Below are 110997 nucleotides of genomic sequence, written 5' to 3'. Positions count from 1 at the left end.
GAAGATGGGGAACTGACGAAGGAAAGCCGTGTGCGGGAAATCCGCATGCACGGTTTGACGGGGAGTCCGAGGGAGTAATCCCTCGTCTTACCCTACTGTAATAATATATAAACATTCATGATGAATAAACCAATGATTAAAAAAAGCTTATTATCTCAAGAGTTTCGGAATTTGGTTAATAACCTGAAATAAGTTTGTTGTGTCTTTTTTTTAAATCCAAGTATAGTGTGGTTACAACAACCTTAAACTGCAAGGGGAAAACAGATGAATAACACGTTGGAAAGATTAAAACAACAATTTGTAGAACCACCTGAAGAATTCAGTCCGATTCCTTTCTGGTTTTGGAACGATGAGTTGTCACAAGAGGAGATTATAAGACAAATTCACGATTTCCATTCAAAGGAAGTGAACGGATTCGTCATTCATCCGCGGATGGGACTTTCACATGAGACACCCTACTTGTCAGATGCTTATATGGAGCTGGTAGAGGTAGCCGTTTCAGAGGCTGCAAAACTGGGGATGTCGATTATTTTATATGATGAAGGGATGTATCCTTCAGGTTCTGCTTGCGGGAAAGTCGTTCAGCAAAATTCCGAATTTGCGAGCCGTGGATTAAGAATGGAAGAGCATCCGTGTGGGAGAGATGGTATAAGGATTTCGTTTGATCTTGCACAGGGCGAAGAGATGGTTTCGGTTCAAGCTGTTCTCAAGTTGTCAGACGATACAATTGCACATGAAAGAACGATAAACCTGGATTTTGATCAAGATGGTGTAAGTTTCAAGGAACCAGAAATAGGGAATTGGTCCATATTGTTTTTCATCGAAACTTATTCGAAGGGAACCATTAGAGGTGTTCATCAAGGTCAAGATGATGGGGGGCCAGATTCACCCTTAGCTGCAGATCTATTAAATCCAAAAGCAGTTCAAGCTTTCATTTCACTTACGCATGAAAAGTATTATGAGTGGCTCAGCAAATATTTCGGAAGTACAATTTTTGCATTTTTCACAGATGAGCCTGATTTACTTGGACGAGAACATAGACATGGCTTGAAGCCGTGGACGCATAGGTTTATAGACGAGTTTCTCGAGTGTGGAAATGATGAACAGAATTTACCCGTGCTTTGGTTTGAGGCTGGAGAGGAAACAAGAAAAATTCGCAGTGCTTACGAAATGACGGTTCGGAATCGGTTGGCACGGACCTATTATAAACAACTCGCCGAATGGTGCGAAGCGCACAACATTGGATTGACCGGTCATCCGGCAGCGAGTGATGACATTGGTCTATTAGAGTATTTTCACATTCCGGGGCAAGACGTGGTATGGCGATACATAGCCCCAGAACAAGATAAAGCGCTGACTGGCGTGCATAGTACGATGGGGAAGTGCTCTGCCGATTCTGCACGCCATCGTAATAAAAGAAGAAATTTAAATGAATGTTTTGGCGTTTGCGGAAAAGAGAGCGGCTGGGCACTAAACGCAGATAATATAAAGTGGTATTTAGATTGGTTGTTCGTTAGAGGCGTTAATTTGATTTCTCCACACGCTTTCTATTATTCGATTCGGGATGAACGACGTGATGAAAGACCTCCAGATGTAGGTCCGAATAATATATGGTGGCCGGAGTACAACAAGTTCTCACGTTATATGAAGAGGATGAGTTGGCTAATGACCGACAGTGTTAACACTGCAGAAGTCGTAGTGCTGGCACATGCAGATTATTTGCCATGGCAAATTGCTAAGCCTCTATACGAAAATCAAATTGAGTTCAATTACTTGGAAGAAGAGCTTCTGGATGGCCTAAGTCAGTTAGAAGATGGCGAAATTCGGATCTCAAAGCAGCGATATAAGGTATTGCTGATTGAAAATGCAGAAAAAGTACAATCATCGAGCTGGACAAAGATTGAAGCATTTGTAAATCAAGGTGGTATTCTGATTGAGATATCTGCTGAGGAAGGCAAGAAAACGAAGGAAATCGGGCAGTTAAGTGTAAACAATGCCAATGAGATACCAGAATTGTTGATGAAATTGTTGGATAGTACACCTTTACTTCAGCCTGCTTCATCATCCATTCGGATCAGTTGCGTTAAAAAAGAGGGTATAAACTTCTATGTCATTGTGAATGAAGGCGAAATACCATTTGAAGGGATGCTCCGTACAGAGATAATGGGTCGAACAGAGTTGTGGCAGCCTTGGACCGGAACAATGGAAAGGGCTGACGTTGAAACCTGTGCTGAAACTTACCAGAACATTAACTTTACAATTGAACGCAGGGAATGTCTTATTATTGCGATTGATCCGAGCCAAGCGGGCTTAGAATTACATTCATCAATTCAACGAAAACTAATGACGGAGATATTGAATATTTCGGATAATTGGCGTGTACAAGACGCAGTAGTAAGTTATGAGTTGCCGGTCCTTCTCTCGTGGACGGAATTAGAAGGTCTGGAGCATTATTCTGGAAAGATAACTTATGAGAAGCTCTTCGAGTTCACTGAATCTCTAGCTTATAAGGGGATAATGCTTGATCTCGGGAATGCACATGAAATGGTTCGTGTATGGATCAATGGAATAGAAATCGGAGTTCGTATGTGGAAACCGTATGTGTTCGATATTACGCAGGTCGTGAGACAAGGCTGGAACGAGATACGTGTAGAAGTGACTAATACGTTAGCCAATCGTTACGACAGTCAGTCGCTACCCTCTGGTCTGATTGGACCTGTAATTGTAAAAGGATTGTTATACATGAATGAACTTCGTTCTTGATAAATACATTGCCGCATTTCGACATTTAATACAAGCAAGGGTTGCTTAATTTAAAATCAAATAGGAGGAGCTTTCAATAATGCCTACATATACATTAGATGCTCGTGATGACCGAAAGCGAATTTACTCAGGACATATTCGGCAAGGGGGCTCCAACCCGCAGGGGGAAGTCATAAGCTTTACAAATTATTATATGGAGCGCGATGGTACGCCTTTTTTTGCCGTCTGTGGAGAGTTCCATTATTCCCGGTATGATGAGCTTCTATGGGAAGATGAGATTGTTAAAATGAAAATGGGTGGTATCAATGTAATTGCTACCTATGTATTTTGGAATATGCATGAGGAAATTCAGGGAGTATTTGAATGGAACGGTAATAAAAATTTAAATAAATTTGTGGAGCTGTGTGGCAAGCACGGACTTTACGTCATTGTAAGAATTGGTCCTTTCTGTCATGGAGAGGTGCGAAATGGTGGTATGCCGGATTGGTTGTTCGGTCGCCCATTCGAAGTAAGATCTAATGATGAGGGCTATTTGGCGTATGTGAAGGTGCTGTATCAAGAGATTAGCCTGCAGTTACAGGGCCTTCTGTACGCTCAAGGCGGGCCGATCATTGGTACACAAATTGAGAACGAACATAACCATTCTGCAGCGCAATGGGCGCTCACGACAGGCATTAGCAACCTATGGCTGAGCCAAGGAACAGGTGGCACGGACCATATGATAAAACTGAAGGAACTTGCCGTTGAGGTGGGTATTGTGACGCCTATCTATACCTGCACAGCCTGGGGAGGAGCAACGACGCCAACGGAGGAGATGTTGCCTTTATGGGGCGGTTATGCGTACTGGCCTTGGATTTATTATGAGCATGATCGATTCGGTGAGATGAAGGATCATCCTCCTACACCCGAGTATCTGTTCCGAGATAAACACAACAATGAGAAACAGAAAAGTTATAATTTTGAACCATTATACACGCCCGAAGATTACCCCTACATGTGCTGCGAAATGGGCGGAGGGATGACACCTTTCTATAAATATCGCTTTCAATTTGATTATGACAGTGTGCCGGCAATGACAGGGATGAAAGTCGCAGAAGGTTGCAATATGATCGGCTACTATATGTATCATGGGGGTTCGAATCCGAAGGGGAAGAGGGACTTATACCTGAATGATTTGGCAACGCCAAAGATCTCCTACGATTTCAATGCGATGATTGGGGAGTTCGGGCAAGTGCGGGAGTCCTATAGACGAGCGAAGCTACAGCATTATTTCTATACGCAATACGAGGAATGGTTGTGTCGCACGAAGACGATTCTTCCAATGGGTGCCTCCGAAATAGAACCAACTGACATCAATACGCTCCGTTATGCGGTACGAGCAAGTGAGGGTTCGGGGCTATTGTTCTTGAACAATTATCAGGATCATGTCGAGAACATCGATTTAGTGGATATTCAGGTAGCAATTGAACTGGAAGTGGAGACCATTCGGTTCCCAGCAGAAGGCGGCCTACGGTTGAACAAAGACAGCTATTGCATGCTACCCTATCAATTTGATCTTAGCGGCATTAAGTTGAAGTATGCAACAGCACAGTTGATTACGCATATCGAGGTAGATGGTGAGATCTACTACTTCTTCGCGATTCCAGATGGCATGCGAGGGGAATTCGCCATTCACTCCGAGTCACTACATGGTGAGATCAAACTTAATCAAGGCTCCGTCCGGCATACAGATGACGTAACCATTGTTACATTGGAAGAAGCGGATATGGTAGTGTTCAGTATGCAAGCTGAGGCATCTAGCGAAATCGTGCATGTAGTTGCCTTTTCGGATCAACAAAGTCTTAATTTCTGGAAGGCCAACATACAGGGGCGTGAACGTGTTTTCTTGACGAGTACTAATTTACTAATTTATGAAGATCAAATTAAGCTAGAGTCGACAGATGAAACGGAAGTAACGCTCTGCATATTCCCTGATGTAGATGCTGTTCACATCATAAGCGGGGCAGAATTGGTAGAGCAAAGCATGCAAGAACTGTTCAAAGTGTATAAGTTTCACATTCCAAAAAAAGAAATTACGTTGGATTGCGCCAAGGTAGGCCCGGATAAAGCAGAGCTTAGATTCGCACCAGATGCCTTTGGACAGGTGAAACAAGTACTGTTACGCATCACTTATACAGGAGATATTGGCTATGCTTTCATCGATGGAGATCTCATCAACGACAACTTCAGTAACGGATTACCATGGGAAATCGGCTTAAAGCAGCTAGAGGAGAGGCTAATTGAACAGGGCATGTATGTTTATATTTCACCGATTCGAAAAGGTTCTTTTGTAAATAGTCTCACTACGATGGCGGGCTGGAGTGAACAGGCGACCGAACGTATAGCTGAAGTTCACTCGATTCGTGCAGTGCCTGTATATGAGATTACAATCGGTACCAATCAGTACTCGTTAGAGGACTAAAATAATACCTCTCGAGACATCTGATCTCAGATTCTCAATGAAGAAATCAACCAATAAGTGTGGTGGCAAATTCAAAATGGATTTGAATTTAACAGCTAGTAATTGCGTAGGTCAAAATGAGGTAGACCTTATCATGTTTATGGGACAGTCGAATATGGCTGGTCGTGGGACGGCCGCGCAAGCACCTGCTGTAGCAGCTGGTACAGCATATGAGTTCCGTGCCATCTCGGATCCGACACAGCTATATCCTCTGTCAGAGCCGTTCGGTGAGAACGAGAATAACGCTTCAGGAATTACAGAGCCAGGCGCAAAAACAGGATCAATGGTGTCGGCTTTTGTTAACGCCTATTTTGGGGTTGTCGGCCGCAAGGTGGTTGCGGTATCCGCAGCAAAAGGTGGGTCATCTATTACGCTATGGCAGCCTGGAGGGGCGTATCTTAACGACGCTATTGCGCGATACAACACCGCTAAGAACTGGTTGACATCTAATGGATACACCATTAAAAACAAGTTCATGGTATGGTGCCAAGGTGAAACTGACGGTGATAACGCGATGTCCGGAGCGAACTACGCCATACATATTAACTGCATGATAGATGCCATGATCACAACAGGCCTCGAAAAGTGTTATATCGTCCGAATCGGTAACCATCGGGATAACGCAACCTTATACGATTCAATTATCACCGTTCAAACTGAACTATGCAGAACACATAGTAATATGGTGCTGGTTTCTACGAAATTTGCGGCAATGGCTACAGCCGGGCTTATGAAAGATCAGTTCCATTATACGCAAGCTGGTTATAACGCCGTTGGAGCTGACGCGGGCATTAATACTGCTTTTCATATCATGACAAAGAAAGAGCCTTGCATGTATGACTTAGTGAGCGCAACAATGTATTTCTCATATAAGTGACATTGTTCCCAAATAGCCCAAGCCCCGAGTAACAGGTACTTTAGTTGACGTAGAAGCAGCCGCAGTCTAATACTTTATTTTCCAAGTCATAGAATGCGGCTGTAATACAGTAAGCAAAAAGATGTAATAGATTCTTGAGACTGCCCACATGTGCGGTCTTTTTATATGTTAACATTTCGCACAGCCCCAGCCTTTGCTGATCGATATGTTAAGATGCATTCCAAGCACAAGTCTTCAGATTTGTTTCGACGAGCAATATGCGAAGCAACGGAGGCCTATTTGTCAGCGAGAAGTGATTGAATTGAACGTAAAATACAGAGAATATAAGGGTTTCGGAAAAAGGTTTATATCCTGAATTTAGTTTGTTGTAAATTCGGATGACGGCTATGTATAGTGTGATTACCACTTAAACCGACGGTTAAGATAAATATTATAGGAGGTGACAGCTGCAATCTCATTTGGGAAATATAAGCATGGCGGGTATACAAGCTCTACCATTTCGGAATGTTGAGGTAAAGTTTTTGATGTTTTCAAGTATTAATAAAATTCAATATATCAATTCGTTATAATTGGAAGCGTTTGCAAATTTTAGGATTACTTAAGTTGCTAAAGGAGATGTATCGATGGTTAAAAAGATACTTTCATGTTTGCTCACAGTATTTATTTTGATTTCAATAGTATCTACGAAACCAGTTGCGACTGCATATGCACAGGAAGTTGATATAGGTGGTGAGAATTTAGGTTTCGAATCTAATTTTAATGGATGGAACGTAAACGGTAATGTTACAGTTCAAGCCACTGATGGCATAAATGGGAACTATGCTCTAATGAAATCCGGTTCAACTTTAAGCAAAACAATCAGAGGGATTCCCCAGGGCAGCTACACAGTAAGCATGTCGGTAAAAGGTGCGACTAGTGGCAATTCCGCCAATTTAACAATTAAAGATACAGGGGGCCCTGATTCTGTACTTAAAATTGACTCATTTCTTGATACAAGTACTTGGAGGGAAATTGCTCATAGAAATGTGCTGGTCTATAACGGACAAATGACCATAAATGTAAATGCGGGAACGTCAAGCGGACTACAGATTGATGAGGTTACAATAACGCTTGACTCCAACGATAACAATCCGGTGCAGAATTGGAATTTTGAAGAAGGCCTTCAAAACTGGGTCACCAAAGGTCAAGTTAGTATTGACACAGCTAAGGCAGACACAGGCGTGAATGCAGTCAAGCTGGCCGATCATTCTGAAGTTAGTCAAAAAGTGTCTGTAAAACCTGACACAGATTATATAGCGACAGTTCGCATGAAAGTAGATAAACAAGACACGTATAAAACAACCAAACAGTACAATCTAAGTGAAACATCTGTGCTGGGTCTTTTTGTTGAAAGGGAAATATTGGGGAACCGTGTTAATCTTGGTGTTAGGGGATTAGATGGGGTTGTACTGCGTCAAGCACCTGCCAGTACAGAAGGGTACGCACTGGTCACTATCGCGTTTCACACCAGTGTGAGTCAAACAGAAGTCGAATTATATGCAAATACGATATTTGACCAAAACTATATCAATTCTGTCACCGTGCATGAGAATAAAGATACTAATAATCCCTATCCCAATGGATGGCAAAGACCCAAATATGAAGAAATAGACAACACTCACCCGGCAGACGAATGGACTTCAAATGGCAGCCAGTTTGCATATGTTGATAATCTAAATGTTTTCGAAATATCTAATGATTACATTAAGGGCGCTGACATGTCATTTCTTCAGGCAACTGAGGATGCTGGAGGAAAATATTTTGCAAATGGTGTGCAGCAGGATGCACTGAGAATCCTATCTAACCATGGTGTGAATTCAATATTGACTATGTTATGGGTTAAGTCCGGAAATCCAATTTATGATTGGTATTCTTTAACGCCTTTATCAACAGCAACATCAGGTTATGATGGAGAAACCGTTACCGGACGACAAACGATCCCTGGATATTTTGATAAAAAACATAGTATCGCGATTGGCAAACGCGCTAATGAGTTAAACATGACATATACACCTAGTTTCCACTATAGCGACACATGGATTAGTGCAGCCAAGGCACATATGCCGTTGGAATGGATTCAAAAAGATTACAATGGTAATCTATCGAATCCCGATATTCAGATGTTGGAAACTGCCGTTTATAATTATGTACATGATACCCTTTCAGAGATGAAATCTGAAGGTGTCAGTGTTATATCTGTAAAGAATGGAAATGAGCAAGATGGCGGACTTGTATTCCCAGTAGCATTAGGTTCGAATTATAATCAGCATGCTGCAATTATAACCGCTTCTTCGCGAGCAGTTAAAGAAATTTATCCTGGTGCAATCAACACCATACACACAAATACTGGATACGATCCTGCACAAATCTCAGGCTTTTTCCAAGCATTTGCAAATCGCGGAGCTGAATTTGACGGGATGGCTTTTTCACTCTATGGGGGACGAGAAACCACGAGTCAATTTGTCATGATGAATGCCGCCATGCAAAATAATGCGACAAAGTATTATGACTATATCAATGTAGAGACAGGATTCACATTTACGACTTCATCTCCAATTGGTGATACTGAGAGTACCTTGACGATGCCGAAATATTATGGTGCTACTCCAAATGGACAGTACAATTTCTTATTGGATTATATGCAGGCTCCCCTTGATATACCGAATCCTTACGGCACAACAAGAGGATTTTACTATTGGAATACAGAGGTGTTAGCCATCTACGGAGCTGGCGCTAAAGCAGGAGAAGGTCCAGGAGCCAGCAAACGTGGGATGTTTAATAATGGAACAGAAGGTATTAAGGAAATGGGTAGCACTCGAATCGGTAAATCGGGTGATATGTTGGATAGTATGTATGCTTACTTAATCAGAGGGCATTCAAAGAAAGCATCGGATACTCTTTATAATCCACTGCGATACAACGGAACAAATTACGATGTAGGCGAAGCTACCAACCTATCATTTCTAAATGACAACATGTCCCTAAATGTGGGTAAGGTCAGTCGTTTGCAGCCTACAATCGCACCAATAAATAAATTACTCACAGAATATAAGATTCGTTACAGTTCTAGTAATCCTGGTGTAGCTGAAGTATCAGATGCTGGTTTTGTTTCAGGCAGATCTGCAGGAATGGCTGTAATCACTGCAAAAATAGGAAATGTTACAACAATCGTAAATGTGACAGTTAGTGATGCAGTTACAACTAGTGGGATGACGATCACCTATGACATCATTAGAGGTGGAAGTAGTGTTGGTACAGGGACAATATCACAAGGAAGTACAATTCAAGCCAAACCCTTTGATAGGATAAAATTTAAAAGTGCTGTTTCGGGTAGCCCTACCAAGAAGTCAGTTGTATATTCGGTATCGGATCCCGCTATTGCATGGTGGTACGGGGATACGTGGCAAACCGATGACAGGACAATGCGTACACTTTCTGATAAACTATCAACTGCCAATTATGAGCCTGTTGTACAGCTAAATCCTGTTAAAGGCGGAACGGCTACGATTACTGCTGCATCAGATGATGGAGTGAGCAGTTTGAACTTCAATATAACCGTAATTCAAACAGATGTTTCCCAAGTATCAATTAGTGGAGGAAATCGTTCTGTTCTTGCCGGTAAAAGCTTACAGCTAACGGCTGCTGTAATACCCAATGATGCATCATTTTACAAAGTGTATTGGAGCAGTGATGACGAAAGTATCGCGAAAGTGGATTCAAAAGGATTCGTTACTGCCATTAAACCTGGCATCACAACCATAAAAATTGTTTCTGATTCAAATCCTGCAATAACGGCTTCTATAACTCTTACTGTAACTGACGTGCTAGTTGAAAAACTGCTGCTCTCCAACAGCAAAATAGGACTTCCTGTGGGAGGCACCAAGCCACTCGTCTATTTAGCGCAGCCAGATAACGCAGTGAATAAAGCTGTTATATGGAGTGTGAAGCCAGGTAGTGAGGGCATTATATCTGTAGATCAGCATGGTGTAGTGACGGGGCTGCAAGCTGGTACCGGAACTGTTATTGTTACTTCGGCTGATGGTAGTCATGTGACTGCAGAATGTATTGTAAAGGTCGTGGAAGGGTCAATAGCTGCAACTAGTATGGAGTTGTCAAAAAATGAGGTGTGGGTTAATTCTAATTATTTCTCTCCCGATTCTGCAGCTAAGGGAGACAGCAAGCCTGTTACTAAGCTAGAAGCCATATTTGCACCAGAGGAAGCCACAAATACAGGTGTAGTCTGGTCTTCAAATAATAATGCAGTCGCATCTGTTGATACAAATGGGATTGTCACAGCAAATAAACCAGGCGTAGCAGTGATTACAGCTACTTCTATAGAAGGTGACTTTACGGGTAGTGCGACAATCTATGTACCCCAAATCAGTGAGGATTGGGAAAACTACAGCATAGTTTCCAAAGGTGGATTTACAGATGGTAACACGTTTACGTATCAAGTTGTCGACGCATCTGGCAATAAAAAACTTCAGGCTGCTGTATTAAGTCAAAAAGGCAGCGCGACTTCTCTAAACCGTAGAACAGTCACTCCTGTTAGTGACGACAAAGTGGTTGTTGATTTTGACTGGAATGTAGGTTCTTTTACAGCAGATAACCGTTACAGAGGCGGACATATTTCAATTGAAGATACAAACGGAAATACGTATTTGGCATTAGCCACATACCCGGCAGCTTTTGGGACCTTTCCTGAAATGACGTATTACTATAATAAAACTTATAATTCAACTGCAATGCCCACAAAGAATGGTACCGTAAATGGAGATTTTAACTACATTCACGGTGGCTTTACTGGGACTAATGGGGCTGTCGGGAGTTATACAGATACTAAAGATGTGGGGATAGGCTTTAAAGGAGCTAACAAAAATTATAATGTAAGAGTAAATCTGGATTTTAAAAACAGAAAGATCAGCTTTACAGTGACAGATAAGAGTATCCCTAGCATCACATCCACAGTTACAGACTTAGCAATGGATTCCAGGATTAGTTATTCAAACAGCTTCGGAGCAATCGCATTTTCACATTATTTCAACTCTCTTGCATCATGGACGACTACGATTGATAATTTGGCAGTGTTTACTACAAAAATTCAACCGGAAAAGATTAATTATGATGTGGATGGCATTAATGTGAACGCGAGTCAAGGGATTAAACTGGTACCAGTCAAGAATGCTCTGAGTGCTACTGCGAAAATTAATGCTCGTGTGCTTCCAGCAGCTGCCGATCAGAATATTGTATTTACACCGTTGGGTGAATTAGCGGGGAATGTCACTGTTGATACAAATGGAAATTTAATAATAAATCCAACTTTAATGGTCAACTATGGTAATTATGAAGCTATTCAGAGTGTTACCGGCTTCATTCGAGTTTCCTCCGTTAGTGCGCCTGACATATACACAGATGTTAAAGTTACAATAGGTAGTCCAAATGCATCTGAAATTCTTCAAGTATATGTTGACGGTGAGGAGTATTCCGATCCATTAACACTGGAATTGGATGCAAATCCCAAGCTAACTTATGTTGCCTCTGGTGGGGATGGGGTTTCAGATATATACGCGTTTAATTGGCAGGTTACTTCAGGTAATGGTCAAATTGATGCCAATGGTGTTTTATCCGCACAAACAGCTGGAAAAGTTACTGTTAAATTCACGATTGATCTATTCCGGAAACAAGAAGAGCGTACATTAGAATTTATCTTTGCACAGGCCGTCTCTGTCCCATCGGCTCCTGCAGACCTAAGTGCAATGGCGAAGGGCATGAATAGCATCGAGATAAGCTGGAGTGAGGCCAATGGAGCTGTGAGTTACAATGTATATCGTTCAGCTACTGCTGATGGGATCTATACCAAGTTGAATAGTGTTCCTCTAACAGGAACGATATATACCGATTCAGGTCTGACCGCAGATTCAATCTATTATTATAAGGTGTCTTCAGTTAACACAGCAGGTGAATCTGATAGGTCGTCAGTAGTGTCTGCGAGGACATTATCGCTGCCGCCAGTGGTTGTTGGTGTAATAGGTGTTAGTGTAGCGCCGACAATGGTCACTCTGCTAGAAGGGGAGACTTCCCAGTTAACAGCTTCACTATCGCCGCAGAATGCAACCAATAAAGCTGTGAACTGGAGTTCTAGCAACACAAACGTAGCGGAGGTAAGCACCAGCGGTGTCATAACTGCGAAGCAAGCGGGTACGACGGTTGTAACAGTTACTACCGTTGACGGATCTTACACCTCAACTGCTCAAGTAACCGTAAATGCAACACCTCCTGTAACGACGACTTCATATCGATTAACAGGGCCGAGTTCCATACAGACAGGAGATTACTTCCAGCTTACTTATGGACTGGCGAATGTCATCGGTAACGTATATGCCAAGTCGGTTACGGTCAACTACAATCCAAATGTACTTGAGTACGTAAATGTGAGTTCCTTACTTAATGGCTTTAATGTGGTGGGAAGCACGACTGGGTTGGGCACTGTAAAAATTATCGAGGCTAGTACAGGTTCGACAAGTGCAGTTACTGGCACGTTGGATTTACTGTCACTTACATTTCGGGCATTGAACCAGTCGGTTACTACCAATGTCTATATGAACGGCATAGTCTTAGGTGATCAGTTTGGTAACGAGATGACGGTGAGTAGTGGTAGCGGACATACGTTTAACATCGTTGCTCCAGCTCCAGTAAACAAAGCAGATTTGATAACCATTATGACGGATGCTGCTTATACCGTAGCAAATGCCAATGTTTTGAATCCAGCGGCACCTCGTTTTGGTTATTATTCACAGACCGTTATTAACGCACTTAACGATGCAATCGAGGCAGCTAAAGTAGTGTTTGATCAAGGTAATGCCACTCAGACTCAGGTTGATCAGGCGGAAAATGCACTATCTCAGGCACTGGCAGAGTTTCGCGCTTTGGCCAGTCAGACTGCTGGAGTAGGTGATGTGGCATTAATTTCAGCGAATTATCACGCAACCAGCAGCTCGGCAAATTGGCAATCACTCCAAAAATATGATTTGAATCAAGATGGAACACTAGATTTATTTGACCTTGTCTCCATGGCACAACGAATACTGAACTAACAACTTGTAACGGATGGGAGAAGATAGATGTATCTCCCATCCGAAGCTTATTTTGGGGGATCCAATATGAAACGTTATCTTCAAGTGATTTGTCTTGTATTTTTGTTGTTGGCATCCATGCTACCAGTCTCGTATGCAGAACAAGTATCCAATACATTTGAATTGCAATCATCCTCGGATAATGTCCAATCCGGAGAAAATATTATAATTACCGTTAGGGGTAAATCACTCGTAGATGTCTATGGTGCCGAGATGGAACTAGCTTATGATAGTACAAAGCTACAGTATACAGGTTATTCTAGCACTTTAAGTGGAGAGGCTTTTGTTAGAGAGCCTGAAACACTGGACAATAAGATTAGTCTTGTATTTACACTTACAGGGCGCAGAGCAGGTCTAAACGGAGATAAGGATATATTTACAATTACGTTCAAAGCCATTGGAAATGGCAATGCATCCGTAGGCTTGTTATCATTGTCCTTACTGAACAGTCAACCTCAACCGCAGACTTTAGTAGGAGTGGCTGGTGGAGAAGTTAAGATAACTGTAACACCTACGAGCTCGAGCCCGAGCCCGAGCCCGAGCCCAAGCCCAAGCCCGAGCCCGAGCCCGAATTCCAATTTGAATGTTATTACGCTTGAAGCGGAACCTACGGACAAGGGGATTGTTTCTGTCGGGGTTAAGGCTAATGAACTCTTTACAGCTTTCGAGCAGTCGAAGAAGGAGTCAGTACTCATTCAAGTCACTTCGAAGCCCGAAACCACCGAAGTGCAGGTTAGCCTACCGGCTGCCGAATGGCTCCAATCAGCCTCTCAATCAGGCCATGCAGACACGATAAAAATTCAAACAGACATGGCGACGATAACCTTGGGTACTAAGGTACTTAAAAATGCTCAGGTTTCCGAAAGTTCCAATCTCCTCTTCACTGTAGCTAGAGTAGACCCTGCAACGCTTCCATTAGAAGTGAGGCAAAAAACGGGCTCACAAACAGTCTATGATTTTAATTTGATGCTGGATGGAAAACGATTGACTCACCTAAATGGAGAGGTTCAGGTTGAAATTCCTTATATACTTAGTCCAAGTGAGAATCCGAATCAAGTCGTAATCTACTTCCTTGGAGACGATGGCAAATTAGAGGTTGTACGGAATGCCAAATATAATGCGTCAACAAACATGGTTACGTTTAAACCGAATCATTTTAGCAAATATGTGGCGTACCATTCCATGGTGTCTTTCAAAGATATGGACGGATATGGATGGGCTAGTGAAGGTGTCCTTGGCCTAGCTGCTCGTGAAATTATTGATGGCAGAAGCGAAGAATACTATGTACCGGAAGGTCAGGTGACAAGAGCGGAGTTTGTAAAACTCCTAGTCCAGCTTTTCGACCTAGAAGATATGACAGCTACTGCTGCTTTTTCGGATGTCGCATCGGATGCTTGGTATTACAGATCCATTGCCTCTGCCCAGAAAGCGGGTTTAGTACAAGGTAAGGATAATGGATCTTTTGGGGTAAACGACGCGATTAGTCGTGAAGATATGGCTGTGCTTATCTTCCGTATTTCCAACATGTCTGGAATAAGTGGCTTACCTTCAATTTCGAACAATACAATAACTAGATTTCATGATTTGGATAGTGTATCCGCCTATGCGCGAGATGCTGTATCCTTATTACAACAATCAGGTCTAATGAACGGAACGACCGAGGGTTATTTTACTCCCAAGAACGCGTCTACTAGAGCACAAGCTGCAACTGTCGTATATAGATTGTTTCAAAGCATTAACTGAATTTAGGAAATATGACTAGCAATTTGGATCTGTTGCTTATCGTTCAATAATTGTTAGCGACCTCAGTCTTAAGCTTCAATAGACTGAGGCTGTTTTTATTACTTTTGCAGCAATTTCGAAGAAGTTAAGTTTGATATTCGAGCCTTTCATGTGAAAACAATTATCAGCATTGTCGTTGATGTGTTAATGAAAGTTGCAATTTGCCGTATCAACACACGGGTCGGTAGGTTGCAAAGCAATCTGGAACTTTAATGCCTATTTCTGAAATTGGTTAATCGAGCAGATATCAGTTTATTGCGTCCAAACGTCTCAGATCGGATAGTGATAATACCATCTTTTGTATTAAAAAAGTTGCAAACAGGGTGAACCAAACATTAAAACCAATACTTATAACGCAACAAAGTTCCGAAAAATTAGAAAGCGAAAGCTGTTGTATCAAGGGTTTCGGAAATCTGTTTAATGATCGGAATTTAGTTTGTTGTGCAATTAAAAGCTTTCCCCGTATAGTGTGGTTAATCACCTGAACTGATAGGCTTAGGGACGGGGCCAAATTGGATAGGTCGCCTAAGTATAAGAAAAGAAAAGAAAAGAAAAGTAGGGATGCACATGGACCAAACTACTACACAGAGTAAGCTGCCATCGTTGCCGGTGGCCGTGAGGCATCGAAAGGCAATGTGGTTTCGGAAGGATTTTCAGTTGTATCTATTACTTGTCCTTCCCATTATTTATTTCATTGTTTTCAAATATGTGCCCATGTATGGCGCGGCGATAGCGTTCCAGGACTACAGTATTTTTCAAGGCGTAACCGGCAGCAAATGGATAGGGTTCGATAACTTCCGCGAGCTGTTCGCCATGAGCCAATTTTATACGGTTGTGAGGAATACACTCGTGCTGAATTTCTTGGATTTGGTATTTTCTTTTCGATAACTTCCGCGAGCTGTTCGCCATGAGCCAATTTTATACGGTTGTGAGGAATACACTCGTGCTGAATTTCTTGGATTTGGTATTTTCTTTTCCAGCTCCGATTATTCTCGCACTTTTGCTTCATGAGCTTAGGGTCATGTGGTATAAAAAATTGGCGCAGACAATTTTGTATCTGCCGCATTTTATCTCGTGGATCATTATTGGTGGTCTCGTCTATCAAATGTTTGCCACCAAAGGCGGACTTGTTAACAATATGCTCAACTTAGTGGGGATACCTGCAATCCCATTTTTAACGGAAAAAATGAATTGGGTACTTGTTTACCTTGGAACAGGCATTTGGCAAAGTGCTGGATGGGGAACGATTATTTATTTGGCGGCATTAACCGGCATTAATAAAGAGCTCTATGAAGCTGCAGATGTGGATGGGGCGGGTCGACTGAAGAAAATGTGGCATATTACCGTGCCAGGTATCCGACCCACCATTGTGGTGATGCTGATTATGCAGCTCGGGCATATTATGACGATTGGCTTCNAGATGTGGATGGGGCAGGTAGACTGAAGAAAATGTGGCATATTACCGTGCCAGGTATCCGACCCACCATTGTGGTGATGCTGATTATGCAGCTCGGGCATATTATGACGATTGGCTTCGAGCGTCCGTTCGTGATGAGCAATCCGCTGGTCATGGACTATGCGGAAGTGATCTCCACCTTCGTGTATAAGGCAGGTCTTCAATCGGCACAATTCTCGCTGGCGACGGCGATGGGCTTGTTCCAAGCTTTGGTCGGACTCATCTTTGTCGTGTTGGGGAATACGATCGCCAAGCGCTTCGGGGAACAAGGATTATGGTAGGGGGAAAGGGTATGACAACCAACGTACAACGAAAAACACCAGGCATTCGTATCACAGACGCCCTGATCATGCTATTTGTCGGACTCGTCTTGCTGATCTGTCTTCTGCCATTCTTACACATCATCTCGATTTCGTTAAGCTCTAAGCATGCGGTACTCTCAGGCGAAGTTACGATATTTCCACGGGGACTGGACTTTCACGCATATGAAATTGTCTTCCAGGATACGAGAATGCTGAAGTCGATGGGGCTGACAATCCTACTCACAGCGACGTATACGGCAGCTAGCATGCTCATGAGCATTTGCGCGGCGTATCCCTTAACGAAGGAACGATTGAAGGGAAGATCCGTGTTTATGCTGCTCATCATCTTTACGATGTTCTTTAGCGGCGGATTAATTCCCGAATATCTACTCGTGAAGCAGTTAGGTATGCTAGACAGTCTTACATCGTTAATTATACCAGGTATGATTAGTGCCTTTAATTTGATTATCTTGCGATCATTTTTTTCATCAGTACCTGCCAGCCTAGAGGAGTCAGCGTATCTGGATGGCAGCTCCCATATCGGCACCTTAATCCGTGTTGTTCTGCCGCTTTCATTGCCAGCAATAGCGACCCTTAGTCTGTTCTATGCCGTTTCTAGATGGAATGGGTTTATGGATGCACTATTCTACATTACACATGCAGACCTATACCCGATACAGCTGAAGCTGTACCAGGTCGTTATGAACAGTATGGTAACGGATTTAACCGCAATGGAAGGTGCGTCGCAAATTGAAGTTATGCCAGAAGGAATTAAAGCGGCAAGTATCATNTCAGGTCGTTATGAACAGTATGGTAACGGATTTAACCGCAATGGAAGGTGCGTCGCAAATTGAAGTTATGCCAGAAGGAATTAAAGCGGCAAGTATCATGTTCGCAACGACGCCGATCTTGATTGTATATCCATGGGTTCAGCGGTATTTCGTCTCAGGCATTATGATAGGGGCGGTAAAGGGTTAATTGATGCAATATTGCATACGGTTTGTATCTCGGATTCATCGAGGTGTAACATATAGGAAAATCACAACACATGTGAAGGGGAGTTTTGAAAATGAACGCAAAGCAACGGAAATGGTTTGGGATTTCAACTTCAGTAATCGTATTAGCAGGTTTGTTATCAGCTTGTTCCAGTGCACCGAAAGAAGCTTCTTCAAGCGCTGCAGCAGGAGCCACCTCTAGCGCAACTCCTGCTGTGAGTAAAGATCCCGTTACACTTAAGGTAGAAGTATTCGACAGGGGGAACGCGCCAGCAGGTGCAGGACCGGTTGACAACAACTTCTGGACACAATGGATTCAGAAAAATTTCGGCGACCCTAACAATATTAAACTACAGTTCATACCGGTCCCGCGGAACCAAGAGGTGGATAAACTCAACATCCTCATGGCTTCCGGTGATGCTCCAGATCTTGTGTTTACGTATGACACAACGACGATTAACAATTATGTGAAAAGCGGTGGCTTGACCGATCTCAGTTCGTTAATCGATGCGAATGGACCAAATCTGAAGAAGTTCCTTGGTACAGATGTTCTCTCCTACGGTATCTTTAGCGGCAAGCAGTATGCGATCCCTGCAAAGAGAACGCTACAATATACCCAGTCCTCCTACATTCGAAAGGATTGGTTAGATAAGCTTGGCATGCCGGTTCCGAAGACAACAGATGAATTTTACAAAACAATCAAAGCGTTTAAAGAGAAAGACCCTGGCCAAACAGGGGGCAAAGTAATCCCATACGATTTCAGTTCTCTCGACGGTACGGCGATTACGACGCCAGGCGTTTTAATCTCTTCGTTCGTTAAGAAATTGTCAGAAGAAGATAACTACGCCTTGTCGACGTCGAATTACATCCCAGAATTGCAGAAACCAGGTTACAAAGATGGCCTGCAGTTCCTGAATAAGATGAATAGTGAGGGCTTAATTAATCCAGACTTTGCCCTTGATAAAGATGGAAAAAGCTTCGAGAAAGATGTTGCGAATGGTCTTGTAGGTGCATTTACTGCACTTGCTGCTCATCCAAACTTAATGGGTACTGGCAATGTATTCGATACGCTCAAAAAGAATGTACCAGGTGCCGAGTATGTCGCGATGGATCCATTTACGAATGAGGAAGGCAAGTCAGTAAAAGGTATTTACGACCCGATTGGCGCGTATATTATGGTTCCAAAAACGAGCAAGCACGCAGCTGAAGCAGTTAAATATTTGGATTGGATGTCAAAATCGGACGTATTGTTTACGCTTACGAATGGTATCGAAGGACAGCATTATACGTTAGAGAATGGGTTTCCGAAAACAATCACAACGGATGAGGCAAAGAAAACCTTCTACAATAACAGCGATATTGCGATTGTAATTAATGGTAAAGATTTTGGCTCCCAAGAAAAGAATATTGAAGCAACTTCGCTTTCGTTCCCGAACTATAAAGAACTGGCGAAGCAAACAATTAACAATGCTCTTAAAGACGGCTATACGATTCCACGTTTCGATCGTCCAATCGATTCCGAAATTAAATACGGAAAAACGCTTAAAGATAAGGCTCTTGAGGCTGTCGTAAAAAGTATCATGGCTAAGCCTGATGATTTTAACAAAACATTCGATGCAGGCGTTCAAGAGTATCTGAAAATTGGGGGTCAGACTGTAATAGATGAACGCAGAGCTGCTTATAAGGATATGAAAAAGAAATAAATGGTTTGAGTAACCCCCATACTTTGTTTATGGGGGTTTTTGATATGTTAAAGAAAGATATGAGCAATAAGTGAAAGGACGTATTTCCAATTAATAATGTGGGAGGGACAACCAATGCGATATATGGAAAATTGAATATTTGCTAAAACAATAAAGACTAATTTACGTTGCTTCGTGTTCACAACCTCAAAGGGTTGCGGACAATAAGTAAAGTATAAATTCTTAAAGCCAAATAACTTTCGTGAATGATAGTGTACAATTATTAGAGAATTTATTGACCTAAAAAAGAGGTTATCCTACAAAAAAGTCGGATAACCTCTTTAATTTCATTCTTATTTACTTCTATAAAACTCAGATAAAATAAATTTTGCCCTCTTTATCTCCTCATTTGATTGACGCATGAGTAAATTAAGGACTTCTTGAAGATCCCTTTGTTTGCTTGTTTGACCTAAGTCAAGGCCAGCATATCTAAACAGTTCCTGAACATCAGTATTTAATGCTTCGGCCATTTTTTCGAGATTAAGTAAAGTGATGTTTTTTTCACCACGTTCAACAGCCCCTACGTAAGTAAAATGGAATCCAGACACCTCAGCTAATTGTTCCTGAGTTAAACCACGATCTTTACGAATATCTCTAACTCTAGCACCAACAATCTTTAAAATGTCGCCCATGTTAATTACACCTCATTAAAAGTGTAGACAATGGGTAGCAATTGAAACACAAACGTATAAATATTAAAAATAAAAATACTATTTATAAGTATAAAAACTATCGAATTTGATAATAACTATTAGTAGATTAATAGTAAAAAATTATTCAGAGAGGTGATTTTATTGAAAAAAATTTTTGCATTTGCCCTTGTTACACCAATGGGTATCTATTCCAATGATTTATTTTACACATGCTCAAAAGCGATTGAAGAACAGTGGTTTTATCGAGCAGCAATTTATGGAACATGGTTAGTCCCAGTTATATATTCAAAGGAGGAAATAGACAGCATCAAACTTGTGTATGAAGGAAAAATATTTATAGCAAATATCGTACCTGATGCTTTAAAGATATCGAGATTTAATATGCGATCTATTGAGAAAGGGAGAACTTCTTTAGGAGGTTCAAATTAATAATGAACTTTTTTCCAAACATTTATCCAGATGAAATACTTTATAGCATTTTAGCAAGATATCATCACTTAAGTGGTAATTTGAAAGTTGAAAAAACGATGTTCGATTTGTATGGTGTCAAATGCACCCAAATACTGGATTTCCCTAAGATCACGGATCGTTTAGTTAAAAACATTCCTGGTAAAAACAACTATAGCGAACAGAACTTTATTCGGAATCATTCATTACTTCCTTATTTTCTCCCCTTTTTAACCCCAAAAAGTAAGCAACAAGTGCTACAAATGATGGCATCAAATACCAGATATCATCTCATACATTCGCAAGTAGGATATATTGCAAAATCAAGTATAAGTAATCATTTGAAGTACTGTACATCCTGTTTAATTGAGGATTTGAATAAGAATGGTGAATCATACTGGCGAAGGACACATCAAGCCCCAGGAAATTTTTATTGTTTAGATCATCAAAGAATACTTTCTACTGGATGTGAAGCATGTGGATTCCATTTCACGACGAAATTAAGAAATAAGCTCTTTATTCTAAAACAATTTTGTCCTAATTGTGGGTCAGATTTAACCTTGCAAAATCAAAGTTGGAGTCCATTACTAAGTGAATATAAAACGGAACTAATTGAGATTAGTAATGAGATTAATTATTTATTTAATCAACAGGATATATGGTTAGATGAGTTATTTCCAAAATTACACAATCTATATGTTATGAAATTAATTGAGGCTAATTTCTATGAATTCAGCAACAAATTAAGGTTGCGCAAACTAATATATTTTTTTGAGAAATTTTATAGCAGATCGTTACTTAAGTTATTAGGATGTGATGCAGAAATAGGAGGTTGGTTGAGAGAATGCATTGATGGCGAATATGCAAGACACCCATTAAAACACATATTATTGATAAAGTTCTTGTTTGGTTCTTTAAACGGATTCAAATTACAACAAACTTCCCTAAATCCTAACACGATACAAAATGGCTCCAGACTTTCAAGCTCAGAAATTAAAATTGCAGCATAGAAAATTTAGAGTAATGAACATTAATAAAATTGAGATCGAATATATCGTAACAATCTACAATGTTGCAGGGAGGAGGCTTTAATGGAGGAATTGCTTAATGTCGTATCCGAAGGTATTAAAAAAATAAACACAAACATTGCTAGAAATAAAAAATACTTCGATTATCCGTTTACCAGTAATTGTGATCATTATTATAAACTTATGCTTCTACATAGTCAGTCTCAGTGTTGGGATCAGTTTTTACAACTACTTGTGAGTTTTAATGAAAAGCGAAATGTAGAGTTTCACAAAAGGAGTAATGATTTCGAACGCATGATGAAAAATGAAAAGGCAGGTATTCCCGGATTTGTAACACAAGCTACTTTAACTCAAATTATAGACTATATGCGAACACTTGAATGGAAAATAGATGAGTTAGTTGGAGTCAAAATTCAAAATAAGGAAGTTTAACGTTTTAAGTGGGAATGAAGAGAATAATTTTTTCTTGCTTGGGGAAAATATGCCAATTGTAATCTCAAAGCGAACGGAGCGTCATAAACATGGCTAAATTCAAGTATGCAATTGATGAGAATACCATTGCTAAGCGATTGAAAGAGGGAAGGGGAAGCGGAATAGGTACAAACTATAAACCATGGATTCTTGTACACGAGGTTCCTTCAATTGGCAAATCAAGTATTCGATACAGCTGGACAGTAGGGCGCGACCATCATTTCTTATCTTTACTAGAAGCAATGTATTTCTATTTGTTGGAATGGGATGACGATGTCCTCGATTTCAGAGAACAGTTTCCGCTGTTACCAAGAGAAGAAACACAATCAATAGCTGCGGAGCTTGGAGTTAAGCATCCGGCGGACCCGAAGACAAAGGTTGATATAGTTATGACGACCGATAATGTTATCACCCTGAAAACTCAATTTGGTCAAGTTATTAAAGCGCGATCCGTAAAATATGAAGATGCGCTTCAAAAGCGAAGGAATGCTGAGAAACAAATGATTGAGAAGATTTATTGGTCGAGAAGAAGAGTAGAGTGGAATGTTGTAACTGAAAACTCTATTCACATCCCCAAGGTTCAAAATGTACAAATGTTTCATAAATTAAGAAGCAAGTTCGGATTATTTCCGAATGTTGAGAAGTCACTTCTGAAGAATATGGAGGAGAAGTTAGTAAAGTTAATGCCAGGAAACAATAAAATCTTGGCTGATATTACGGATGCAATGGATAAACATTTCAATGTTCCAGCAAGTACAAGTATTACACTTTTGATGCATCTGATTGCAAATAAGCGATTGATGATAGATATGGATCAACTATTTAATCCATGTAAACAAGTCAACATTGCATTACCAGCAAAGAGAGGGATTTCTAATGCAAATTGTGACTATTAATCAAGTTGTTCAATGGGCACCATTTGAAGCGGATAATTCAGTTTTCGAGCGCATTCTATATTTAGATCATAAAACTGATCGCATGCATGTGATTGATTTAAATAAGGATGACTTTTCATTCGAACGCTCTATAGAGGATGTAACAACAGCACTAGCAAAAGGTAAAGCACGAATTGTCAAATATATCACAGAAGTAGAAAAGAAATCGTACGATCTCTTACCTGATGAAAGAAAAAAAGAGATAGAAGAATCCTGGAACTACATGAAGGAGTACCTTGAAAATGAACCTTATATCTTCATGAGCGAGTATCGCGGACCAATGGTAACGGAATGCATAGCTAAGTCTTCATATTCAATGCCTAAGGTGCATCGATTGCTTAAAAGGTATTGGAAATCAGGGAAGTTAACAATAGGACTACTTAATCGTTACGACAACTGTGGGGGACTTGGTAGTAATAAATTGGCTACTGAGAACACAAAAAAAAGAGGCCGAAAACGTAAAATTACAAAGACTGAGCCTGAAAAAGTTGGAGTTAATACAGATGCAACTATTCATAAATATATGATGATTGCATATAGACAATTTCATCTAAGAGAAAAGCTGTCTTTAAATAAAGCTTTTAAAAAAATGCTTAGAACTTATTTTATAAGTCATTATGAAGAGGAGAATGGTAAGACCAAACCGATTCTCTTACCTCGAGAAGAACGACCTTTGTTTAAAACGTTTTATTATCACGTTAATAAATTTAAAAATGCAAACTTTATTGGTAATTCACTAGCCCTGATTGGTGAGCGGAGGCACAATCTTGATAAGAGAGCTAAAATTGGGAATCAAACGAAACAAGCATTGATTCCAGGTTCCATATTTCATATTGACTCAACAATAGCAGATACTTATCTGGCAAGTAGCTATCGCTCTTACCTACCCATTGGAAGGCCTGTAATTTATTCTGTGATTGATTTGTTTAGTCACTACATTGCAGGAATTTATATAGGGTTTGAGAGATCCTATATCGGGGCTGCTATGGCTATCTATAATACAGGCTCATCAAAGGTAGATTTATGTGAGCGTAGTGGTATGACAATAAAACCAGATGAATGGACATTGGCTTGCTTGCCTCGTCAATTTACTGCAGATAGAGGGGAGTTGTTAAATACAAAAATTACTGGCCTTCGAAATATTCTGGGTGTTGATATTGAGTACATGGCTCCATATCGCGCAGATTGGAAAGCGCTAGTTGAAAGTTTCTTTAATGTATATAATGTCGAAGCTATTTCTAGATTGCCTGGAGAAGTTTCAATTGAAATGCGGCGTAGAGGGGATCCGGACCCTAGAACAAAGGCAGTGTTAACACTTAAAGAATTTTCGCAGATCATGTATGATTTAGCCATTTGGCATAACAACTTTCATTATATGGAGGGTTATTCTCTAGATGACGATATGATTGCTGATGGTGTGAAGCCTATTCCACGTGAGTTACTAGAGTGGGGGATGAAACGTAAAGGGCACTGTTTCAGAAGTTTCGATGAAGAAACATTAAAAATTAATCTTTTACCAACCGAGACTGGAAGAATTACGAATTTGGGCATTAAATTTAAGGGACTACATTTAAGCTGCGAACAGGCTATACGTGAAGGTTGGTTCGTAGACGGTAATCCACGTATGGGGAAAAAGTTGAATATCGCATATGATCCCAGAGTTAGAGATAAAGTCGTTTTAAAAGGAGATAATGGAGACGGTTACCTTGAGCTCAGAATGATCAATTCGGATCCTAGTGCTCTTGATAAGTCATGGGATGAATACGAGCATATTCTAGAAGTTCTTGGACTTGAAAGAGAACAATATAGGCCAATCGAAGAGCAAGCGGAAGCTGAAAAGGATTACCGCAGAGATAATATTGTTGAGATGGCAAAAGCACTAAAAATAGAAAGTGGGCTAAGCAATGCTAAGCTGATTGACGGTATCGCAGAACGAACAGCTTTAGAAAAGGAAAAAATGCGTTTAACCGAAGACTTTCATTTCTTAGAGGTGAAGATGTTGTGGCTTCTTATAGAAGAGCAGAGATTGCTAAATATCGTGACAACCCTTTAATCGAAGCCCTTCAACCAATACACGATATTCCTGTAGTAATTAAGAAATTGACCAAGAAAGTTTCTTTCCATGAGCGGGATAGATCGAGGAACCCAACACTCAGGCTTCATTGTATTTACGATCTCCCGCGGCTCGTACAACCCCTAGAAAACCATATACGAATAGAGCAGAGCTTGTCTATCTTGATACGTGATGGTTATGTTGACCGAAATCCTCTCACTGTGAATGGTGTTAGATTACGAAATGAGGCTGCTGATAATGTCGCCAAAGCGATGGCGGCATTTGAGCAATCAAAGAAAACGTCTCAAACCGTTACATTTGATAATAAATCCTATAAGACTTCAGGAGGAGGGTTATCAATAATCGGGGTCTCTGGGATGGGGAAGACAACAGCGATAAATAACATCCTAATGACAATGTACCCTGCTCAGGTTATTCGACATAGTCAATATAAAGGACGAAATGTCAACTCAACGCAGATTGTTTGGTTAAAACTGGAATGTCCGCCAAAAGGTTCGATTAAGGCACTATGCCTCAATTTCTTTCAAATTCTAAGAGATCTTGTAGGAGATAAACATTACGATAAATTTATTATTAAGGGTACTGTCGAACAGATGATCCCTGTCATGGCTCAAATGTGTGCGACTTATATGATTGGTGTTTTAATCATTGATGAGATTCAACATCTTAGTGGAAATACGGATGTAGAAGAGCATATGCTTAATTTTTTTGTAACATTAAAAAATATGTTGGGTATTCCAGTAGTGCTGATTGGAACAAATAAAGCATGGGATATGTTATCAAAAGAGTTTCGGCAGCTTCGTAGGGCTTGTGAGCATTTTGGAGTTGTATTTTGGGAGCGAATGGAATTCCGGCCTCTTGATGCACCTTCCGATTCCGCAACTAGTATGGAGTGGAGAATTTTTTTGAATGCATTATGGAAATATCAGTGGACGCGTAACCCAATTGAAATGGATGATTTGTTAAATCATGCTATGTTTGAATGCTCCCAGGGAGTTACGGATATCGCTATCAAATTATTTATGGTTGCTCAGTGGAGGGCTATCAATAATGGAATAGAGTATCTAACTCCTCAAATCATCCGAGAAGTAATTGATAATGAATTGTGTGCTCTAAAGCCAGTACTATTAGCGCTCAAACTCAATGATTATTCAAAGCTTGAGTCTTTAAAAGATATATATATAAGGGATTTGAAGATTGATAAGTTTTTTGATAAGGCTTTATCAGCTTTAGTTAAGAAACAGTTTGCGACTGCAAATGCTGAATCTGACAGCAAATCAAAGGATGAAGTAGATATTGCATATGAAGCAACCAAATGGTTAATGGAAGCTCAGGTACCTGCACATCAGGCAGATTTGATTGTAAAATCATTAATTGAGGGGAACAAAAGCATTCTGCTTCCTGAATTAAAAAACGCAGCATTCCAGGCTTTTACGAAAATAAAATCGCAAGTAGAACGTAAGCACAAGTCAGTTGAAAATAGAAGAAATAAACCTGATGTACAAAAGGTGCATGCCGAAATTAGTGAGAGTACTTTAAAAGTCGGTAGCATATAAAGTACACAAAAAAGGTGATTCCTGTACTTAACTGGAGTCACCTTTTTTGTAAGGAAATTAATAACTATACGAGTATTGGGGTTTGAAGTGTATAAGAAAAGATGGGTTAATCAATTTCCAATGCATTTCTTTTTTTAGCTTAAAAGGATTATCTTAAAAATGAGAAAAGAAAGCAATGAAAGCACGATTTTATTTGAAATCAATTGTAGTGAATAGGGGATTGTCTTGTGGCATCTATAATTACTTGGATTTTGATAAAGGAAAAAGTACCGGACTTTTTGATGTTAAGTAGCACTTTAAATATTACATTAATTCAGTTCACATTATTTAATGTCAGCAATTATTTTCAGAAGAACAGGATTACTGATTACCTCAGCAAATTAGATTGAAACTTTGACCCTTTGGTGACTGCTTAGAATTTCTAACTTTTCTAAAATATTTCAATGATTGTTGATATCATTTTTCAAGTTCTTTAACAAATATGAATAAAATGTTAATTTTCGGGAAATTTATGACTAGCAACAATTTTGAAATTAATGAGGGAACAACAATGTCAGAAACATTAAACTTTTTTATTACTTTATTTCCAGATGAGGATTTTAGAAGCGTTGTGTTTAGGTGGCATAGATTGTCAGGAAATAGGAAAATTGTTGACACCAATAATAAACTATTTGGGACAATGAATGGCTTGATTCCTTCAATTACAAAAAATATTGGTTCAGCAATTAGTGGAATTCTTGGTAAAACAAGTGTTAATTTCCAAGATTTTTTGAATAGTTATACTTTCTTTCCTATTTATCGTTTATTCTTTGATAGTCTTGGCTTGGAAAGACTAACAAATTATTTTAATAATGGTGATGGTGGAGTTGAGAAGAATACTGCTATCGATTTTCTATCATCGAATATTCATTATTGTTTTGAATGCTTACAAGAAGATTATAAAAATTTTGGTCAATGTTATGTCCATAGAATTCATCAATTTAAACAAATAAACATATGTAAAAAGCACCAAAAATTACTAAATGATCGTTGCCCTAGATGTTCAACTCTACTTGCTGCGGAAAATGCATGTATTCAACTTTATAAACCATCTTGCCTAAATTGTGACTTTCTATTAGAAGAAACTCAAACTCTAGAAATTAATGAACGAGTAAAAGTAATGCTTAACATTACCGAGGATCTTGAGTTTCTTTTGTCAACTAAAAGTTCTTTAAACTCTGATATTCTCAAGGAACTTTACCATTCATATTCACTAAAAAAGCGCTATTTAAGGTTTAGTGGTACATACCGTCATAAAGAATTCATTAACGATTTTAATAAAAGACCTGAAGCAATCTTGTTTGGACTAAATATCCATAATTCTAATAATACTAATTTGATTTCGGATGTTCTAAAAATAAAAAAAAGATATTCTAATCTTTATCTACATATAGTTATAATTCGGATGTTCTCAGGCAGCATTAGAGAGTTTCTTCAACAAGATCCACCACTGATTTCATGTAATGTTCCTTTTGGGTACGGTCCGTGGGAATGTAAAAATTCCTTTTGCAGTGAGCAAAATCAAAAAGTAATCAGAATGATCAAAAGAATATTTGAAAAAAAGACAGATCAACTGGTAGGTATATTTGAATGCCCAATGTGCAAGATGATATATAAACAATACGAGAATTTGGAAGGTCACACAAAATCAGATGATTTTAATGTAATCCATTTTGGAGATGTTTGGAAAGCTAAAATTATCGAAATGTTTCAGGAAGACAAAGGAATGGTGGAAGAGAAATACGGTGTAAACTACATTGCTTATAAATATTATAGAAAAACTATTGGGAAAGATGAACAATCTACTTATGAATTCGAATGGTTTGAAAATATGATTCAATTGTATTTTAATTTCAAAGACTACAATATAGTTGCAAAACAACTAGGAGTAACTACCCCGAAAATAAAACGATTTGTTGAGTATTATTTCGAGAATAATAGCGACATCGAAGCTTTTAAAAAATTAAAAATATGTGCTGAATATTTACAAACAAAAATCGATGAAATTAAAGAAAACATCTTATCCTTTTTGGAACAACATAGTAATATCGAGAAAGCTAAGCTTAATCGGACTAAAATAATTAATAACATTGGCTATTGGAATTACAAGTTATTAATAACACATGACCCTCATTGGGTTAATCAGATTATACCAGTAACAAGTCAGTTGGATTGGTCACAAAGAGATAATGAATTACATGATATAGTTGTCAAGAGAGCTGAATACTTATACGAATCAAATCCAAATGATAGGATAAAAAAAGAAACCCTTCTGAAAATACTTTCAAAAGTAAATCGAAGACATCTTGAAATGTATCCGGAAAGATTTCCAAAAACATTCATGGTGATTGAAGAAAATCTAGAAACAATAGAAGATTATCAACTCAGGAAGATTAAATTAGTAATTGCAGACTGGGAAAGCAAACCTAGAAATTTGACATTAGGAACAATGCTTAACATGCATGTTTTTCGCAAATGTAGCGATCGTGTAAGATATGAATTAGAAAAGTGTTTATTATTATCAAAATCTGAGTAAATAAAATTAAGGAGCTGCGAATTTAAGCGCGGCTCTTTAATTTTGTTTATTGAAGTTAATATTATTTACAAACTTTATTCTCCTGAATCATCTAGCTGTTTACAATTGTAATATCGCTAACGAACTTTATTATCCACATTTTCCGCATTTCAAAATGAAAAAGTCCTTTGACTAACGAACTTATTTTGAGTGCTAACAATCTTAAAAACCATATAAATACTGGACATTGACTAACGAACTTTATTTTCCGGGATCAACAACACAACCGTCGTCGTCAACCGTGGAACAACCACCCACTTTTTTCTAGTCTAGGGGTTCGTTAATTAATGAGGATATAACTAAGAAGTTGAGCTTGCTCAACGAACGAGCAGGATAATTCAATATTCTATTGGGGATTATATCCATAATCCCCATGTTTTTATTAGGTGGCAGTGATCCTTCAGGAAACTGCATAAGGAGGAATATTAAGTGTCCGAAGAGACAATAGACCGTCTGATTCTCATATCCATTAATCTCATTACTGCATTTCTGCTGATATTCACGGTTCCGAAGGATAAATTTCGTGAAGCATCAGTCGTTTTTTTCTTTAAGCAAACGATGACATGGAGCATGGGGTTGATTATTGTGGAGTTGGGATTAATTGAGTATCCGATTCGGGAATTTGTAAAAGCTAGTGGGACAAGCTTCTCATTTGAATATTTTATCTATCCTTCACTGTGCGTCATCTTTAATTTGCGTTATCCGGTGGGGAAGCTTTGGAAGAAAGTCGGATGGGTCCTTGGATTTCCAACAATTATGACGTTATTGGAGGTTATCTTTGAGCGTAAAACGGAATTAATAAACTATATTCATTGGAACTGGTATATGACTTGGATTTCGTTATGCTTGACTTTCCTGATTTCGAGAACATATTTTCTTTGGATATACAGAAAAAGAGGAAAAGGATACAGTTGGTAAACACCAAGTAGGTTAAGAACGACAGTTCGTGGTAATATTTCTTGATGGAACGTACAACTCTCGTAGTGTAGTTAACCAAGATGAAACGTATATATAAATATACGTTTTGTTTTCAAGGGGGTAAAACATGGATTACATTTCACCGAAAGAAGCGATGTTAAAGGTGAAACGGTGGCCTAAAGATACCATAGCGGCGGGTCGTCGTCATACCGTAGGGCTTTAATCGGACGGCACGGTGACGGCTGTGGGTTTGAATAAACATGACCAATGCGATGTAGGTGGTTGGCGAGGTATTGTGGCGATAGCGGTGGGTAGTAATCATACCATTGGCCTTAAATCGGACGGTACTGTGGCGGCAGTGGGTTGGAATGAGTATGGCCAATGTAATGTAAGTGATTGGCACGATATTGTGGCGATTGCGGCGGGTTGTGCCGATACCGTAGGGCTTTAATCGGACGGCACGGTGGTTGCTGTTGGTGATAATGAGTACGGCCAATGCGATGTAAGCGACTGGCGCGGCATCCACTGCCCGGAAAAGATGAGAGCTTAGTAAACAACACCACGAAGCTGCCGCAGACCGATCGGTGACTTCGTGGTGTTAACGAGGAACGTTTGTTGAATAAGTTACCATGAAGACCTCATGAAGTAAGGGGAAGATGGACAGTTTTCTTAAGTTTTGTTAAACAGATGGTATTACGTTATTGATATAGTAACTTTTGTACTGCATCTGCTACCCTATCTTTATCAAAAGGCTTCACAATAAAATCGTTAGCACCTAAGGAAATGGACTCAATAACAAAAGATTGCTGCCCCATCGCTGAAACCATTACTATCTTTGAGTCACTGTTGTATTTTTTTATTTCCTTTAAAGCAGTAATACCGTCCATCTCAGGCATTGTAATATCCAACGTTACTAGGTCTGGAGAATGTTGAAGAAACAGAGATACTGCCTCAAGTCCATTTGATGCTTCAGCAACAATTTCATGCCCTAATTCTAATAAGATGTTCTTTATCATTAATCGCATAAACATAGAATCATCTACAACCATTAGTCTTGCCATTTAAATTTCACCTCAATGGGTGGGCTTATTACCCGTTATTATCTATAAACGAACATAAAAATATCCCCTTATAAAGAACATAGGGGATTAAATATCTCTCCCTGGGTTCGGTAACTGGCAAGCGTAGCGAAATAATCGCCTTAGCCCCTTTAGTTTTGCGTCACTAATTTTCATTAGTTTTGCCTTTATCGTTACAGAAGAACTAATATCAAGTTTCTAAAAATTATATCACCTCTATTACTAGTAATAAAGTCCTAAATTAAGAGGAAATGATTATAGTTAAGCTCTTTAATAGCAGGTCTTCTACAAGTTCCTCAGGATTATCTGGAAGCAATAGGGCTCAAGCAATCGAATAAGATAAGGTTGGAATTGTACAACAATCAAATTTTCCTGGATCAAGAAGAAGCGCTTGACACCGATTTCCTCACATGCTATAAGAGAGTAAATTCCAGAAGTGATGAGGTGTCCCATGCGCAAAGTTTCAACTGAGCAACAATTTCAAGAGCAAATTTCGCAGTCTGGCGTGACAATAGCTATTTTCAAAACGACATGGTGTAAGGATTGCCATTATATTGATCCTTTTATGCCTGCCGTAGAGCAAGCTTATGAAGGTCGTCTTACGTTCATTGAACTGGATCGCGATGAGTTCCCGGATTTGTGTGAACAATTGAACATCTTAGGCATCCCGAGTTTCATTGCTTTCCGTAACGGCCAAGAGGTCGTTCGATTCGTCAGCAAACTGCGTAAAACTCGTGAAGAAATCGAGCAATTCCTTGATCGTGCAATCGAAGTTGCGAATGCGTTAGCTCCATAAGATGGAGTAAGCAGGCATAAGATAGAACACCAGATGGAGTAAACATACATGGACACCGCAGTCGGATCATATCCGATGGCGGTGTTTTTTGATGTCGTTAACACACCTCACAGTGCTATCCCATCGTCAAAAGACGAAATAAAGTTAGCCAGTCTCGGAATCAAGCCTTTTTTCATATCCAGAATAAATGCTTCCATACTACACACACTATAATGTTATTTCCAAGTGTTGGGTGCAACTCGTCGATAAGCCGGCAAACCGATTCCTTGTTGTTTCGGAGCTTTGTAACAATTGCGAATGGAAATGCCTTCATATTACAGCTATAATTGAAAGCGGAACTACAGTATTCGACATGATCCTCAAAAGATATGACATAAAGTAGGTGCAATCATGCAAAAATGGATCCAAAGATTAGCTAATTTATCAGCCATCGGCATGTTCCTTATTCTTGCTATGGGGGCCTTAGTAACCAAGGCTGACGCTGGTCGGGGCTGTGGCGACGAATGGCCGTTGTGCCATGGTAAATTCATTCCAGCACATACCATTTCTTCGTTTATCGAGTACAGTCATCGCTTAGTTGTAGGTATTGTGACCATGATACTTGTTGCAACGTTTTACTTAGTTTTCCGCTATGTGAAGCGTAAAGATGCTAAATTCTTTATCACTGCAACAGTGGTCATGACCCTGATCCAAGCAGCTATGGGCGCATTGGCCGTCGTATGGCCGCAATCCTCCCTTGTCCTGGCGCTTCATTTCGGATTATCTTTGCTCGCCTTTGCCTTTTCCCTGCTACTTGCACTCGTGTTTACCTCGTGGGGACAATTTGTACGCACAACGCAGATTCATACTAGCTTCAAAGTCATCGTCTGGTTTACCGCTATTTATAGCTACATCGTTGTTTATTTAGGAGCATTCGTGCGTCATACCGTTTCTTCAGGCGGCTGCTCGGGCTGGCCGTTATGTAATGGCGAATTCATTCCAGAACTGAGCGGAGCAACAGGAATTGTTTTTACACATCGGATTGCCGCTTTACTGCTCTTTGTTTGTATTTTATTTCTTTATCTGCAAGCTCGACGCCATTATCAACCGACGGACAAGCTTTGGTTCGGAAGCAAATGGGCGCTTATTACCGTTTCACTTCAAGTGATTAGCGGTGCAGTCGTAACTTGGTCCCTAGGGAATGAAGTCGCTTATTTATTCACAGGTATGATTCATGCCATTATTGTGGCTTGTATGTTTGGATTCTTATGTTATTTGTGTGTACTTACGCTATATGATCGCAAAGCCTAGCAGCATCATGCGGCACAGGCACAACAAGGCCTTCTAACGGAAGGCCATTTCCTTTTTTATCTCGAGAGAATGAGTAACTATTACATAGACAAAGGTGGAAGTTCCCATGGTACCAACAAATCTTCGAGCGTTTATAGAGATGTTACGACGCGAAAATGAATTGATTGAAATCTCGGCTCCCGTGGATCCGAATCTTGAGCTTGCAGAAATTCATCGTCGCGTCATCGACGAGGAAGGGCCGGCTTTACTGTTCACGAATGTAAAAGGCAGCGCATTCCCTGTCGTGACGAACCTCTTTGGCACAACAAGAAGAGTGGATCTGGCTTTCGGTCCGAAGCCGGAGCAATTCATGAAAGCGGTTATCAACGCGACTAGCACATTAATGCCCCCTACACCGAAAGCGCTGTGGGGTGAAAGAGGTCTTATCCTTGACCTGATGAAAGTTGGGACGAAGAAGATCCAGCCGAATCAAGCGCCGATTCTCGGCGGCTTGAAGAAGGACAACCCGCTCGCAGGACTGCCGGTCCTGACGAGCTGGCAAGAAGACGGCGGCCCGTTCGTCACGCTGCCGCTCGTGTACACCGAGCATCCCGATGGCGGTCATCATAACCTGGGCATGTATCGCATGCAGGTATATGATGACTTCACGACCGGGATGCACTGGCAAATCCACAAAGGCGGCGGCTTCCACTACCACGAAGCCGAGAAGCGCAACCAGGCGCTGCCCGTCACCGTGTTCCTGGGCGGCCCGCCAGCGCTCATCGCCTCGGCGATTGCGCCGGTGCCCGAGCACTTGCCCGAGCTGATGCTCGCTTCGCTCATCCTCGGGCAGAAGCTGCCCATGGTGGAGAATCCCCATGGGGGGCACCGCCTCGTAGCCGAGGCGGAGTTCGCGATATGCGGCTCCGTTCCACCGCATCTCAGACGCCCCGAAGGGCCGTTCGGCGACCACTTCGGGTATTACTCACTCATCCATGATTTCCCCGTTTTCAACGTGAATCATGTGTGGCACCGCAAAGACGCGATCTATCCGGCGACGATCGTCGGCAAGCCCCGCCAGGAGGATTACTTCCTTGGCGAATTCTTGCAAAGATTGCTGGAGCCCGCGTTCCCGATGGCGATGCCTGGGGTGAAAGACCTGTGGACGTATGCCGAGACCGGGTTCCACCCGCTCGCAGCCGCTGTCGTCCGCGAAAGCTACAGCCGTGAGGCGCTCGGCACGGCATTCCGGATCCTCGGTGAGGGCCAGTTATCCCTCACGAAGTTCTTGATCGTGACAGATCGTCCGACGACCTTAGCGAACTTCTCACAGCTGTTAGAAACCGTATTAGAACGTTTCGATCCTGCTCGGGATCTGTTTATATTTAATAAAACATCGCATGATACCTTGGATTATACCGGCGGCCAGCTCAACCATGGCTCGAAAGCCGTCCTGCTCGGTACAGGCGACCCTGTACGCGAGCTGCCAAGGGCATACACAGAGGGTGAACTGCCTGAAATCCATGATATCGCTGTGTACTGCGGCGGGTGTCTGCTCGTCTCTGGCGCTTCCTATGCAGCCGAGCCAGAGCTGCCACAGCGTCTACTTGCGAACGCTGCTGACCGATTAAAGCAATGGCCTATGGTTATTCTTGTCGATGATGCTAGTGACATTGCCAATGACCAAACGAAATTCTTATGGACGGTGTTCACACGATTTAACCCTGCAAGTGATATGTACGCACAGTCGAGTGTGAACCGACATCATATTGCCTATGAAGTTCCGATTGTCATTGACGCTCGAATGAAGCCTGGCTACCCAGATGAGCTCTTCCCGCGGGAAGATATTGTAGAACTCGTTGATCGGAGATGGAAGGAATACTTCGCGCGATGAGCTCAGGACGTCTACGAGCCATCTATCCGCATTTAGGTTTTGTACTAGTCTACTTGCTCTGGGGGATCAATTTGGCCTCTCTCAAAATCGGCGGAAGAGAGTGGGACAGTTTCGTCTTTAATGGACTGCGCTTTGCGAGTATGATTCCGATTCTGTGGGTCTATACTTACTTCTATTATCGTTCTCGGTCGCTTCGTTTCCAGATTGCGAGTCGCGATCTTCTGCTCATCTGTGGGTTAGGGATACTTAATGCCGTAGGGATGGAAGCGCTGCTGCAATATGCTTTACAGTTTTCCAATGCTGCGAATGGTGCCGTGCTTGGGCGAGGATTTATGCCCGTTATTACAGTGCTTATCGCCGTCATGGCTAGGCAAGTGAAGATCACATGGCGAATCCTAATCGGAATCCCCTTGGCTCTCGGCAGTGTCATACTCATCGTCTCGGGGGGAGCCGAAGGCTTTCACTTGGGCAGTGAGACATTTCGCGGTGATATTCTGTTGCTTATACGCAGTTTCATGGGAGCTTTTTATCTCATCGGGATGAACCGTTTAGTCGTGAAATATCCGCTTCCGATTTTAATTTCGCTTGAAATGACAGCAGGAGCCCTATCTCTATTGCCGTTCGTGCTATTGCGTGCGGATGGTGCATACTTCGCTGCGATCTCGCAGACGGGTTGGATTAGCTTAATTTATACCTCATTGCTGGCAACAGCGGTAGGTTTCTCGTTACACAATTGGAGTCTAGCCAAACTGGGGCCTTTTAAAGCATCGGCCTATGGGTATTTACTTCCGGTTACAGCTGCACTTGGAGGTTTCATTTTTCTAGGAGAATCGATCTCCTTAAGTCAGTATCTTGGAGGCGTGGGTGTGTTAGCCGCAATGTTTTTCGTGCAGCGTGATCGAACATCAAGCGCCAAACGAGCCCCTATACCTGCACCAACGGCCACTACGTTCACCAAGTAACAGGGCAATTCTAAATCTCTTATTAGTTGGATAAAAAGGGAGGTGATCTTATGCTTCGTGTGTTATTTAATGAGCCGGAACGTATCGACAGCGGACTCCTGCTGGAAGCTTTTGATGCAGTGAGAGCCTATATGAAACAGATCGAAACCAAGCAGAGTCACCTCTCCACGTCGCATTCGATCTTTCATCGGCAAGCGATATGGAGCAAGGGTTTTATTGACGCCTTAGATGAGCTCGAACAGAGCAAATATTGTTGTGAGCGATATGGCGAGCGGATTGTTAAAGGTTTTCTGGAAGAAATGACTCCGCAAGAAACAGATGATTATCAACGCTTTGTCTATTTCTACAAAAATGCGTTCATCCGTCTATTTTCAGTTTTAGATAAATTAGGGACCTTTATGAATGATCTCTTCGCCTTGAAGACCGAAACCGTGAAATCGCGATTTTCATATTTTACGGTACTCCGCCATATGCATGAGAAGCATCTTCATGGCTCGTTAGAGCTGCAACTTTATACCCTCAAAGTGACCTATAAAGTGCCGCTAGAAAGACTCCGCAATCTGCGTAATATGGAAATGCATTACATTAATGCTGAGATGTTAGACGATCTTATGCAGAAAGAGCCGATGCTCGGTGAACGCATTCATATTGAGGATGTGAAGCTGAATTTATCCGATTTGCAGCAGGGATTTGACATGGTATGCCGAACCTTAACAATAGCATTTACTTATATTACGGCATATGTGACAAAGGGGTAAGGGACCATGCCATTAAGAGGTCGAACAGTGCTTGTTACAGGCAGTGCTAAGGGTTTGGGCAAAATGACGGCATTGACTTTAGCCAAGAAGGGCTGCCAGGTTGCTGTGAATTATGTAACCAGCGAGAAGGAAGCTGCAGAACTCGTTCAGCAATTGACTGATCTGGGTGTTCGCAGCGTAGCTGTGCAGGGAGATGTAGCCAAGCGCGAGGATATTATCCGCATGGTTGATGAAACGGTCTCTCAGTTGGGACCGATAGATATACTTGTTAACAATGCAGGGCCTTTTGTTCGTGAACGTCGCTTTTTCGCTGACTATAGCATGGACGAAATTGATTATTTAATGCGAGGGAATCTGATAGGCGTAATGACATTAGATCATCTTGTGCTGCCGATGATGAGAGAGCGAAGATGGGGGCGTATCATCCATTTCGGCTTTGGCAAAGCAGCTGAAGCCAGAGGTTGGACGCACAGAGCTGCTTATGCGGCTGCCAAAGTAGGGTTAGTTTCCTTTACCAAAACATTAGCCGAAGAAGAAGCCGCACATGGGATCACGGTGAATATGATTTGTCCGGGCGATATTCGCGGGAAGAACAAAGAACGCACCATGGAAGAGGCGCGCCTAGAAGTGGATGGCGAAACGCCTGTTGGCCGACCGGGAACGGGTGAGGATGTAGCGCGCGTTATTGATTTCCTCTGCTCACCGAACTCGGATTTCATAACCGGCAATATTATGGATATCTCTGGCGCATTGGATCCTATTCAGCCGATCCCAGTATTTAAACAACGTAAGTCCGAATAGCCAGCGTGATATGGCAAAAAGAGCTTACCATAGAGGTAAGCTCTTTCTTTATGATATAGTCGTAATTAGAATACCTGTACGACTTCAGTTATGCCTTCTACCTCTTCAACCAATGCACGCTCAATACCCGCCTTCAATGTGATTGTTGAGCTTGGGCAGCTGCCGCAGGCACCCATAAGTTTAAGTTTTACGATTCCATCTTCCACATCAACTAGATCGACGTCACCGCCATCACGTTGTAGGAAAGGACGAAGTTTATCTAAAACCTCAAGAACTTCATCGTAAATCGCTTCTTTGGTTTTTTCTGTCATTTGATTCATCTCCTTTCTTTATCTATTATAGTACAATACGCTTTAAATGAAAATGGTTTGGGGCTTGAAACTATCAACATGGGGTGGAATTTTTATATGCGACCAATTATAGAATTTTGTGCCAGCAATATGCACACGGGAACCGATAAAGTAATGAAAGACCTTGAACAAAATCCGGAATTTGATGTTATGGAATACGGCTGTCTAGGCAACTGTGGCCAGTGCTACATGGAGCCTTACGCACTAGTCAACGGAGAAATTATCGCCGCGGAAAGCGCGGAGAGCCTCCATGAACGCATTTTAGAAAAGATCAAAGAGATTGAGGCCATGTATGATTTGCTCAGTGAATAAGCCGATCTAACTAGCTTAACCGAAGTGGCGTTTGGATTTCCAAAGTACGCCGCTTTTCAACATACGAGCAATTTTTCCTGTCATTAACGTACGTCTTCCCATGATGCCGAAGCCGCTCTTTTTGCCTAGTGAACCAAGTGTGCCACGCAGCTTGATTTTGCCAAGCTTAGGTGTATCACCTTTCCAAATCGCTTGAATCGCTTCGGCAATTTGTTTACCTTGCGCTTGCGCGGCTTGGGCACTTGGTGAGAAAGGTAATGATGCACAGTCACCAACAACGTAAACTTCTTCAAAGTTCGGGATTTGGTGGTATTCATTTAACAGAATACGTCCTTGACGATCTTTTGGTACATTCAAAGCTTCGACAATAGGCGTTGGTTGTATACCTGCTGTCCAAATTGTTGCATCTGTTCGGATAATTTCATCTTGATTGTACAAATCGCCGCCATCTAAGCGAACCAGGGATACTTGCGTACGCAATTCGATATGATGCTCGATCATCCATTCACGTACATATTGCTGTAGATTCGTAGGGAAAGCGGAAAGTAGACTTGGACCACGATCGATTAATCGGATATTCAAATCAGGGCGGCTCTCGCGAAGTTCTGAAGCCATCTCCACACCGCTAAGTCCTCCACCAATGATGGACACTTGTCCGTAGGGATTGATGTTGTTTATTTTCTGATAGGTTGCACGCGTTTGAGCAAGTGTTTGGATGCTGGAGGAGAATTCTTGAGCCCCCACAATGCCATGATAGCTATCAACACAACCAAGTCCGATGACTAGCCAGTCATAGGAAATGGGCTCTTTGTCGTGGAAAGTGATTTGTTTCGTTGCCAGATCAACCCCGGAAACCTCTCCGTAAACAAGCTGAAGCCGAGGGTCATCCGGATAAGATACACGAATATGCGTTTCAGCAATGGTACCGGAAGCTAGTGCATAATATTCTGTTTTGAGGCCTTGGAATGGACTTCGATCAATCATAATAAGTTCGGTGTCGTCTGGTAAATCCTTTTCCAGTAAATTCAAAGCTATGGTCAGACCGCCATAGCCTCCTCCTAGAATGACAAACTTTTTCATAGCCAACCAATTTCCCTTCTGAACGATGATCTATTCTATACTATTTATTATCTCTCATACACTTTGATTTCATTATAAAAGGTGTCTCGCTCTACTGCGACGCGTCCTGCACCTTGAATGAGCCATACAATCTCATCCCGTGTTAAACCTTCTGGTGAAAGAGCGCCAGCTGCATGTGAGATTTTCTCTTTCACGATCGTTCCGTGCGCATCTGAAGCACCGAATGTGAAGGAAAGTTGCGTAAGTTTCGTTCCGATATTAATGAAGTATGCCTTGATATGCGGGAAATTGTCCAACATTAAGCGGCTAATCGCCATTGTTTTGAGTTCGTCCCAAGCGGGAACGAAACGTTTAAGACTTGCATTTTTACTTGCTGGCTGGACGGAATTCGGAATGAAGACAAGGAAGCCGCCTGTTTCGTCTTGCAGCTCGCGCAGCAACATCATATGGCGAATCCGTTCTTCTTTCGTTTCAATTGAACCATATAGCATGGTCGCATGAGTTTTCATCCCTAGGAGATGAGCTTGACGATGAACATCCAACCATTCTTCGGTGGAAGCTTTTTCGACCTTCATTTTCGAACGGTAACGTTCTGTAAGAATTTCGGCTCCTCCACCAGGTAGCGTGGAAAGACCAGCATCCATTAACGCCTTAAGTACATCTCGATAGCTGAGGCCGCTGATACGTGAGAAGAATTCGATCTCAGCAGCTGTATGAGCTTTAATTGTGACATCAGGGTAAGCTTGTTTCAACCGACGAATGCAATCGACATAATACTCGAACGGCAGGTGAGGGTTATGTCCCTGACTAATATGGAATTCTTTAATTTCAGGGTTAAAATTCTCGGCAATATAGTCTAACATTTGGTCAGGGGTTAGCGTGTAAGCACCTTCTTGACCTTCGTCGCGGCGGAAATGACAAAATGAACAATGCTCCTCACAGACATTCGTGAAATATAAGCTCATATTTTGTACAAAATAAACCTTATTCCCATTTAACCGTGTATTCACTTTATTTGCTAATTGACCAATGGTTAAAAGGTCGTCAGATTCATATAAAAACAGTCCATCTTCCATGCTCAGCCGTTCGCCGTTCTCAACCTTGTCAGCAATCTCAGCCATCCGTTTGATTGGGTCTATTGTCGTAATACTCATGCTCTATGCCTCCTATGAAATTAAAATAAACCGCATAATGAAACGACGCAGCCAGCCGTTAGAACTAGGTGCGTTAAGGGTTGTGAGTTGCTCGCGTACCTGTCAACCCGTTCGGTTAAGGAATTCACAACCAGATTTTATATCGATACATGCTATCCATCTTATTATAAACCTCCTACTTGGGAGGGGCAACATCAGAACGTTGAAGATAAATCGACAATCTTATCCATGTCCTATATTTTTTCGATGAAATTGGCGAAATGTTATTCCCAATATTAACAAATTCCTGTATACTATTGCAATGTGATTACGTAAGGGCTAAAGGTGATAATAATCGTGCTACCATTATTCGTGACCGAACCGCAGGAACGACTTCATATCAAAATTGAACAGCTTCGTGGTAAAATGGTGAGTCTAGGGACCTCTTATGGGTTTCTTCATCCTGACGTGCAGCAATGCAGTCGAGATCTAGACCAGCTATTATTGCAGTATTATGCAACAAGACGTCCTAAACAGTGAACAGCTGCCCTTGAGCATCAGATGGATTAGGAGTATACTTATAGCAAGCACTTCGTATACCAATGCCGGTTTTCCTGATATATAAGGAAAAGCCAAGGAGGGATTTCCATTATGATTAACATAAGCGAATCAGCTAGTGATAAAATTAAAGAGCTTTTGGCATCTGAAGAATCACCTAACCTGTTCTTGCGACTAGGCGTGAAAGCTGGCGGTTGTAGCGGCTTCTCATACGGAATGGGCTTTGATGATGATCAAAAGTCTGATGATAAAGAATTTACCATTCACGGAGTTAAGGTTGTTGTGGATGAAGAGAGCGCTAAGTATTTATACGGCGTCCAAATCGACTTCGAAGACAAGGGCATGGGCGGTGGTTTCACCATCAACAACCCGAATGCGGTAGCATCGTGTGGTTGTGGGTCATCCTTCAAGCCAGCGGATTATGAGGGAACACCTGAGCCTTGTGATGATAAGGTTGAGGCTTAAGTAAGTAGTAATGAACCTTCTGAACTTTTGTGTAGATCACACTAGTTCAGAAGGTTTTTTTTATCGTGCTAGAGAAGAAAAGGGAACTAGGATGCGCTATTTTCAACAAATTTATCGAAATGAGTATCCTAGGGGAATGATAGGTGCCTTATTTTTCTCGAAAACACCAAATTCCTCATAAATCAGGCAAATAACGTATCTACGTTCCTCTTGGTACAAATTTCAAGTGATTTCGGCGGAATAGCGCATCTACGTTCCCTTCAATGTGAACAAACGTCGGCTACACACTCAACCACCAAATCCCCGCACACTCAGGCAACACAATCAACTGCTCATTAACAACCTTGTCTGCGATCCCATCGCCAAAGAAAAACCGCGTAAGCATATCAGCCTCTTCTACGCTCTCAAACGTATAATCGGTCCGTATCCATGTATGAGAAAACCCATATTGGGTTTCAAGAAGGCTATAGTAATTCATTAAGAAATCAGGCGGATTAGGTGTTTCGGAACCTGTTCCAAAGTTTTCGATAATAATGACCGTACCGCCAGGGCGCAGAATTCTTTTGATTTCGCTTATAATTTGGTGAAGGTTGGCTTCCCACTGATCGACTTCAGCATTCACAAGATAGCAAATGCTCCATCCAGATAGGATTACATCAGCACAATGATCTTCGATTGGTAAATTCCTATGATCTGCAACTTGCGTTCTCCAATTGTGCAGCTCAGCTTGCCTGAGAAAATCTGCAGTAATTCGCAGCATAGATTCGGATTCATCTACAGCTACAATGGACTTGGCTTGTGGGGCGAGAATTCGGGTTAATCTTCCAGAACCAGCTCCCATGTCTATGATATCTAGACTTTCAACGGGGATGATAGATTGGATGGTTTCATATAAGCTTGCTTGTTTGGAAATGAGTCGTTCATACATATCAGCTTGATTGATGTAAATGTCTGCATGGTTGGGCATTCGGTTACTTCCTCCTTAGGGTTATGTTCACATTGACATCATAATGTGTCACGTAAGGAGAAGGTCAAGACATGGTTCATTAGGGTTGAATGGGAACCGCATATACGATATATAGCAGATCGTTGAGTTTCATATGTTTGGTGATATAACCATTGTCGTCAAACCAAGAGAGCAGGGAAGAGCAGATGCCATAATGCTGATCTTGCATGGTTGAGAGGAGATCTGTCCGCCCGTTCGCTCTCAAGTCATTCATGTATTGTTCTTGTGCGGATTCAGTTTCGAACATTAAATCTGCTATGCAGATTCTCCCGTGAGACTTGAGTACGCGGCGCATTTCATCAAGAGCCAGCAACTGCTGCTCGTTAGAAATATGGTGAAAAGCAAACGATGTAACGAGAAAATCGAATTGATTATCCATGTAGGGAATGGCTAGGAGATTCCCGAGTTTAATGTCCATTTGCGGATGTTTACTTTGGCATAGCTTTATCATTTCTTTGGATTGGTCTACGCCAGCCATGTGAATGCCTTTTTGCAGAAATCGTTGTGCTAAATTACCTGTGCCTGTGCCAAGATCGAGCCCTTTCTCCCCAACCCTCGGTTTTACCCATTGCAATGTTAGATCAAGAACTTCGTCATATCCTTTATACTCGTTGTCATTATGTAAAACCCGTTCATCATGAGTCAAGGCTTGTTGATCAAAGTTCCAAGTATCCTTCCAATTTTTGCGCATTTCTCGAAGTCGTTTAGAACCCTCGGCAAGTGTAAAAATATCATCTATCGGAAGCGAGTTGTTCTGTTTCAGAAGTTCAATCATGGTATCCGTTGTTTCAATGATTTGCTTGAACTCCAGCCATTGTGCAAAAACAACAGAACGCTGCATTTCTAAATAGTATTGAAGCTGCTCTTTATCATCGGTATCAACTTCAAATAACGCTTTTTGAATATCGGCAACGGACATGCCTGATTCTCGAAGTGAAATAATCGTCTGCAGCCGCCATATTTCTTTGTCTGTAAACGTTCTATATAAATTATTTTCCTGCTTAGACGGTGAAATGAGACCTTTGTCTTCATAGAAGCGGATAGCTCGTGGAGAAATATTCAATTTGTTTGCAACATCTTTAATTTGCATGATTTCACCCTTTCTCTCCCCTTAAATAAACCTTAACGTAAGGGAAAAGTAAAGTTGCAATTCACAGTGATTAGTAAGATAGGAGTCGTTTCCCATTACCAATTTGTGGAATATACTATAAAGACAGGACTAGTCGTTGTTTGAAAGGAGGGAGCCAAATGGCAACTAGAAAGGACTTCATCGATCTTGTTGCACCGATTGCTTTGAAACTTCGTTTAGAAGGCTCGCCAATTTTCCCATCTGTTCGAATTGCACAGGCTTTACTGGAAACTGGGGGTAAAATAAACGCTTGGAATAACTTGGTAGGATATAAAGTTGGAAATAGTGTACAAACACCTTATTGGCGGGGCGATCGTGTGTCAGTAGGCACATGGGAATTCATACGTGAGGAATATGTGTCGAATGTGCCGGGGGATTTTCGGGCATACAGCTCCATCGAGGATGGATTTCGAGATCAAGATTTGTTATTTCAATCTGTGCGATATTCGGCAGTTCGGTCAGCAAGCACTCCACAAGCTCAAACAGCTGCACTACAGAAGAGTGGATATGCGACTGACCCTGCCTATACAAGTAAATTGAATATGATTATAGTGACGGAAGGATTAACGTTCTTTGATGAGGAGGTCATACGGATGTTAGAGAAATTACAAGCCCAGATGACAGAATTAACAAGTAGAGTTCACTCACTCGAGGAGCAGGCCGCTTTGACGGTCGTTCCAATATGGGCGAAGTCAGCTGTTGATGCGGCAGTTAAGGCCGGCTTGATCGACACGCCTGAGAAAGGAAGCTATGATTTCTATCGCTTACTAACTGTGTTACATCGTAAGGGCATTATTTGAATGTGGAAGAAAACATAGGGGCCGAAAGGGGCATTCATGAGGTTAGTAAACCATTCGGCCTTTAATTCTTACGTTTTCACCATACTTGGCTTGCATCAACTTCGTTTGCTCTTGCATAAAGGCATAAATTTCCTTCAAACGATTCTTGCGAGGTTTAATTGTTTCTTTAATTTCTCCATTTAAAACGATATCGTAAACGATCATACGAGCTCAGCTCCTTTTGATTTGTCTTTCTAATATCATTGTAGACGATGAATATTAAGGGATGATTAAAATTTCTTTTCAATTTTGTGAATAAGATGAAGGTTATGTTAAATGAACGTTAAAAATGACTAAATTAGTGATCACTTTTTTTTATCAGCATTTTACAAGTTTTGGATGTGCATAAGTTTATGCACAGTATCCCCCTACACTTTGTCTGCCTTTATGGTACATATTAACAATTTACCCACAGGATATGCACACTTATCTGTGGATAACGGAACGCTTGTTCTATTAAAAACCCCATGATACTATTAGTTTAAATTATAGAATATGGGTGATTTCAGTGAGACAAATTAGCGATGAGACATTGATCGACTCTTATTACAAGGCACTAGATTTGAGATTAGAATCGGATTTTCTTGAACTATTGCTCGCGGAGATACAGCGACGCAAATTAAAGTTATCCGTGATGGTTAAGGACGAGGCACCACTTAATTAAACATTCACTCCGTACGTATTTGCACGGTATAGCTAGAATGACAGTCGGGGCAATTCAAGAGGTGAAGGCAGAGCTCTTGCTCGTCGCCTTCCTGGTTGGTCAAGGAAATGTTGTTCATCTCATAAGGCGAATAAGGACCGAGCAAGTCACTTAGCTTACCATGGTCACACATACGCTGCGAGCACACAGGACAGTTGGTTTGCAATTCCTGCATGCCATTACAAACTGGACATATAGCTGACAAAGGGGTATTCCTCCTAATCCGTAGATTAGGTTAGAATACCCCTTTTTATTGCTAATCATTACAATTTCAAGTTCGAGCTATGTCCTGGTGAAAGTTTCGCACTTGGATCAATATATACTTTGGCATTATTAATGGCAGTAGGTGCTTCGCCAAAGCCGACAGCAATCAATTTCAATTTACCAGGGTATGTCGTAATATCACCTGCAGCGAAGATACCTGAGATATTCGTTTCCATACGGGAATCAACAACAATGGAGCCGTTTTCGATAGCAAGACCCCATTCAGAAATCGGTCCAAGAGAGGACACGAAGCCGAAGTTGATAATAACTGCATCGACATGGTGGATGCTTTCTTCGCCTGATTTAATATTTTTAAGAGTAATTTGCTCAATTCGATCTGTTCCGTGAAGACGAGTGATTTCAGTTGGTGTAACAACGTTAACCTTCGAATTCATTAAGTTCTCAACGCTGTGTTCATGAGCACGGAATTTATCTCTACGGTGGATCAGGGTAACTTTCTCAGCAATCGGCTCAAGCATCAAAGCCCAGTCAACTGCGGAATCGCCCCCGCCGCTAATGATAACTTTTTGACCGGCAAATGCATGCAAGTCACTTACGAAGTAATGTAAGTTTTTCTTCTCGAATTGCGCAGCTTCCGGTAATTCAAGACGGCGCGGCTCAAATGCCCCGACACCAGCTGTAATAATAACGGCATGGCTCAGATGAACACCTTTGTCTGTCGTAATTTCGAATAGACGCTCTTTTTTCTTAACAACCCCATGAACCTTTTCTTCTAAGCAGATGTTGATAGGGAAGTGCTTCATTTGTTCAGATAAATTATTTACAAGCTCTTGTGCAGTAACTTTCGGGAATCCAGCAACATCATAAATATATTTCTCAGGATATAGAGCTGCGAGTTGGCCACCGAGTTGTGGCATACTTTCAATGATTTTCACAGATGCTTGACGCATTCCTGCATAGAAGGACGCGAACATGCCAGCTGGGCCACCGCCGATGACAATAATATCAACGATGTCTTGTTTAGTTTCTCTCTCGTTCATGATTGAACCTCCGATTTGATTCGATTATGTGAGTGAGTAAGAATCCGAATAAAGCGATAATCATTATCATTATAATCGTCACTTCTAATGAAGGAAACAGAAAAGTTTAATTTTTTCATATAATTCGCTTAGGGATATGATAAGTAAATGCTTACATAGATTGGATGGGCTAAAACGCCTGAAATACAAGATTTTTGTGCAAAATGACACTTGATATTTACTTATGAAAATTATATCATATCATGAGAATCGGTTTACCATGTTGTGACGAATTTCCACCTGTTTTATCATAATTCACTTCGAAAGCGTGCAAACTAGTAGCAGTATACTACTTTTGAAGCTGTTTGTGTAATTTTTCACAAGATAGAGAGACCATGGGACAAAATACGGATATGGAAGTGAGAGAGACATGAGTAGAATACCAAGAATTGTTATATTAGGAGCCGGTTACGGTGGAATCCTTGCTGCAATTCGCTTGCAGAAAGAATTGAACTACAATGAAGCTGATGTTACGCTTGTTAACAAGCATGACTATCACTACATTACAACACATCTCCACATGCCTGCTGCAGGGACAGATAATCCTGAAAATGCACGCGTGAACATTTTGAAATTAATTGATGAATTTAAAGTTGATTTCGTGAAGTCGACAGTTACGCAAATTCGTCCACATGAGAAAAAGGTTATTTTGGAAGACGGAACACTTTCCTACGACTACCTTGTAATCGGACTCGGTGGTGAAGCGGAAACTTTCGGAATTCCTGGTCTGAAAGAAAATGCTCTGAACATTCGCAGCATTAACAGTGTTCGCTTTATTCGTGAGCACATTGAATATCAATTCGCTAAGTTCAAGCGTGAACCAGATCGCAAAGATTACCTAACTTTCGTTGTCGGTGGCGCTGGATTTACCGGTATTGAATTCATTGGTGAGCTTGCGGATCGTATTCCTCTTCTATGCAAAGAGTTCGATGTGGATCCTTCCCTTGTGAAGATTTATAATATTGAAGCTGCGCCGACAGCATTGCCAGGTTTCGATCCTGAGCTTGTTGAGTATGCGATGAAAGTTCTTACGGACAAAGGTATTACTTTTAAAATTGGTACAGCCATTAAAGAATGTACGCCAGAAGGCGTTCTAATTGCTGGCGATGAGTTTATCAAAGCAGCAACAGTTGTATGGACGGGCGGTATCCGCGGTAACCATATGCTCGATGAGGCTGGCTTCGAAACGATGCGCGGCAGAATTAAAGTAAATGAGCATCTTCATGCACCAGGATTCGATAACATCTATGTTGTAGGTGACTGTTCTATAGTTATGAACGATGAAGGCAGACCATACCCACCAACAGCACAAATTGCGATGCAGCAAGGTGAAGCTGTAGCTCATAACTTGATCGCGTCAATCCGCGGATCGCAAATGAAAACTTTCAAATACTCGAATAAAGGTACAGTGGCTTCCCTTGGTAAAGGTCAAGCGATCGGTATCGTAGGTTCCCGTAAATTGAAAGGGAATGTTGCAGCTATGATGAAAAAAGTGGTTGATATGAGATACCTTTACATTATTGGCGGAATTCCACTAGTTATACGTAAAGGTCGTTTCTAGTCAAGGAAATGCTAACGGGGGGATTGCCATGCGACACTGCAGTGTCCAAGTAAGAGGACTTCTTACCCGGGATGAACTGGATCGTTACAATGCCTTGATCGAAGTCGGTCACTTCTTAGAGACTGAGAAACGTTACGATCATGTCGCTGTTGTCCAAAAGGAAATTGATATCCTCATTCTTCCTGCAATTGAACGTCTGAAGGAAAAGAGTCGTCAGCGTGATCGTGATACAGAAGCGTATCTAGAACGCAAAGCTCAGATGGAAGCTGAACTAGCAGCTGCTCTGCGTGACGACGAGGATGAAGAATAGATATCCAAGAAGCATTGCTCCTCAATGAGCAGTGCTTCTTTTTTCTATGTAAATAAGAAAAAGAGCAAAGGATCGAAGTCCTGTGCTCTGGTTTGAACTATAAGAACTAAATTTGAATGAAAGACGCGAATTTCTCAGGAAGCATAACGTTACCGACGTAGAAATCTCCGAACTCGCCAAAACGTGCGCTAACTTCATCAAAACGCATTTCGTAAACAAGCTTTTTGAAATGAAGGGGATCATCCGAGAATAGTGTAACGCCCCATTCCCAATCATCCAATCCAACGGAACCTGTAATGATTTGTTTTACTTTACCAGCGTATGTACGACCGATCATACCGTGGCTGCGCATCATCGTTTTACGATCTTCCGCAGGTACCATGTACCAGTTGTCATTGCCATCACGACGTTTGTTCATCGGATAGAAGCAGATATGCTTGGATTTCGGGAGGATTGGTTTCAAGCGTGCTTGAATCTCAGGATCTTGTGCTGGATCAACACCTGGCTTCGCCAAATAAGCGCTCAATTCTACGATGGAGACGTAGGAATAAACGGGTATAGTAAAAGCAGCAAAGCTAGATTTGTTAAAAGCAGTTTCAAGCTCATTCAGCTCTTCCAAAGTTTCACGCAATTGCATGAAGACGAAATCAGCCTTTTGGCCAACGATGCTATAAACGGCAGTACTGCCTAGTTTATCGTTCTCAACTTGTTGCCACTGGGACAAGAAGGTTTGCAGCTCGTCCGCTGCATGCTTACGTTCTTGTGGGGTTGCGGCATGCCATGCATTCCAATCCATCAGACGGAAATCATGGAGCGCATACCAGCCTTCCAGCGTTTGTACAGCTTCACTCATTGTTTTTCCTCCATTCAAAGGCTAATATCCCCTACATTGTATCCAATTCATGGGGAAAGGGCAAATGTTCAATTGTTCAATTTGTGTACACTTTACCTGTACCTTTTCGTCGATTACAATAATAAGAGCTATAGAAGCCAATGTTAGGAAGAGCTTCTTACATATACAAGGGGGAACTATCGTGCTGCAAATGGTTATCGCCACTGTCTTAATGATGGTGTTATTCTTTGGAATCGGCTTTATTCTGAACATGCTTATGAAAACAACGTGGTTTCCGCTTTACGCGTTCATAGCTTTAGTGATTGGTATTATCATCTATGGATACACGGGTTCTTCATCTTTCCTATCCAGTGACGAGAGCTGGACGATTGTTGATGTGATTCCAGCAATTGGCGGCTTAGTAGGCGCAATTTTGAGCGGTTCAGCGATCAAAGCACTGCGTACTCGCGGCTTCAAAATGTTCTAATATTACCGGGGCGATTGGGTCACGCTAAGAGAAGTTACTTAAACTTCACTTACGGAGGAGACACGATCAGTGCCTTGGGCGAATGTGAATGGAACATCACTGCACTATGAGGTAACGGGACCAGAATGGGGCACACCTATCGTCTTTATTCACCCCCCGTTGCTAACGCTGGAAGCATTCAGGTATCAGAAAGAACAATTAGGCATCCATTTCCGAGTGATTACTTTTGACATTAGAGGACATGGCGGAAGTGCGAGTTCGAAGCAGTCACTCTGTTATCAACTTATTTCGCAAGACATGATAGGGCTTCTTGATTTCTTAGGGATCGAGGAAGCCTTTCTTTGCGGATATTCAACCGGAGGAACGGTAGCTCTAGAGGCATTGCTAACACATCCCCGTCGATTGGTGGGGGGAATTATCGTTAGTGGAATGTCAGAATTGACAGATTCGTACAATAGAATCAGGGTTTGGCTTGCGATACGAATGGCGAATCCTAGTCGAATTATGAATTTTTTGATTAGAGCGATAACGTATGGCAATGCCGATAAAAAGACAACCTATCAGGAGTTGAAAGAACATGCTTGGCAGGATGTGGCGGGCAATGTGAGATCGTATTTCGAACAATCCTTGCGATATAATTGCACAAATAAACTCTCAAGAATTCAACAACCGGTCTTATTGATCTATGGTGAAAAAGACGTTGGCTTCCATCCATATGCTCAAATTCTCCAAACAGGGCTGCCTCATAGCTCTCTTTTTTTCATCAAAGATGCCAAACATCCTGTACCAATTCAAAGCGCTGCACGGATGAATAATATCATTCAGCTATGGATGGAAAGCCTCGAAGAGAAAGATCAAAAGGAACGTTGGAAACTCGATCTGGCTATTGCGCAGAAGCTTCATCCTCACAAGTATGGAAACACAGATGAGTATCCAAGTGATGCTGAACACCCGATGCATAAGCATGAATAACGTGATTCCCAATTGAGATTCCATTGCTAGTGAAAATTGCGATGGAATCTTTTTCTTGCCCAAAAGGTAAAATTATCTTTTCTCTTGTAGATACCAAGATTGTCGATTTTTGTGGTAGACTAATAGAGAGAGACTGAGACATGGGATAGCTAACATAGAGCTATAGCTCAGTCGAGCTGAGGCAGGATGGTGCTGTAACGGAATGAGAATGACGAATATGCTGCATTTCACCGAGAATCACAGGTTTTGCGTTAACCGTGAGTTTTCTTTGAGCAGTTTAGACTATAAAATGCTAGCAATGATGTATCAGCCGATGATAGGCGGTTTGGCTATAAGTTTCTATCAAGCGCTCTATCAGCAAATGAGTGCAGAGAAAGTAGGCTTTTCGCCGATGGAGCAGCAACGCAAGTTGTTTCTCTTGCTAGATCTTGAACAGAATGAGCGTGGCCGTAAGTATATTATCGAACAATCCTCTAAGCTAGAGGCGATTGGTCTCCTTCAGACGACTCGCAAGTTTGTCCCAGAGGAAGAAGATTATATTTTCGTCTATACGCTATTCGCGCCTTTAGGGCCGAATGAGTTTTTCCGAAATCAGCATTTAACCCTTCTGCTGCGCGACAAGGTTGGGAAATTCATGCTGCTTTCACTGCGTGAAGATCTGCTTTCACCTGAGCCGGAGGAGTGTCGTGAGGCGGCCGAGGAGAACTTGTCGGTTCCTTTTTATGAGTTATTCCGCTTGAATACACAGGTTGTAGATTATGAGTTGGAACAAGCGCTCTATGAGGCCTCTGCAAGCAAGCAAGGGGACGCACGAATGGATGTGACGACCAAAGGCTTCAAATATGCGGATATCATCATGAGATTCCCGCGTGGAGCGAGTAACCGCGTGTTCGTTGAAGCGCTGAAGCATAAGCCTGAGCATATGGTTGCTATTAATATTGTGGCGAAGAAATATAATCTCTCCCTGCAAGAAACATGTCGATTGCTTGATGAGGATGGCGTGTTCACTGAAGAAGGAGAGCTTGTTATGGATCTCATGCAATATAATGCGAATTTATTCTATAGACAAAGCAAGAAGCGGGATGAGGAACGGGAACGTACGACTACGAAATCTGAAGATGAAGTCGAAACTTCGGAAGAGCAGTCTGTGGAGATGGCATTTTATTTGGAAGTGCCTCAGCAGCTTCGCGGCGAATGTACCGATCATCAGTACAACTACATCATGCGAAATGAGCCATACACGGCTGTGTTGAAAATGTTTTTCACACAGGGTTCGATACCTGATGGCGTACTTAATATTTTCGAGAAAATCGATTTGAACTATAAATTAAAAGAAGAAGTCATTAATGTGTTGATTCATTTCTTGCATATTGATCGTCGTTCTTGGGCTAAATCCTCGATTGAGGCTGTAGCCTCCGACATGTTAGGCAAGCAAATTAATACGTATGAGCAAGCTGTTGAATATGTACGTGAGAAGATCAATTACAAACAGAGAGCTGCTTCTAAAGTAGAATCCGCCAAAGCGGGCGGAGGCGCTGCTACGCGCGGACGTCAGGGCAAGACACAGAAGCCTCATATCCCTATTGTATTGCCTGACACGGGTACTACAGCGTCTACTAGGTTGTCTGCAGAGGAGCTCGAGGCGGCCAGACGGATGGCGCAGAAGTTGGATGAGCGATTTAACCGGAAGAATTAGGGATCGGCGGATCTTTGGATTGAACGATGGAACTGTTAGGAGGTGCCGAACATGATGGAGTCCATATCGCATTTACTTAAATCATTACCGGATACCGAATGGAGAAGAAAGGCTGAACAGAAAATTCAAGGTGTTCTTGCCGATCCTTTGATTGCTAAATTTCGACAGAAGTATCCTTTTGTGGATGATTATGCGATTAAAATAAATATGAATAAGCTATATCAGCATGTTTCTGAATATAAGAATTGCTCCAATTGCCCTGGTTTGGACAAATGTCCGAATGATATGACGGGTCATTATACGATTATTTCGGCCCAATCGGTAGAAGGCCAAGCTGCTTTTATCCATGAAGAGAAGGTGGCTTGCAAGAAGTTTATCGCCAAGGGACAACAGGATGCTATCTCTAGCCGGATTCGCACTTTTCACGTGGACCCACGGATGATTTCGCGAAGCTTCTCTTTTGGAGATATCTTGGAGACGGATCTCGATCGTGCGAAAGCAGTTATGCAAATCAACGACTACGTGAACTTGACCATTGAAGAAGGTCTTCAGACGCGAGGATTATATTTATCAGGATCGTTCGGTACAGGGAAAACGTTCTTGATGGGCTACATGCTGCATCAACTGGCGAAGGTCGGTATGACGGGAGCTATCGTCTACATGCCAGACTTCGCCGAAGACTTGAAGGGGATGTTTCAAGAGCCTTATAAGCTCAAGGAGACGATTGACCTTCTCAAGGAAACGGATCTGCTCGTATTTGACGATATTGGGGCAGAGAATTTGAACCCTTGGCTGAGAGATCATGTCATCGGTGCTATTGTGAATCATCGGATGAACCGCAAACCAACGTTCTTCACATCTAATTATGCGCTTTCTGGTTTGGAGAAGCACTTCAGCTTCACGAACAAGGATGGTGACGAAGAGTATAAGGGACAACGCATTATGGATCGGATACGCCCCTTCGTTGATGTGGTTGAGGTAACGGGAACGAACAAGCGTGGAAAATAAAGCGTTAAGAAAAACCTAGCCAGTGTGGCTAGGTTTTTGTGTAGTTAGCGTGCCCAGAGGCACGCTAACTAGAAAAAAGCCACTTCGCTTTGTCGGCAAAGTGGCTTTAACTTTTGGGAATTTCGATTAATTCATCACTTGGATGACGGTAGCAATGACTGCAACGACGAACAATGCGCCAAAGAATACGCCAAAACCTATACCTACATCCATGAAATCATTACGCGGTTCTTCATACACGTGATGCTCAGGGTGTTGATTGCTCATGTGGTTACCCCCTAACGTCCGACATTCGTATTTGTAAGCCTAGTATACCCAAATTCGTCGAAAGTTGTAAAGCTAATCAAAGTGACAATTATGCAAACAATCGCAATATAGAGCGGAATGGGTAAAATACTTCTTGACTCTGACATTAGTGTTATGGTTTACAATAAAGACATCCCTCCAAGTATGTGGGAATCAGAAAGAAGTGAAGTCCATGCGGATTAGTGAGTTATCCAAGCTTACCGGAGCAAGTATTCGGTCCTTGCGCTACTACGAAGCCAAAGGGCTGATCGCAACACAACGCGAAGAGAACGGCTATCGCGTTTACAATCAAATGGTTGTTGAGCGCGTGAAGACCATTCAGTTTTACTTAAGCCTCGGCTTTACGACCGAGCAGATTGAAAGCTTTCTGAACTGTGTGATGAAGAATCAAGAATCACAGTGTGATGATTTGCTTCCTCTGTACACCGAGAAGCTGCAAGAAATTGAGAAGCAAATGGAAATGCTTCAGCTGCTCCAATTGAATCTCAAGGATCGTATTTCCTATATTGAGGAACAGCGACGCCAAGGGCTGCCTGTTGGATTACCCTCGATATAGAACCAAAGGATACCCCGTTTGCTAACTTATGGCTTGGTTGAAAAGGCATATGAGTGTGGTATACTTTGTATGTTGACGTGATGCGAAGCAAGTTAAGTGACTAACTTAATCTTACTTTTCACCTTATAAATCAAATTCATTCTTAGAAGGAGGAACTATCATGGCAATCGTGAATGTTTCTGACAACAGTTTTAAAACAGAAGTTGAAGGAGAAGGTACAGTACTTGTAGATTTCTGGGCACCTTGGTGCGGACCTTGTAAAATGATCGCTCCTGTATTGGAAGAGCTAGATAAAGAAGTTGAATCTTTGAAAATCGCAAAAGTAAACGTGGATGACAACCCGGAATCCGCTGCTCGCTTTGGCGTTATGAGTATCCCAACTCTAATCGTATTCAAAGATGGTCAACCGGTTGATAAAGTGGTTGGTTTCCAATCCAAAGACGCGTTGAAAAACGTTGTTTCCCGTCATCAATAAGAATTAACAGTAACAAACTAGAAACAATTGTTCGTGAGAAAAAGCTCTTTTTCTGCTATGCTGAGAAAGAGCTTTTTTTCATTCGCGATGATTTTTTCTGGAAGGAGTTATAGGTATGACTGATTTTGAGCAAGAGGACGCAGACGTCCGCGAACAGAGCCTAGAAACGATTAGGCACAAGTTATCTTTACTCCCGGACAAACCGGGCTGTTATATTATGAAGAATCATCAAGGCACCATTATTTATGTAGGTAAGGCCAAAGTATTGAAAAATCGTGTGCGCTCCTATTTCACGGGGAGTCACAGCGCCAAAACGCAAAAGCTAGTCAGCGAAATTCGCGACTTTGAATATATTATCACCTCCTCTAACATGGAGGCACTCATCCTCGAGTGTAATTTGATTAAGCAGCATCATCCTCGGTATAACGTACTTCTCAAGGATGATAAAACATTTCCATATATCAAAATTACACATGAAGAGCAGCCGCGCCTAGAAGTCACGCGGCGGGTGTATAAGGATAAGGGGAAATATTTCGGCCCTTATCCGAATGCTTTCGCGGCGCAGCAGACGAAGAAGCTGCTGGACCGCTTGTATCCCCTGCGCAAGTGCAAGACCATGCCCGATAAAGTATGCCTATACTATCATATGGGGCAATGTCTGGCGCCCTGCGCACTGGAGGTATCCGCTGAAACGAACGAGCGGATGGTGCAAGAGATCAGTCGTTTCCTGAACGGGGGACACGACGTCATTAAAGAAGAGCTGACGACCAAGATGTTGGCGGCAGCGGAAGAACTGAACTTCGAGCGCGCGAAGGAGCTGCGCGATCACATCATGAGCATCGATGCGCTCATGGAGAAGCAGAAGATCACGACAGCCGACGCGCTGGACCGCGATGTGTTCGGCTACGCTGTAGACAAAGGTTGGATGGCGGTGCATATCCAATACATGCGCCAAGGCAAGCTCATCGAACGGCACGTCTCGCTCTTCCCTTACTACGGCGATGAATACAACGATTTCATGACGTATGTCACACAAGTGTACGCGGATAATCCGGCTTTGCCGAAGGAGATCTTCTTGCCTACGATGCCGGAGCCAGAAACTCAGCAAGAGGCACTGGGAGATGGCGTACGGCGCACCGAAGGCGACGAAAAAGAGATTCGTGAAGCCTTGGAAGGCTGGCTCAAGGTGAAGGTGCATATGCCGCAGCGCGGGCTGAAGAAGCAGATGGTTGATATGGCCAGAGACAACGCGGTGAACGCATTGGATGAGAAGTTCCGACTTGTTGAACGGGACGAGCGTCGTACAACGAAGGCTGTCGAGAACCTTGGTGAGTGGCTTGGTATTGGCACGATTCGGCGCATCGAGGCGTTCGATAACTCGAACATCCAAGGGACGAACCCTGTATCGGCCATGGTTGTATTCGTGGATGGGAAGCCGGATCGCAAGGAATACCGTAAATATAAAGTGAAGACGGTCGTTGGACCGGATGATTATGAAACGATGAGGGAAGTCATCAGACGACGCTATGAGCGTGTTCTGAAGGACAATCTCACGATGCCTGATTTGATTGTCGTCGATGGGGGAAAAGGGCAAATCTCCGCTGCGATCGACATTCTTGAGAATGAACTAGGCTTATATATTCCGATTTGCGGACTTGTGAAGGATGCCAAGCACAAAACAGCGCAGCTGATGATCGGCGATCCTGCCGAAATCGTACCGCTGCCGCGGGACAGCCAGGAGTTCTATTTGCTGCAGAGGATCCAAGACGAAGTCCATCGCTTCGCCATCACGTTTCACCGGGAAACGCGGGCTAAGTCGATGGTTGTCTCCCAACTCGATGCCATTCCGGGCATCGGGGAGAAGCGCCGTAAAGCGCTGCTGAAGCATTTTGGCTCTGTGCGCAAAATAAAAGAGGCTGAAGTCACGGACTTCAAGCCTCTGGGTATTGGTGAGAAATTAGCGAGTGAAATTATCAGAGCACTTCAAGGCGAGGCGGCGGCTCCCCAAGAATAGGGGGCTTTCGCCTTTTTCCATGCAGCCAAGCTAGGCCAAGCCCAACCAGTCCAGGGAGTGCTAGATAGAGAATACCAGCGAGTACATCGCTGACATTTCCTAGGGAGAAGAGGGACAATCCCATCAGAATACTATCCATACAAGCGTGTGCGAATATCGCTGTGATGAATCCGTATTTCAGGAACACGTAGCCTAGAATGATACCGATAATGGTAACCTCGATGAGTCGCGTGTACACCGGATAAATCGGATATTGCGTATGACTAGCTGCCCAGATCACACTCGGGAGTAGGATGGCAATGAAATTGTTGCGGAACAGTTTTTTGAAAAGAATGATACCAAGGAATCGGAAGGTAGCCTCCTCCGAAATCGCCGCAACCCACGCCATAAGCGGGAATAATTGAGGCTTGAGCATGTTGAGTACCGAATCGGCAGGGTCATTCACCGACCATACATCGAATTTCACTTCACCTGTGTAAAATAATACCTGCTGGATACCTAGGATGAAGAGTGCGAGCAGATAGCCTCGACCCATTCCGGCGTACACATCTTGGCCGAACTTGTCTTCTTTCCAGGCAGGCCATTTATTTTGACCAATAGAGTTCCACAATCCAATACCGGCAACTAAAGAAAGATAGAGCGATATCCCAAGTAGGACAGTAACGACACTCATAAAAATAATTGTAAACCAAATGGCCTCATTGCTGTTCGTATCCCCACTCATGACGCGGAAAGCTGGATACATATTCACATTGTTCATGATATAAATCACGAAGAAGATCGTAGTTAATAATAAGCCTCTGCTGAATTTGATTAGTTTCCTATATATAATGGCAAAAACAATCGCAGCAAGCGTCATTAACAGGGTGAAGCCCATTGAAATCCAAGTCATGCGTGAAGCGGAATCATCTTGCTGGGTAAGCCAATCCAAGTGAGAATCAGGCAGTCCAAAACTCACATTGAAACCGGTGAGATTCGTTTGATCGAAATGTACTTGAACGTTCAGTTTCGCTTCACCGATGGGTTGAGTACGTTTTTCGTAATGAAGCGTCAACTGCTTTTCAGGAGAAGTATTCCCTGTATCGTCGACTTGGCTGAAATCCTCTGGGTCAAAGCCCATCTGACGAAGCTCCAGCTTCGCTAGTGTGCCTGCTTTGATCGTACTCATTGATGACGATGACTTCGTTTTCGTCATGGCAAGGTTTTCATGCCAGCCGATAATGTTTGAATTCGTGTAATTGACATCGACTTCAAACTGACGTTTGGTAGTGGTATCCTTGACGCTAACTTGATAATAATCAATGGGAAACCGCTCGCCATATTGCTTCGTATAAGCTTCTAGTAAATGTTCCTTTTGAAAGTAACCGCTTCGTTCTTTTTTGGATTGATAGACGACATAAGTTTGTGGATTGTGCAGCTCGTATCGCTGACGAAGGAAGGCTGCCGCACTTTCGGCTGCTTGCTGCTTGCTGATCGAGGGCATGTCTGCTACGGCCGGTTCATCATCACGCAATCCATATAACATTGAAACCCCGAGGTAAAGGAACAATCCAATACAAGCCAAGAGGAGCAGAAAACGATTGAATTTCAGCCTTTGCATAGTCAATTCCTTTCTGAATTCACGATTCACATTCATTTCTTTTACGTTATCATAGTTTAAAAAGAAAGCCAATTTGCTGGTAAACATTCAGAAACAATTATATAATACCTTTTGAATTGCTACTTGATGGAATTTCTACAAATGAACGGGGAACTCTAACGATATAGCCAATGTTATTTAAATTATCTTCTTACATATGCAGGAGGCACGATGAATAAAAAACTGAATATTTGGCAGCTAACACCTCCGCAGATCTTGGTTCTAGGGTTTGCAGTTATCATTTTTATAGGAGCGGGGCTATTGATGCTGCCTTTTGCTTCGGCGACAGGACATTCGGTTGCATTTATTGATGCTTTTTTTACGGCTGGATCCGCTACCTGTGTAACAGGGCTTGTTGTTGTGGATACGGGAAGTGCTTTTTCGACGTTTGGTCAAATTGTAATTGTATCTTTGATCCAAGTTGGCGGGCTTGGCTTTATGACGATGGCAACATTAGTTGCATTTGCTTTTCGTAAAAAAATCACCTTGAAAGAGCGACTTGTCCTGCAAGAGGCCTTGAATCAAGGCAGTATGGAGGGTATTGTTCGATTAATTCGCAAAGTTATCATTTATTCGTTATCCATTGAGGCCGTGGCTGCTGTCATTTTTACCATTCGGTTTTCGTTTGATTTCGGTTTTACGAGAGGGCTGTATTACGGCATCTGGCATGCTGTATCCATGTTTAATAACGCGGGGTTCGATCTGTTCGGCACCGTTGATGCTCCTTTCGTTTCGTTTACCGGTTATGTTGGCGATTTTGTTGTGAATTTCGTAGCGATGATGCTGATCATACTTGGAGGCATAGGCTTCATTGTCATTTCCGATTTGATTGAATTCAAGAGTACGAAGAAGATCTCCTTACATTCGAGAGTCGTTCTAAGCATGAGTGGATTACTTCTTGTTGTTGGAGCACTTGGTATTTTTATATTCGAATTTACAAATATCAGAACCTTAGGATCATTAGATTTTGGGGCGAAAATTTTGTCTTCCTTCTTTCAATCCACAGCAGCGCGTACAGCGGGTCCGAATACGGTGGATATTGGTGCGCTTCGCCAAGCCTCCCAGTTTCTCATTGTAATTCTGATGTTTATCGGTGCTTCTCCCGGATCTACGGGTGGAGGTATAAAAACGACTACATTTACAATTCTGATCAGCGCCATTATTACCATGATTCGTGGAAAAGAAGACATCGTTATTTTTCGCTATCGTTTAGCCAAGGATCGTATTCTTAAAGCAATTACGTTGTCTATGATGGCTTTATTCTTGGTGATCATCGTCACGATGATCTTATCAACGACGGAGGATTCGTCTTTTATCAAAATTTTATTTGAAGTCACGTCCGCTTTTGGGACGGTAGGGTTAACAATGGGATTAACTCCGGAGTTATCTTCCCTAGGGAAAGTACTTATCTGTTTGACGATGTTTGCTGGACGTTTAGGAACGATCACGCTGGCCTATGCTTTACAGCCGAAGCAAGAGAAAGAATTATTTAGATACCCTGAGGGGAAAATTACGATTGGATAGGTGTAAAACAAGATGAAGAAGAAGCAATACGTTGTGGTAGGTTTAGGTAGATTCGGGTCAAGCCTTTCTAGGGAACTTATGAAACTTGGTCATGAAGTTTTGGGGATTGATTTGGACGAGGAAATCGTGAACGACATGAGTGATGAACTAACACACTCTGTTGTCGCGGACGCAACGGATGAAGATGTGCTGAAATCGTTAGGTATTCGAAATTTTGATTGTGCCGTCATCGCCATCGGGGATGATATTCAATCCAGCATTTTGACAGCGATCGTAATGAAAGATTTAGGTGTAAATCAAGTTGTTGCCAAAGCATTATCCGAGCTTCATGGAAAGGTTCTGACGAAATTAGGTGTAGATCGCGTCGTTTATCCAGAACGGGACATGGGGATTCGCGTGGCACATCAATTGGTCACTCCTAATTTATTGGATTATATTGAAATTTCCAAAGATTACACGATTGTAGAGCTATCAGTTCCAAAGCGGTTGTGTGGGTTTTCGATTAGGCAGTTGGATCCGCGAGCTAAGTATGGCTGCAGTGTTGTGGCGATCAATAAGCAGACAGGGGTTATCATTGCGCCGCAAGCAGGTGATGTTGTGAATGAAAATGACATCATGGTCATTATCGGAACCAACAACCAGATCAATGAATTTGAAAGTCAAGTTATCGGCTGATCCGCACACATTACATGTCCTGCAGCAAGGGAATTTCTTATGAAGGTGGACAACGCATGTATAAGGTACTCATGATCGAAGATGATGCGATGATCGGTGACATGGTCACGATGTATTTGAAAGAAGAGGGTTTCCATATCATCCGAGAGGAGAATGGGACGAGTGGGATTGCAGCAATACCGCAATTTCAACCTGATCTGATTCTGTTGGATTGGATGTTGCCAGATATGGACGGGCTAGCGATTTGTCGCCAAGTTCGTGAAACCTCAAGTGTGCCGATCATGATTGTTTCAATGAAGAATAAAATCGTTGAACGTGTCAACGCATTAGGTGCGGGCGCGGATGACTTCATGTGTAAGCCATTCAGTATGCATGAATTGATTGCAAGAGCTCATGCGCTTATTCGCCGCGCTCAGCGGTATCCGTCCCTGAATCAGCTTCCTGCAGCACAGTCGAGACAAGATGAAGAGGAAGATGAGGAGGAAGTGAAACCGGCTAAATCAACAATTCTAGCAACTGTGATGGATAAGCAGGACAAGATTTCATTGAATGCGAACACGCGTTCTATGATTGTGTATGGTGAGATTGTTGAGACAACGTATTCGGAATTCGAAATTATGAGATGTTTTATTAACAACCCAGGTCGCGTGTATAGTCGTGAAGATTTATTGCAAACCGTGCGCGGTTTTGATTCTTTCGTCACTGACAGGGCTATTGATGTACATATCGCAAATCTCCGGAAGAAGATCGAAGACAACCCCAAAGAGCCGAAATGGATTCGGACTGTTTGGGGCGTTGGTTATAAATTTGTACACATGTAAGGAAGTTAGTATCTAGCGGTGTTTGGCAAAATAGTTGATCGCTTGGGCGACGAATTTCATAGATTCCGCATTATCTGCCGAGTGATCGGAGTAGATGAGGGAAGTTGTTCGTTTCGTTTGTTCTAATTCTTGGAGTTCTCTTAGAATTAATTCATTATTCTGAATTAAATCGTCACGTAAATAGGATTTGGGCAATAAAGTTGCCGTCTTGCAGGTAGAGACGAGCCGTATGATCGCTTCGAAGGAATCGATCTCCATCTGAACATTGGGGAATATCGTGAAACGATTGAATAGCTCGTCCATCAGAATGCGATACCACGTACCTTTGGAAAAGAGGATCATCGGCAATTCATTCAAATCCTTCATCGTAATCTCTGCTCGATCGATTAAGGGATGTCCGGATGGAAGCACCAGGCTTAGATGGTCGTCAAACAAAGGCTCGCAGTGTAGACTTGTCGCATTAATTTGGGAGGCGACGATGCCGATATCCACTTTATTGTCTTTTACCAGGGATACAATCTCATGTGTTTTGCCGGTTAGAAGCTTGATATCTGTGAGTGGATAGTCCTGCAAATAATCCGTGATAAGATCAGGCAGCGTAGATTGAAGTGTCGTCAGAGAAGCTCCAATGGTAAGTGTTGACAGGCTACCCGCGGCTTTATAACTATGAAGAGCCTGCTTGAACTTACGTTCAAGATGACGCTTCTCTAAGGCGTGATCATAACAAATTTGCCCCGCTTTGGTTAACTCCAGTCTTTTCCCCTTCCGGATAAATAGCTCCACGCCAAGCTCATCTTCCAGTTTCATAATTTTTCGCGATAGGGCAGGCTGTGAAATGTTTAACAATTGTGACGCTTTATTCAGGCTGACTTGTTCGACTACGATGGCGAATACATCTAAAAGTTCCAAACGTTTCCCTCATTTCTATATGTGAAATAGTTATAAGTAGATATAAAAAAACGGCACTTCCATTATAAGCGCGAAAGAGGTACGATGTACATGTCACAAATTATCTATATTTCGTGGACCTTTGTGTATAATCATTGACTGAATTGGCAAAATAGGCGTGGATGATTATGGGTTGACGCTCGTTTGCGGCGAGAGTACAATGATATGTGGCTTGTTTTTGTCATAACTTGTCGGAAGATAGTTGTGAATGAATATTGTTGAGGGGGGAATAGGTTACATTATGAGTAATTCGTATTACTTTCGAAAGATCCACTCGTTACTAGGTGTCATTCCGGTGGGCTTCTTCCTTATTGAGCATTTGCTCACTAACTATGAAGCAACCAAAGGGCCTGAAGCCTTCCTGGATCAAATTAACTGGTTGAACGACTTACCGTTAAGATTGCTATTGGAAATCGTGGGGATCTGGCTTCCGCTTCTTTACCATGCCGTTTATGGACTTTATGTAGCGTATCAATCACGTAATAACGTATCAAGCTACGGGTATTTCCGCAATACGATGTTTATGTTGCAACGTGTGACAGGGGTGCTTACTTTCTTGTTCATTGCATGGCATCTATTCGAGACTCGCGTTCAGGTTGCGTTAGGCAACGTGGCACATGAAGCTCTCGGCAATACGATGCATGATATTGCAACGAATCCTGTTGTTTTCACGTTGTATCTGGTTGGGATTGTATCCGCAACGTTCCATTTCTGTAATGGCTTGTGGTCATTCCTAGTGAGCTGGGGTATTACAATTGGACCGCGTGCGCAACGCTTTTCGACAATTATTACAATGGGCTTGTTCGTTCTAATGACGGTGATGTTTATTATGTCATTAACTGCGTTTACAGGTACAGAATTTTCAGTTCCAGTAGAAGCGCATACGGGGAAATAAGGGAGGGTGAACAGAAGTGGCTAATTCAAAAATCATCGTCGTCGGCGGAGGCCTTGCGGGACTCATGGCGACAATTAAAGCAGCAGAGGCCGGAGTACATGTACAATTGTTCTCCTTGGTTCCTGTGAAACGTTCCCACTCCGTATGTGCGCAAGGCGGCATTAACGGTGCGGTGAATACGAAGGGTGAAGGTGACTCCACGTGGGAGCACTTTGACGATACAGTTTACGGGGGAGATTTCTTAGCGAATCAACCTCCTGTTAAAGCATTATGCGACGCGGCTCCAGGAATCATTCACTTGATGGACCGTATGGGTGTTATGTTTAACCGTACACCAGAAGGTTTGCTTGATTTCCGTCGTTTCGGTGGTACCAAATATCACCGTACAGCTTTCGCGGGTGCAACAACCGGTCAACAATTGCTGTACGCACTCGACGAGCAAGTTCGTCGTTGGGAAACAGCGGGACTCGTAACGAAATTCGAGCACTGGGAATTCCTTGGTTCGGTTATTGATGACGAAGGTGTATGCCGTGGTATCGCAGCACAAGATTTGCGCAGCATGGAAATTCAAACGTTCCCATCTGATGCGGTTATCTTGGCAACAGGCGGTCCTGGTATCATTTTCGGCAAAACAACGAATTCCGTTATTAACACAGGTACAGCAGCAAGTGCAGTTTACCAACAAGGTGTTAAGTATGCGAATGGTGAAATGATTCAAATTCACCCAACGGCGATTCCGGGAGACGACAAGCTGCGCTTGATGTCCGAATCAGCACGTGGTGAGGGCGGACGTATTTGGACTTACAAAGACGGTAAGCCTTGGTACTTCCTTGAAGAGAAATATCCTGCCTACGGTAACCTTGTTCCTCGTGATATTGCAACACGTGAGATCTTCTCCGTGTGTATTGATCAGAAGCTTGGTATTAATGGTGAGAACATGGTTTACTTGGATCTTTCTCATAAGGACCCGAAAGAGCTTGATATTAAGCTCGGCGGTATTATGGAAATTTACGAGAAGTTCATGGGCGACGACCCGCGTAAAATTCCAATGAAGATTTTCCCAGCGGTTCATTATTCCATGGGCGGCATGTGGGTTGACTATAACATGATGACGAACATTCCAGGCCTATTCGCTGCAGGTGAGTGTGAGTATCAGCATCACGGTGCAAACCGTTTGGGTGCGAACTCTCTCGTTTCCGCGATCTATGACGGCATGGTTTCCGGTCCGAAAGCGGTTGAGTATATTCGCGGCTTATCCAAGCATGCGGACGATACGTCCTCCATCATTTATGATCGTGAGAAGAAGCGTCATACAGATCGTTATGAAAGCTTGCTCAAAATGAACAACGGTACGGAGAATGCGTACGTGCTTCATAAAGAGCTTGGCGACATGATGAATGCGAATATGACGGTTGTTCGTTACAACGATCGTTTGAATGAAACGATTGGCAAGATCAAAGATTTGAAAGAGCGTTACAACAACATTAACATCACAGATACGGCTCGTTGGAACAACCAAGGGGTTGCGTTCACACGTCAACTCTGGAACATGTTCGAGCTTGCTGAAGCGATGACGGTTGGTGCCTTGATGCGTGATGAGAGTCGTGGTGCGCACTACAAACCAGAATTCCCTGAGCGTGATGATGACAACTTCATGAAAACGACAATCGCTGATTGGACACCAGATGGTCCTAAGATTTCGTATGATGAAATTGATGTATCGTTGATTAAACCTCGTAAACGTGACTACTCCACGGAGAAGAAAAAGGAGGGATCCTGATCATGGCAGAGACACTAAGCGCAACGAAAACCGTTAAGTTTATCGTGACTCGTCAAGAGAGTCCGGATTCCAAACCGTATACAGAGGAGTTTGAAATTCCTTACCGCGCGAATATGAACGTGATCAGCGGTTTGATGGAAGTTCAGCGTAACCCTAAGAACGCGAATGGCGACAAAACTACACCAGTCTGTTGGGAATCCAACTGTTTGGAAGAAGTATGTGGCGCTTGTTCCATGGTTATCAATGGTAAGCCGCGTCAAGCTTGTTCCGCGCTTGTAGATAAGCTAGAGCAACCGATTCGTGTAGCACCAATGAGCACATTCCCCGTTATGCGTGACCTTGTAATCGACCGTGGACGCATGTTCAACGCGCTCAAAAAGGTTAAAGCATGGGTTCCAATCGACGGAACGTACGATCTTGGTCCTGGACCGCGTATGGCTGAATCGAAGCGTCAATGGGCATATGAATTGTCCAAATGTATGACATGCGGCGTGTGCTTGGAAGCTTGTCCGAACGTAAATGACAAAAACTCGTTTATCGGGCCTTCTGCACTTTCCCAAGTTCGTCTATTCAATGCTCACCCAACGGGTGAGATGAACAAAGACGAGCGTTTGGATACGCTGATGACAGACGGCGGTATTGAAGGCTGCGGTAACTCGCAGAACTGCGTACGCTCCTGTCCGAAGGGTATTCCGCTTACGACGTCAATCGCAGCTTTGAATGCGGACACGACGAAGCACTTGTTCAAGAAATGGTTAGGCGTGTAAGCAACGCTGAAATGAAGTCCGTCCTCCCAGTTATGGGAGTGACGGGCTTTTTTGTTGTGGCGGTGGGAGCTGGGTGGCGAGGGAACGGGTTGGGGGTAAGTTTGTTGAGTTGTTAGTGATGTTTTTCATCACTAAAGACGTTGGAATCGGGTTGGGGGGTAAGTTTGTTGAGCTGTTAGTGATGTTTTTCATCACTAAAGACGTCGGAATCGGGTTGGGGGCTAGTTTGTTGAGTTGTTAGTGATGTTTTTCATCACTAAAGACGTTGGAATCGGGTTGGGGGTAAGTTTGTTGAGTTGTTAGTGATGTTTTTCATCACTAAAGACGTCGGGATTGGGCTGGGGGTAAGTTTGTTGGGCTGTTAGTGATGTTTTTCATCACTAAAGACGTCGGGAATGGGTTGGGGGTAAGTTTGCTGAGTTGTTAGTGATGTTTTTCATCACTAAAGACGTCGGGATCGGGTTGGGGGTAAGTTTGTTGAGTTGTTAGTGGTAATTATTTTCATGATGTGGGTCNTGTTAGTGATGTTTTTCATCACTAAAGACGTCGGGATTGGGCTGGGGGTAAGTTTGTTGGGCTGTTAGTGATGTTTTTCATCACTAAAGACGTCGGGAATGGGTTGGTGGTAAGTTTGCTGAGTTGTTAGTGATGTTTTTCATCACTAAAGACGTCGGGATCGGGTTGGGGGTAAGTTTGTTGAGTTGTTAGTGATGTTTTTCATCACTAAAGACGTTGGAATCGGGCTGGGGGTTAGTTTTTTGAGTTGTTAGTGATGTTTTTCATCACTAAAGACGTTGGAAACGGGTTGGGGGTAAGTTTGTTGAGTTGTTAGTGATGTTTTTCATCACTAAAGACGTCGGGATTGGGCTGGGGGTAAGTTTGTTGGGCTGTTAGTGATGTTGTTAGTGATGTTTTTCATCACTAAAGACGTCGGGATTGGGCTGGGGGTAAGTTTGTTGGGCTGTTAGTGATGTTTTTCATCACTAAAGACGTCGGGATCGGGTTGGGGGTTAGTTTGTTGAGTTGTTAGTGATGTTTTTCATCACTAAAGACGTCAGGAACGGGCTAGGGTTGTTCTTTGGAATCAATATACACGCGAGGTCTTAGGAGGCGTGGATTCTCACTTGCTCCTCTTGCTAGCCACGAATAAGCCAATTGCTGCGCAGATTATAGTCAGAGGTTAACGGGCTGCGGTGGTGGATCGGATGCATCAAGTTCATGTATACTTCATTGGGTATGGTCGCCGAGCTTGGTTCAATATGCTTCTTATCTAACATGTGAATGTGGAAAAGAATGGCGTACATCGCGACACCTCCGCTTTCCGCTTAATCATGTGTTATATAATATTACATAATCAGCCGTTTTGACATCAAGATAAATATTTGTGTTAAGTATATTGACATGAACGAATAATCTAAGTATGATATAGACAAAAGTAAGACAACGAAGAAACAACCGCATAGCAAACTTGTTTTCTAGGGTTCCGCGATAAAATGAAGTCTATCGGTCAGGTCCAAGAGGAGACACACGATGAGTTACATCGTGCACACGGAGGGATAAAAGCCCGGGAGGATATCAGGATATGATATCATTCCGGGCTTTTTCCTTATCATTTTATACAGAGAGGGAGTTCGGGATGAGACAAAAATCAATTTTTCTGATGTTGGCGCTATTATTAACTTGTACAGTAATCAGTGGGTGTGGGAGTAAAGAGGCAAGTACGAAAGCAGGAGGCAGCGATGAGCCGATCAAATTGGCGCTTAGTCCATGGCCGGGCTGGTTCGTGTGGTACCTCGTGAAGGAGAAGGGCTTTTTTGAGAAAAATGGCGTGAACGTGGATCTGGTCTATTTCCCTGTATACAGTGACTCCTTATCCGCACTCGCTTCAGGTAAAGTGGATGCAAATAGTCAGACGTTGAGCGATACGCTAGCTCCAGCAAGCAAAGGCATTAAGTTGAAAGCTGTGCTGGTGAATGATAATTCCAATGGCGGCGACGGTGTTGTCGTGAAGCCAAGCATTAATTCTTTGAAAGATTTGAAAGGTAAGAAAGTCGCGACGGAGCTTGGAACGGTTGATCATCTTCTGATGCTGACGGCGCTAGAGAAAGCAGGATTAGCAGAGAAGGATGTTTCTTATACGAATATGACAGTCAACGATGCAGGGCCAGCGTTCATAGCGGGTAATCTGGATGCAGCGGTACTCTGGGAGCCATTCTTAAGTAAAGCCATTCAAGAGGGGAAAGGGAAGCTGCTTTTCTCATCCAAGGATACACCAGGATTGATTCCTGACTTGCTCGTATTTAAAGAAGAAATTACGAAGAATCGTCCAGACGATGTGAAGAAAATCATTAACGCTTGGTTCGACGCATTGGACTACTGGAAAGCGAACCCGGAAGAATCTTTGAAAATTATGGCCAAAGCGGCAGAGACGCCGATCGATGAGTACAAAGCTGGCGTAGACAGCGTGAAGATTTTCCAACTGGAGGATAACATCAAAGCTTTCGCTAAAGCGGATTCCTACGAGTCCCTAGCATTTACTTCTGCTAAGACATCCGAGTTCTTAAAAGGCTTAGATATGTTAAGTACAATTCCGAAAGTGGAAACTTTCTTGGATGGCCATTTTGTAGAGGAAGTCCTGAAGGAACGTAAGAAATAAATAAAGCGATAAAGGCTGAACAGGAGGGCTGCAGATGGAAACGCTGGTGAAAAATAGACGCAAGTCCACATTGTTTGCCATACGAGGTGAGATTAGCCGTAAATCATATTTGTCAGGTGTCGTACTTATCATTGCGATGATATTGCTGTTCTGGAGCGTGATGAGTTATGGCAATTTGGTAAATCGAACATTCCTTCCAACACCGGATCAGGTGCTCCGGCAGTTTGGGATTCAACTACAGAACCCCGTGTTCTGGCAAAATGTTTGGATAAGTATTTTCCGAGTTGGCGGTGGATTCTTGCTCGCTTGTATCATCGGGATACCCCTTGGGATTCTCGCGGGTACATATAAGTTTGCAGAAGCGATCCTAGTACCTCCTACTGAGTTCATTCGGTATATGCCTGCGACAGCGTTCATTCCCTTGATTATGGTGTGGGCGGGGATTGGCGAATGGGCGAAGGTCCTCGTCATCTTCCTGGGCTGTTTCTTCCAATTGATGCTGATGGTAGCAGACAATACACGGTCGGTCTCCAATGATCTCCTGCAAACTTCATATACACTTGGTGCGAAACGCTGGCAAGTCATCGAGAAGGTGCTCATTCCTGCACTGCTTCCAGATTTGATGAATACATTGCGCTTAATCATTGGATGGGCATGGACATATCTGGTTGTAGCTGAGCTGGTTGCGGCTAGCAGTGGTCTTGGATTTTCGATCATGAAGGCGCAGCGTTTCTTGAATACGGATCAAATTTTTGTAGGTATTATTGCGATTGGATTGCTAGGTTTACTGACGGATCGCACATTTGCTTATTGTCATAAGCGATTTTTCCCATGGTTGGAAGGAGGGCGTTAAGATGGAAGCATTGAACTTAGATTACAACAACGTGCCTTCAGAGGGGACTATTGCTGCTGCTGGTGTGCGAAAAATAGATGGTGTCGACGTTACGAAGGTGTACAGCACGAAGAAGTCGCAATTCGTAGCTTTGGATCGTGTGTCCTTTCACGTTGATTCGCATGAGTTTGTCAGTTTTGTCGGGCCATCAGGCTGCGGGAAGTCTTCCTTATTACGGATAATTGCTGGATTAGAACCCTTGACGCTGGGGGAACTGAGTATCAACGGGCATGAGATTGAAGGTCCTGGTGCTGATAGAGGCATGGTCTTCCAGAGCTATACATTGTTCCCTTGGCTATCCGTGAGAGAGAATATTGAGTTCGGATTGACGTTGAAGGGTGTTCCTTTGTTCGAAAAGAGAGCGATATCCGATCACTTCATGGAGTTAGTCGGGTTGAATAAGTTCGCGAAATCATTGCCGAAGGAGCTTTCAGGCGGGATGAAGCAGCGGGTCGCGATCGCGCGAGCTTTAGCGAATAATCCGGATGTGCTGCTGATGGATGAACCGTTCGGCGCGTTGGATCCGCAAACCAAAAATGCGATGCAGGAGCTGCTGCTGCGCATTTGGGAGAAGGAGAAGACGACCGTTGTGTTCATCACGCACGATATCGAGGAAGCGATCTTCCTATCGCAGCGGGTCTATGTGATGCAGGCGCATCCAGGAACGATCCGCAGTGAAATTGTTATACCGCGCGGGCTGCGGCACGTGGAGGATGTAAAAGATTCGGAAGCTTTCGTGAAGCTGAAGAAACAAATAATTTCGTTGATTGGGCATCACGACGAGTAAGCTCATTGGGGGCACCCTGGCAGAGTGATCTGCTTGTGGTGCCTTTTGTCTTTGGATGGTTGGGGAGGCAATTAAGCAGGCGTAGGTGGTTCCGTCAATAAATCGAGAATTTAGATGGAGGTTTTCCAGTTATTCATTTTACCCTCTATAGAAGCAACAGTCATCCGATCATGGGGGCGGAGATTTGACGAGCAATCCCCTTCTAGCTACAATGAATTTAAGCGTTTCAAGAATGAGGGCATGTGATGAAAAAAAACAAACAAGCTACCATCGTCGATGTTGCCTCTGAGGCAGGCGTGTCCATTGCGACGGTGTCGAATGTTATTAACCGTAGGAAGGTTCCGATGTCACCGGAAACCATTCGCAAAGTGGAAGAAGCGGTTGTACGACTAGGTTATCGACGGAACGTCATGGCAACGAATTTAAGTCGCCGGCGCTCGAATGAGTTAGGGCTAATTCTCCCGCACTTTGGCGGGTATTATGGCAGATTTGCTGAGAAGCTGGAGCAGAGGTTTCACAGTTACGGCTATCATTTATCAGTATTCTCAGCAGCAGGAATGGATCCTGAGGTGGAGACGCGGCATATAGAGCATTTACTGCAACGACGAGTAGACGGATTAGTATCACATGGCTTGGCGATCAGCATGCATTCCACCCAGCAGTTAGTGGGTGAAGGAACGCCGCTTGTCATCTTTAACGGCTGGGGTTGGCCGAATGAGATTACGAAGCTGGCCGTGAACTTGGATTTCGCTAAGGCGTCGAGTCAGGCTGTCCAGTATTTTATTTCTCATGGGTGCCGAGCTGTTTTCTATGCGGGAAGACGTAAGGGAATGGGCGCAAATGAGCAGCGAATTGACGGATTTCTGGCGGGGCTTGGTGATCGAGCTGAGACGATTGTGCATGCGCTGTTGGATGCTGGAGAGCTGGGTGTGGCAGGAATTATGGATGAATCGCTGCTTGTGAGCGGTGAGCTGCGACCTATCGGCATTTACACGTTCAATGATGCCTTAGCGCTGGAACTAATCGCTGAATGCCATGCACGAGGTATCCGTGTTCCTGAGGAAGTGCAGCTAATAGGAATGGATAACGAGCATTTTGCGAAGGCGAGCATCCCCTCCATTACGAGCTTCGAGATGCCAGTGGAGCTGCAAACACGTTTAGTAGCGGCTTTCCTGATGCGGCAGATGGGTGAAGAAGTAGACGAGGAAAGTGCGAAGCTGCTGGATTCGTATCTGGCTCAGATGAAGGGGCACGAGCTGCTCATTGATATGGAGATGGTTGTGCGTAAATCTACGCATAACGAAACAAACCGTTCGTCACCTTAGGAGAGGTGATAAACGGTTTGTTTGTTTATTTTTAGGAAGCTAGTTAGTCTAAGCGGTAGGTTAGGCGTGTGTGTGGTTTTGATTTTTCAACTGCTTTTGCTGCCGCAGAAAATCTTTCCCGTATTCCCCGTGCGGATTAATGCCCGCGTGTTCAATTTGAATCGTGGCATGCTCGATACCGAACTTGCTCTTCAACGTCTCATTAATGGCGAGAATGACACAAAAGGGCTGAATGTTGGGACTAATAAACACGTGCGCAGTCAGGGAATAATGGTCGGTTGAAACCGCCCACAGATGCATTTCGTGGACATCTTCTACGCCTTCAACCTTCGCGATCACGGAGCGGATTTCGTCTAGATCGAACTTTTCAGGGACGGATTCCATCAGGATCATGAAGGATTCTCGAATGATTTTGCTGCCACCTGTAAAAATAATGCCTCCAATCACGATCGAAATCAACGGATCGAACCAGAGAAGACCTGAGTAATAAATAACAATGGCCGAAACAATGACACCTACCGAGCTTAGTAAATCTCCGAAAAAATGCCAGAGCGCGCTTTGCACATTCAGATTGTCTTCCTCTTTGACGCTGTTATGAAGTACCAACGTAAGAACAAGGTTAACGACGAACCCGATCGAGGCAATGCCTAGCATGAGTCCCAACTGTATCGGCTGAGGATTGAGTACACGTTGTATGGCTTCTATACAAATTCCCAAAGCAATAATGCAAAGCGCTAATCCGTTGAGAAAAGAAGCGACAATCTCAAAACGCAGGAAGCCGAAAGTGAAGCGAGCATTAGGCTGGCGCGTAGCTAGATGTATCGCAACCATGCTCAGACCTAGCGCGAAGACATCTGAAATCATATGGGCCGAATCGGATAAAAGAGCAAGGGAATTCGATAGCACTCCACCGATAATTTCAACTAGGGTGAAAAATGCCGTTAAGATGAGGGTAACCCACAGGGTTTTTCTTGACTTACTTTGTTCTTTCACGTGGTGGAGATGATGGTAGTCATATTCGACGCTCATAGGGTTCCTCCTTATTTAGAATAATTCTAATTAGTGTATTCTTAGTATATGCCACATGGGTGAAACGTGCAACTGGAATTGAGAAATGAATTTGAAGGTGTGCAGCGGTGAGGAAAAGACCGAAGAGAAGATAATAGAAAATAAAGCGCTTTCTAATTTGTAACAGAAATGAAATATTTCTGTTATGGTTCCATAATGTTTACTTGGTAATATAATAAACAAGACCCCCTTTTTAATATAAACTTTTAGAACTCAGCCCCGTTGGCTGGGTTCCTTTTTTTTTTGTCTGGGGAGAAATGCTTTATACAAGTGAGATACCTATTGAAAAATGTTACATGCACCTTAGGGTAATTTGGTGGTAGTTGTGATGGATTGTAATTTTCTTATTAGGTTGAGGATACAACAATGACTAAGGCAGTTATTAATCTTTTGATATTTGTTTAAGAAAAGCGGTATGTAAGCAGAAGCTTCCATTAAGGCGAAATTGTGCAGTAATCTCCGTTGGTAGACAAAATAAGAAACTACGAAGATGATTCATACCCCTCCCGATTGGTTAAATCTTCTTATAAAGATTTTACATTCAGGAGGGATGAAGCTTGAGTAAAAAACTCGCAAAGCGCAGACGCACACGCACACCTCTAGCCTTATATCTTGCAGCACTTACGATTACCGTGGCGATCAGTAACTTAGAACAAACGAACTAGCTTGAGGTCTTTTCCTTGTGTACTTATATGAATTTAAAAAAAGCCCATTACATGGGCTTTTTTTGCTATCAGAGCGTTATGGGCACGGGTGAAAACTGGTCGTTTTGAGTGACTATGTGAGTCTCCCCTATTTCAATCAAATTGAACTTCTTGATCCAAAATGATCTCTTTAGGCGGAGACTCCATCGGGCTGGCATACGGAATTAAGGCAAAATGTAAGTCCTCTAAGTTGTCCGGTAAACGCGGTGTGATAAGGAAGGTGATTTGGGTTTGACCTCCGCCGCCACTAGCGCCATTTCTCATGACACGATAGAGCTCAGCCCCTCTGACATCGAGCTGGAGCTGTGGCCGGAAGTTGCCAAAATGCCCGTCGAGTTGAATGAGCTTGATTTCACAGTAGACAATACTACTATGTTGGTGCTGCATGGCATGTGTCAATGTATATGCAAAGTCACCGACGACGGTTTTCTTCATGATGGGCATGACATGCTCCAGTTCACCTGGTTCATTCGGCCTGACAGGATAATTCTCATTCAGACTATTAAGCAGCCAGTTAATTTGTGGAATTTCAATACCGAACCGAGTTGACCATTCTTGGAGGACTTCCTTTTGCGGGTAAAAGCGTCTGCCTTTTGCAAGAGATTTGCGCTCAGTTAGCAATTGCAGAAGTGATTCATCAATCTTCTTCATTTTATCATTGTATTCATTAGGCACCATTTGTAATTCAGACCAACCCATCGTCAAGTACCTCCATTTTCCAATTGTATCCATATAGTATAACGGTTAATTAGTGGCTGGGAAAGTTCTGTGAAAACCGTATCTACTTTCCTGGACGATTCCCCATGTTTTCGGGACGGAAGCCCAAGCAAGACACGTGTGAATGATGCTACTCTTTAGGTAATCTTTTTAATAAAAGGAGCTGCATAAACGATGAATTCGACATATGCAAATCACGCAAATAGGGTGTGGCAAGAAATGATAAGGGATCATTCCGGCGAATGGGGAATGGACATTCATCACTGGGATTGGGTGCCGGGTGTAGGTGTGATTGCTATGCTGGAGTATTACGAAGCGACCAGTAACCCTGAAGTCTTGGCTTATTTGCAGGAGTGGGTGAAGCGCAACAGCGAAAAGGCGAAAGGTACAAAGGTGATCAATTCGATCGCGCCATATGCCATTTTCCCAGCTTTATATCGTGCTACGGATGATGCTTGGTACCGAGATGAAGCGGTTCGGGTAGCAGAGTGGCTGATTAAGGACACACCACGAACGCGAGAAGATGCCTTCGAGCATACAGTGACGGAAAATGTGGCATTCGCTGAGCAGGTGTGGGCGGATACGATTTTTATGGCGGTGCTGTTCCTAACGCGCACTGCGTCGTTGGTGGGGAGCAAGACGTATGCAGAGGAAGCATTGAAGCAGGTGCTACTCCACCTTCGATTGTTGCAGGATGAGGAGACGAATGTCCTATTCCACGGTTGGAATTGTGGCTCGGGCGATCATATGTCAGCGGCACGCTGGACGAGAGCGAATGCCTGGATCGCCGCAGGTGTACCGATGATCGTGAAGGAGCTTGATCAGCTTGTTGCCATCCCGGATGAGCTTATAGAACGATACGGACGCCTCATGTCAGGACTGCTTGCATACCAGCAGGAAGACGGACTGTGGAGTACGGTTATGGATCAACCTCATTTTTACAGGGAAGTGTCGGGCAGTGCGGGAATTGCTTATGGTCTTATGAAAGGCATGGAGCTAGGTCTAATCTCACGACAAGAAGAAATTGTTGCTTCAGTGGAGCACGCGTTTACTTCGATTGTGCCCTATATTACTGAGGAAGGGATCGTGAAAGGGGTATCCGGCGGGACACCTGTTATGCCAACGATTCAGGCCTACCAAGATGAGATTTCAACGTATCCAACGTTATATGGACAAGGGCTTGTGTTGATGTTGTTGGCGAATGTACTTCAAGTGGAGAAAGAAGTACTTATATAGTGATGAGCTATGGAAGGTAGTTGTCATTGCCCAAGGAAGCAACGCGATCAGCAGTAAGTGGAATCAACGCCGCAACTTGCAGCGGACTTCATCCGCTTTATCTCTTAGCGAGGAGGGGCGGCCGCCGGGAGTGGATGTTCACCCTGAGACAAATTCTGTAATATCTACAATAGGTGCTCAGGAGGAGCGGATGTCGATTACGGTTTTTGGGATCAGACGTTTTTAGCTACATAAAATCCAGTTAATGGCGGGTTGAGTTTTCGGATACGTTTGAGGAGCGGCCGAACCTTATCTGGTTAAAGGAGCGTTTAGGGAATTAGTTTTGCTTTTTCGTTTAAAGGTTTCAACCCGGTACTGCTTCGGCGTCAAGCCGGTTTCCTTTTTGAACACGTGGAAGAAATGCGACATGTCGCCAAAACCGACAGCAGCTGAAACATCGGAGATGGATAATTCGGTTTCCATTAACAACCGTTTCGCCTTATTCAGTCGATATTCGATTAGGAACTGTTTAATGGTCGTGCCGGTGGTCTCTTTAAACAGGGGAAAAAGCTGCGAACGCGACACAGGGAAGCGCATCACAAGATCCTCAATCAACAGAGGCTCTTGATGATGTCCGATTAGGTAGGACAGTACATCGCCAATGAGATGTTGGTCTCCTGTGTATTTCGTAGCATTATCCCCCAGCAAACCAAGTACAAGAAGGAATAAGTCTACGATGCTTCGTAGCACAGTCAGCTCATAGCCCATCTCGTGCCTAACAAGTGCCTGTGTCAGTTCAGCGAATTGGGACTGGACGCGATCTAATTGCTGGGCGTTTAGGAAAAAATGGTTGGAATCCGGATTACCTTCGGCGAGCAGTCGGGGAATAGATAGATCCGACAGTTTGCATATGGAATGCAAGTGCTCTAAATAAGACTCATCGATGGATAAGACATAACGATGGAATTCTTTGCTATGTCCATGAAACGGCCGATGAATGACATTCGGATGAATGATCGTGAGGCAGCCCGCATGAAGCGGATACAAGCGATCACCTACGATATAGGTGCCAGTACCCTGCAAAACCAAATAGATCTCGTATCCAGTATGCGAATGCAGCAACTGCTGCTCGAGCGGAATTGTCCGAAATTCACAGTGTACGGGATAAGCGGCCAGAAAATGATTCGTGTAATCATCGATCGTGTAGGTTGGTTCAGCTTCCGGCAGTTCCTTCATATCACTCAGTTCCTCACTATTAGACGGGGTAGGCACTATTTAAACCAGCCCTTCTTCTGAAACCAGGCAAACATGCCTATGCCAATACCAACCATGATGGCGAGGATGGCGAAATATCCCCAATGCCATTCAAGTTCAGGCATGTAAGCGAAATTCATCCCATACAGCCCAGCGATAAACGTCAATGGCATGAAAATCGTCGTAATGACCGTTAACGTTTTCATAATGGTATTCATCCGATTCGAATTGAGCGAGATATAGCTATCCCGAATATCCGCTGTAATCTCACGGTTCGAGTCCACCATTTCAGAGAGCTTGAGCAGATGATCGTGAATATCCGTGAAAAATACGAGATGCTCACGCACCTGCTCAATGCGATCCGTGCTTATAATTCGATACAGCAGGTCACGCATCGGGACGATGGTACGCCGTAATTTCAACAGTTGGGAACGAATTTCGAAAACCTGGTTCATCAATGCATCAATGGCTTCGGCATTCATTTTATTTTCCATATCTTCGAGCAGGTCTTCAATTTGGTAGACACTAGGGAAATATTGATCGACGAGATTATCCAGAATTAAATATGCGGCATAGATCTGCCCCTGATTTCGCAGACTTTCTTGCCGGGACACTCGGGTCCAAGCATCTTCTATCTCTCTGGATTCATGCAAATGGAAGGTGACAATATAGTTGCTCCCTAGGTACATATCGACTTCTTCCGCATCCAACGTCTTAGCATTAATAGCATGCATGACAAAGAAATGAACATTTTGATAGTGATCTACTTTAGGTCGCTGCATGAAATGAAAGCAGTCCTCGATGGTGAGGGGATGGAAGTGGAAATGATCCTTCAGCTTGGAAGCTTCTTTTTCATCAGGATTATAGAAATCTACCCAGTACCACCGAATCGTCGGGGCAGATAATTCTTCAAGAGGGAGATCGTGGATCACAGCATAATCGGTTGTGACGGCAAGCGTTCGTATCATATAGAGACTCCTAGCATATCATTTTTTCATAGGCATTTACTTCATTTTACCATACAATGGAGAAAGATCAGAATGGAAAGAGGGATTAGGGATGAAGCTCTCCGTTTGTATGGATGCGCTCTATAAAGGGCGTGATTTTAGGGAAAGTGTGAACGAACTGAAGGAGATCGGTTACGATACCATTGAGTTCTGGTCCTGGTGGCAGAAGGATATTGACGTCGTCGCGGATGCTGTGGCTGAAGCGGGAGTTTCGATTTCGACATTTTGCACGAAGTTCACGAGTTTGGTTGATCCAACTCAGCGTAGCGTCTATATCGAAGGACTCGTCGAATCGATCGCCGTCGCGAAGCGCTTGAATTGCACCAAGCTTATTTCACAAGTAGGACAAGAACTTACAGGCGTGTCGCGAGAGGCTCAGACGCAATCGTTGATTGAGGGGCTGCGAGCTTGTGTTCCTATTTTGGAAAAAGAGGGCGTAACGCTGCTAATTGAGCCGCTGAATACGCGTGTTAATCATCAAGGGTATTTCTTGGCTTCATCAGAAGAGGCTTTCCATATCATCAAACAAGTAGGAAGCCCGTATGTGAAGGTGTTGTTCGATATCTATCATCAACAAATAACCGAAGGACATGTGATCACCAACATTCGAGAGAATATCGCTTGGATCGGCCATTTCCATGCGGCTGGCAACCCTGGTAGACATGAGCTCGATAATGGTGAGCTGAACTATGAACAGATTTTCAAAGCTATTGATGAGACCGGTTTTGGGGGGCATATGGGGCTGGAATATTTCCCGTTGGAGGCGCCTAAGGTTGGGCTTCAAAAGCTGCTGAAGTGAGAGTGAACGTGGCGAATGTTGCCTGGAATAAACATTTGTAACACAATTGGAACATTCCCGTTACAGTCCTCTAACATAGGAAGGGTATTATAATAAACAAGACCCCCTTTTTTAATATAAACTTTGGACCCAGCCCCGTTGGCTAGGTCCCTTTTTTTGTTTGTTAACAACGGCATAAGGTGCCTAGAAAATAAAGAAAAGCGAGATGTGGTCGGTTTTTGGATGGAGAGGGATGTAGCTTTCTTACCTATGGAGATCCGTACACGCGCAACTGAATTTCGCAACTCTCCTTCATCAGAGTTGGTTTCTATCAGTAGATTTTGGATAAAATAACCATCGAAAGAGAGACCGTGATTAAAGTAAGAGACAGCAGTATTTGAACGACTGCGATAGCCGTTAAGCTGATTAAGTTTGAGTTAAGTAAGACTATAAAAAGTATAAAAAAAATAGTAGTACAAGAAAGGAATAATGCATTATTTGAATATCAAGTTGCCACAAGATAGCCTTTGTAATGAGAGCAGGAGCCCAACCCCATTGGCTAGGTTAATTTTTTGTTCGCAAGCAATAAATAACCTAGGTTCAGTTCCGACAAAGGTGAACGCCTTGACAGAATTAAACCTAGGTTATGTTTTTTGTATTTACTGACGCCAGATACGGTACAGGATGACTGCGGCTTCAGCACGAGTGAGTGGATCGTTCGGAGCAAGCTTGTCATTCTTGCCATTTACAATGCCGGATTTCACTAGCGCTATAGCGCTGTCTTTCGCGTAGCTGGACATACTTGATGCGTCCGGATAGGCATCTAAAGTTCCGTCAGCTTGGACTTGCTTGCCAACTGCCGCTATCGCACGTGCCGTCAGGACCATCATATCTTGACGCGAGATATGGCTGTTTGGCTTAAACGTATGATCTTCAAATCCAGTGGTGATGCCCAAAGCCTTCGCAATGACGAGCTCACTATAATAATAAGCGGCTTTTGGGACATCGGTAAACATGTCATCATCGTTGCTAGTCGTATGCAATTCAAGCAATTTTATAAGAAGCGCGATGAAATCTGCTCTCTTGATCGAATTTTCCGGTGAGAAGCTGTTCTCAGCCGTACCATTAATGACGTCGCGAGATGCCATTGTTTCAATAGCTTGCTTAGCCCAAGACACATTCTGTAAGTCTCCAAAGGACTTGAATACAGAGGCTACCGCATAGGTGCTGAAATGGGTTGTTTGGAAGACAACGGTTCCACTTGCCGCATCATAACGACCATTTGGAACTGGTGTCGGCTTGCCTTGACCATCGATGTACCAAATAATGATATGATCTGTATGATTAAGCTCTTCCTTAGTCGGTGTGTAAGGGATGGCTACTGTTACAGGCGCATTTGGATTGTTCCATACAATGACTTTGTCGCCTGCTGCTATAGTCAGTTCGATAACTGGACGATTCCCGATTTGTTCAAGGGTTGCTGCATCCATGTTGTCTCTAGAGACTTTAGCCACGCGAAGGGACACTTGCTCAGTGTTTATTGGTACGCCCAACAGCATGTTGCTTGGTATCTGGATGGTCGCGTCTGCTGTTTTCATTGAAAGCTCAAAGCTTTCTTGTCCTTTCAAGTTTTGTGTTGGCAATTGCACTTCAAACGAGCTCGCATTTGCTTGCTTCGGCACTTCGATTACAATTTGCTTCTTGACGTTTGCTACAGGAGCGGCCTGTTCAAGCGATTTTTTCAAGGTGTCAGCTGAAATCGTTGCTATCGTTCGTCCATTTTCGGTTTTCAATTCAGGTTTGATTGTATCCCGACCGCTATCAGTAACGGTACTAGTACCAGTGCCAGTGTCGGAACCGGTGCTTGTGTCAGGAGTACTATCAGTACCAGAATCCCCACCGCTTGGAGTGGTGTCTTTGCCGGTTAAACGAAGCACGCCATAAACAGATGTATCCTGAAAGCCAGTGCCTGTCGTATCGTTCCATGCCGCAACGCTTTGACGGGCACCGCTTTTAGCATCATTGATCTGCACGTCGAACCCAAGCTTCGATTCGTCGTCTGGTGTAATTGTTTTCAACGGAATCTTCACTTCAACTGTGTAGTTGGTTCCGGAAATATGCGTTTTAGATTCAAAATCGGTTACTTTGCTTGCTGGATTGAAGGATTGTTCATTGTCAAAGTTGATTCTGTATTGTCCATCATCCGCTTCATAAGAAGATGTCTTTGCATTGTTTTCATCCAAGAAGATTTCGACAGAGTCTTGTTCATAGGCATTTAGGCTGCTTTTATCAAGCTCAGCATTGCTAACTTGGATGAGAACATACAGATTGTGATCATCCCACAGTGCTTTCGCTACTCCGCTTGCCCCTTGCCACGCCAGTTGATATCGGTTGACTGCCATTTCAGGTGTCTGGCTCCAAGCCGCGTCATCAGCTATCCCGTCGATTGTAGGCGTAGCAAATTTGGCGCTTGACTGATTAACTTCTGCCACTGACTCAGGCGGATGTGCGGCTAAGAATTCGGCAGGAGCAAGGACGCCGAAGTACGCCGGTTTGGCTTGCAGATCGCTATTAAACAATTGCGGATTCTGACTGGCTCTCCAGCTCGTCGCATCATTCAGCCCCCAGAAGGTAACGCGTTCGATATGAGCAGCGTGCGCCTTGAAAATCTGGAATAAATGCGCATATAAAGAGCCTTGAGCGTTTGCTTCTTTCTCGGTTAGGCGAGAATTGCTTCCTGCCGTAATATCAAGCTCGGAGATGCTCACTTGTACACCTAGAGAAATAAACTTCTCCAGGGACAGCTTCACATTGTCCGGTTTCGTGTTGAGATTATAGTGCGCTTGCATACCAACACCATCGATGAGGAGCTTGCCAGGGTGTGTCAGCGCATACCTATCATTGATTTCTTTGACCATGCTGTAAATAGCCTGGGCTTTATTCTGAATATCTTCGTTATAATCATTGTAATAAAGTTTGATATCCCATGTAGGATTCGTATCCAGCCCTTCTTTTGCCGCTAAAAACGCCTGCTCCACGTAGTCATCTCCAATGGCAGCTTTCCAAGGGGATTGACGCAGCGCTGTTTGCCAATTCGAAGGATTAGCAGGGTTATCATTCATTGCCTCGTTGACGACATCCCATGAGATCACATTGTTACCGTAATGCTCCATGACGGTTTGGATATGGGTCTTCAAGTTTGCAAGCGCCTCAGCCCGTCCTAATGGGAGTGAATCCGTTGTCGTAGTCAACCAAGCAGGTGTTTGTTGATGCCATACGAGGACGTGCCCATGCAACTTGAGTCCTGCAGCTTGAATTTTAGTAACTAGCGCATCTTCCGTGACAAAGTCAAACTCTTTATTCGCATTGTATGTCTGATCTGGTTTCATGGCATTTTCTGCTGTGACGACATTGTTATGTAACTTGAGGAGTTGAAGTCTTACGCCATCTAAATCTGCCGCCGATACCGCATTTCCGATCAGGAAATCGTTCTGATAGGCATCTTTAATCGGAGTGATAGTGGTCTGTACGGCGATTGGCGCCGAATTTTCTACAAAGCTGATATCGTCGATATAGAAGGAAGCATCTTTGCTGCTAGAATTTTCCACATAGATGCTCAAAAATTCATCAGGTACCGTGTTATAACGGTAGGTTCCTTCGAATTTAACCCAGCCGTCTTCCGTGCGTTGATTAAGCGCTTACATTCTATGAAATCCATCTCCTTTCCAACGTAATTATAGCGTGATCAAAAACACGTTTAACTAAAGAAACTTTACATGATACTGTAATTATTAAATACAAAGGCGGGTTTTGTTACAGGACATAATAAAGAGCAGCCGCAAGCTGCTCTTTATTGGCTATCGTTGAATGCGAAAACGTTGCAGCAACAAATATCCACTTGTGCTTGTCGTTCTTTTTTGATACACGATTTTGAAATCATCCAATAAACAACTTAATGCCGTACTAAGCAATCCATTCGTCACCAATGTAGCCCGGCAAGGTTGCGAACTTCCAATGACGCGAACTGAAGCAATCCTGCGCGGGGAGCCTGCAACAAGAGGGTTTCTAGACCAACTGATCAAAACTAAGTCAGGTTGACGAACAGCTTTTACGTTTACACAAGCCATTCCAATCACCTCGATTCTATTTAATATCTGTATCTGTATATTGAATGCATGATAGATTGACTATGTGCTGGACAAGGGCGGAGTTCAGGAACATGCAATAATATCTCTGAAGATTGGATAGATTAACTAGGTAACTAAGCACAGTCCTGAAGGAGGATACATTGGTGAGTGAAACAACGTTATACGATAAGCTTGGTGGAGAAGGGGCGATCACGGCAGTGGTGGACTACTTCTATGAGCTAGTTTTGGCGGATGAGACGGTCAACCACTTTTTTAACAAAACGGATATGGAGAAGCAGCGTAAGCATCAAGCGAAATTTTTTAGTTTTGCTTTAGGGGGACCGAATCAGTACTCGGGGGCCTCTATGGCTAAGGCGCATGCGGGGATGAATCTGCAGGAAGAGCATTTCAAAGCGATTGCGACTCATCTGCATGATGCGCTTGCTCATTTTGATGTGGGGGCAGACGAGATCAGTCAAGTGTTGGCGAAAGTGACTACCTTGAAGGACGACATTTTACATAAATGAGTGTTAGTTAAAAAAGAGGGCTCCCAATGGTCATTTATGTGGCTACGGACCCTCTTTTTTGCAATGCCGAAACTCACCATTTTGGCGCTAGTTCACGATGAGATGATGAAGTGCCGCTGCATGTGCAAGCCGGGAGTTTGTTTTATTTGAAGCCCGGGTTTAAACTGAATATGACTTCGTCTATGGACAACAATATGTCGAATCGCAGATGCTTGTGGATTTGCAGATGAGTTTCATTTTGGTAAAATGTTTCGAGAATGGAACGAGATTTCACCGTTTCGTTTTCGAACAATGAACAAATAGAGAGGGGCTAACCGAATATGGGTGCCGAAATTGAAAGAAAGTATAAATTGCCCGCATTTCCTGCGGCTGAACTAGCGAATAACGAACTGAAACAAGTGTCCAAGCAGTACATTTACCAAACCTATCTCGCCTTCTCTGACGATCAAGAGATTCGTGTGCGCCAGCTAGTAGACAGCTCAGGAGAATCACATTATACACATACCTTCAAGTCGGGTCATGGGATGGTTCGAGAAGAAGTAGAATACAGCATCACGGAGCCTATCTATAAACAGCTGCTAGAGCGCACAGGATTAATTCCATTAGAGAAGATCCGTACGACCCTTGAAGCAGGTGGGGTGACCTATGAAATCGATGAGTATAAACAAATTGACTTGCTTGTTGTTGAAGTGGAGTTCCCTGATTTGCTGACTGCGCAACAGTTTGTACCGCCGAGTTGGTTCGGCAGAGAGCTGGGCTCGGAAGAAGAGTTCCGTAATAAGTCGATGTGGGTAGCTTTACAGAAACGCTAATTCCATGGGGAAAAGGTGGTAGACAAAGATGCCTAGACCGCAATTAATTCTTGATGTTGCAGGCGTACTTGTGACGAATTTTTCACCACAAGCATGGGCTGGTTTTTCAAGTGGCAGTGTTGAAGCATCACAGGTCAACTTGCCTCATCGATTTAAGGAAATTAAGAATGATTTGTGGATTGGTAAAATGACGGAAGAAGGCTTCTGGATTTGGTTGAACGAATTGTTTCCAGATTTGTCCAGCAAGGTGGATCGTTCTTGGATTCTCCACCAATTAAAGCCATTAACTGCGATGAAGCATGTGGAAGCTTGGAGTCAATACGCAGATATTCACTTGCTGAGTAATCATAGGATCGAGTGGCTCACTCATCTACTAGATCCTATTCTTCCTTTTTTGCGTAGCACAACCATCTCTAGTGAAGTTGGCTGCTGTAAACCGAATCGTGAGGTTTATGAACGGGTTCAAACACATTTACCGAGAGAGCAAGCAGCGGTCTTGTTTGTAGATGATCAAGAGAAAAACCTTGTGACAGCAAGAACAATGGGTTGGTACACGTTACTTGCCGATGCCGAAGAAGAATGGATGAATCAGGTTTCGACATTTATAATAGATGTAGATGGACGAGATTGTAAACCGATGGGGTGAGTGCGATGTTGAAAGACTTGTTAAACAATTTCTCACTTGTAGCTGTATTTGTTTTTATATCTATTCAAATTTTTTACTCCCCCAAATTGCAAAAGGCAGCCCGATGGAAATTTCAGATAGGAGCAGGCATAACGCACGGACTTTTCGGGGTTATGCTTGCGTATACTGGGGTTCATGTGAGTGAACGGCATATTCTAGATTTGAAAGCGATTGCAATTCTGATGGCTACCTTCATTGGCGGCGGTGTTTCTGGTTTTATTACGACGGTTGTCATCATTATTGGCCGGACAATGATAGATCCAGCGGTTATGTTACGCGTATCGTTATTAGGCTTGATTATTTATATGGGTTGTCTGCTTATTCATCTTTACATCCGAGACTATTGGAAGAAATGGATGCTGCTCGTATTATGTCCTGTCAGCGTGTTATTCGTGGATATGGTCCTTGTTTATAAGCTTCCTGCAAGCGTGCTTGTGATTCCGAATTTACTTTTGCATTTAGGGGCGGGCATGTTCGTTGCAGGACTTTTTCGCTATTTCTTACGTTCCGAAGAGCTTAGAGGGCAAGTACGACAGATGCAGCAGGAGCTTGCTGATATTCTTCGTTTCCAACCTGGTCTTACCTTTAAACTCCAAAAAGTACAGAATTCCTTGGTTTACACAATCATTGAAGGGCAATTATTACATCATCTCGGGCTTAAGCCAGATGACTATATCCATAGGTGTGTTCAGGAGGTTCCCTATTCTTCAAAGGAAGTTGCACAATTCTTGCAAGCCAAATATGAAGAAGCCTACAAGGGAAATCCAGTTGCGTATGAGTTGGAGGTCCGAGGAAAGATTATTTTCACGACGTTACAACCCGTTTTTGATGGTGAACAGGTCGTTGAAGTCATAGGATCGGCGACGGATGTTACTGAGAAGAGTCTAGCAGAACGTCGGATCCAGGAAAGTGAAGAGCGGTATCGAATTCTCGTTGAAAACTCGCAGGAGGGCATTCTGGGTTTCACAACGGAGGGCGAAATTACCTCGGTGAATCAAGCAGCGAGTCTACTCGCACAAACTAGTGTGGAGGATATGCAGGGTCTTAGCATGACCGCCTTTTTACCCCGATCTGAGCAGGAGCTTTGGGAGCAGCACTTTCAAGAAGTACTAACGAGTGGTGATAATGTGCGGTTCGAAATCGCGATTCCTTCATCGGAGGGGCCAAGAAGAGACTATCGTGTTACACTTTCAGCCTATCATCATGCTTCTGGAGAAGTGAAAGGGATTGTGGGGACCATTCATGATTTTACCGAAGCATCTATGCGCCATGCAGCTGATCAAGCGAATCAAGCCAAGAGTCATTTTATTGCCAAAATGAGTCATGAAATTCGAACGCCCTTGAATGGAATTATTGGGTTATCTCAACTGTTAGGGAAAACACCGCTCTCCGAGCACCAGAAGGATTATTTAACCAATATTACCTTATCTTCGCATACGTTATTAGGTATTATTAATGATGTGTTGGATTTTTCCAAAGTAGAAGCAGGCAAATTAGAGGTGGAACGAACGAGCTTTAATCTGGATGACCTGTTGAAGGAGCTCTCCAGTATTTGCAGTGTACTATCGAAGAGCCAACCCATAGAGCTTATTTTCAGCACGCCTGCTGAGCTGCCTAGACGACTTCTCGGAGATCCGCTTCGGTTGAAACAAGTTTTACTTAACCTCTGCAGCAATGCCATTAAATTTACGAGTGCAGGTTATGTGATGCTTCACATCGAGTTCGACCCACAGACATCCAGTGAAGAAATGATACTGCGATTCAGCGTTGAAGACTCAGGGATTGGTATTTCTTCCGATCGGCTTTCTTACATTTTTGAACCCTTTTCTCAGGCTGATGGTTCAATGAGCCGTGAGTATGGTGGAACTGGTTTGGGATTGCCTATCAGCCAACATTTGATTACATTAATGGGCGGCACGCTCCAAGCAGAAAGTACAATGGGAAGCGGGAGCCGTTTCACATTTACCTTACCTTTCCAAATCATTGAGCAACACGATCCAGATGAGTGGGATATTGGGGAGGGGAATGAGCCGTATCGCGTGTTGGTTGTTGAGGATCATCCCCTTATGCGAAACAGCTTGCATGATACCTTAGAATCCTTTGCCCTCATCGTAAAGATGGTTCCTTCTTGGGATTCGTTATTCAAACGGCTAGACGGAAAAGAAGCCGGGAAAGGCGACTTCCATTGCCTCATCCTGGATATGGAAATCGATGATATGTATGGCCTTGAGACATGGCAATCACTCCTCGCTTTGATTCGCAGAGTTCGAACGCGCATAATTTGTCTGACATCCTCAATGGGGAAGGAAGAGCTGCTTACACTCCCTGAGGAGATAAGGCCAGATGCGGTGCTGGTTAAACCGATTAGTCGACTAGAGTTGTATCAGACGTTGGAATATTTGTTCTATCCCAATCATAAATCACGGAAAGCTGAGCATGGATCGATGTTGAATCCATCTGTTACAGAGGAGGCATATGGACACATTCTACTGGTTGAGGATAATGAAATTAATCAACAAGTGGCCATGGAACTTCTCGAGGACCAGGGCTACAGGGTCACATTAGCGACCAACGGTCAAGCAGCGCTAGACACGCTGGAAAATGGCGAATTTGCGTTAGTCCTCATGGATATCCATATGCCAGTTATGGATGGTGTCGAGGCAACAAGACTCCTACGTTTGAACCCAAGATTTCGTGAATTACCGATCATCGGTCTTACAGCTAATGTGGTTAAACAAGACCAAGAAGCGTACGTCCGAATAGGCATGAACGATGTGATAAGTAAGCCGCTGGATGTGAAGCTGCTGTTTCGAGTCATTCATAAATGGATGGAGCCCGAGAAGAGGAAGGCGCGGGAGCGAAACTTCAAGGAACCTCAACCGGTTGACGAAAAAGAAACCCCTTATTATCAAGGTATCTCTGCGATAGACTGGGAGGGAGCTTTGGCCCGCGTGGAGGGGAAAGAGAGTATTCTTCTCGTCATGCTGCAGTTATTCAAGAAGAATTACAGTGACTTCGCAGATCTGCTCTGGGTCTATCACCGTAATGGAGATTGGGTCGCTGCCAAACGAGCTGCGCATACGCTAATCGGTGTAGCGGGCAGTCTATCGGCAGAAGCGCTGCTTGCGGAAGCTGTGAAACTCCAATCAACAATTCTCCTGAATGAGAATTATGAGGACCAGATTGCCGAGATCGCAGCGGAAATTCAACGCATTATCGTTTGTATTCCGGATGAAGCGTAAGCGGTGATGAACGACCCTGAAATACTACCTTAAGTAGACACTCGTCATAAACCTCTTGTAACAAGAGGGGGAGGGATGAGGGGATACTTAAGGTTTTTTTGTATCTGGCAACACAACGCATATAGACAAACAAAAACCGTTCCACCGCATAGCTCACAATGAGCGTTATGCAATGAAACGGCGTGTGCTTTACTCCGTCTACCTCTATTCAAATTAGTATAAAAGAAAAGGGCAGGATGGCTAAACTGACTTCATCTAAACGCCCGAATAAGCCATGAATCCGCCATCGACAGGGATTGTCGTACCCGTAACGAAACGGGACATGTCGGAATCAGCCAACCACAGAAGCGTACCTAATAAATCTTCCGGTTTGCCGAATCGGCGCATCGGGGTATGGGCAATGATTTTATGAGAGCGGTCCGTCAGACTGCCATCCTCTTTCATCAACAATTTGGCATTCTGCTCTGTCAAAAAGAACCCAGGTGCAATCGCATTCACACGAATGCCGCTTTCAGCCAAATGAACAGCTAACCATTTTGTAAAATTATCGATAGCCGCTTTGGCCGCGCTATAGGCAGGAACTTTGGTCATGGGCGAGGGTGCGCTCATGGATGAGATATTGATCACGGTTGCCCCAGCTTTGCCATGCATATGCTTGGTGAACACCTGCGTTGGAATTAGCGTGCCAACGAAGTTAAGATCCAGCACGTTGCGGAATCCAGGGATGCTTAGATCATAGAAGGATTGCACATCTGGATTCGCGACATCCTCCATTTTGAAAATCTCATTCGTCGTATTTGCGCTGGCATGGTTGCCACCTGCACCATTAATTAGAATGTCGCAGGTGCCCAGCTGTCCTGTTACGATGGCTGCAGCTTGCTCTACACTTTCAGCTGCGGTAACATCGCAAGCAACAGCAATGGCCACGCCACCAGCGGCCTCAATTTCATGGACCACAGCCAAGCCTTTCTCGTGCGTACGATTAAGAATAGCGATGCGTGCGCCTTGTCTAGCTAATTCTAATGCCATTACGCGGCACAGAACGCCAGCGCCTCCAGTAATCACAACGACTTTCCCATGCAGGGATGGGAATTTAGTTAATTCGCTCATAGTCCGTAACAGCTCCTTCTTGTAATGTAGCGCCTTGGCGGCACAGCATGTCCCAAAGTCCCCATACATACATGATACCTAATGCCCGATCGTACAACCCGTATCCAGGTCTGCAACGCTCATCCCAAATATGACGACCATGATCCGGGCGGCAGAATCCTTCGTAATTGTTCGCATGCAGCGCTTGCACAATACCTGACATATCAACCGTGCCATCCTGTGTACGATGAGAGGTTTCGATGAAATCGCCATTCTCATACAAGCGAACATTCCTCAGATGGGCAAAAGGAATCCGATCCGCGAATTCATGCACGATCGAGACGATATCATTGCTCGGGTTCGCACCGAGTGAGCCACTGCACATCGTAAGTCCGTTATAGGGGCTGTCATGCAAGGCTAGAAAGCGGCGAATATTCGCTTGGCTCGTCATCAATCTAGGCAATCCAAAGACGGACCAAGGTGGGTCGTCCGGGTGAATTGCCATTCGAATGCCGTGCTCGGCGGCCACGGGAATCACTTCATCCAAGAAATACTTGAGGTTCGACCAGAGCTGCTCTTCGGTGACATCCTTATAGGCGTCAAATAGCTCTGTCAAATGAGCAAGTCGCTCAGGCTCCCAGCCAGGCATACTGAAATCAGGGTTGGCATTAATCCGGCCAACATGCTCAGTAAGATCGAGGTTGGCTATTTTACTTTTTTCATAAAATAGTGCCGTTGAGCCATCTTCCAGCTCCTTATGTAAATCCGTCCGTACCCAATCGAAGACAGGCATGAAATTGTAGCAAATGACTTTGACCCCAAACTGAGCCAACGTGGCGATCGTCTTCTTGTAATTCGCGATGTACGTATCGCGACTTGGCAATCCTAATTTAATATCCTCATGAATGTTGACGCTCTCAACGACCTGCATATGCAGCCCCGCACGATCAGCCTCGGCTTTGATCTTCTGAATCTTATCCACCGGCCATTCTTCACCAGCAGGAACATCATGCAATGCCCATACGATACCTTCAACACCGGGAATTTGTTTAATTTGCTTCAGCGTGACCGTATCGTTGCCCTCTCCAAACCATCGGAATACCATTTTCATAGATGCACACTCGCCTCCATTATCGTCAACCTATTTGAAATACGTAGGGAATTTTTCTTTTAATAAGGCTTGATCAGCAATGCCGACTTGAAGATGGGCGTGAATTAATTGTTCTGCCCTATCAGGCTGCTGTTCTTTGATGGCCTCCACAATCTGCCCATGCTGCGCATAGAGCTCATCCCAATGGTGATCAGTCGCTAAGCGAAGCATTCGGGTGCGGTTCAGATGCACATTAATTTGCCCAATGACCGCCCAGGTGTTCATTTTCTTACAGCCTTCGAAAATCGTCCGATGAAACTCCTCATCAAGCTCAAACATTTTCTTGAAGTCTTGTTCATCCATACACACTTTCTGCGAAGCTAAATTCATTTGAAGCAAGCGCAGGGACTCTTCTGGAAAAGAGGTACAGGCCAAGCGAATAACGGCGCTTTCCAGATGTTCACGAATGAAGCGTGCTTCATCCACCAACTCTAGATCAATGCGAGAGACAACCGTGCCGCGTTGCGGATAGATTTCCAGCAAGCCTTCCTGTGCTAATTGCACGAAGCTTTCTCGAACAGGTGTCCGACTCACGTTGAAGCTTACCGACATTTCTTTCTCTGAAATGGTGGCACCTGGAAGCAGGGTCAAACTCAGAATTTGCGCTTTTAGCGTGTGGTAGACAGCATCTCGGGTCGAACTAATCTGTGGTTTTTTGAAGTAATCCATGTGGATCTCCTTTGCAAAATGAAGCCTAAACTTATACTACCATACTTGTATGGTAGTAGGGTAGTGGGAAAAATGATCTGATTTTTCTATCACCTACGGGTTCGAATAAGCAAAAAGACACCGCATGCAGCCAGTGTACCCCTTACTAGGAATAACACGAATCACATGCGGTGTTAATGAGTTTTAACGAGAGATAGCTAAGCTTTGAACGGTTCTCCAAGCTTCCAATTGCTTCTCTAACTGTTCAACTAACGTCGAGACTTCTTGGGAGAATAGCTCTCTTTGCTGCTCATTCATCCCATCCTGCTCCAGCTGCAGATCGCTAAGAGTAGGTGGAGCGGGAATCGTTTGAAGTAGCTGCTGTAGTCTAACTTGTAGCATCGATCCAGCAGCAGTAGTTACAATTGCTTCAGCTTGCGGTACAGCAAACTTAGCTTCAACGGGTAGCCCCACATTGTTAATATCTGTAACCTGCGCAGGAACTTCAACTTCTTGAACCTCAACTTTCATCTTCTCAGCTTTAGGTGCCTTGGCTGCGATCGGCTTCGCTCGTTCAGCCCGATTGTTCTGGAAGGTAGACCAGGTTTCGATTAATTCAGGCCCCGATTTATAGAGCAGCTGCCCTTTGATTCTGTCGGAGATGTCTTTGTCCTTAAACATTTTCGCGATTTTCTTCACATCGCTGACAGGCATTTCATCACGTGCCATGATCAGGGCTATGGGATCACGATGCTCTATTGGCAGATCTTTCAGAGGCAATAGTTGATCCTCCGTAAGCTTATCTTTGCGAATCTCGGTTCCACCTACGATGAGCTTCTTTACAGAGTTCCCAAACTTAAGCAGCTCACACTTGTTTTTGATATAGGTTTCAGGTTTGCCAAGCTTACCAGAAAGATATTTAATAGATGAGCTGAATTTCGCATCATGCATAAGCTTATGAAAGGCCTCGGCTTCCTCGATAGGAGAGAAGCCTTCTCGTGTTAGATTTTCAGCAATCTGCTCCAGATAGATCTCCATCTCATCCGTTACCGTGGACACGATACAAGATATGGTTGGAAGCCCGAGCATTTTGGTAGCTTTATATCTGCGATTGCCATAGATGATCTTATATCTGTTGTTGGCGGTTATGCGTACTTTGATCGGAGAGAGCAAGCCAATTTCCCCAATGCTTTTCATTAATTCTTGAAGTGCCTCTTCATCGAATTGGTAGCGGGGTTGGTCCGTGTCCTCGTCAATGAGATGCATAGAAATGTTATGTATGTCCATCTTCATGTCTCCATTCGTTCAGGGTCATATATCTAATTATATAACAAGGATGAAAGTGTGGGAACGCCAATTCGATAGAAAGGATTTGGAAGGGATTGGCAGGGGGTAGTATGGACAGGCTCGGAGACAAATAAATGTATTGCCAGTAAGGGAGAGGAGATGAAATAATAGAGAAAGATGTCGAATAATGACGCTGCTTCAAGTCGAATTCGGGAGGAGAGACCTATGAACAGATTGCAGTACTTCTTCGTATCCCTCATCTTTGTCCTACTGTTTACTTCATCCGAATCGGTTCTTACTACCTACAAAACATCGCTGCTGAATGAACTGCAAGGCACGGAATCTGCCCAATTGTCTGCCAAAGCCGTTGCCTTACAGTCCGTCATTAATCGTAATTTCAATATAATGGCAAGTCTTGAAGCCTACATTAGCACCAGCTATTTGAAAGACCAAAGTAATCAAGAAGTGCAATCCTACATGGAAGCGTTGTATGCAGGCTCACAGGCGTCTGCCTTTAATGTTGTTATTGCACCAAATGGGGTTATGAAGTTCGTCTATCCCTCCAAAGGGAATGAAAATATTATAAATTGGGATCTTCTGAAGGATCCTCGAGAGAATGTCCAGACTCAAGTCTATCAAGCTCTGCAAACGAAAAAAATGACGACGGACGGTCCCTTTATACTGCTTCAAGGTGTGCAAGGTTTGGTAGCTCGTAAAGCACTTTTTGAAGACGGTGTTTTCTGGGGGTTCGTGTCTGTTGCTATAAACGTGGATAAATTACTAAATGAAGCAGGGATCAAAGACGATGCTTCTGAAGGGCAGAGAATGTCCATACGTAGTCCAGGTATGCCTGCGTTCTATGGGGAAAATGCAACGTTCAATCAATCGCCTTTGATTGCGGTGATCGATCTTCAGGATACGAAGTGGGAACTTGCAACCGCCCCTCCCGCCAAAGCGGAGCAAACGATTAATAATCAAATGCTCATCATCCGATGTGCCTTACTACTCGTCTTATTTCTAGGATTATTCTTCATTATCTATATCATTCGACAACGTGATCGGCTCAGTCAAGCTGTTAATCTGCGAACCCAAGAGCTGCAGATCGCGAATGAAGATCTGACAGCAGTCAATGAAGAGCTGGTTGCAGGTCAGCAGGAGCTTCAGCAATCTACGGAGCGGATGCAGGAATCTGAGCAAATGTTGTCCTATATGGCCTACCATGATGTACTGACAGGGATACATAATCGCGCACATTTTCAAAGGGTTTTGAAAGAGCAAATTACTTATAATCATTTGAGGGGTACCTCGCTAGTTGTCCTTTTCTTTGATCTGGATAACTTCAAAATGGTCAATGATTCACATGGGCATCATATGGGGGACTTTATGCTGCAAGAGGTTGTTCATCGCATCCAGGAATCCAATTTGACTTTCCATACCTTCGCCAGATTTGGTGGAGACGAATTTGCGATTTTGTTGGAGGATTGCGCAAGTGAGCAGAAAATTCAAGCCTTCTGTAGGCAACTCATTGCTGTCTTGAAACCGCCTTGTATATTAGCGAATCGTGCTTTCTTTATTAATGCAAGCATAGGTATTGTGCAGTATCCGTATGGTGGTGAGACGTGGGATGCGCTGCTCAAAAACGCCGACATTGCCATGTATATGGCTAAGAAAGTAAGTGGCAGCTCCTTTAGCTTTTTCAATCAACAGATGGAGAACTTGTCGATTTCAAGGCTGGAAATGGAGAATCATCTTCGCCAGTCGCTTGATCGAAAAGAGCTTGAAATCGTTTATCAACCACAGGTTGATTGCAAGAAGGGGGCAATTACGGGTGTTGAAGCACTATTACGTTGGAATCACACGACGAAAGGCTATATTTCGCCATCCGATTTTATTCCATTAGCAGAGGAACTAGGTCTTATAGATGTGATTGGTGAATGGGTGCTCCGCGGCGCGTGCAGTCAGATGAAAACTTGGCATCGTCAAACAGAAGAATCGCTGATGATCTCCGTTAATCTTTCGGTCAAACAGTTGCATGATGAACGCATTGTGGATAAAGTTAGTGCGATTCTGGAAGAGACGGGGCTGGAAGCGCGCTACTTAGAAATGGAAATCACGGAGAATGTAGCGATGCAGGACGAACAGATGGGCGTTCTCAATAGGCTTCGCCAACTAGGCATATCCATTTCCGTGGATGATTTCGGTACACATTATTCGTCCCTAAGCTATTTGAAAAGGTTCCCGGTTACGAAAATTAAACTAGATCAGTCCTTTGTTCGCGGGATTCAAACCGATGGCAAGGATCGAGCTATGATCAAAGCTATCATTTCTGTGGCGAATGCTTTTCAGCTGCAAATGATTGCAGAGGGAGTCGAGACAGAAGAACAGGCGGACTTCCTGGTGGCGAATGGATGCCATCACATCCAAGGCTATTATTTTTATAAACCGATGAAACCTGAACAGTTGCAAGCAATTTTGAAAGTAGAGCTGCATGAAAAATTGGCATTCTTAGGAGTAAAGAGCGTTCATAATTATGATATATAAGCAAATACCAAAAAGGTGCCTCTTCGCTTGAGGCACCTTTTTGGTATATGGGAAAAGAAAAAGTCAACTACAGAGCGACAATTTGCTTTAGTTTATTTTCGAAATAGACCCAATGCTTGAAGCCAATTTCCTTCAAGGTTTTCTGAACTTCTTCCCAATCGTCAGCAACGCGGCTAGGGACATGGGCGTCAGAACCGAAAGTAACCTCAACTCCATAATGAAGCGCACGTTCTAGAATTGTGCGTGAGGGGTACCAGCCGCCTACATCTTTCGTTTTCCCTGATGTATTAATCTCGATGGCAACGCCGGATTCTCCGATAATTTTCAGTGTCTCATCGACTTTCGGCGTAGGAATATCAGAAAATGCAGGGTAGAAGCCTTTCATCGCATCAATATGCCCAAGAATCTGGAACATACCTGAACGAGCAGATTCAGCAATCAGACGGTAATACTCTTCCTTGTGCTCAACGTGCTGAGCTTCGTTCAGCTTCTTCCATCTATTGCGATTGAAGATACTCACACCTCCGGAAAGATGAACGGAGCCAATGATGTAATCGAACGGATACTTTGCGTATTCTTGCTTATAAATCTCCACGTGCTCTGGGAAATAATCAGACTCCACACCTAAAAGTACATTAATTTTGGATGCATACGCTTGTTTGAGTTGAAGTACTTCCTCAATATAGCGGGGAAATTCGCTTTTTGCCATGGCGATGGCAGGTTGTGCACGATCTTCGGAGCTTCCAAAGTAGGGGGAGTGATCTGAGATGCCAATTACTTGAAGGCCAGCTGATATAGCTGCCTCAATATAGTCACGTATGGTATCTTGCGCATGTCCGCATCGCTCATGATGCGTATGTAAGTCGAATTTCACTGCTAGTCCTCCTATTCTGAACCGATAAATTGAGTTTCTGGCATTCCTTTGAGATCGCGAAGAAATTGCTGCATGGCAGAATTCAAGTATCTTCCTGACTTATATACTACGCCTACCGGATGAGTAATATCCAGTTCGTTCACTTTAACCATTTTCAATGAGCCATGCCGCAGTTCATCAGCAACAGACATTTTGGATATGATCGCAACACCAAGATTCAGTTCAACCATGCGTTTGACTTCCTCACTGCTGGATAACTCCATAACGATATGAGGAGCTACATCATAGTTTTTGAAGATTTGATCGACGAAACGCCGCCCCCACGTTTCTGGGGAAAGCATGATAAACGAAATGTTTTTGAGTTTTTCAATCGACAAGTGTGTGAAACGACTAAGCGGATGAGCAGTGGAGACGATGAGTTCAAAATTATCATAGTAAAGCACGGACGTCTCCAAAGCTGGGTTCTTCTCGAACAAATACGTGATCCCAATATCGATATGACCGTTTTCCACAGATGTCATGATCTGAGATGAGGTCATGGAATGAATGGTCGTTTTGATCAGCGGGAATTGATCCTGGAAATAGGAAAGGACTCTCGGTAAGATCTGCATGGCAATGGAAGTTGTTGTGCCAATATGGATATGACCTTGAGGGGTTTGACTCAGATCAGATAGACGCTGTTTCAGGTCACTGGTGATCCGTAATATTTTTTCCGCATGCTCCAAAAAGAGCTTTCCACTATCCGTTAAAGTAACAGGCTGATTACGATCAATGAGAATCGTACCGAATTCATCCTCAAGACTTTTTATTTGTGCGGAAACGGCAGGTTGGGTCAAGTTTAGAATTTCACCAGCTTTACGAAAGCTCATCGTCTTGGAAATCGTGAGCAGGGTTTCTAACTGGTTCATATTCATGAGATTACCTCCTGCAAGTTAGATGTAAAGATCAAAGGTACAAATAAAATTTATCGAAATTGTAAAGGGCATAAAAACCTTTTCTGACTTTATTATATGATACGAAGTGCTACCTAGGCAACATGGCGGCATCATCGTTGACAAAGCAAAAAATTCAAGAGAGAGACCAAGCCAGCAGGATGCCCGAGACGGATTGAAAACGGCACTACCTTGGGCAATAAGGTAGTGCCGTTTTTTTCATCATTCCGAATTTGTCGATCAGCAGTTTTTTAGCTGCGCTATGAAATGCGGCAAATCCGTGCAGACCAAGTCCGGCGTCATGCCAGCCGACGCCAACTGCTCGTGCACATTGACGGGCGTCGCGACGCCCGTCAATACAAGAGCAGTGCGGCACCCCGCCATCGCGCCTCCGCGGATGTCGGTGTGCACGTTATCGCCGATGACCCAGACATCGGCGGGGGGCAGACCGAGCCGCTCAATGGCATACGTCATGATGATCGGCGAAGGCTTCCCGATCACCACCGGCTCCACGCCGGAGGCGGCGGTGATTGAAGCGGCCAGGGAGCCGGCCCCTGGCATAAGCCCCCCATCCGACGGAAGCATCCGGTCGGGATTGGTTAAGACATAGGTCGCGCCATGCTTCAAATGGCGGACCGCTTCTGTCAGCTTCCCGTAGGTGAAGCTGCGATCAATGCCTTGGACGACGTAATCTGGCGTCGTCGTCCCATCCATCGCGAAGCCGGCTGCGTCCAGTGCAATCCGCAGGCCGTCTTCGCCGATCATATGCACGCGCTGACCAGCGCGCTGCTCGGTCATGTACTGCGCAGCCGCCTGCGAAGACGTATAGACGGCTGCCGCGGGTACCTCCATGCCGAGCGCTTGCAGATGCTCGGCGACCTGCTGCGGGGTGCGGGACGAATTGTTCGTCACCAAGAGGTAGGGCAATTGCTCCTGCTGCAGCCATTGCAGGAAAGCAGCGGCACCAGGGATAGGCTCGTGTCCTCTGTAAAGTGTGCCATCTAGATCGATCAGAAATCCGTTCATCCTGTTGCTTCTCCTTTAGATAAGTAAGTTGTTGTCGGCAGCGTGATCTCGACGATCGTACCTTCCGTAAGTTTTGAGCTAATTTTCATGAACCCTCCATGCGCTTCTATGATCCGATAACAAACCATCAAGCCAAGTCCTGTTCCTTTTTCCTTTGTGCTATAGAAGGGTTCCCCTAGCTTGGGCAGACGTTCAGGCGCAATGCCACAGCCTTGATCCACGAAACGAACAAGAATTTGAGTGCCCGAACCTTGCAGCTCTGCATGAATTCGCAGATTCCCACCTTGCGACATCGACTCTATGGCATTTTTCATAATATTAATAAAGACCTGCTTGATTTGATTCTCATCACAGGTTACCGGCGGAAGCCCAGCGTCAACCTCTGCTTCGATTTCGATATTAGAGAGCAGTGCTTGAGGCTGAAGCAGCTCTACAGTGCTCATGATGATCGTATATAACGTACTTGTAACGAAATGGGTAGCCTGTGGTTTGGATACAAACAAAAACTCGTTCACAATGAATTCTATACGCTGCAATTCTTTTTGCATAATTTCGATGTAATATTGCTCCTTGGCAGAGTTTGTTTTGAGCAGCGTGAGGAATCCTTTTAACGCGGTTAGCGGATTGCGGATCTCATGCGCTACACCTGCCGCCAATTGTCCAACAGCAGATAGTTTATCTGATTTAATAAGCAATTCCTGCGTTTGCTTGTGTTCCGTGATATCACTGAATGTAATGACGGTGCCTAGCAGCTGACCACCCCCATCTAACATAGGACTGGACATGTACTCAACGGGAAAGTTGGTTCCATCTTTTTTCCAGAACAGATCTTCATTCATGATCGCGCCTTCACGTTGAAGCATCGTATTGACTGTTGTGTTTTCCTCAGGTATGACAAAAGTTCCATCTTCATGAAGAGGACGTATTAGGTTATGTATGCGTCTGCCAAGCATTTCGTCCACTTTCCAACCTGTGATGGCTTCCGCAGCTTTGTTCCAGAAAATGGTGCGACCATTCGTATCAATCCCATAGATGCCTTCAGAAACCGAATTGAGAATAAGTTGATTTTGTTTATAGAGCTTATCAATTTCTTTCTTCTGTTCCCTGATCTCGGTCAAGTCTTTCAGAATAGCATAAACGCCAACGATTTGGTTGCCTACTTTGGTTGGAACAAAAGTTACATTAGAAGGGATAGGAAATCCATTCTGATGTAAGAAAGAAGCATCGAAATTTTGGGGCATTCCTTCTGAAGCCACTTGGAAATGGTGCAGCGTTTTGAGTAGATCAGGAGGGTGGATCATGGGAAGAAATGAGGCGGATTTGGATGATTCTTCACCCAAGCCGAGCAAGCTTTCAAGTCCATGATTCGAAGAAAGGATATCACCATCCAAACTAAAGGAAATAATGGAATCAGGATGGTTGTCGAATAGTGATTTATATCGCTCCGCAGTTTCCGAAATACTGGTTTCACGTCGCTTGAGTAACCTAATTGCGAATAAGGCGAGTAACATAAATACGACGAACATACCACAATCGAGTACGATACTTGCCATGCGGTTATGTTGAAAAAAAGATAGATGGTGCAAATAAAATAAATGAATACCGAAGATCGCGAAGCAGCCTATTAGGTAAATAGTGGATTTTCGGGTACGTACAGGAGGGGGGTTCAGCGTCATTGACTCTCATCTCTCCTTTTTTGAGATTCTCTTCCATAGTTTAACAGGATTAGAGCTTATTTTGTATAATTTACCATTGTTTTTGTTTTTTTTATTATTTGAAGTCGTTTCAATGCTAGGTTTCGACAATTTAAGTATGATGGTAGAAGAGTGGTGTGTATCTGAGTAGATAGAACTATTTTTGTAAAATTGACAGTATACTTGTCCTAAAATATTATGTATAATGTTGAAAAAGGTCGTTTTTCTGTGGAACTTATTCACAAATGAGATCGGAGCGGAGCTATGAAGGCTGAGTACATTAATCCCTTTTTGGAGTCGGCTAGAATCGTCATCGAGCAAGTTGCTAACATTCGCCCAACGACAGGGCAGCTCGGCATTAAAGACGTCAAATTTGTGGAAAAGTATATTTGGATCCAAATTGGTATGACTGGACAAATGGAGGGCGACGTCGTTTTCGGCTTAGCTGAAGATGTTGCTTTGAAAATGGTGTCTGCCATGATGGGCGGATTCGTCATTACTGAGATGGATGAAATGGGAAAGAGCGCCATTTCTGAACTGGGCAACATGATTAGTGGAAATGCAAGCACAATGCTCTTTAATCAGGGTGTTCGCGTAGACATTACGCCACCGAAGTTAGTCCAATCTGCAACGGCAGCAGGATTTGTGCCGAAGAGAGCGTTAACCATTCCTTTAATTATGGATGGAATTGGTGAACTAGACATTCAAGTACTGATTACGTAATATAAGTAAGAACGTTGGAGTACCAGCACTATGGTAGCTCCATTTTTTTTGCGCGTAGAAGGGAGTGGAACAGGGTTGGAAATCAAGAATAAGGTCGTCTTGATTACAGGCGCTTCAAGTGGGATTGGAGCTTTGATGGCACAGCACTTTGCAGCCAAGGGAGCTATTCCTGTATTGACAGCACGGCGTACGGATATGTTAAAACAAATTGCTTCAAGCTTGCCCGGGCAACACGCTGTCTACGCCATGGATGTTACGAATACGGATGAGGTAAATCAAACTGTGAGTCGCATCATCGCCGAATTTGGGCGAATTGATATACTGATTAATAACGCTGGATATGGGATATTTGAGGCATTTACCGAAGCGCCTCTTGCTCATTTTGAAGAGATGATGGATGTGAATTATCTAGGGCTTGTACGTTGCACTCAGGCAGTCCTCCCACATATGTTGACGGCAGGTCGTGGACATATAGTCAATATTGCCTCCATGGCAGGTAAAATTGGCTCTGCCAAATCAACAGCCTATTCGGCAACCAAGCATGCGGTGTTAGGATTTACGAATAGTTTGCGTATGGAACTAGCGAGATCAGGGGTATCCGTTACAGCGATTAATCCAGGTCCAATTGCGACACCATTTTTCGACAAGGCGGATCCTAGCGGTAATTATGTCAAGAACATTGCTTGGTTTATGCTAAAACCAGAAAAAGTCGTCAAAGAGCTCATTCATGCCATCGAGAAAAACATTCCGGAGAAGAACTTACCTTTTGTAGCAGGAGTGGGAATTAAATTATTTCATATGTTTCCTCGCCTCTTTAACAAGCTCGCATCCCGTGTTATGAATAAAAAATAAAGCGACTCCCACTTACATTGGGGTCGCTTTTCTCTACTTATCTACGTTTCTGATTGATCAGACTTCGCTGCTTGCTTAGCTTGGTTCAGCGCGCGGATTTCTTCGAAAATCTTTCGCATTTCTGCTTTGCCCTCGGGATGAGATTGATTCCAATGGGAGGCAAGTGCGGGTAGTGCCTTATGAACATGATTGAAGAAAGCCCATATCTTGATTTTCTCGATCATTTCTGGGGATGTATCACCTGTAATCAGTTCTGCGGTCTTTGCGACCAACGTGTTAAAATCGTTTTCGAAATCGGTAGGCATGCACGTCATCCCTTCGGATGGAAATAGAGTAAGTGGAGCACTTTTAGTTTAATAGATGAAGAAGAGGCTGTCAAAATGTCAGTGAAGTACACTTCCATTCTATCTGTAATCGTTTCCTCTTGAACGGGAAATTTTTTCCTATTATTTTAGAGGTAACGATTGTTTACTCCTCCTTTTTAACCTAAAATAAGGTAGATAACCGATGGGTCTTTTTACCTGTAGGCTAGGGGGGATAGAATGAAGTCACTGAGAGAGATATTTAACAGCGACTTTAATACATTAGATAAAGGTATGCAGGAACAAATTTATAGAGAATTTTACTTGCTCGTTTATCCGATGATTAATTTTATTTTAAGAGATCATGCCGCCGCCGAGGACATTATCCAGGAAGCCTTTCTCCGTGCAGTTCACAAAGCCTCTTTATTAACGGAAATTGATAAATATGAGGGTTGGCTCAAGAGACTTACGCGGAATGTAACGCTCAATCACTTGCGCAAACATAGGCGTAACCGTGATGAACTCGAGACAGAGGTATTGTTCTCCCTGAAGGAGTCAGCCCCAACTTCGGATTATTCGGCTACACCAGACGTAGAGGTTGAAATGAAAGTCATGAGAGAAGCCGTTATTGCTTATATCAATCAACTCAATCCCTCCTATAGACAGATTATCGCGATGAAATGGATTCATAATTTATCATATAAAGATATGGCTAGTGAACTTTGCGTGACCGAAGGGGTTGTGCGACAAAGGCTTTTTCGTGCACGGGATGCTATTAAACAGAAGTTTTTGAATGATTGGGGATCGGACATATAGGGGGGCGGCGTCTACATATTTGTTTGCTGAAGCACTCTAGCATATAATATGGGCATGAGGTTGGAAAGAGAAAAGGGGTATATCGTATTGAGCACGAGTTTTGAAGGGCTGCAGATTGCACAGACTTATTTGAATAAATTACAAGAATTAGGGATTGGTGAGCCAACACCGATTCAAGCGGAAGGTATACCAGTTCTCCTGCAAGGTAAAGACGCGATTATTCAGTCCCAGACGGGAACGGGCAAAACATTAGCTTATTTGCTGCCTGCCTTGGAGCGAATTGATCCAGCGCAGAAACAATTGCAAGTCATAGTCATTGTTCCTACACGAGAGTTGGGCATGCAGATCATGCAGGAAATTGAGAAATTGACGAGCGGGGGACCGATTCGTTCACAATCCTTAATTGGCGGGGCGGCTGTTGCCAGACAGATCGAAAAGCTGCGCCTTCACCCGCATATCGTTGTTGGAACGCCTGGACGCTTGCTTGAACTAATGAAAGTTCGCAAGCTTACGCTGCATCATGTGAAAATGGGCATTGTCGATGAAGTCGATCAAGTGTTTGAGCTTGGTTCTATGCAGGATGTAGAAGCGGTACTCAAAGGTATGCTTCGCACTAGTCAAATGGTGTTTGTTTCGGCGACAATTCCTCAAAGTACGGAGCAAGCAGCAGGCAGATGGCTGAAGGATCCGGTTATTATCAAAATTAACCCCTCCCAGCGTACAGCTGAAACGTTGGAGCATCACTATGTCGTGTGTCAAGAACGTGAGAAGATAGACACCCTCCGAAGACTTGTTCGGATGATTAAGCCAACTTCAGCGATTGTCTTCATTAATGTGACGGATGATATTGCACAAGTCGTTGGTAAGCTTCAATATGTTGGTCTTTCTGTTGAAGCTCTCTATGGAGAAGCGAGTAAGCAGGATCGTGCCAAAGTCATGGGCAATTTCCGTGATGGGAAATTCCAATTATTGTTGGCAACTGATGTTGCTGCCAGAGGACTTGATATTGAAGGTGTGACACACGTCTTCCATTTGGATGTGGCGACGAATGCCGAGTATTACCTTCACCGTGTAGGTCGGACAGGCCGGATGGGCCGTGAGGGGACTTCGATCTCTATCGTGACCTCGAGAGATCTCTTCATCATCGAGAAATTCGAGAAGCAGCTCGGCATCACGATCGAGCCGAAGGCTATGTACGAGGGCCGGTTGGTTGACCCGGCCCAAGATCGCAGCGCGGCTACGATGCGCAGCCGCCGTGAAGCTGCGCGCCCAAGCGCAGCACCTTCGCGCAGCGGCTCCGCCGGCGCGCGTGAGGCTGCCGCGCCAGCGGGCGCGGTGCGTGTAAGTGCCGCGGCGCCAGACGCGCGCGGCCAGCAGGGCGCTGCTCCGGCGAAGCCGGCAGCGCAAGGGAAGACGGCCGCCGCAGGCAAGGCCGTCAGCAAAGCGCAACGCGAGCGCGATCGCAAGAGCAAGGGCGCTCCGCGCTGGTTGAAAGAGAAGCAGCAGAATAAAGAAGAGTAGGCTCACTTCTTCGCGAGGGCTACTCATGGATCTGCGGGGTGTAAAGTATGCTGAAGAAAGTTACGATCACACTCCTGATGCTGGCTATCATCGCCGCGGTGATGTTACTCATCATCATTCAGTATGTGAAACCAACGAAGTCGCTGGATCTACAATATAAAGAGATATCAATCAGCAGCAAAATTGCCGAGATGATCCTCACCCGAAAGCTGGACGTTCGGCTTTCGGAGGAGGAAGTGAATCAATTGCTCAAGAAGCAATTAGCATCGCACACCCTACTACCGCATGATTTTCGGATGGAAGGCGCAGAGTTGAACCTGCAGGGTGCCATGGTCGAGGCGGATGTCAACGTGAGGTGGCGTGATCGGATTCCGATCGGTGCCCACGCGACATTCACACTGCAATGGGATCCGCCTAATCTAGTCATTCAGCATGTGAATACGCAGCTCAGGAGTTGGCAACTGCCAAGTACTTGGCTCCAACTAGCTCCTATTGAAATACCACTGCAATCGTTCTTACCTAAGCTAATTGGCATTAAAGATGTGGTGTTTGAAGACAACGCCATTCTGATACAATTAAAGCCATTTCAGTAAAACGAAAGCCCCTTCATTCCACCGTTGTGGATGTGAAGGGGCTTATTTTCTTCTCGCATCACGTCACGCACTTCACGTCATCACACTTTTGCCCCCAACAGAGGAGCCTTCCATTTACGTGTATACATAATAATGCCCAAAACAACACACATGCTAATAAGTACAAACCAGATCGAGACACCTACATGGAAGTGATCCATGCCCCAGCCGACACCAAGCGGCAGTATGGCTCCGCCTAAACCGCCAGCGGCAATGAGCGCGCTCGTCGTTTGCTCCGTACGTCCGGGCAACAGTTGATTCGCATAGATGAGGGCAACGGCGAACATACCTGACATGAATAACCCAAGTAAGAGGATGACGGCAAAGCTGCTCCAGAGATTCGTGCTAAACACCCATACGATTACGGTGATCAAACTTAAAGCGAACGAGAAAGCTAAGTATTTGAAATAGGTCATTTTCTCAGCTAGTGCACCTGCGAATAAACGACCAACAACCATGGTTAACCAATAAGCGGTCACACCGAGTGTAGAGACGGAGCTTGAAGCATGCAGCTGGTCCTTAAAGATCGACGGTAAGAAATTTACAATCGTATTTTCCATGCCGCAATATAAGAAGAAGACGGTCATAAGTAGGCATATAAAAATGAACGATTTTTTAGATAGTACAGGAACTTGATCCGCTTGCTGTGAACGATCCGCTTTATGTGCAAGTAATTCATCATGTTCGCCTAAGGAAAGCTTTGACCAAATGATGCCTGTAGCAAGAGCACTTAGTCCGAGCAGCATAAAGGCGAATTTCCATAACCCATTTGCGATGAGTAGACTGGATACAAGCGGCATGAATAAGGCGCCTAGTCCAAAGAATACTTCAAGTTTACTGAAGGCGACGGCTTGTTGATCTTTGGCAGCCATGAGGATGAAGGTGCTGATGCTGGACTCCACAAGTCCGAATGAGATACCGGCAATGAAAGTAAGAACTACGACCATTGGCCATAGCGGTAACAAGCCTATAGCAAGCATAGCGATAAATAGTAAACAAAAAGCTAGTGTAATTGTAGTTCGACGACTGATGCGACGAATAAGGGATGGCATGGCAAGTACGCCAAGCATGAAGCCGCCAAATTGTAGAAATACGAGCATGCCGCCGCCACTGTAGCTTCGTCCATAATGGGCGAGTAGTTCAGGTAACACAGCGCCAAAAATAACGTGCGTGCAGCCTGTTAATAAGTAGGAGAGGCAGCCCATAATTAATAATCTTTTCATAATGCGGCGCTTCCTTTATGTGCAGTCGTAAGCTTTTCATTATAAGCCAATACATGAGCAATCGCTTCGGAAACAGAATTCACTGTATGCGCGGCATGCTTCTTCACGTCTGAATGAGCAGTGTGCATAGCAAAGCTATGCGGAGTGATGCCGAACATCGAGACATCATTAAAGGAGTCTCCACAACACGCGATCTCTTCAGGTTCTAATCCCAAATGTGCAAGAAGTGTAAGGAGGGAGCTGCCTTTGGATACTTGGTGAGGCATAATATCGAGGCAATCTGTATCCGCCATATAGATGTCCAATTGATCACTGAGTTCTTTTTCCAACAGTGACTTGATCTCAAGTAGATCGTCAACCTGCCCGAATAGGGAGAATTTACAAATCGGAAATGCATCCTTCAGAGATTGTTCGATCTCGCTTTTGACTATAAAAGGTTCAAACATTCTCTTCTGGATCTCGTCGGAAGCGGGACTCAAGCGCTCAATATAATTGGCACTCCCGGAGCAAATAAACTTAACTACATCGAAAGCCTCGATGAGCTGATACACTCGATGGGCGATGGAAGGCTCAAATAGCTTCGCTTGGAGAAGCATACCATCCATCAAGTGGATGAAAGCACCATTTTGGGAAACGGAATGAGCTTGATGATCTATATCTTGAAGTACTCTCTGCATCTCTGAATTCATTCTGCCAGAGGCTAGACAAAGAGTAATTCCTGCGTCTCTCACTTGTTGTAGAGCATTGAGCTCTCGCTGAGAGACTTTCTTATGATGGTCAAGCAGCGTGCCGTCCAGATCGCTAATAATTAGTTTAATCATGATGTTCTTCTCCTCCTGCTAGTACAATTTCAACCTCACTGGCCAATAATTGCTCTTTCATTTCCTCGCTCAATGCTTGATCTGTTACCAAAATATCTATACTTTCAAATCCCACGACACGATGGAACAAACGCTTGCCGAATTTGGAATGATCTGCGAGAACGATTACTTGATCAGCATGCTCCATCATCGCTCTTACTAAATAACAATCCTCTTCATTAGGGGCGGATAGCCCATTCTCGGAAATGCCGCACGTCCCAATGAAAAGTTTATCAACGTGATACTCGCTTAACATTTCTATCGCCTTAGCCCCGTAAACACTATGGTGCTTATTATCTAGCACACCGCCAAGCATATGAATCGTAATGCCATCCTTACGGGTAAGGATCGCGGCTGTTTCAATGGAACTTGTGATGACAATGTTGTTTTTCGACGTAAGGGCAGTAGCTGCATGCAGAACAGTTGTTGAAGCATCCATCATCAGATAATCGCCATCTTGAACGAGTGTAGCTGCTCTCCTACCTATCGTTAGTTTAGATGAGGATTCTTCTTGCAAGCGCTGATCATAATTGCCGACTTCTTTAGAAAGCGTAGGAAGAATTGCTCCACCTCGTGTACGTACGATGGATCCTTGCTCCTCTAATTTGACCATATCTCGTCTAGCTGTATCGCGAGAAACTTCATAGAGCTCACAAATCAGATCTACGGAGATACGCTTATTTGATTTTAAGTATTCAAGGATGGAAAGAAGCCGTTCTTCTTGAAACAAGGGTGATTACCTCCTTTACTTAAGTGTTTGTAAGTGAATATAAGTATAATGCTTATTGTATACGTATGTTGCTCCACTATCAATCCTTTTTTTAAAAGAAAAAACCGTGCTCACCCGTTACATGAACGAGAACACGGTCGATACTACCCATAGGTTATTTAACGGCTGTTTTTTTTCGCGTTTGAACATAGCTGGGATAAGTGATCTCTCCAGTATCCAATTTGCGAATTTCCTCTTCGTTCCAGCCAGTGATCTTGTTAGTTCCTGTTACGCCAGTCAACTTGATATGATAACGAGTAGCTAAGTAGGATTGGAGCTTCAGCATGTCTTCGGGTTTAATTTCGCGTAGTTTCTGCTTGCCATGGAGCTGGCCTAGGATGACACCAATAGACTCTGCGGCCAAACTCGTGTTTGGCTGAATACGCGTGCTGCCGTATGCAATCGCGGAGGAACCCACATTTTTTCCTGCTGCTATAACATTTTCATAATTCTTCAGTAAAAAGCTGCGAAGCGGCATGCCGTATTTATCAGGGCGTCCCATCTCAATTCCCCATTTGTTGGCACTCGTACCTTGGAGATCAAGCGGATAACCGCCAATACTGACATTGTCCCAGAACATCGTACCGGCAAGGAGATCAGATGGTTTGAGGGTGTAGTCCATTTCATAGTGATTATATTCTCGAATATAAGGATAAGTTGGCAGTTCGCCTAGCTCAGCTTTCTCCCAGCCTGGTAATGTTTTTCGGAAATGCTGCAAAATTAGGGCTGTTTCCTTATTTCCCAGATAGACCGCTTCTTGCACAGATGCCGGTTTGGCTGGATCCACGGTGTAGACAAGCAATGCATTAATGAGGACTTCGCCATCGCGTTGATTCACCGCATTCAAACCTCTTAGGAAAACGCGATCATTCGAAGGGTGATACGCTTTCGTCATACCGCTAAGTCCGATAGCGAAGCTATCACTGACACTTCCACCGCCGAATTGCTTCGATCTTTCCTCAGGCTTTAGTGCGTTAAAGGTCGTATTGAACTTTTTCCAATCTACATGTTTGAACTTCATCATCATGCCTGCGCTCATGTACTCAATATCTTTTTGCCCATAAAATTTCTCAAGACCTGGTAGTCGTTTGGATTCCAAGCGGCTCATTAAGGCAGCAAAATCACTATTGTCTACCCAGTAGGAGGCTGTGATTTTCTTAACTTCGTTTTTATTTGTCTTATATAGGATGGAAGGGATTTTATGCATATTGTCAGGAGTTTGAATTTGTTCAACTTCTTGAATTGTGATGCCTGATTCAATCGGGATATCTTTGCTTAACTTGTCCATATAAGTCGTGAATTCAGAAAGCTTTCGAATCTTAGCGTTTCGGAAACCATCGAATAGCTCCTTAGCGCGGCCCTGTACGAGTAGATGTCCTTGCTCGTCGCGTGTTTCATCTAGAAACAGCATCTGACTTTGAAGGATCTGACCGCCAAAGGCTTGATGGGGATCTAATATTTTCACTTTGAGGCCTTCATCCATGGCGGCTCTGGCCAAATAGAGGCCTTCAAGCTCACTTCCAATTACAACAACATCGACGTTTTCAGTTGGATATGTGGCAACACTTTCTATTTTCGTATCTTGATTGGGTACTGATGCCGGTACTTCACTCACTTGTGGAGGCGCATGATGTGTAACAGCTGGAGCTACTGCGGTCATATTCAAGCTTCCTTGCTTGAACCAAATCTTGCCGAATGAGAAGGCTGATACAACGATTATGAGTACAGCCAGAACAATAGCGAGCCCAACTCGCGGGTTTCGTAAGCGCATACATAAGCTCCTTTAGCGTTAGACTATATGGTCTTCATTTTAGCAGTTTCAGGGTGGATTTAATAGACTTTGAGAATTGATTCTGAAAGATTTAAAACCTGCACCCCCAAAAACTGACAAGCATTGGCGAATCCTTGTAGCATAACCAGGAACCCTTCGCGAAGGCTCCATCTTAATCTTATGTATAAACCATAAAATGACTAAGGGAGATTTTAAAATGAAAAAAAACCTAATGAAAAAATTCGTAGCTACAGGTCTTGTTCTAACTATGGTTGCTGGTGGCGGAACTGCCGCTTTTGCAAATGGCAATGATCACGGTCGCGGTAACAATAAATCTCAATTTAAAAAAATCGAATACAATAATTTCGGAAACAAAGGCTATCACAATGTTAAAGTGAATAATAAAACGACGATTAACATTAATCTAAACTTCAAGGATATGAATGGTGCGCAATGGGCTCTGAGATACATCGCAAGCTTGGCGAACAAAGGTGTTTTTGAAGGGTACGAGGATGGTACCTTCAAGCCTAATGACACGGTTAAACGCATTGATGCTCTAGCAGCGGCTGTTCGTAATATGGGATTGCGTGAACAAGCTGAGTCCGATGCTGAAAAGCAAACAAAGCTGAACTTTGCGGATGCGAAAAGTATCCCTGCCTGGGCTGTAGGTTATGTAGCTGTAGCGCTTGAAAACGATTTGTTCGCTGAGGGTGACGCTAATGTGAATCCGATGGGAGCTGCTGACCGTCTTTGGGCGACTACACTGCTAGTCAAATCTTTGGGCTTGGAAGCTGAAGCAAAAGCGAAAATGAACGAGCACCTTACATTTAAAGATGCAAACAAAATTCCTGCTGGTTCTGTAGGCTATATTGCTGTAGCGATCGAAAAAGGTCTGATTGACGGCTTTGAGGATAACACCTTCAGACCTAACCAGCCTGTAACGCGTGCTCAGCTTGCAGCATTGCTTGATCGTACAAGCAACGAACAAGAGGAAGACGAGAGTGCTGGAACTTTAAGCGCCTTGGTTGCTAATAATGTTCTTACACTCACCAAAGGTGGCGTAGCGACTCCATATACGCTTCATCCAGATGTGTTCGTTTGGCGTGATGGTGTGAAAGTAAGCCCTTCTGCTCTGCAAGTCGGAGATGAAGTCCAGTTGGATGCAGTTAATAATGTAGTTACTTATATTGAAGTAACGAAACTAGCTCAGCAAAGCAATAATGCTACAGCAACTAGCGGAACGATTACTGCAGCTGTTTACAACAATGAGTTTACTTTGACGAATTCCGCTGGAACATCCACCAAGTATACAGTTGGTTCCAATACGGTTGTTTACCGCGATGGAGTTCAAGTGCCTGCAGTCAGTCTTCAAGTCGGAGATGTAGTTAGTGTCCAAACTACCAGCAACAACCAAATTATTTTCAATGTGACGACACTTGCTCAAAATAACCAAGCAATCGATGTGATTGGCTTGTTTAATGGTACAACTTTTGATGTTCAAGGTAAAATCGCAACAATCTCTATTAATAATAACGGAACAGTGCTCTACACAGTTTCTCCGAATGTAGTTATTTCCGGTGACCTATCTCAATTGGTGCCAAATCAAAACAAATTAGTTCAGGTAAGAGGTTATAACGGAAAGATCACTCAAATTGAAGTGAAATAATCAGTTTTTTATAGATAAACAATGAAAAAGGCATGATTCATGCGAAAAGCTCCTTGCTGCTACACAGCGGGAGCTTTTGCTTTTCGATGATGAATATTTTTCCTTTCCTTGAGGCAAACTGACTCCTATCTTGAAAGGAGAGTTGACAGATGGACGAAACACTCATTCAAACATTTAAACGTTATTATGCTGATTATAGAGGGGCAGAAGATGTTGATCAAAGCTTCACGGATGCTTATCAGGCTATGACTTTCCATGTTATTAATCAGACAGAGCATTACGTACAGGAAGGTAATTTAAATAAGATTCAGAATTTGATCCGTGAGTTCAAAGAAATGGGTCTGTCGCTCGGGCCAAGTAATGACTCGTTAAAAGAGCAGTTTGAGCAAGAACTTGTACAGCAAGAGCTAAACAGATTTTCTTTTTAAAAGGTGTTGCATTATCCAAATACCCGTGGTATATTACTGGTCCGGCCAAAACGAGCTTCCGTTTTTATCGAAATTTGTAAAAATAAAGCTTGCATCTGGTTGGACACCTATGATATATTGTAGTTCCTGCTTCGATGTTGAGGCGGTAACGACGAAAGAAATTGATCTTTGAAAACTGAACAACGAGTGAGTAAGCACAGTCGAGCAATCGACTAAAAATGAGATTATTAATCTCGCTAGCTTCAAATGAGCAATTAAGCTTATTCAAATAGGACGAGCAATCGTCCACTATTATGGAGAGTTTGATCCTGGCTCAGGACGAACGCTGGCGGCGTGCCTAATACATGCAAGTCGAGCGGGTTTATCCTTCGGGATAAGCTAGCGGCGGACGGGTGAGTAACACGTAGG

At 43.4% G+C, this 110997-nt stretch carries 93 protein-coding genes, 1 rRNA gene, 5 pseudogenes and 2 riboswitches; of the genes and pseudogenes, 65 read left to right on the top strand and 34 right to left on the bottom strand.

Features of this window, described 5'->3' with window-relative positions; all coding sequences use genetic code 11:
* Nucleotides 1-264 precede the first annotated feature (264 nt).
* The 10 genes and pseudogenes from ASG89_RS21530 (at nt 265) to ASG89_RS21490 (ending at nt 19550) form a co-directional block, all read left to right on the top strand.
* Nucleotides 265-2763: a glycosylhydrolase-like jelly roll fold domain-containing protein gene (locus ASG89_RS21530; RefSeq protein ID WP_057313130.1), complete on the top strand. Its 2499-nt coding sequence runs from the start codon at nt 265-267 to the stop codon at nt 2761-2763.
* Nucleotides 2764-2842: 79 nt separating this feature from the next.
* Nucleotides 2843-5224, top strand: coding sequence for a beta-galactosidase (locus tag ASG89_RS21525; RefSeq protein WP_057313129.1), 2382 nt, complete (start codon nt 2843-2845; stop codon nt 5222-5224).
* A 76-nt stretch (nt 5225-5300) separates the two neighbouring features.
* Nucleotides 5301-6140, top strand: a complete 840-nt coding sequence (locus ASG89_RS21520) for a sialate O-acetylesterase (protein ID WP_235549862.1) — start codon at nt 5301-5303, stop codon at nt 6138-6140.
* 623 nt (nt 6141-6763) lie between these two features.
* Nucleotides 6764-13273 carry an Ig-like domain-containing protein gene (locus ASG89_RS21515; protein ID WP_057313128.1) on the top strand — a complete coding sequence of 2170 codons (6510 nt, stop codon included), beginning with the start codon at nt 6764-6766 and terminating at the stop codon, nt 13271-13273.
* 66 nt (nt 13274-13339) lie between these two features.
* Complete coding sequence (locus ASG89_RS21510) at nt 13340-15055, top strand: S-layer homology domain-containing protein (protein WP_162259722.1); 1716 nt, start codon at nt 13340-13342, stop codon at nt 15053-15055.
* Between the two features lie 606 nt (nt 15056-15661).
* Nucleotides 15662-16511, top strand: a pseudogene (locus ASG89_RS21505) (ABC transporter permease); the annotation flags it as partial.
* A 1-nt stretch (nt 16512) separates the two neighbouring features.
* On the top strand, nt 16513-16831 hold a 319-nt coding region (locus tag ASG89_RS21500; protein ID WP_157276754.1), incomplete at its 5' end, for an ABC transporter permease subunit.
* Between the two features lie 11 nt (nt 16832-16842).
* Nucleotides 16843-17642, top strand: a pseudogene (locus tag ASG89_RS38470) (carbohydrate ABC transporter permease); the annotation flags it as partial.
* Between the two features lies 1 nt (nt 17643).
* A pseudogene (locus ASG89_RS36565) lies at nt 17644-17830 on the top strand (ABC transporter permease); the annotation flags it as partial.
* Nucleotides 17831-17921: 91 nt separating this feature from the next.
* The gene (locus ASG89_RS21490; protein ID WP_057313125.1) at nt 17922-19550 is read left to right on the top strand and encodes an extracellular solute-binding protein; all 1629 of its coding nucleotides are present in this window, start codon (nt 17922-17924) and stop codon (nt 19548-19550) included.
* Between the two features lie 332 nt (nt 19551-19882).
* On the opposite strand, the gene ASG89_RS21485 is transcribed toward ASG89_RS21490, so the two are convergent.
* A complete protein-coding gene (locus ASG89_RS21485; protein ID WP_057313124.1) occupies nt 19883-20221 on the bottom strand; it encodes a helix-turn-helix domain-containing protein in 339 nt (112 codons plus the stop codon).
* A 162-nt stretch (nt 20222-20383) separates the two neighbouring features.
* On the opposite strand from ASG89_RS21485, the gene ASG89_RS21480 reads away from it, so the two are divergent.
* From ASG89_RS21480 to ASG89_RS21440, 9 genes and pseudogenes are all read left to right on the top strand, one after another.
* The gene (locus ASG89_RS21480; RefSeq protein WP_057313123.1) at nt 20384-20671 is read left to right on the top strand and encodes a hypothetical protein; all 288 of its coding nucleotides are present in this window, start codon (nt 20384-20386) and stop codon (nt 20669-20671) included.
* 2 nt (nt 20672-20673) lie between these two features.
* Complete coding sequence (locus tag ASG89_RS21475; protein WP_057313122.1) at nt 20674-21699, top strand: TnsD family Tn7-like transposition protein; 1026 nt, start codon at nt 20674-20676, stop codon at nt 21697-21699.
* An 81-nt stretch (nt 21700-21780) separates the two neighbouring features.
* The gene (locus ASG89_RS21470) at nt 21781-22149 is read left to right on the top strand and encodes a hypothetical protein (RefSeq protein WP_057313121.1); all 369 of its coding nucleotides are present in this window, start codon (nt 21781-21783) and stop codon (nt 22147-22149) included.
* A gap of 89 nt (nt 22150-22238) precedes the next feature.
* Nucleotides 22239-23084, top strand: coding sequence for a heteromeric transposase endonuclease subunit TnsA (locus ASG89_RS21465; RefSeq protein ID WP_057313120.1), 846 nt, complete (start codon nt 22239-22241; stop codon nt 23082-23084).
* The gene (locus ASG89_RS21460) at nt 23065-25176 is read left to right on the top strand and encodes a DDE-type integrase/transposase/recombinase (protein ID WP_057313119.1); all 2112 of its coding nucleotides are present in this window, start codon (nt 23065-23067) and stop codon (nt 25174-25176) included. Before ASG89_RS21465 ends, ASG89_RS21460 begins: the two co-directional genes overlap by 20 nt.
* Nucleotides 25125-26753 carry an ATP-binding protein gene (locus ASG89_RS21455; protein WP_057313118.1) on the top strand — a complete coding sequence of 543 codons (1629 nt, stop codon included), beginning with the start codon at nt 25125-25127 and terminating at the stop codon, nt 26751-26753. Before ASG89_RS21460 ends, ASG89_RS21455 begins: the two co-directional genes overlap by 52 nt.
* A gap of 550 nt (nt 26754-27303) precedes the next feature.
* Nucleotides 27304-29328: a TnsD family Tn7-like transposition protein gene (locus ASG89_RS21450; protein WP_057313117.1), complete on the top strand. Its 2025-nt coding sequence runs from the start codon at nt 27304-27306 to the stop codon at nt 29326-29328.
* Between the two features lie 468 nt (nt 29329-29796).
* On the top strand, nt 29797-30285 hold the full coding sequence (locus ASG89_RS21445; RefSeq protein ID WP_057313116.1) for a CBO0543 family protein: 489 nt from the start codon (nt 29797-29799) through the stop codon (nt 30283-30285).
* Between the two features lie 193 nt (nt 30286-30478).
* Nucleotides 30479-30835, top strand: a pseudogene (locus ASG89_RS21440) (chromosome condensation regulator); the annotation flags it as partial.
* Nucleotides 30836-30983: 148 nt separating this feature from the next.
* Here the strand turns inward: ASG89_RS21440 and ASG89_RS21435 are convergent.
* Nucleotides 30984-31346, bottom strand: coding sequence for a response regulator (locus tag ASG89_RS21435; RefSeq protein WP_057313115.1), 363 nt, complete (start codon nt 31344-31346; stop codon nt 30984-30986).
* A gap of 106 nt (nt 31347-31452) precedes the next feature.
* Nucleotides 31453-31540: riboswitch (cyclic di-GMP riboswitch) on the bottom strand.
* A gap of 275 nt (nt 31541-31815) precedes the next feature.
* Between ASG89_RS21435 and ASG89_RS21430 the strand changes: the two genes are divergently transcribed.
* The 6 genes from ASG89_RS21430 to ASG89_RS21405 all read left to right on the top strand — a co-directional run bounded on the left by ASG89_RS21430 (nt 31816) and on the right by ASG89_RS21405 (nt 37844).
* A complete protein-coding gene (locus ASG89_RS21430) occupies nt 31816-32160 on the top strand; it encodes a thioredoxin family protein (RefSeq protein WP_057313114.1) in 345 nt (114 codons plus the stop codon).
* 390 nt (nt 32161-32550) lie between these two features.
* Entirely contained in the window at nt 32551-33450 is a 900-nt protein-coding gene (locus ASG89_RS21425) for a COX15/CtaA family protein (RefSeq protein ID WP_057313113.1), read from the top strand.
* Between the two features lie 106 nt (nt 33451-33556).
* Nucleotides 33557-35323 (top strand): UbiD family decarboxylase, encoded by a 1767-nt coding sequence (locus ASG89_RS21420; protein WP_057313112.1) that lies wholly within the window; start codon nt 33557-33559, stop codon nt 35321-35323.
* A complete protein-coding gene (locus ASG89_RS21415) occupies nt 35320-36285 on the top strand; it encodes a DMT family transporter (RefSeq protein WP_057313111.1) in 966 nt (321 codons plus the stop codon). The genes ASG89_RS21420 and ASG89_RS21415 overlap by 4 nt, the downstream gene beginning before the upstream one ends.
* Before the next feature lie 50 nt (nt 36286-36335).
* On the top strand, nt 36336-37043 hold the full coding sequence (locus ASG89_RS21410) for a Cthe_2314 family HEPN domain-containing protein (protein ID WP_057313110.1): 708 nt from the start codon (nt 36336-36338) through the stop codon (nt 37041-37043).
* A 6-nt stretch (nt 37044-37049) separates the two neighbouring features.
* Nucleotides 37050-37844 (top strand): SDR family oxidoreductase, encoded by a 795-nt coding sequence (locus ASG89_RS21405; RefSeq protein WP_057313109.1) that lies wholly within the window; start codon nt 37050-37052, stop codon nt 37842-37844.
* A 65-nt stretch (nt 37845-37909) separates the two neighbouring features.
* Here ASG89_RS21405 and ASG89_RS21400 read toward each other — a convergent pair whose 3' ends face one another.
* Complete coding sequence (locus ASG89_RS21400) at nt 37910-38155, bottom strand: NifU family protein (RefSeq protein WP_028558591.1); 246 nt, start codon at nt 38153-38155, stop codon at nt 37910-37912.
* A gap of 96 nt (nt 38156-38251) precedes the next feature.
* Here ASG89_RS21400 and ASG89_RS21395 point away from each other — a divergent pair, with 96 nt between their 5' ends.
* Entirely contained in the window at nt 38252-38506 is a 255-nt protein-coding gene (locus ASG89_RS21395) for a YuzB family protein (protein WP_057313108.1), read from the top strand.
* Nucleotides 38507-38521: 15 nt separating this feature from the next.
* Here ASG89_RS21395 and ASG89_RS21390 read toward each other — a convergent pair whose 3' ends face one another.
* Together ASG89_RS21390 and mqnE are read right to left on the bottom strand one after the other, a co-directional pair.
* Nucleotides 38522-39586 carry an NAD(P)/FAD-dependent oxidoreductase gene (locus tag ASG89_RS21390; RefSeq protein WP_057313135.1) on the bottom strand — a complete coding sequence of 355 codons (1065 nt, stop codon included), beginning with the start codon at nt 39584-39586 and terminating at the stop codon, nt 38522-38524.
* A gap of 47 nt (nt 39587-39633) precedes the next feature.
* The gene (mqnE, locus tag ASG89_RS21385; protein ID WP_057313107.1) at nt 39634-40740 is read right to left on the bottom strand and encodes an aminofutalosine synthase MqnE; all 1107 of its coding nucleotides are present in this window, start codon (nt 40738-40740) and stop codon (nt 39634-39636) included.
* Nucleotides 40741-41076: 336 nt separating this feature from the next.
* Between mqnE and ASG89_RS37790 the strand changes: the two genes are divergently transcribed.
* Both ASG89_RS37790 and ASG89_RS21380 read left to right on the top strand, forming a co-directional pair.
* Entirely contained in the window at nt 41077-41259 is a 183-nt protein-coding gene (locus ASG89_RS37790; RefSeq protein WP_235549861.1) for an aspartyl-phosphate phosphatase Spo0E family protein, read from the top strand.
* Nucleotides 41260-41370: 111 nt separating this feature from the next.
* Nucleotides 41371-41742, top strand: a complete 372-nt coding sequence (locus ASG89_RS21380) for a HesB/IscA family protein (protein ID WP_028558595.1) — start codon at nt 41371-41373, stop codon at nt 41740-41742.
* Between the two features lie 280 nt (nt 41743-42022).
* Here ASG89_RS21380 and ASG89_RS21375 read toward each other — a convergent pair whose 3' ends face one another.
* A complete protein-coding gene (locus tag ASG89_RS21375) occupies nt 42023-42709 on the bottom strand; it encodes a class I SAM-dependent methyltransferase (RefSeq protein ID WP_057313106.1) in 687 nt (228 codons plus the stop codon).
* A 79-nt stretch (nt 42710-42788) separates the two neighbouring features.
* A complete protein-coding gene (locus ASG89_RS21370; RefSeq protein ID WP_057313105.1) occupies nt 42789-43838 on the bottom strand; it encodes a MerR family transcriptional regulator in 1050 nt (349 codons plus the stop codon).
* 158 nt (nt 43839-43996) lie between these two features.
* Here ASG89_RS21370 and ASG89_RS21365 point away from each other — a divergent pair, with 158 nt between their 5' ends.
* Nucleotides 43997-44677, top strand: a complete 681-nt coding sequence (locus ASG89_RS21365) for a glycoside hydrolase family 73 protein (RefSeq protein WP_057313104.1) — start codon at nt 43997-43999, stop codon at nt 44675-44677.
* Between the two features lie 42 nt (nt 44678-44719).
* Here the strand turns inward: ASG89_RS21365 and ASG89_RS21360 are convergent, their stop codons facing one another.
* On the bottom strand, nt 44720-44881 hold the full coding sequence (locus tag ASG89_RS21360; RefSeq protein WP_057313103.1) for a hypothetical protein: 162 nt from the start codon (nt 44879-44881) through the stop codon (nt 44720-44722).
* A 334-nt stretch (nt 44882-45215) separates the two neighbouring features.
* Between ASG89_RS21360 and sda the strand changes: the two genes are divergently transcribed.
* Complete coding sequence (sda, locus tag ASG89_RS35760) at nt 45216-45380, top strand: sporulation histidine kinase inhibitor Sda (protein WP_414813280.1); 165 nt, start codon at nt 45216-45218, stop codon at nt 45378-45380.
* Nucleotides 45381-45384: 4 nt separating this feature from the next.
* On the opposite strand, the gene ASG89_RS36555 is transcribed toward sda, so the two are convergent.
* Both ASG89_RS36555 and ASG89_RS21355 read right to left on the bottom strand, forming a co-directional pair.
* Nucleotides 45385-45624 carry a hypothetical protein gene (locus ASG89_RS36555; protein ID WP_157276750.1) on the bottom strand — a complete coding sequence of 80 codons (240 nt, stop codon included), beginning with the start codon at nt 45622-45624 and terminating at the stop codon, nt 45385-45387.
* Between the two features lie 58 nt (nt 45625-45682).
* A complete protein-coding gene (locus ASG89_RS21355) occupies nt 45683-46684 on the bottom strand; it encodes an NAD(P)/FAD-dependent oxidoreductase (RefSeq protein WP_057313102.1) in 1002 nt (333 codons plus the stop codon).
* A gap of 409 nt (nt 46685-47093) precedes the next feature.
* Between ASG89_RS21355 and ASG89_RS21350 the strand changes: the two genes are divergently transcribed.
* Entirely contained in the window at nt 47094-48284 is a 1191-nt protein-coding gene (locus tag ASG89_RS21350) for an NAD(P)/FAD-dependent oxidoreductase (protein ID WP_057313101.1), read from the top strand.
* A gap of 28 nt (nt 48285-48312) precedes the next feature.
* Nucleotides 48313-48594: a hypothetical protein gene (locus tag ASG89_RS21345; protein ID WP_057313100.1), complete on the top strand. Its 282-nt coding sequence runs from the start codon at nt 48313-48315 to the stop codon at nt 48592-48594.
* Nucleotides 48595-48700: 106 nt separating this feature from the next.
* Here the strand turns inward: ASG89_RS21345 and hemQ are convergent, their stop codons facing one another.
* A complete protein-coding gene (gene hemQ / locus ASG89_RS21340) occupies nt 48701-49447 on the bottom strand; it encodes a hydrogen peroxide-dependent heme synthase (RefSeq protein WP_057313099.1) in 747 nt (248 codons plus the stop codon).
* Between the two features lie 181 nt (nt 49448-49628).
* Between hemQ and ASG89_RS21335 the strand changes: the two genes are divergently transcribed.
* The 4 genes from ASG89_RS21335 (at nt 49629) to dnaI (ending at nt 53589) form a co-directional block, all read left to right on the top strand.
* Complete coding sequence (locus ASG89_RS21335) at nt 49629-49913, top strand: YuiB family protein (RefSeq protein WP_057313098.1); 285 nt, start codon at nt 49629-49631, stop codon at nt 49911-49913.
* 69 nt (nt 49914-49982) lie between these two features.
* Entirely contained in the window at nt 49983-50885 is a 903-nt protein-coding gene (locus ASG89_RS21330) for an alpha/beta fold hydrolase (protein WP_057313097.1), read from the top strand.
* A 202-nt stretch (nt 50886-51087) separates the two neighbouring features.
* Nucleotides 51088-52581 (top strand): DnaD domain protein, encoded by a 1494-nt coding sequence (locus ASG89_RS21325; protein ID WP_057313096.1) that lies wholly within the window; start codon nt 51088-51090, stop codon nt 52579-52581.
* Nucleotides 52582-52635: 54 nt separating this feature from the next.
* Nucleotides 52636-53589 (top strand): primosomal protein DnaI, encoded by a 954-nt coding sequence (gene dnaI / locus ASG89_RS21320; RefSeq protein WP_057313134.1) that lies wholly within the window; start codon nt 52636-52638, stop codon nt 53587-53589.
* Nucleotides 53590-53715: 126 nt separating this feature from the next.
* Here the strand turns inward: dnaI and ASG89_RS36550 are convergent, their stop codons facing one another.
* Nucleotides 53716-53856: a YqzM family protein gene (locus ASG89_RS36550; protein ID WP_157276749.1), complete on the bottom strand. Its 141-nt coding sequence runs from the start codon at nt 53854-53856 to the stop codon at nt 53716-53718.
* 133 nt (nt 53857-53989) lie between these two features.
* On the opposite strand from ASG89_RS36550, the gene ASG89_RS21315 reads away from it, so the two are divergent.
* From ASG89_RS21315 to uvrC, 3 genes are all read left to right on the top strand, one after another.
* Nucleotides 53990-54451: a MerR family transcriptional regulator gene (locus ASG89_RS21315; RefSeq protein WP_321166525.1), complete on the top strand. Its 462-nt coding sequence runs from the start codon at nt 53990-53992 to the stop codon at nt 54449-54451.
* Nucleotides 54452-54611: 160 nt separating this feature from the next.
* Nucleotides 54612-54926: a thioredoxin gene (gene trxA, locus ASG89_RS21310; protein ID WP_057313094.1), complete on the top strand. Its 315-nt coding sequence runs from the start codon at nt 54612-54614 to the stop codon at nt 54924-54926.
* A 115-nt stretch (nt 54927-55041) separates the two neighbouring features.
* Entirely contained in the window at nt 55042-56940 is a 1899-nt protein-coding gene (uvrC, locus tag ASG89_RS21305) for an excinuclease ABC subunit UvrC (protein WP_057313093.1), read from the top strand.
* Here the strand turns inward: uvrC and ASG89_RS21300 are convergent.
* Nucleotides 56900-58627 carry a CPBP family intramembrane glutamic endopeptidase gene (locus ASG89_RS21300; RefSeq protein ID WP_057313092.1) on the bottom strand — a complete coding sequence of 576 codons (1728 nt, stop codon included), beginning with the start codon at nt 58625-58627 and terminating at the stop codon, nt 56900-56902. The genes uvrC and ASG89_RS21300 overlap by 41 nt on opposite strands.
* A gap of 123 nt (nt 58628-58750) precedes the next feature.
* Here ASG89_RS21300 and ASG89_RS21295 point away from each other — a divergent pair, with 123 nt between their 5' ends.
* The 3 genes from ASG89_RS21295 to ASG89_RS21285 are packed head-to-tail and all read left to right on the top strand — an operon-like array spanning nt 58751 to nt 61599.
* Nucleotides 58751-60103: a TrkH family potassium uptake protein gene (locus ASG89_RS21295; protein WP_057313091.1), complete on the top strand. Its 1353-nt coding sequence runs from the start codon at nt 58751-58753 to the stop codon at nt 60101-60103.
* A 12-nt stretch (nt 60104-60115) separates the two neighbouring features.
* The gene (locus ASG89_RS21290; protein WP_057313090.1) at nt 60116-60778 is read left to right on the top strand and encodes a potassium channel family protein; all 663 of its coding nucleotides are present in this window, start codon (nt 60116-60118) and stop codon (nt 60776-60778) included.
* Between the two features lie 56 nt (nt 60779-60834).
* Entirely contained in the window at nt 60835-61599 is a 765-nt protein-coding gene (locus ASG89_RS21285; protein ID WP_057313089.1) for a response regulator transcription factor, read from the top strand.
* A gap of 12 nt (nt 61600-61611) precedes the next feature.
* Here ASG89_RS21285 and ASG89_RS21280 read toward each other — a convergent pair whose 3' ends face one another.
* The gene (locus ASG89_RS21280) at nt 61612-62508 is read right to left on the bottom strand and encodes a LysR family transcriptional regulator (protein WP_057313088.1); all 897 of its coding nucleotides are present in this window, start codon (nt 62506-62508) and stop codon (nt 61612-61614) included.
* Between the two features lie 277 nt (nt 62509-62785).
* On the opposite strand from ASG89_RS21280, the gene ASG89_RS21275 reads away from it, so the two are divergent.
* The 3 genes from ASG89_RS21275 to sdhB are packed head-to-tail and all read left to right on the top strand — an operon-like array spanning nt 62786 to nt 65989.
* Nucleotides 62786-63442 carry a succinate dehydrogenase cytochrome b558 subunit gene (locus tag ASG89_RS21275; RefSeq protein WP_157276751.1) on the top strand — a complete coding sequence of 219 codons (657 nt, stop codon included), beginning with the start codon at nt 62786-62788 and terminating at the stop codon, nt 63440-63442.
* Between the two features lie 16 nt (nt 63443-63458).
* Nucleotides 63459-65222 (top strand): succinate dehydrogenase flavoprotein subunit, encoded by a 1764-nt coding sequence (sdhA, locus tag ASG89_RS21270; RefSeq protein ID WP_057313086.1) that lies wholly within the window; start codon nt 63459-63461, stop codon nt 65220-65222.
* A 2-nt stretch (nt 65223-65224) separates the two neighbouring features.
* Nucleotides 65225-65989, top strand: coding sequence for a succinate dehydrogenase iron-sulfur subunit (sdhB, locus tag ASG89_RS21265; protein WP_057313085.1), 765 nt, complete (start codon nt 65225-65227; stop codon nt 65987-65989).
* A gap of 1136 nt (nt 65990-67125) precedes the next feature.
* Here the strand turns inward: sdhB and ASG89_RS36545 are convergent.
* Entirely contained in the window at nt 67126-67293 is a 168-nt protein-coding gene (locus tag ASG89_RS36545; protein WP_157276748.1) for a hypothetical protein, read from the bottom strand.
* Between the two features lie 160 nt (nt 67294-67453).
* Nucleotides 67454-67562, top strand: a riboswitch (guanidine-I (ykkC/yxkD leader).
* Between the two features lie 63 nt (nt 67563-67625).
* On the opposite strand from ASG89_RS36545, the gene ASG89_RS21260 reads away from it, so the two are divergent.
* From ASG89_RS21260 to ASG89_RS21245, 4 genes are all read left to right on the top strand, one after another.
* Nucleotides 67626-68645 carry an ABC transporter substrate-binding protein gene (locus ASG89_RS21260; RefSeq protein WP_057313133.1) on the top strand — a complete coding sequence of 340 codons (1020 nt, stop codon included), beginning with the start codon at nt 67626-67628 and terminating at the stop codon, nt 68643-68645.
* Nucleotides 68646-68679: 34 nt separating this feature from the next.
* Entirely contained in the window at nt 68680-69498 is an 819-nt protein-coding gene (locus ASG89_RS21255) for an ABC transporter permease (protein WP_057313084.1), read from the top strand.
* Nucleotide 69499: 1 nt separating this feature from the next.
* Nucleotides 69500-70324, top strand: a complete 825-nt coding sequence (locus ASG89_RS21250; protein WP_082593486.1) for an ABC transporter ATP-binding protein — start codon at nt 69500-69502, stop codon at nt 70322-70324.
* 245 nt (nt 70325-70569) lie between these two features.
* Nucleotides 70570-71649 (top strand): LacI family DNA-binding transcriptional regulator, encoded by a 1080-nt coding sequence (locus ASG89_RS21245; RefSeq protein WP_057313083.1) that lies wholly within the window; start codon nt 70570-70572, stop codon nt 71647-71649.
* Between the two features lie 60 nt (nt 71650-71709).
* On the opposite strand, the gene ASG89_RS21240 is transcribed toward ASG89_RS21245, so the two are convergent.
* On the bottom strand, nt 71710-72678 hold the full coding sequence (locus ASG89_RS21240; protein ID WP_057313082.1) for a cation diffusion facilitator family transporter: 969 nt from the start codon (nt 72676-72678) through the stop codon (nt 71710-71712).
* A gap of 836 nt (nt 72679-73514) precedes the next feature.
* Nucleotides 73515-74120 carry a hypothetical protein gene (locus ASG89_RS21235; protein ID WP_057313081.1) on the bottom strand — a complete coding sequence of 202 codons (606 nt, stop codon included), beginning with the start codon at nt 74118-74120 and terminating at the stop codon, nt 73515-73517.
* Between the two features lie 192 nt (nt 74121-74312).
* Here ASG89_RS21235 and ASG89_RS21230 point away from each other — a divergent pair, with 192 nt between their 5' ends.
* Together ASG89_RS21230 and ASG89_RS36540 are read left to right on the top strand one after the other, a co-directional pair.
* Complete coding sequence (locus ASG89_RS21230) at nt 74313-75374, top strand: glycoside hydrolase family 105 protein (protein ID WP_057313080.1); 1062 nt, start codon at nt 74313-74315, stop codon at nt 75372-75374.
* Nucleotides 75340-75600, top strand: coding sequence for a hypothetical protein (locus ASG89_RS36540; protein ID WP_157276747.1), 261 nt, complete (start codon nt 75340-75342; stop codon nt 75598-75600). The genes ASG89_RS21230 and ASG89_RS36540 overlap by 35 nt, the downstream gene beginning before the upstream one ends.
* Before the next feature lie 62 nt (nt 75601-75662).
* Here ASG89_RS36540 and ASG89_RS21225 read toward each other — a convergent pair whose 3' ends face one another.
* Nucleotides 75663-76589, bottom strand: coding sequence for an AraC family transcriptional regulator (locus tag ASG89_RS21225; RefSeq protein WP_057313079.1), 927 nt, complete (start codon nt 76587-76589; stop codon nt 75663-75665).
* Nucleotides 76590-76624: 35 nt separating this feature from the next.
* Nucleotides 76625-77575, bottom strand: coding sequence for a magnesium/cobalt transporter CorA (corA, locus tag ASG89_RS21220; RefSeq protein WP_057313078.1), 951 nt, complete (start codon nt 77573-77575; stop codon nt 76625-76627).
* Between the two features lie 91 nt (nt 77576-77666).
* Here corA and ASG89_RS21215 point away from each other — a divergent pair, with 91 nt between their 5' ends.
* Entirely contained in the window at nt 77667-78413 is a 747-nt protein-coding gene (locus ASG89_RS21215; protein ID WP_057313077.1) for a hydroxypyruvate isomerase family protein, read from the top strand.
* 638 nt (nt 78414-79051) lie between these two features.
* Here ASG89_RS21215 and ASG89_RS21210 read toward each other — a convergent pair.
* Both ASG89_RS21210 and ASG89_RS21205 read right to left on the bottom strand, forming a co-directional pair.
* Nucleotides 79052-82075 (bottom strand): annotated as a pseudogene (locus ASG89_RS21210) (endo-1,4-beta-xylanase); the annotation flags it as partial.
* A gap of 174 nt (nt 82076-82249) precedes the next feature.
* Nucleotides 82250-82519: a hypothetical protein gene (locus ASG89_RS21205; RefSeq protein WP_057313075.1), complete on the bottom strand. Its 270-nt coding sequence runs from the start codon at nt 82517-82519 to the stop codon at nt 82250-82252.
* Nucleotides 82520-82683: 164 nt separating this feature from the next.
* Here ASG89_RS21205 and ASG89_RS21200 point away from each other — a divergent pair, with 164 nt between their 5' ends.
* The 4 genes from ASG89_RS21200 (at nt 82684) to ASG89_RS21185 (ending at nt 87785) form a co-directional block, all read left to right on the top strand.
* Nucleotides 82684-83046 carry a group I truncated hemoglobin gene (locus ASG89_RS21200; protein ID WP_057313074.1) on the top strand — a complete coding sequence of 121 codons (363 nt, stop codon included), beginning with the start codon at nt 82684-82686 and terminating at the stop codon, nt 83044-83046.
* Between the two features lie 320 nt (nt 83047-83366).
* A complete protein-coding gene (locus tag ASG89_RS21195; RefSeq protein WP_057313073.1) occupies nt 83367-83858 on the top strand; it encodes a CYTH domain-containing protein in 492 nt (163 codons plus the stop codon).
* A gap of 28 nt (nt 83859-83886) precedes the next feature.
* Entirely contained in the window at nt 83887-84504 is a 618-nt protein-coding gene (locus ASG89_RS21190; RefSeq protein WP_057313072.1) for an HAD-IA family hydrolase, read from the top strand.
* Between the two features lie 5 nt (nt 84505-84509).
* Nucleotides 84510-87785 (top strand): response regulator, encoded by a 3276-nt coding sequence (locus ASG89_RS21185; RefSeq protein WP_057313071.1) that lies wholly within the window; start codon nt 84510-84512, stop codon nt 87783-87785.
* 255 nt (nt 87786-88040) lie between these two features.
* On the opposite strand, the gene ASG89_RS21180 is transcribed toward ASG89_RS21185, so the two are convergent.
* The 4 genes from ASG89_RS21180 to ASG89_RS21165 form a co-directional block, all read right to left on the bottom strand.
* Nucleotides 88041-88895 (bottom strand): SDR family oxidoreductase, encoded by an 855-nt coding sequence (locus tag ASG89_RS21180; protein WP_057313070.1) that lies wholly within the window; start codon nt 88893-88895, stop codon nt 88041-88043.
* Entirely contained in the window at nt 88879-89985 is a 1107-nt protein-coding gene (gene uxuA, locus ASG89_RS21175) for a mannonate dehydratase (RefSeq protein WP_057313069.1), read from the bottom strand. The genes ASG89_RS21180 and uxuA overlap by 17 nt, the downstream gene beginning before the upstream one ends.
* A gap of 30 nt (nt 89986-90015) precedes the next feature.
* Nucleotides 90016-90693 (bottom strand): GntR family transcriptional regulator, encoded by a 678-nt coding sequence (locus ASG89_RS21170; RefSeq protein WP_057313068.1) that lies wholly within the window; start codon nt 90691-90693, stop codon nt 90016-90018.
* Between the two features lie 183 nt (nt 90694-90876).
* Entirely contained in the window at nt 90877-91959 is a 1083-nt protein-coding gene (locus ASG89_RS21165) for a ParB/RepB/Spo0J family partition protein (RefSeq protein WP_057313067.1), read from the bottom strand.
* 225 nt (nt 91960-92184) lie between these two features.
* On the opposite strand from ASG89_RS21165, the gene ASG89_RS21160 reads away from it, so the two are divergent.
* The gene (locus ASG89_RS21160) at nt 92185-94500 is read left to right on the top strand and encodes an EAL domain-containing protein (protein WP_057313066.1); all 2316 of its coding nucleotides are present in this window, start codon (nt 92185-92187) and stop codon (nt 94498-94500) included.
* Nucleotides 94501-94567: 67 nt separating this feature from the next.
* Here ASG89_RS21160 and ASG89_RS21155 read toward each other — a convergent pair whose 3' ends face one another.
* The 4 genes from ASG89_RS21155 to ASG89_RS21140 all read right to left on the bottom strand — a co-directional run bounded on the left by ASG89_RS21155 (nt 94568) and on the right by ASG89_RS21140 (nt 99008).
* Nucleotides 94568-95374 carry a histidinol-phosphatase gene (locus tag ASG89_RS21155; RefSeq protein ID WP_057313065.1) on the bottom strand — a complete coding sequence of 269 codons (807 nt, stop codon included), beginning with the start codon at nt 95372-95374 and terminating at the stop codon, nt 94568-94570.
* Nucleotides 95375-95385: 11 nt separating this feature from the next.
* Entirely contained in the window at nt 95386-96288 is a 903-nt protein-coding gene (locus ASG89_RS21150) for a LysR family transcriptional regulator (protein ID WP_057313064.1), read from the bottom strand.
* A gap of 258 nt (nt 96289-96546) precedes the next feature.
* Complete coding sequence (locus ASG89_RS21145) at nt 96547-97332, bottom strand: TIGR01457 family HAD-type hydrolase (RefSeq protein ID WP_057313063.1); 786 nt, start codon at nt 97330-97332, stop codon at nt 96547-96549.
* Nucleotides 97329-99008 carry a PAS domain S-box protein gene (locus ASG89_RS21140; protein WP_057313062.1) on the bottom strand — a complete coding sequence of 560 codons (1680 nt, stop codon included), beginning with the start codon at nt 99006-99008 and terminating at the stop codon, nt 97329-97331. Before ASG89_RS21140 ends, ASG89_RS21145 begins: the two co-directional genes overlap by 4 nt.
* 282 nt (nt 99009-99290) lie before the next feature.
* On the opposite strand from ASG89_RS21140, the gene ASG89_RS21135 reads away from it, so the two are divergent.
* On the top strand, nt 99291-99749 hold the full coding sequence (locus tag ASG89_RS21135; protein ID WP_056613703.1) for a chemotaxis protein CheX: 459 nt from the start codon (nt 99291-99293) through the stop codon (nt 99747-99749).
* Nucleotides 99750-99824: 75 nt separating this feature from the next.
* On the top strand, nt 99825-100601 hold the full coding sequence (locus ASG89_RS21130) for an SDR family NAD(P)-dependent oxidoreductase (RefSeq protein WP_057313131.1): 777 nt from the start codon (nt 99825-99827) through the stop codon (nt 100599-100601).
* 41 nt (nt 100602-100642) lie between these two features.
* On the opposite strand, the gene ASG89_RS21125 is transcribed toward ASG89_RS21130, so the two are convergent.
* Complete coding sequence (locus tag ASG89_RS21125; RefSeq protein WP_057313061.1) at nt 100643-100906, bottom strand: DUF2573 family protein; 264 nt, start codon at nt 100904-100906, stop codon at nt 100643-100645.
* Between the two features lie 237 nt (nt 100907-101143).
* Between ASG89_RS21125 and ASG89_RS21120 the strand changes: the two genes are divergently transcribed.
* The 3 genes from ASG89_RS21120 (at nt 101144) to ASG89_RS21110 (ending at nt 103833) form a co-directional block, all read left to right on the top strand.
* Nucleotides 101144-101719, top strand: a complete 576-nt coding sequence (locus ASG89_RS21120; RefSeq protein WP_057313060.1) for an RNA polymerase sigma factor — start codon at nt 101144-101146, stop codon at nt 101717-101719.
* Between the two features lie 87 nt (nt 101720-101806).
* The gene (locus tag ASG89_RS21115; RefSeq protein ID WP_057313059.1) at nt 101807-103240 is read left to right on the top strand and encodes a DEAD/DEAH box helicase; all 1434 of its coding nucleotides are present in this window, start codon (nt 101807-101809) and stop codon (nt 103238-103240) included.
* Nucleotides 103241-103287: 47 nt separating this feature from the next.
* Nucleotides 103288-103833 (top strand): hypothetical protein, encoded by a 546-nt coding sequence (locus tag ASG89_RS21110; RefSeq protein WP_057313058.1) that lies wholly within the window; start codon nt 103288-103290, stop codon nt 103831-103833.
* Nucleotides 103834-103913: 80 nt separating this feature from the next.
* Here ASG89_RS21110 and ASG89_RS21105 read toward each other — a convergent pair whose 3' ends face one another.
* From ASG89_RS21105 to ASG89_RS21090, 4 genes are all read right to left on the bottom strand, one after another.
* The gene (locus ASG89_RS21105) at nt 103914-105095 is read right to left on the bottom strand and encodes an MFS transporter (RefSeq protein WP_057313057.1); all 1182 of its coding nucleotides are present in this window, start codon (nt 105093-105095) and stop codon (nt 103914-103916) included.
* Nucleotides 105092-105916, bottom strand: a complete 825-nt coding sequence (locus tag ASG89_RS21100) for a Cof-type HAD-IIB family hydrolase (RefSeq protein WP_057313056.1) — start codon at nt 105914-105916, stop codon at nt 105092-105094. The genes ASG89_RS21105 and ASG89_RS21100 overlap by 4 nt, the downstream gene beginning before the upstream one ends.
* Nucleotides 105909-106685, bottom strand: a complete 777-nt coding sequence (locus ASG89_RS21095) for a DeoR/GlpR family DNA-binding transcription regulator (protein WP_057313055.1) — start codon at nt 106683-106685, stop codon at nt 105909-105911. Before ASG89_RS21095 ends, ASG89_RS21100 begins: the two co-directional genes overlap by 8 nt.
* A 154-nt stretch (nt 106686-106839) precedes the next feature.
* Nucleotides 106840-108495: an FAD-dependent oxidoreductase gene (locus ASG89_RS21090; protein WP_057313054.1), complete on the bottom strand. Its 1656-nt coding sequence runs from the start codon at nt 108493-108495 to the stop codon at nt 106840-106842.
* 217 nt (nt 108496-108712) lie between these two features.
* Here ASG89_RS21090 and ASG89_RS21085 point away from each other — a divergent pair, with 217 nt between their 5' ends.
* The 3 genes from ASG89_RS21085 to ASG89_RS21075 form a co-directional block, all read left to right on the top strand.
* Nucleotides 108713-110161 (top strand): S-layer homology domain-containing protein, encoded by a 1449-nt coding sequence (locus ASG89_RS21085; RefSeq protein WP_063868064.1) that lies wholly within the window; start codon nt 108713-108715, stop codon nt 110159-110161.
* Between the two features lie 149 nt (nt 110162-110310).
* Nucleotides 110311-110589: a hypothetical protein gene (locus ASG89_RS21080; protein WP_057313053.1), complete on the top strand. Its 279-nt coding sequence runs from the start codon at nt 110311-110313 to the stop codon at nt 110587-110589.
* Nucleotides 110590-110879: 290 nt separating this feature from the next.
* A 16S ribosomal RNA gene (locus ASG89_RS21075) occupies nt 110880-110997 on the top strand; the annotation flags it as partial.

The sequence above is a fragment of the Paenibacillus sp. Soil766 genome (assembly GCF_001428105.1).
Lineage (GTDB): Bacteria > Bacillota > Bacilli > Paenibacillales > NBRC-103111 > Paenibacillus_E.
Note: the sequence above shows the minus strand (reverse complement) of the source record. Positions and strands in the feature narration are given on the sequence as shown.

What these genes read in the sequence shown, in the direction of transcription:
- ASG89_RS21530 (WP_057313130.1), top strand. Translation starts at nt 265, where the DNA reads ATGAATAACACGTTGGAAAGATTAAAACAACAATTTGTAGAACCACCT.
- ASG89_RS21525 (WP_057313129.1), top strand. Translation starts at nt 2,843, where the DNA reads ATGCCTACATATACATTAGATGCTCGTGATGACCGAAAGCGAATTTAC.
- ASG89_RS21520 (WP_235549862.1), top strand. Translation starts at nt 5,301, where the DNA reads ATGGATTTGAATTTAACAGCTAGTAATTGCGTAGGTCAAAATGAGGTA.
- ASG89_RS21515 (WP_057313128.1), top strand. Translation starts at nt 6,764, where the DNA reads ATGGTTAAAAAGATACTTTCATGTTTGCTCACAGTATTTATTTTGATT.
- ASG89_RS21510 (WP_162259722.1), top strand. Translation starts at nt 13,340, where the DNA reads ATGAAACGTTATCTTCAAGTGATTTGTCTTGTATTTTTGTTGTTGGCA.
- ASG89_RS21490 (WP_057313125.1), top strand. Translation starts at nt 17,922, where the DNA reads ATGAACGCAAAGCAACGGAAATGGTTTGGGATTTCAACTTCAGTAATC.
- ASG89_RS21485 (WP_057313124.1), bottom strand. Translation starts at nt 20,221, where the DNA reads ATGGGCGACATTTTAAAGATTGTTGGTGCTAGAGTTAGAGATATTCGT.
- ASG89_RS21475 (WP_057313122.1), top strand. Translation starts at nt 20,674, where the DNA reads ATGAACTTTTTTCCAAACATTTATCCAGATGAAATACTTTATAGCATT.
- ASG89_RS21470 (WP_057313121.1), top strand. Translation starts at nt 21,781, where the DNA reads ATGGAGGAATTGCTTAATGTCGTATCCGAAGGTATTAAAAAAATAAAC.
- ASG89_RS21465 (WP_057313120.1), top strand. Translation starts at nt 22,239, where the DNA reads ATGGCTAAATTCAAGTATGCAATTGATGAGAATACCATTGCTAAGCGA.
- ASG89_RS21460 (WP_057313119.1), top strand. Translation starts at nt 23,065, where the DNA reads ATGCAAATTGTGACTATTAATCAAGTTGTTCAATGGGCACCATTTGAA.
- ASG89_RS21450 (WP_057313117.1), top strand. Translation starts at nt 27,304, where the DNA reads ATGTCAGAAACATTAAACTTTTTTATTACTTTATTTCCAGATGAGGAT.
- ASG89_RS21435 (WP_057313115.1), bottom strand. Translation starts at nt 31,346, where the DNA reads ATGGCAAGACTAATGGTTGTAGATGATTCTATGTTTATGCGATTAATG.
- ASG89_RS21430 (WP_057313114.1), top strand. Translation starts at nt 31,816, where the DNA reads ATGCGCAAAGTTTCAACTGAGCAACAATTTCAAGAGCAAATTTCGCAG.
- ASG89_RS21425 (WP_057313113.1), top strand. Translation starts at nt 32,551, where the DNA reads ATGCAAAAATGGATCCAAAGATTAGCTAATTTATCAGCCATCGGCATG.
- ASG89_RS21420 (WP_057313112.1), top strand. Translation starts at nt 33,557, where the DNA reads ATGGTACCAACAAATCTTCGAGCGTTTATAGAGATGTTACGACGCGAA.
- ASG89_RS21415 (WP_057313111.1), top strand. Translation starts at nt 35,320, where the DNA reads ATGAGCTCAGGACGTCTACGAGCCATCTATCCGCATTTAGGTTTTGTA.
- ASG89_RS21410 (WP_057313110.1), top strand. Translation starts at nt 36,336, where the DNA reads ATGCTTCGTGTGTTATTTAATGAGCCGGAACGTATCGACAGCGGACTC.
- ASG89_RS21405 (WP_057313109.1), top strand. Translation starts at nt 37,050, where the DNA reads ATGCCATTAAGAGGTCGAACAGTGCTTGTTACAGGCAGTGCTAAGGGT.
- ASG89_RS21400 (WP_028558591.1), bottom strand. Translation starts at nt 38,155, where the DNA reads ATGACAGAAAAAACCAAAGAAGCGATTTACGATGAAGTTCTTGAGGTT.
- ASG89_RS21395 (WP_057313108.1), top strand. Translation starts at nt 38,252, where the DNA reads ATGCGACCAATTATAGAATTTTGTGCCAGCAATATGCACACGGGAACC.
- ASG89_RS21390 (WP_057313135.1), bottom strand. Translation starts at nt 39,586, where the DNA reads ATGAAAAAGTTTGTCATTCTAGGAGGAGGCTATGGCGGTCTGACCATA.
- mqnE (WP_057313107.1), bottom strand. Translation starts at nt 40,740, where the DNA reads ATGAGTATTACGACAATAGACCCAATCAAACGGATGGCTGAGATTGCT.
- ASG89_RS21380 (WP_028558595.1), top strand. Translation starts at nt 41,371, where the DNA reads ATGATTAACATAAGCGAATCAGCTAGTGATAAAATTAAAGAGCTTTTG.
- ASG89_RS21375 (WP_057313106.1), bottom strand. Translation starts at nt 42,709, where the DNA reads ATGCCCAACCATGCAGACATTTACATCAATCAAGCTGATATGTATGAA.
- ASG89_RS21370 (WP_057313105.1), bottom strand. Translation starts at nt 43,838, where the DNA reads ATGCAAATTAAAGATGTTGCAAACAAATTGAATATTTCTCCACGAGCT.
- ASG89_RS21365 (WP_057313104.1), top strand. Translation starts at nt 43,997, where the DNA reads ATGGCAACTAGAAAGGACTTCATCGATCTTGTTGCACCGATTGCTTTG.
- ASG89_RS21360 (WP_057313103.1), bottom strand. Translation starts at nt 44,881, where the DNA reads ATGATCGTTTACGATATCGTTTTAAATGGAGAAATTAAAGAAACAATT.
- ASG89_RS21355 (WP_057313102.1), bottom strand. Translation starts at nt 46,684, where the DNA reads ATGAACGAGAGAGAAACTAAACAAGACATCGTTGATATTATTGTCATC.
- ASG89_RS21350 (WP_057313101.1), top strand. Translation starts at nt 47,094, where the DNA reads ATGAGTAGAATACCAAGAATTGTTATATTAGGAGCCGGTTACGGTGGA.
- ASG89_RS21345 (WP_057313100.1), top strand. Translation starts at nt 48,313, where the DNA reads ATGCGACACTGCAGTGTCCAAGTAAGAGGACTTCTTACCCGGGATGAA.
- hemQ (WP_057313099.1), bottom strand. Translation starts at nt 49,447, where the DNA reads ATGAGTGAAGCTGTACAAACGCTGGAAGGCTGGTATGCGCTCCATGAT.
- ASG89_RS21325 (WP_057313096.1), top strand. Translation starts at nt 51,088, where the DNA reads ATGAGAATGACGAATATGCTGCATTTCACCGAGAATCACAGGTTTTGC.
- dnaI (WP_057313134.1), top strand. Translation starts at nt 52,636, where the DNA reads ATGGAGTCCATATCGCATTTACTTAAATCATTACCGGATACCGAATGG.
- ASG89_RS36550 (WP_157276749.1), bottom strand. Translation starts at nt 53,856, where the DNA reads ATGAGCAATCAACACCCTGAGCATCACGTGTATGAAGAACCGCGTAAT.
- trxA (WP_057313094.1), top strand. Translation starts at nt 54,612, where the DNA reads ATGGCAATCGTGAATGTTTCTGACAACAGTTTTAAAACAGAAGTTGAA.
- uvrC (WP_057313093.1), top strand. Translation starts at nt 55,042, where the DNA reads ATGACTGATTTTGAGCAAGAGGACGCAGACGTCCGCGAACAGAGCCTA.
- ASG89_RS21300 (WP_057313092.1), bottom strand. Translation starts at nt 58,627, where the DNA reads ATGTTTACCAGCAAATTGGCTTTCTTTTTAAACTATGATAACGTAAAA.
- ASG89_RS21295 (WP_057313091.1), top strand. Translation starts at nt 58,751, where the DNA reads ATGAATAAAAAACTGAATATTTGGCAGCTAACACCTCCGCAGATCTTG.
- ASG89_RS21290 (WP_057313090.1), top strand. Translation starts at nt 60,116, where the DNA reads ATGAAGAAGAAGCAATACGTTGTGGTAGGTTTAGGTAGATTCGGGTCA.
- ASG89_RS21285 (WP_057313089.1), top strand. Translation starts at nt 60,835, where the DNA reads ATGTATAAGGTACTCATGATCGAAGATGATGCGATGATCGGTGACATG.
- sdhB (WP_057313085.1), top strand. Translation starts at nt 65,225, where the DNA reads ATGGCAGAGACACTAAGCGCAACGAAAACCGTTAAGTTTATCGTGACT.
- ASG89_RS36545 (WP_157276748.1), bottom strand. Translation starts at nt 67,293, where the DNA reads ATGTACGCCATTCTTTTCCACATTCACATGTTAGATAAGAAGCATATT.
- ASG89_RS21260 (WP_057313133.1), top strand. Translation starts at nt 67,626, where the DNA reads ATGAGACAAAAATCAATTTTTCTGATGTTGGCGCTATTATTAACTTGT.
- ASG89_RS21255 (WP_057313084.1), top strand. Translation starts at nt 68,680, where the DNA reads ATGGAAACGCTGGTGAAAAATAGACGCAAGTCCACATTGTTTGCCATA.
- ASG89_RS21250 (WP_082593486.1), top strand. Translation starts at nt 69,500, where the DNA reads ATGGAAGCATTGAACTTAGATTACAACAACGTGCCTTCAGAGGGGACT.
- ASG89_RS21245 (WP_057313083.1), top strand. Translation starts at nt 70,570, where the DNA reads ATGAAAAAAAACAAACAAGCTACCATCGTCGATGTTGCCTCTGAGGCA.
- ASG89_RS21240 (WP_057313082.1), bottom strand. Translation starts at nt 72,678, where the DNA reads ATGAGCGTCGAATATGACTACCATCATCTCCACCACGTGAAAGAACAA.
- ASG89_RS21235 (WP_057313081.1), bottom strand. Translation starts at nt 74,120, where the DNA reads ATGGGTTGGTCTGAATTACAAATGGTGCCTAATGAATACAATGATAAA.
- ASG89_RS21230 (WP_057313080.1), top strand. Translation starts at nt 74,313, where the DNA reads ATGAATTCGACATATGCAAATCACGCAAATAGGGTGTGGCAAGAAATG.
- ASG89_RS36540 (WP_157276747.1), top strand. Translation starts at nt 75,340, where the DNA reads ATGTACTTCAAGTGGAGAAAGAAGTACTTATATAGTGATGAGCTATGG.
- ASG89_RS21225 (WP_057313079.1), bottom strand. Translation starts at nt 76,589, where the DNA reads ATGAAGGAACTGCCGGAAGCTGAACCAACCTACACGATCGATGATTAC.
- corA (WP_057313078.1), bottom strand. Translation starts at nt 77,575, where the DNA reads ATGATACGAACGCTTGCCGTCACAACCGATTATGCTGTGATCCACGAT.
- ASG89_RS21215 (WP_057313077.1), top strand. Translation starts at nt 77,667, where the DNA reads ATGAAGCTCTCCGTTTGTATGGATGCGCTCTATAAAGGGCGTGATTTT.
- ASG89_RS21205 (WP_057313075.1), bottom strand. Translation starts at nt 82,519, where the DNA reads ATGGCTTGTGTAAACGTAAAAGCTGTTCGTCAACCTGACTTAGTTTTG.
- ASG89_RS21195 (WP_057313073.1), top strand. Translation starts at nt 83,367, where the DNA reads ATGGGTGCCGAAATTGAAAGAAAGTATAAATTGCCCGCATTTCCTGCG.
- ASG89_RS21190 (WP_057313072.1), top strand. Translation starts at nt 83,887, where the DNA reads ATGCCTAGACCGCAATTAATTCTTGATGTTGCAGGCGTACTTGTGACG.
- ASG89_RS21185 (WP_057313071.1), top strand. Translation starts at nt 84,510, where the DNA reads ATGTTGAAAGACTTGTTAAACAATTTCTCACTTGTAGCTGTATTTGTT.
- ASG89_RS21180 (WP_057313070.1), bottom strand. Translation starts at nt 88,895, where the DNA reads ATGAGCGAATTAACTAAATTCCCATCCCTGCATGGGAAAGTCGTTGTG.
- uxuA (WP_057313069.1), bottom strand. Translation starts at nt 89,985, where the DNA reads ATGAAAATGGTATTCCGATGGTTTGGAGAGGGCAACGATACGGTCACG.
- ASG89_RS21170 (WP_057313068.1), bottom strand. Translation starts at nt 90,693, where the DNA reads ATGGATTACTTCAAAAAACCACAGATTAGTTCGACCCGAGATGCTGTC.
- ASG89_RS21165 (WP_057313067.1), bottom strand. Translation starts at nt 91,959, where the DNA reads ATGGACATACATAACATTTCTATGCATCTCATTGACGAGGACACGGAC.
- ASG89_RS21160 (WP_057313066.1), top strand. Translation starts at nt 92,185, where the DNA reads ATGAACAGATTGCAGTACTTCTTCGTATCCCTCATCTTTGTCCTACTG.
- ASG89_RS21150 (WP_057313064.1), bottom strand. Translation starts at nt 96,288, where the DNA reads ATGAATATGAACCAGTTAGAAACCCTGCTCACGATTTCCAAGACGATG.
- ASG89_RS21145 (WP_057313063.1), bottom strand. Translation starts at nt 97,332, where the DNA reads ATGAACGGATTTCTGATCGATCTAGATGGCACACTTTACAGAGGACAC.
- ASG89_RS21140 (WP_057313062.1), bottom strand. Translation starts at nt 99,008, where the DNA reads ATGACGCTGAACCCCCCTCCTGTACGTACCCGAAAATCCACTATTTAC.
- ASG89_RS21135 (WP_056613703.1), top strand. Translation starts at nt 99,291, where the DNA reads ATGAAGGCTGAGTACATTAATCCCTTTTTGGAGTCGGCTAGAATCGTC.
- ASG89_RS21125 (WP_057313061.1), bottom strand. Translation starts at nt 100,906, where the DNA reads ATGCCTACCGATTTCGAAAACGATTTTAACACGTTGGTCGCAAAGACC.
- ASG89_RS21120 (WP_057313060.1), top strand. Translation starts at nt 101,144, where the DNA reads ATGAAGTCACTGAGAGAGATATTTAACAGCGACTTTAATACATTAGAT.
- ASG89_RS21110 (WP_057313058.1), top strand. Translation starts at nt 103,288, where the DNA reads ATGCTGAAGAAAGTTACGATCACACTCCTGATGCTGGCTATCATCGCC.
- ASG89_RS21105 (WP_057313057.1), bottom strand. Translation starts at nt 105,095, where the DNA reads ATGAAAAGATTATTAATTATGGGCTGCCTCTCCTACTTATTAACAGGC.
- ASG89_RS21100 (WP_057313056.1), bottom strand. Translation starts at nt 105,916, where the DNA reads ATGATTAAACTAATTATTAGCGATCTGGACGGCACGCTGCTTGACCAT.
- ASG89_RS21090 (WP_057313054.1), bottom strand. Translation starts at nt 108,495, where the DNA reads ATGCGCTTACGAAACCCGCGAGTTGGGCTCGCTATTGTTCTGGCTGTA.
- ASG89_RS21085 (WP_063868064.1), top strand. Translation starts at nt 108,713, where the DNA reads ATGAAAAAAAACCTAATGAAAAAATTCGTAGCTACAGGTCTTGTTCTA.
- ASG89_RS21080 (WP_057313053.1), top strand. Translation starts at nt 110,311, where the DNA reads ATGGACGAAACACTCATTCAAACATTTAAACGTTATTATGCTGATTAT.